Here is a 114,755-nt window from a genome sequence, read left to right as displayed (position 1 = left end):
ATATGGGGAATCCTTTCGTTTTAACATCAAGCCTTCGCTTCGTTTTTCTCGGGAAAGGTCGCGTTCTGCCGCGGCTTGTTCCCAAGTTTCGAAATTCATTGTTTCACTTAAATAGATTCCTATTTCTTCGGAATTGATTTTTTGAATCATTTCATCCAAAATCTTTCTTCTTTCTGAAAATGGTTTTTGCCGAATATCCTCACCATTCCATTCCAGCAAATCATAAGCATTCAGAATTACAGGCGTTTTTTGTAAAAGTGCTTTTGAAATATTTTTGCGTCCAATTCTGGTTTGAAGTGTGTTGAAATTTTGAATTTCGCCTTCGCCAAAAGGCAAAATTTCCCCATCTATTACAGTTCCATTGGGAATCACTTTTAGAAAATCCTGAAACTCTGGATATTTATCGGTCACCAATTCTTCCCCACGCGACCACACAAAAACCTCATCATTTCTGATAATAACCTGACTTCGGATTCCATCCCATTTGTGCTCAAAACTCCAATTTGAAATCGGGCCTAAATCCTCTTGAAAATTATCCTCGACCGCATAAGCCAAATAAAATGGATATGGTTTGCTGAGATAATCTTCCTCGTTTTGTTCTAAAATCAGTTTTTTATACGTTGTTTTTTCCGGCGTCCAATCGCCCATTAATTTATATGCGAGAATATCTTCATCAATTCCTGTAGCTTTTGAAAGCGCGCGCGTCATTAACTTTTGGCTTACGCCAATTCTAAAACTTCCGGTAAGGATTTTATTGAAAACGAAACGTTCAAAATAATTAAGCGCCAACCAATTGTCGTGCAGATATTTCTTTTTTTCTTCTTCGGGCAGTGTTCGCAATTCAATAATTTCCGAAACAAATTCTGAAAGCGACTTTTCGGAATGTGCTGACGAAGTTGGTAAAATGAGTGCAATCGTTTCTGCCAAATCGCCCACAATGTGATAACTTTCCTCAAAAAGCCAAAGCGGAATTCCGCTGATTTCCGTAGCCCAAAGTCGTAAAAGCGTTGTATTTACAGGTCTTTTTGGTCGGCGATGTGAAAGAATGGCGATTGTCCAAAGTTTATCTGCATCGTTCGCATTTTGAAAATATGCGGTGAGCGCCGCAACCTTTTCATTGGTTTTGTTGGTGCTATCGAGCTTTTTTATGAGTTGGGCAAAATCTTTCACAGCTTAATCCTCATTTTCAATTTTCTTATCAATTTCGGCACTTTCTTCTTCGTATTGGGTTTTTTCGGTTCGGGCGTCGTAGCCCAATTCTTCCCTTAAATAGCGCGCAAAAATATCTGTATATCCATGGGTGGCGATTACTTTTTCGCAACCTGTGGCTTTAATTGCGGAAAGCAGGCCTTCCCAATCTGCGTGGTCGCTTAAAACAAATCCGCGGTCGATTGCCCGTCTTCTTCGTGCGCCACGAAAGGTCATCCAACCGCTCGCTGAAGCTGTTACAAAAGGCACAAAGCGTCTAATCCAAGTGCTTCCGTGGGCGCTCGGTGGGGCAACAATTATGTTTCCTTTTATTTCTTCTTTGGAAGTATCGCGCGTAATTAAAGTAGTTTCGGGTAGTTTATAATTTTCCCTAACTACTTCCGTCATATTTTCAACGGCGCCGTGGGTGTAAATTTTTCCGATGGAAGTGTCCAAATGTTTCAGTAACCGCTGGGCTTTTCCCAAACTATAACCAAAAAGAATCGAAGTTCTACCTTCACTTTTATTGGTTGCCCACCAATTGTTTATATCCTTGAAGACTTCCGCTTGCGGCTCCCATTTAAAAGCTGGTAAACCGAAGGTGCATTCTGTTATAAAAGTGTGGCATTTTACCGGTTCGTAAATTTCAGCCAAGCCGTCGTCTTCGGTTTTAAAATCGCCAGTAAAAACCCAAACTTCCCCTTTATATTCCACGCGAACTTGAGAAGAAGCAATAATATGACCCGCGGGATGCAGTGAAAATTTCACTCCATTTATAGTAAATGTCTCGTTCCAAACTTTGCCTGTTACTGAAATTTCACCCAAACGATGTTTAATGATAGGAACATTGTTGGTTTGGGTAATATAGTGCTTATGCCCCCACCGACTATGATCGGCGTGGCCGTGGGTGACAATGCATTTATCCACAGGGCGCCATGCATCAATGTAAACATCGGCTTTTTCACAATAAATTCCTTTTTCGTTAAAGACGAGCAGTGGTTGTTTCATTTTTCTTTCAGTAGCAGTTTAAAAATAAGAAAAGGTTGCTTCGCTTGGGTTTCAATTAAGAAAAGTTTAGGTTGAAATGGTTTCAAAAGAAAATGGTGAAAAACTTGAACAGATTGCTTCGCTTTGCTCGCAATTCGTTTTATATTTGCACAATAAAACCAAATTATGTCATTTACAGATTTATTCGAAAGTGGGGAGCATTCCCGAAATTTAGGGCACTTTGCATCTATTGCAAATATTGCTTCGGTTGATGGAGAAATTAACAGTGAAGAAGAAAAAATGTTAAAACGTTTTGCCCGTAAACTGGATATAGAAGAAGACGAATACAATGAAGTTTTGAAAAATCCAGGAAAATACCCAATCAATCCTCCCAATGATTCCGAAAGACGTTTAGAGCGCATTCACGATCTTTTCGAAATGATTTTTGCAGATCACGAAATTGATGATCACGAACGTTTTTTGATTGAAAGATATGCCATCGGCCTAGGTTACTCTGCTGAGATTGCGCAAGATTTGATAAAAAGATCTATTGCAATATACAGTGGCGGCTTAAGCCTGGAAGATTACCGTTATTTGCTTAACAGAAAAGAGTAGTTTTTTTAAAAGAAATTAGAAACCCGATGTGAAAGCTTCGGGTTTTTTTATTTAGCACTAGCCATAAATTCCTCTGCTTTTTCAACCATTTTTTTACTTCCAGTGAAAAAGGGAACACGCTGGTGCAATGAAGTTGGCTGAATTTCCAAAATTCTTTGAAAACCATTACTGGCCTTTCCTCCCGCCTGTTCAGCAATCATCGCCATCGGGTTACATTCATACAAAAGGCGAAGTTTTCCATTCGGATCTTTTGATGTATTTGGGTAAATATAAATTCCACCTTTTATCATATTTCTGTGGAAATCAGAAACCAAAGACCCTATGTATCGCGAAGTATATGGGCGATCCTCTTCTTCTTTTTGGCAGTATTTAATATAATCTTTTACGCCTTGCGGAAAGTGAACATAATTGCCTTCATTCACAGAATAAATATTTCCATTTTCAGGAAATCTCATGTTTGGATGTGAAAGATAGTATGTACCGATAGCTGGGTTCAGCGTAAAACCGTTTACCCCATGGCCCGTTGTATAAACTATCATTGTTGAAGTTCCATAAACAATATACCCAGCAGCAACCTGATTGATGCCCGGTTGAAGAAAATCTTCAATTGTAACAGGAGTTCCGGAAGGTGTTATTCTTCTGTAAATTGAAAAAATGGTGCCCACGGAAACATTTACGTCAATATTTGAGGAACCATCCAAAGGATCCATCAAAACCACATATTTGTTATCGTTCTTCTCGTTTCTGCCTTTGATTGTGATAAAATCGTCTTCCTCTTCACTGGCAATTCCGCAGACAATTTCACGATTTGTAAGTGTATTAATAAAAACTTCATTTGCAAAAACGTCCAGCTTTTGTTGGTCTTCACCCTGCACGTTCATATCGCCCGCAGCGCCTAAAATATCTACCAGTCCAGCTTTATTCACTTTATGGTTTACCACTTTTGCCGCCAAACGGATGGAATTGATAAGCCGCGACAGTTCTCCGGAAGAGTATTTGAATTCGCTTTGATTTTCAATTATAAACTCGCCGAGGGATTGATTTATTTTTGCCATTGGGTTGAAGATATCCTGAATTTGTGGCAAATATCGGGATTTTTAAGAAATTGAACCGATATTTGCAATTCTAATTAATTTTCAGAAAGATGAAGGTACGTGAAGCGCTAAAAAAGGACATGCCACAAGTTTTAGAACTTATAAAAGAACTTGCCATTTTTGAAAAAGAACCTGATGCAGTTGAAGTTACCGTGCAGGATTTAGAAAGGGAAGGTTTTGGTGAGAATCCACTGTTTACCTGTTTTGTTGCAGAACTTGACGATGAGATTGTTGGTGCGGCATTGGTATATTTCCGCTTTTCAACCTGGAAAGGAAGAACACTTCATTTGGAAGATTTAATTGTTAAAGAAGCCAAACGCGGCAAGGGAATTGGCGAAGCACTGTATAAAAAAGTGATGCAATTTGCTTTCGATCGGGGTTTAAAACGGGTTGCTTGGGATGTGCTGGATTGGAATACTGGTGCAATTCGCTTCTACGAACGTAGCGGCGCCAATGTTTTAAGCACATGGCGTGTTGTCCATATGGACGAAAAAAGTCTGAAAAATTATATAAATTCATAAAAAAATAGTCTGAATGAAAATATTCAAATTCGGAGGAGCTTCAATAAAAGATGCGGACGGCGTAAAAAATGTTTCTGAAGTACTGAAAATAACCAACCAAAAAAATCTGGTAATCGTAGTTTCAGCGATGGGAAAAACTACCAATTTACTTGAGAAAGTGGTTGCAGAATACCTAAATGACAATCGCAATAAATGCAAGGAATTCGTTTCCGAATTTAAAGAATATCACCTTGAAATTTTAGAAGGTCTTTTTGAAAATAGGAATCATCCTGTTTATGAAGATGTTTCAAAACTGTTTGGGAAAATGGCTTCATTTTTAGATGTCAACAAATCCAAAAATCACGCTTTTTTATACGACCAAGTGGTGAGTTTTGGTGAATTGGTTTCCAGCACAATTGTTTCCGCATATCTTTCAGAAATTGGTTTGAAAAATGAATTTTTGGACGTTCGCAAATGCATCAAAACCGATGCTAATTACCGCGATGCAAGTGTAGATTGGGAAGCAACCCAGAAAAAAATTCAGAAAAAAGTAAGTGCGAACGGTATCACAATTACACAAGGGTTTTTGGGTTCAGAAACCACGAATAATTTCACCACAACCCTTGGCCGCGAGGGAAGTGACTATACGGCGGCGATTTTTGCATATTGTTTAAATGCTGAAAGCGTAACCATTTGGAAAGACGTTCCCGGCGTGCTGAATGCAGATCCGCGTTACTTTACACAAACTATGCTCCTGAACCACATAAGCTATCGGGAGGCAATTGAGCTTGCATTTTATGGCGCATCGGTAATTCACCCAAAAACGCTTCAACCTTTACAGCGAAAGGAAATTCCTCTTTTCGTGAAATCATTTTTAAATCCGACAGCGCCCGGAACCTGTGTGGGCAAAGGCGTAACGCTGGATCCGCAGACTTCCTGTTTTATTCTGAAAAAGGATTTGGTGCTTATTTCACTTTCGTCTTTAGACTTTTCGTTTATGATGGAAGACAATATTGGCGACGTGTTCAAATGGCTTCACAAGCACAAAATGAAGGTTGAAATGATACAGAATTCAGCCATTAGTTTTTCGGTCTGCGTTAACGACAAGTTCAACAATTTAGAGGCATTGCTTGCAAAGCTTCGCGAGAAATTCAGTGTAAAATGGAACGAAAACGTTACGCTCTACACCATTCGGCATTTTAACACTGCTGAAATAAAGGCACTTGCGGAAAATAAAAACGTGCTTTTAAAGCAGGAAAGCAAGGAGACGGTACAGCTCGTAATTAAGGAATAGTATCAATCGGTTTCGTTATATTTGTTGGATACAAACAATCTAAATATTTCATGGGATTAGTCAATGCAAAGGAAGTTGCAAAAGCCATAAACGTCGATAAATTCGGCTTTCTGGGCACTTTTATGGGCTGGTCTTTAATGAAAGTTCTGAACATTACCACTCTCAACAAAATTTACGATAAAAACAAGCATCTGCACGATCTGGAATTTATAAATGCGCTGATTGAAGAGTTTGAAATAAAGTTTGAAATTCCAGAAGAAGACCTTCGCCGAATCCCAAAAACAGGTGCTTTTATAACTATTTCAAACCATCCGTTGGGTGGAATTGACGGCATTCTTTTGCTTAAATTATTGTTGGAACACCGTCCAGATTTCAAAATTGTTGCGAATTTTTTACTACATAGAATTGAACCGCTGAAACCTTACGTTATGCCCGTAAATCCTTTTGAGGACAGGAAAGACGTTAAATCAAGCATTACAGGATTTAAATCAGCGCTAAAACATTTACAGGATGGCCATCCTTTAGGTATTTTTCCTGCAGGTGAAGTTTCAACTTATAGGGACGATAAATTATTGGTTGACAAACCTTGGGAAGAAGCCGCGATGAAATTGGTTAAAAAAGCTGAAGTACCAATAGTTCCCATATATTTTCACGCAAAAAATAGCAAGTTGTTTTACCGTTTGGCAAAGATGAGCGATACGCTGCGCACCGCCAAATTGCCTTCAGAATTGTTGACTCAAAAAGAGCGATTGATTAAAGTGCGAATTGGAAACGCAATTTCTGCTGAAGACCAAAAGGAACACGAGTCGTTGCCCATTTTTACTGAATTTCTTCGGAAGAAAACCTATATGCTTTCCAATGCTTTTCAGAAGAAAAAATTGTTGGACAACATTCCGAAAACACTAAAATTTCCGAAGCCACCGAAGAAAATTGCGGGTCCAATTCCATTGAAAGCGATGGAGGCGGAAATAGAAAAACTTCGCGAAAATGATAAGCGATTGCTTGTTAGTAAAAATTACGAAGTGTTTTTAGCCCAGGCAGATACCATTCCCTACATTCTGCAGGAAATAGGAAGACTTCGTGAAATAACGTTCCGTGAAGTGGGCGAAGGAACCAACAATAGTACGGATCTTGACAAATTTGACAGCTATTATCACCATATGTTTCTGTGGGATAATGACGCCCAGAAAATGGCGGGAGCATACAGAATGGGGCTTGGTTCAGAGATTTTTCCACGATTTGGGATTGATGGTTTTTATTTACAGGATCTGTTTCGTTTTGAGCCCGAATTGTATGAAATGATGAGCAAATCCATCGAAATGGGACGCGCTTTTATTATTAAGGAATACCAACTTCGCCCGATGCCTTTGTTTTTGCTTTGGAAAGGAATCGTACACACAACGCTTCGCTATCCCGAACATCGCTATTTGATTGGTGGCGTGAGCATCAGCAATAAATTTTCAGAATTCTCGAAAAGTTTGATGATTGAGTTTATGAAATCGAATTATTACGATCCGTATGTGGCTCAATACATCAATCCGAAGAAGGAATACAAAGTAAAATTGAAGGACGCCGATAAAGATTTCATTTTTGATGAAAGTGAAGCGGATTTAAACAAATTCGACAAAATAATTGACGAAGTGGAGCCGGGAAGTCTTCGTTTGCCCGTGCTTATCAAAAAATACATCAAACAGAACGCAAAGGTTGTGGCCTTCAACGTAGATCCACTTTTCAATAATGCGGTGGATGGTTTAATGTACATCCGTATCGCAGATTTACCGGAAAGTACCGTAAAACCTGTTATGGAAGAGTTTCAGGCGGAACTTGAGAAAAAATATTCAGATTCCCAAAACGGCGATAAATAAATTCGGTTTTCTTTTCCCTTTTTTCAAAAAAAGCTTCAAAAAAGTATAACTTCGTAATTGCTAACTATTTAAATATGTTGCCCAAAACCATAGACGAAGTAATTTCCGCACTCGATGTAATTATTGAAAAGGAATGTACTAACAATTCCTGCATGGCATATTTTCCTATACTTTACAGAAAAGTAACCGTTCGCATAAAAGAGGGAATTCTAAATAATGAATTCGAAAATAATCCCCGAATGGAAAAACTGGACGTGCTTTTTGCTAACAGATATATTGATGCGTATGAATGTTCGGGATTCAACAAACCTTTTACGAAAAGCTGGAAAAATGCTTTTGAAGCAGCAAAAACAGGAAAGTTGCTGATTATGCAACATTTGCTTTTGGGGATTAATGCACATATAAATTTAGATTTGGGAATTGCCGTTGCGGAAACCGTTGGCGATGATGGCGAGTTGCTGGATTTTGAAAATGATTTCAATAAAATAAATGAAATATTAGCATCGATGATTGCAAATGTGGAAGCCAAAATTATTTCGGTTTCACCTTTGTTTGGATTGTTGGATAAATTCGGGAAAGGACGCGAGGATAAATTGGTCAGTTTTAGTATAAATGTTGCACGGGACGGCGCTTGGCTTTTTGCAAACCAATATCATATTTCACCAAATAAAATAAACGAGTTAAACAACCGCGATACAGTTATTGCAATGCTTGCAGAAAAATTGATAACCCAAAAAAGTTGGCTACTGAAATATTTGGTAAAAACCATTTATTTCTTTGAAAAGAAAGATGTGCCGCAAATTGTAGCAGTGCTTAAGAAGGATTAAAAAAGAATCAAACTTCCACCGTGGGTAGTAAAAATCACGAAAGTGCCGAGAAATAAAAGAAGGTCATAATGCCAACCATAGCCTTTATCTTCATAAAAACCCGTTTTCCAAATAAAGATTTTTTTATACATAGCTCCAAGCATTGCTCCCATAATTAGCAACGCACCTATTTGGGTGAAAATTCCAAAAGCAATGGAAATTGCGCCAACTATTTCTGCCAACCCCAAAACTGTGGTTGCCGTTGGAGACATTCCTATACTTTCGCCGCGTTCTTTTGGCTTTTGAACGTGACTTTTTCCACTAGAGAAAAAGACAATCGCAATTATTATCCGAAGAAATAAAAGAGCGAATCCAGCAAGAAATGCGGTGTCAAAAATCATAGTTTTTTATTTTGATTCGTAGGGATTATAACTTCCAAAACTCCAAATATTTCCTTCGGGATCTTTGCAACTGTAACCACGGCCGCCGTAATCTTCGTCTTTAATATCCATTACTATTTTGGCGCCATGGGCTTTTGCATTTTTGTAGTGATTGTCCACTTCATCAATAATAATATATGCAGTTTGGGTATTCAAACCATTGGCCTGTGCTGGTGTTCCGGTCATTTTTCCGAATTCACTTTCTTTACGCTGTGGGCCAATCATAACCATCGCATTGCCTAATGAAAGCTCTGCGTGATGAACCATATTTTTTTCATCCCTATAAACGAAGTGTTCCTTAAATCCAAAAGCATTGGTTAAAAAATCGACAGCTGCGTTGGCATCTTTATAGCTCATTGCGGGTATTGCTCCATACTTGCTCATATTATTTCTCATTTAAGTTTATAAAAAAAGCCTTTGAAAAATCCAAAGGCTTTACATATTTAGAACCATCCTTTTTTTCCTACTTGATAGGTTTGGTAGAATTCTTCATCGCTTTTGGTTAGGTAAATAATTCCTTCAATAATTCCAATTATCCCAGATATTCCAGAGGTTATTCCACACGTTAAAATTCCCGATAATCCGATGACCAATAAAATTATTCCCTCAGTATTATAACCCAATATAAATTTGTGTATTCCTAACCATCCAAACAAAAGAGCCAAAACTCCGGCTAATAGTTTTTTATTTTCTTGTCCCTGGGTTACTTTGTTCCACTCTTCTTTAAACTCATTTGCGGTATGTTTTGCTTGTTGTTCAAAATTATCGGTGGCTTCATCTATCCTTTTTTTTGTACTGTCGTAGTCAGAGTTTTGTTCTTCTTCCATAGTTTAATTAGTTGGTTTTTAATGAGTAATAAATGTATAAAAAATTATAGAAGTGTTTCGTCAGCGGGTTCCCAAAGTTCAATTTTATTGCCATCGGGATCTAGGATCCATCCAAATTTTCCATAATCATAAGTCTCCATTTCGCCCACAATTGTTACACCTTCTTCCTTTAAGACTTTCAACAATTCTTCAAGATTTTCTACGCGATAGTTCATCATAAACTCTTTTTCACTGGGCGCAAAATATTTGGTATCATCTTTAAAAAGGCTCCATTGTGTTGTACATTGTTTACCGTTTTCATCTTGCCAATTGAAACTGCTGCCGTACTCATTAGTATCAAAACCCAAGTGATTTTTGTACCATTCCCTCGTTTGCTTCGGATCTTTTGTTTTGAAGAAAATTCCGCCAATTCCAGTTACTCTTTTTTTCATAATTATGAATTTTTAAAATTTTGAATTATTTTTTCTGCAATAACCGTTGCCAATTTCTCTTTGCTTTCAACGGTCCATCCAGCAATATGCGGACTTAAAATTACATTGTCCATCGCGAAGAGTTCTTTCAACGAATTGGGTAAATTATCTGAATCAAAAAGTGTTTCAAAAGATAGTTTTTCAAATTCCAAAACATCAAGTCCAGCTCCAAAAATTTTTCCGGATTTTAATGCCGAAACCAAATCTGCGGTTACAACACTTTTTCCGCGCGCGGTATTGATGAGCCAAAATGGTTTTGCAAATGAATTGATAAATTCTGAATTCACCATTTTATCTGTCAAAGGCGTCCACGGCGTGTGAAGACTTAAAACATCAGCGTTTTGCTGAAGTTCATCCAATGAAGCTTGTTTAGCGTTTTCATCACCCACATTTTCTTTTATATCGAAACAAATTACTTCGCAATCAAAACCTTTCAATTTTTTTGCGAAAGCTTTGCCCATATTGCCGTAACCAATTATTCCAACGGTTTTTCCCTCCAGTTCAATTCCACGGTTTGCTTCACGGTTCCAGAGACCGTTTTTAACCTCGCTATCGGCTTTATTCAGCTTGTTGAATAGCGAAAGGAGCATTCCCAAAGCATGTTCACCCACGGCGTTTCTATTGCCTTCAGGCGCAGCGATTAGTTTAATGCCAAGTTTATCTGCATAATCGGTGTCGATGCTTTCCAAACCGGCGCCAACTCGGGCTATAAATTTCAGATTTTTTGCAGCCTCGAGAAATTGTTTGTCAATGTTGAAACGGCTTCTTATGACGATTCCTTCGTAATTTGAAATGATTTCCTCAATTTCAGATTTTGAAGATTTGTAGTTTTCTTCATTTGAAAACCCTGCTTCCATAAGCATTTTCAATAATAACGGATGGTTGCTATCGAGGTGAAGTATTTTCATACTTTAAATTTTAGGGTAGTCGGAAACAGTTTTTTCCGAAGTTACATTTCCCGTGTGTTTTGTAGTGAGTTTTTCAAAAAGAAGCACGTGTACTTCTTCGCCATTTCGGGTTTTTGGGCAATGCTCAACGCCTTTTGGAACAACAATTATTTCGCCTTCGGAAACAATTTCAACTTTATCCCCACCTTCGCCATCGGCTTCGTTGGGCGAAGGCCGAAAATGCATTTCCAAAGTTCCCTTCTGTACAAAAAACAACTCATCTTCCTCTTCATGTTTGTGCCAGACAAATTCATCCTTCAGCTTTGCCAAGAGCACTTGCATATTATCCACAACCGTTATTTGGTGCGGGTGCCAATGGTTTTTGAAAGTTGAAAACTTATCTTTAAGATTGATAGTTTGCATAACTATTCGTGCGAATTTGGATTCGCCTGTGGATATGGAATCATTTCCTTTTCAGTAATATTGGAAACCTTGAAATAATTCTTTTTCCCTTCAAACCAATATTCTATAACCGCTTGATTATTTTCCAACTGGAACGGAAATACTTTCGGCGGATTATTTTTCGCCTCTTTGATAGGGTCAGCGTCCATAACAATATCACGTTGGGCATCATTTTTAAGATAGCCAACAAATTGATTTGGTTCGTTTATATTGCCTTTTGCCTCCAAAATTTGGTTCCTGAAATAGATATTTTGGATAACAGCATCGGTATTCTTTTCACTGAAAGTAATATAAATATTTGTTCCAGAGCCACCTTCCTTTACGCCAGCAACCCAGTTTTGGTAGTATACTTCACTAATTTTGAAAGGAGGATTTTGATTAAATGCTTTTTTGTTGCTTGAATCCTGCGCACTGCCACAGTTGGAAAAACTGAGTAAAACCATTGGCAAAGTTATAAGTCCAAATATTATTTTTAAATTTTTCATCATTCACTAAAATTACAAATATTATGCAACAAAAAAGCCTTCCGAAAAACGAAAGGCTTTTTTTAAATAAATTTTAAGATATTTTATCCGGCCAATGCCTCTGCACCACCAACAATTTCAAGGATTTCGTTAGTAATGGCAGCTTGACGCGCTTTGTTGTATTGAAGTTTCAATGCATCGCGAAGCTCGGTTGCGTTGTCTGTTGCCTTGTGCATCGCCGTCATACGTGCGCCGTGCTCGCTGGCAACACTATCGCGAAGACCTTTGAACAACTGTGTTTTTAAACTCTTAGGAATTAACGCCTCAACAATTTCTTCTTTTGAAGGTTCAAATATGTAAAAAGTTTCGGTAGTTTTTGCTTCTTGACCTTCAATTGGTTTTGGAGGCAAAATAGGCAAGAACTGCTCAGTCATTACTACCTGTGTAGCAGCATTTTTGAAATTGTTGTACACCAAAATGATCTTGTCATATTTTCCTTCGGAAAAAAGAAGCATCAGTTTTTCAGCAATTTCTGCAGTAGTATCAAAAGAAAGATCGTCAAAAATACCGTTGTTGTTTTCTATAACATTTCCGGTTTTTTTCAGAATATCATTTCCTTTTTTACCAAGGGTCATAAAATCCACTTGTTTGCCAGCATACGTATTTGCCGCCAAATTGCGTGATTCTTTTATGACGTTTGTATTAAAAGCTCCCGCCAAACCACGGTTACTGGTAATGGCAACCACCAAGACTTTGTTCACTTCGCGCTGTTCTGAATACTTGCTCCCGGTATCGGCATCAAGCGTGGCGCTTAGGTTTTGCAAAAGTTCAGTAAGTTTTTCAGAATAGGGACGCATTGCAGTAATTGCATCCTGCGCCTTCTTCAACTTTGCGGCAGAAACCATTTTCATGGCACTAGTAATCTGCATCGTTGAACCGACGGATGATATTCTGTTTCTAATTTCCTTAAGATTCGCCATTCTTTTATAGAATTGAGTATTTAGTATTGAGTATCGAGATATATTTTCTCAATACTCAATACAGAAATCTAACTACTTTTTATATTTCGCTGAAAGATCAGCAGCAACCGTTGTCATCACATCAATTGCTTCATCAGTAAGTTTACCAGCTTTAAGATCGTTAAGCGTGTCTCTGTGCTTTACGTTTAACATTTCTAGGTAATCTCTTTCAAATTCTTTTACTTTTTCAACAGGAACGCTACGCATCAAGTTTTTGGAACCTGCATAAATAACTGCAATTTGATCTTCTACCGTGTACGGATCGTTTTCAGATTGCTTTAATATTTCTACGTTACGCTTTCCTTTTTCAATAACATTCAAGGTTGCAGCATCCAAATCTGAACCGAATTTTGCAAACGCTTCCAATTCACGGAAAGCAGCCTGATCCAGTTTCAAGGTACCTGCTACCTTTTTCATCGATTTAATCTGAGCGTTACCACCCACACGAGATACCGAAATACCTACGTTAATAGCTGGACGAACCCCCGCGTTGAACAAATCTCCATCCAAGAAAATCTGACCGTCGGTAATCGAAATTACGTTTGTTGGAATATACGCCGAAACGTCACCCGCCTGTGTTTCAATAATAGGAAGTGCTGTTAATGAACCACCACCTTTTACTAAACCTTTTAATGATTCTGGAAGGTCGTTCATTTCCTTTGCAATATCATCATCGGCAATTACCTTAGCGGCACGCTCCAACAATCTTGAGTGAAGGAAGAAAACGTCTCCAGGATATGCCTCACGTCCCGGTGGACGACGAAGCAAAAGTGAAACCTCACGGTATGCTACCGCTTGTTTAGATAAATCATCATAAACAATCAATGCTGGACGACCAGTATCACGGAAGTACTCACCAATTGCAGCACCTGCGAAAGGAGCATATACCTGCATTGGCGCAGGATCTGATGCGTTTGCCGCAACAATGGTTGTATAGGCCAATGCACCTTTTTCTTCCAAAACTTGTGCAATGTTCGCTACGGTTGAAGCTTTTTGCCCAATCGCTACATATATACAATATACAGGCTGACCTGCATCGTAAAATTCTTTTTGGTTCAAAATGGTATCGATACAAACGGTAGATTTACCTGTTTGGCGGTCACCAATAACAAGCTCACGCTGGCCACGGCCCACAGGAATCATTGCATCAATAGACTTAATACCAGTTTGAAGTGGCTCAGTTACCGGCTGACGGTAAATTACACCCGGAGCTTTACGCTCCAATGGCATTTCATAAGTTTCACCGGTGATTGGACCTTTACCATCGATAGGCTGACCCAATGTGTTTACCACACGACCAACAATACCTTCACCTACTTTAAGTGAAGCAATACGTTGTGTACGTTTTACGGTTGAACCTTCCTTAATTTCTTTTGAAGGACCTAAAAGTACGATACCTACGTTGTCTTCCTCAAGGTTCAATACAATACCTTCAAGACCGCTTTCAAAGGCTACCAATTCACCGTATTGTGCGTTTGAAAGTCCGTATGCACGAACAATACCGTCACCCACGGTTAAAACAGTTCCTACTTCGTCCAGGGAAGCAGTTGCTTCAAAGCCTGTAAGTTGTTGCTTTAATATTGCTGATACTTCAGCTGGTTTTACTTCTGCCATTTTTATTTGTATTTATGATTTTACCCTTCGACTGTGCTCAGGGTGACACAAAAATTATATTGATTTACTGAATTCTCTTTTTAAATTTCCAAATTGGTTCGCGATGCTTGCGTTGTATTGAATATCGCCAACGCGAAGGATAAATCCTCCAATAATCGCTGGGTCAACTTCGTTTTTAAGCGTTACTTTTTCGCTTCCGGTCAATTCTTTTATTTTGGCCATCACTTTGCTTTCCAATTCTGAAGAAAGAGGAACGGCTGTAATTACGGTTGCTACTTTTACGCCTTGTTCTTCATTGTAAAGATCAACATAGCTTTTAGCCACATTTCCTAATAATGAAGTACGTTTATTGTCAACTAAAATATTGATAAGCGAATGTGTGATTTCTGATTGTCCGTTGAAAATTTTCAATAAAGCTTCCTTTTTATCGTTGGCTTTTATTACAGGACTTTGAAGCACTGTTTGCAATTCGCGGCTACCTTCAATAGTGTTGTAAACAGATTGCATATCGCCAAAAACAACAGCTTCTGTGTTGTTCTCGTTTGCTTTCTGCAAAATTGCTTTCGCGTATCTAATCGCTGCTCTGCTCATTGAATATTAGTTTAATTTGGCGTCGCCCAACATTTCGTCAACAAGTTTTAATTGCTTGTCTTTATCGGAAAGTTCGTGTTTTACTACTTTTTCAGCAATTTCCAGAGAAAGGCTTGCTACTTGTTGCTTCAACTCAGCGATTGCTGATTTCTTTTCGCTTTCAATTGCAGCTTGTGCTTGGGCAACCATTTTGTCTGCTTCTGTTTTAGCTTCCTCTTTAGCGTCTGAAATCATTTTTGCTTTAATCTCGCGAGCTTCCTTCATCATCACCTCACGTTCTGCACGTGCTTCTTGCAATAATTTTTCATTATCTGCTTGAAGATTTTGCATTTCAAGTTTTGCCTTTTCGGCAGAATCCAATGCGTTTTTTATTCCTTCTTCACGATCGTTCACCGCGTTCAAGATTGGTTTCCAAGCAAATTTTCTTAATAAAATAAGCAACAGTATAAATATAACTGCTTGCCAAAAGAAAAGACCTATTGAAAATTCATTTATTAATTTTTCCATTTTTTACAATTGTATACTAAACAATATTCCTTTTAAAAATTGTAACAAACAGCTATAACCAACCGTTACAGCCGTTTGTTAGTTTTTTTTGATTACGATGCGAAAATCGCTGCGAAACCAATACCTTCAATAAGCGCCGCTGCAATAAGCATTGCTGTTTGAATTTTTCCGTAAGCCTCAGGCTGACGTGCGATAGCTTCCATAGCTTTCCCACCAATCATACCGATACCGATACCGGCACCGATTACTGCTAAACCTGCTCCTACAATACTTGGAATTGTCATAATATATATATTTAAAAATTAAACACTCGTTATTATAAATGTTGGATTTCGCCCTCGTGCTCTTCAGCATGCTCGTGTGTTTCACTTGCAAAACCGAAATACAACGCTGCCAACATTGTGAAAATATATGCCTGTAGCAATGCTACCAATATTTCAATTAATGAAATTGCAAAAGCAAGTCCGAAAGATAATGTTCCGCCCAACCACGTTTGGAAAATGTAAATCAAACCAATCAAACTACCCAATACTACGTGCCCTGCAGTCATGTTTGCGTACAAACGTATAAGTAGTGCGAAAGGCTTGATGAATATTCCTAAAATTTCAATAGGAACAAGAATTATATAAATAAATATTTTTCCAGCCCAAGGCATACCATCGCCCAATGGATCAAAAATGTGTTTCCAGTAATCTTTGGTTCCTGTAAAGGTTGTGATTAAAAAAACTATAATTGCTAAGCATGTAGTAATAGCAATGTTTCCCGTTACGTTAACACCAAGCGGAGTTAAACCGAACATATTTAAAAACCATATAAAGAAAAATACAGTCAATAGGAACGGCATATATTTTTTGTATTTTTTTTCGCCAATGTTTGCGATAGCAATATCATCACGAATGTAAAGCACGATTGGCTCGAAGAAACGGCCAATTCCCTTTGCGATATTGCCATTTTTTGCATAGCTTTTGGCCAAGCTTCTAAACAAAAGAATCATTAAAATAGTGGTAAGCAACATCATAAAAACACCTTTTGTTATGGAAATATCTAAAGGTTTTACATTTGTTGCATGTTGGTGCTCATCATAATTGATGGTTCCCGCGGCGTCTGTTTTGTATATTTTAGAATGGTCAATTTTATAATAATTACCATCAACCTCTGCAACAGTTTCACCATGATGAAATTTTGAAGAAGAAAATATTTTTAATCCGTTGTCCCATAAAATAACAGGTAGCGGAAACCCAACGTGATGCGCCTCGCCATTTTCATCTTTGTAGGAGTACAATCCAAAATCATGAGTGTCAGAAAGGTGATGTATAACATATTCTCTTACATGCTCCTTTCTTTCCGCTTGTGTGTTGCCACCTTGTGTCTCTTCTTTTGAATTCTCATTGGCAAAACCCGAAATAGAGGTTGCCAACAATAAAACTGAAAGTATTCTAACCAATGTTTTTCTTTGCATCTTTGAACAAATAACGGTGTCCTTAAAATCGGTGCAAAAATACATTTCTTTCTGAGAAAGAAAAAACTATTTTTTGTGTTTTTTTCTTCGGAAGAAATCTGCTAAGAATCCTGATTATTAAGCTGTTTTGAAAGAAATGCCACTTCTAAAATCAAACAGGTGGCGTAGGGCACAAAAAAAGCAGCAAATTCCGAAGTTGACATCGTTCCGTCTTCCCGATAAAAAGGATAGAAAACTAGAAAGAAAACCAAAAATTTAAGTCCGCTGCCAGCAAGAAATATAAAACCTGTTTGTGAGGATTTCTTATTAAACTTTGATTGAATGAAGATTAAAATTGCCGCTGCCAGGGTATAATTAACTATATAGGAAAGCAAGATTCGGTCTGCAAAAATTGGCAATTCCATATTTTGAAGTATAAATAGGTGCGCAGCGAAAACAGCCATTATTACCAATAAAAGAACCGTCAAAAATTTGAAAGTAGTTTTTTTCATTAAAAAATCAGGAATTCAATTTATTAGTCTGTTTAATCACCAAGAATAGTGATGCGCCAACACCAACAAGTGTGCAGATTATAAGAAACGTTTTTCCGCCGTCAGAATATTTGCCGTCCAGCCATTGGCCCAATTTCACAAAAAGATAAATGATTACGCCCATCTGTATTCCGATACCGGAAAGGATGGCCCATCTTTTTATCCCATTGTCCTTTTTGTCGGCCATTTTAGAGAAGTTTAATCGTCAAGATCAGTCTCAACAGCTGCTTTTTTAATTCGCTGTTGGCGGTCAAAAGGATGCACTTTGGAGTTTTCCGAAATTGGTAGATTTGCAGTTGCGTTTTTTGGCTTTCCATCCTGCATAACGCAAGAGGCATTCATGGTAGCACCTGGCTCTACAGCCAACTTACCTACAATAACATCACCTTCAATAATTGCGGTGGAGCGCAAAGAAAGCGTTCCGGAAACCTGAAGATTTCCTTCAAACCTACCTTCAATGTCGGCGTTTTCACAACTAAGTGTTCCTATTATAACTCCCGATTTTCCCAAAACTACTTTTGAAGGGGTTTTTACATTGCCTTCAACAACACCGTCAATTCTAAAAAATCCCGTGGAGGAAATATCTCCTTTAAGTTTCGTTCCTTCGTTAATCCTGTTTTGGGCACTTCCCGGTTCGGAGGCAACGTTCTTCTCTTTTTTGTCTGAAAACATAGCAGTTGGTTTTAAAGGTTACTATTCTGTTGTTCGGTTTGTTAGTAGGCTATTGTTCGGTTACATCTTGCTTGAGGTAATCATCTAGGTTTTTATGAATCTGAATTATTTTATAATTTGGGCTTGAAATTTCGAAGAATGGATACTTAATTTTATATTCCTTATTCTCTTTTAAAACTTCGCCAAAACCACGGGCTCCAAGCTTCGTGTTTAATCCGTGAACAATTACAAATTGGGTTTGCGGATTGTAATAATCTATAGAGGTAACCATATTTGTATAGCGGTAATTTTTAATGGCTTTGTCCAGTTGTTCTTTCAGTTTTTGGGCGGCTTCGCCTTCCTCATTTGTGAATTTGTAAACCAATTTCCAACTATCAGACTCTGCTTCTGGTGCAAAATCCTTCACCGCAAGTAAAGGCAGTAGATTGCTGTAAATCTGCTGTGCTTGCTTACCTTCTTCAGTACTTGGATAGTTTAGCGAAACAAAATTCAGGGCTTTTTTGTAAGCCTCAAAACCTTGCTGGCGCCCTATGGCAGTGGCCTTCAACATTTCAAATTTTGGAACAATATCATTGCCATTGTACACCATCATGTATTCATCACTTTTCTGAATAACCTCAGCATATTTGGCGGCTTCAAATTCTTTGTACAATTGTTTATACTTAAATTCTGGGCTTGATTCGTCTGTTGGCAGCTGTGAATTTGGGTTGCGGAGTATTTCAGCATAACGTGTGTCAGCATGATTTGTCAACACATCATTTCTATATTTATCTGCTTGGGAAGGGTTCTCCAAAATTTCATAAATCTTCACCAAATTGTATTTTGCAGGCACGACCAAACGTTCTTCAGGATTGTATGTAAGCAGTTTTTCAAGTCTGTTTGCCGCAAGGTTGTATTCTTTGAATTTTTCTTTGTAAATCAATCCTAATTGGTAATAAGCAAAGTTTCGGTCTTTCGCCAAACTATCTATTACTTTTTCGTCAGTTGGTATTCTGGCGATATAGGTTTGTGGTTTGTAAAGTTCGTTTTCGGCAATTGGGGTCACGGTTACAAGCTCATCATCATTATTGTTCAAAGATGTTTTTTTGCTGGAAAGTCTCCAATTGTCTTCCAACTTTCGGTCGCCCCATATTTTTCTGAACTCTCCTTTTCCGTAGGCTACCGTGGAAGTATTATAAAAATAGAAAGTACTTCCGCCCTTATTAGGGCCCGAAACCTTGTTGCCTTTTTCATAAAATTCCTTATTGGCTATTTTCTGTTCAATTTTGATGGCTTCCAAAGAATCTTTTATTGCCTGTTCCTTCAGTTTTGAAGTATAATCCGTAAAATAAGCAAGCTGTTCGGCCTCGCTCATATTTGTTAATTTCAGGATGCTATCATTAGTGGTGGCAATGTCTTCATATTTTATAACATCGTCAAGGTTTTCACGCTTCTTTGTAATTCTGCGCCACTGGCGGCTTTTTTCTTCAAGGTAGGTTAAAGTACTGTCATAATAAGCGCCAGCAGTTTTGTATTTAGCCTTTTCAAAATTTATTTCAGCCAGCGTTTGATAGTTTACAGATTGTAGCACTCTATCCTGTTTAAACGCTTTGATGGATTTATTGTAATATTTAACGGCCGTTTCTGTACTATCACTGTTTCTGTAATAATCCCCAAACTGATTGTAGATTTTATCCAAAAACGGACGGTTTTCGCGATTTTTTTCAAGGTCCTGCAACAATTCCAAAAAAGCGGTGCGGTCTCCTTTTTCGTAATCGAAATTTTTGCCTTTTTCCAAATAGGCATTAATCATATAAGCCCGCGAAGTCTTGCGGTTCATTTCAATAACCTCATCAAAAGCGATATTAGCGCTGTCTTTTTGATCCAAACGATTGTAAAGTTGGCCTTTAATGAAAGTGTATCTTCCCTTCAATTCCTTATCCTTCACATTTTCAGTGGCCATTTTTATGTAATCAAGCGCTGGCTGCAAAGAATCCAAATTAATAAAAGCTTGGGCCATCATTGCGGCACCGTCTGCAATTTCCTCTTCCTTCAAATTAGCTGTCTCAAACATCTTTTTGAGGTTTTCGATAGCGTATTCTTCATTCTTCAAACGGATATTGGTTTTTGCTTTCCAAACTTTCGCAACATTAATATTGTTGCTGTTTGGATAACGGTCCAAAATAAAATTGAAAGCATCAAGAGCAGGAATAAAGCGCCCGTCGTAATAACGCGCTTTGCCAAGCAGGATATAAGCCTCGTCAATCTGTGGGTTGTATTCCCTGCCGTTTATGTACATGGAATGTTTTTGGATTGCCTTCGCGGCTTTTTCCTCCGCGCGGTTAAAGTCGGCATTTTTGGAGGCACCGGGAGATTTTGTTTCCGCTTCTTCAACATCAATGCGTTCTACGGGAAGTATTTCCCAAAAATTGTCTCGATACCCAGCGGCCAATTGCTCCTTTCCATTGGTAAATGCAAGATTGCCATTGTAAAGCGTATTGAATTCTGTAGTAACCGCATGAACGTTGCGGTTTAAAAATGTATTCTTTTTACGTGAACACGCTGCCAAAAAGACAACAGCGAGAATAAATAGTGTAATTTTATATGTGCCCTTCAAAATGGTTTCGGTTTATATAATATTCAAACTTAAAAGGTTCTATTTTAGTATGTAGAATCACTAAAGAGCGGTAAAAATACATTTCTTTTTAATATCTGCTTAATGAAACGCCCAAAAAATGCTTCACTTTAAAGCTTTTGAAGCTTTGTTTCCTTGATTTCATTTGTACTTTTGCAAAAAAAAATTAAGATTATGAGCGAATTTCATACGCTTACCGTTTCCGAAGTAAAAAAAGAGACCCCAAATTCAGTTTCCATCACATTTTCAATACCCGAAAACTTAAAAAATCTTTTTGCTTTTAAAGCAGGGCAATACATCACCATTAAACATCAAAGCGGCGGCAAAGATTTACGCCGAGCCTATTCTATTTGTTCTTCTCCAAAAAGTGGGATGCTAAAAGTTGCAGTGAAAAAAGTGGAAAAAGGTGTTTTTTCCGAATATGCGAATAACGATTTGAAAGCTGGCGACACGCTGCAAGTAATGCCACCAACGGGAAAATTTATTTTGGAGCCAAACTTAAAAAACTATGCGGCTTTTGCCGCTGGAAGTGGTATAACTCCTGTACTTTCTTTAATAAAAAGCACTTTGGAAGAAATGCCCCAAAGTTCGTTTTTACTTATTTATGGCAATCAGAATAAAAAGGAAACCATGTTCTATGACGAAATCGTTCAGTTACAGGATAAATTTCCGGAGCGGTTTGATGTTGAATTTGTCTATAGTCGAGAAAAGTTGGACGATGCTCAATTTGGAAGAATAGGTCGCTCCCTGGTTAATTTTTACCTAAAAAATAAATACGGCCAGATTACTTTTGAAGCCTTTTATTTGTGCGGTCCCGAACAGATGATTGACGAAGTTTCCGCAACTTTGAAGCACAACGGCATCAATTCGAAACAAATTCACCACGAGCTTTTTTCTACTGCCGAAAAAGGACTTTTGGTTGAAAAGCACGACGGAAATACCAGCATTACCATAATTCTTGATGACGAAGAGGAAGTTTTTGAAATGCCACAAACAAAATCCATTCTTGAAGCAGCTTTGGACGAAGGTTTAGACCCGCCGTATTCCTGCCAAGGTGGAATTTGTAGCACCTGTATTGCGCGATTGAAAGAAGGAAAGGCCGAAATGCGCAAAAATCAAATACTCACCGAATCTGAAATTGCGGATGGATTAATTCTTACTTGCCAAGCGCATCCCACCACTGCGAAAGTTGTTGTGGATTATGATGATGTTTAAATAATTTTTTGAAGAAACTTAAAGCAATTCTTGTGCTTTTTGAACAACTGTTTCAGGTGAAATAGTTTTCATTGCATCATCGTATCCTTTTGGGAACTTGTTTCCATAAATTGAAGTTGGAATCAATGCATATTCTTTGCGGTCTGAAAGAAGCTGATTGTTATCAGGCTGATTGAAAGGCACAAAGCCAGCAAACGGATGCGTAACTCCCCAAAGCGTAATTACTGGAACGCCGTACATAGCCGCCAAATGGCCATTGCCGCTATCCATGGAAAACATTAAATCCAGATTTGAAATTAAAGCAAGTTCTTCTTCAAAGGACAATTTTCCAGCAACGTTGGTCACATTTGCAAAAGGGATTTCCATTTCCTTTAAAAGTTTTATTTCTTTCTTTCCACCACCAAAAAGAAAGATTCGGTATTTATCGGTTTCATCCAATTCACGAATTACCTCAGCCATTAAACTTAAAGGATACATTTTGCTTTGATGGGCTGCAAAAGGGGCAATACCAATTAATTTTTTTGGCTCTATACCCAAAAGTCCGTTGAGTTTTGGCGACAATCTTTTTTTGGGCGGGGCAATATGATTTTCTAAATTTAAAGGAAATCCGAGTTTTTCAAAAACATCAGCATAGCGCTGATGTGTAGTTTTCAATTGAGAAATATTTTCGCCTTTGGCAGCAATCAAAGCTTTCTTTTCCGCTCTGCCTTTATCAATAGTAGCGGTATCAATTCCCTTAAACTTTAAATACTTCGTAATGATTTTTGAACGAATTACGTTGTGAAGATCTGCAACGGCGTCAATTCCTAAATCCCTGGCTTCGTTTGCTAATTTAATCAGTCCGAAACGCTTGTGTTCCCCATAAACATCAGCTTCCAAAAAATCAAGGTTAGGGATTTCTTCAAAAAAAGGTTTGAAAAAGGGACGGGAAAGTACCGTGATTTTTACATCGGGATACGTTTGCGAAAAAACCCGAAGCACAGGCACTGTCATAGCCACATCGCCCATTGCGGAGAGACGGATTACTAATATGTGATCAATTTTGGGCATCTTGAGATTCCCCTTTTGGGGGTTAGGGGGCTTTATTTCCGCGAAGCACTGGGTTTAGCTCATCGTCATTGTACATTTTCATCTGCTTATAGACTTTCATATATTTTCTGCCTTGAGCAATATCATCCAGCAATTGGTTGATGGCGGTGCTTAAATCTACACGTTGTTCCAGCAAGATATTCAACTTCGCTTTGCAGGCCATCAAGTGTTCTTGGGAAGCATCCGTACGGGTAGCTTCTTCGTTCATATGATATACTTTCAAAGCTAAAATAGAAAGCCTATCAATACCCCAAGCTGGGCTTTCAGTGTTGATGGTTGCGTCATCATTCACCTTTACATCCTTAAATTTTTCGAGGAAATAACTGTCAATGTATTCCACCATATCTGTACGGTCTTGGTTTGAAGCGTCTATTTGGCGCTTTAACTTTAGGGCAGCAACGGGGTCAATATTCGGATCGCGGATGATGTCCTCATAATGCCACTGAACCGTGTCTATCCAGCATTTTCGATACAACAAATGTTCAATTAAATTACTGTCTTTATCATACGGATTGCTGAAATTTTGGTCCACAGTATTTATTTCGTGGTATTTGTCAATCACTTCTGCGAAGATTTTGTTGGCTTTGTCTGAGAACATAGTTTTATTTTTATTTTGAAATCTTAAGTAGGTTTCGACTGCGCTCAACCTGACATTTAGATCATGATTTTTCTAAAATGTGTAAATATTCAAAAGTCTCTGAGGCTTTGTGGTTTCTGTTTTCGGTTTTATCTGCTTTGAAACGTTGGTATTTTTTGGTTTTCAAAGTGTATTTTCCGAAGCTTTCCATCACCGTTTGCACTTCCTTTTGGCTCATTAATCCTTCGTTGTTATAACTTAGGAAAATGTAGGGAAATTGTGCTTTTTCAATCAATTCCCCAAAACTTTTCAGTACTTCTCCGGTTCTGCACCAATCGCTTTTATAGTAATCGCGCAGGCCCGTTTTCCCCTTTGGCACAAAGGTATCATATTTTGCGATAGTATTCAGCAAATGATAGTTGGCGCCGTACTGACGCGCATTGTAAGGCGGATCCAAATAGAGAATATCGCCTTTTATCTTTTTAATCAACTCGTTGCTATCCTGCTGAAATACTTGATGCGAATTCGTCGTTTCTTGAAAAACGGCTGGTTTAATAATGATTTTTTTTGCCGCGGAAGTCTTTATGTGTTTTAAATAAGCACCATAAACCGAAGCCGTATTTGCTACTTTATCAGCACTTTCAAGCAAAGAAGCAAGTAGAAAATAATATTGGTCTTCCGTAATTTTTGATGCTTTTTTCCATTCCTCAATTTGGGTGCGAGCAGCATCTATTTTTTGTCCGTTTTCTGAAGTGAAGTAATTTCTTCCAGCTTTTCCGCCTTCGGAATAATTTTGGAAAATGAAGCCTTTCTTTCCGTTGAGCAAATTCAATTCATTTATGAATTCTTCGTAATCAAAAGCAATATGATTGCCGATGTAGTTTCGGTTCAGTACATAACTGTAATATTCCACATCATTGGCTATCACTTGTTTTACGTGTGGTTTAAAGTTTCGGCCTACGATTCCAGTTCCCGCAAAAAGATCGCAAAATGTTTTTTGTGAAAGATTGTCGCCGCAAGTTTCGGCAACCGTTTCAAAAATGAAATTGGAGAGTTTATGTTTCGAGCCTATATAGTTCATTTAGAAACCCAGATAATATCGCTTAACGTTGTTTGTCCGTCAACAAAAGTAAAGGATTGCAATTGCTCTGGCCGGAAAGATGCCGCATATTTTTGAATAGACTTTTTAAGAAGGGAAATTTCAGCCTTCAGTTTCCAATGTTCACCGTTCCTTTCAAAAACCACAATAAAAAGACGGTTTTTAAAGTGATGCCGCTTTTGGGTGCTTTGGTTTTTGTAGAGCCATTCAATAAGTTCGCTTTTATGGTTTTGGGCATATTCAAAAGTTTTGTTGAATTGCTTCGGAAAAACAGAAGTTTTATGGTCAAAAGGAATTCCGAAGAGATAAAAATCCTTTTCGGAATCTTTTGTTTCGGCTACTGGTTCAATTCCGTCAATCTCAGTGAAAATCTGTTCCACAGCCTGTGCGCTCCAGAAATTATACCACCTATTGGCGGCATATTGAAATATTTGCTGCTTGTCCACTTCCTGTGATTCTGCAACAATTGCAATCTTCCGAACTAATGCTTCCCAATTGGGAATTTGGTAGATAAATTGGGTAAAACGATCCCACTGATCATTCTGTTTCCGAAACCATTTATAGGGAAATTGGCATCTTTTTTTAAGTTCCTTTTCAATATTTTCTAAATCCAGCGCGCTCATAAAAATAAAAATACAAAGGGCAAAACAACCACTAGCCAAAGCATAATTTCCTTGAACCAAAATTCGGCAACATCTTTTTCAACATAGCGTTCCGTTTCAAAATTTTCAATATAATTGGTTGCTATAATCGCGATGGGTGCCAAAACAAAAACTATCTCGGCTCCCGTTTTTTCAGGTCCCGCCAAGGCAACAAACAATGCGGTAATGCTCACGTAAAGCAGTAAAAGATAATTGGGCCGCTCCTTTAGGGGAATTGCGGAAAGTTTCAAAAACCGATACACTCCTGCCCAAATAAAAAAAGCAAGTATTACGGTTATCGGCACCAAAATGGAAGCCGAGTTGTATTTTGAAAAGTCAAAACTTATGGTTTCCTGCCAGTCTGCAAACCAAAAGAGGGAATCGTTGGTCAGTAATTGATATGCCGTATTAATAATCAAAACCGCCACAAAACCAGTAAATGGAATAAGGATTTGCTTGTAATTTGTATTTGGTTTTTGAAAAACCGCAATAAATAGCGGAATGAAAAACAAGAGGCTCCAAAAATAGAAAAGGGAAGCCACGGTAATCCAAATACTGGCATCCAGAATTTTCTTTGAGGAATTTTTATCGCTTCGAAGGCTCATTATCCTTCTCAAGGCCAATAAAAGAAATGCGTTTGCCAAAAGTATTTTATGCTGAAGAAAAATAACCGGAAGCATTACCAAAAAACACGTAAAAAAAAGAATCGCAAAAGTGTTGTTTTTTGTTAAGTGGTTTTTTCGGATAATGAAATCCAACAGCAACATAATCAACACATTGAGAACAATAAAAAATCCGTGGTCAAGCACTAAAAAAGGCGTAATTACAATTGAAGACCCCGAAATTGCACCCAATAAATAGCCCACAACAATAAAAGCGCCGAGAATTAAATAATTTATTGGGTTAGATTTTCCGAAAAAGCTTGTAAGCATATGGGGTAATTTTATATTTTTGCCTTCTAAAGATTAAAGATATGACTTGGAAAGGTTTTTGGGAAGGAATAGCTTCTCTTTTTGAAAATGTGCTTTTTAAACCTTATGACTGGCTTACTAGCATCCAGTTTGATAGCTGGTGGCTTGCAAATATTGTTTCCTGGATTTTCTTAACTATTGGAGCTGTTGCTTTTATTTATTGGCTGATGAAACTTAAGGATTTCAACGAAAACACTGAAAGCACCTATACTTTCGACGAAAATCCTTGATTTTTTAAAGGTCGAAACCTATATCACTACGATACTGCATCCTATCAAAATTTAGTTTTTCTATGTTTTGATAGGATTTTTTTAGCGCTTTTCTGAAATCATCATCCAACGAAGTTACGGCCATAACACGCCCGCCATTACTCAATATTTTTCCGTTTTCAGATTTTGTTCCTGCGTGAAAAACGATGGAGCCTTCCACATTTTCCAAGCCTGAAATTTCCTTTCCTTTTTCATAATCTTCCGGATATCCGCCGGAAACAAGCATCACGGTTGTGGCGGCCCTTTCGTCAATTTCAATAGTGATGTTGTTTAAAGTTTGGTTGTATGTCGCTTCAAATAAAGCTACCAAATCGGTTTTTATACGTGGAAGAACAACTTCTGTTTCGGGATCGCCCATGCGAACGTTGTATTCTATTACGAACGGTTCATCGTTCACTTTTATCAACCCGATGAATACAAAACCTTTGTAATCAATGTTTTCTTTGGAAAGGCCATTCACCGTTGGTTTCACAATACGGTCTTCAATTTTTTTCATCAAAACTTCGTCTGCAAAAGGAACTGGGGAAATGGCTCCCATTCCGCCTGTGTTCAAGCCCGTATCTCCTTCGCCTATGCGTTTGTAATCTTTTGCCGTGGGCAGGATTTTGTAATTTTTACCATCTGTCAATACAAAAACACTAAGCTCAATTCCGTCCAAAAACTCTTCAATAACCACTTTAGAACTTGCTTCGCCAAATTTGCTGTGCGCAAGCATATTCTCAAGTTCCTGCTTTGCTTCCTCTAAATCCTTCAAAATCAAAACGCCTTTTCCTGCCGCAAGTCCATCGGCTTTTAAAACATAGGGTGGATTCAATTTTTCCAAAAAAGCTTTTCCGGCTTCCAAAGATTCCGCAGTAAAACTTTCATAGGCCGCCGTTGGAATGTTGTGTTGCATCATAAACTCCTTTGCGCGCTGTTTGCTGCCTTCCAGCAATGCACCGCGTTTTGAAGGGCCAATGAGCATTACATTTTTTAATGCTGAAGTCTCGGCAAAATAATCTGCAATTCCGTGCACCAATGGATCTTCCGGGCCAACAACAACCATTTCAATATTATTTTCAACAACGCATTTTTTCACCGCTTCAAAATCGGTTACCTTTAGTTCCACATTTGTTGCTATAGCTTCGGTACCAGCATTTCCAGGAGCTACAAAAAGTTTTTCGCAGCGATTGCTCTGTGAAATTTTATAGGCAAAAGTATGTTCGCGACCGCCGGAACCAAGGATGAGAATATTCATAATTGAAATGTTTTGTTTCGGTGTCAAAAATAATTGTTTGTACCTTGAACCGCTAATTTATTTAAAGCGAATTTTGTTTTAAATAAATTCCTTTAGGTTTAAGTGAAATATAAAAATCAGCTTTGAAAATCTTCAACTTTTCCCTTTTTCTGAAACGTTTCCCTATTGAAAGGGCGAAGGAAGAGTTGCTTCAAATTTCAGAAATAAAGGAAGCGGATTACGAAGCGTTTTTGAATTCGAAAAAAGCTGAAATCGTAAACTATCACTTAAAAAACAATCCTTTTTATCGAAGTAAGGTAAAAGATGGCTTTTCAACTTGGGAATCGCTTCCTATCTTGAAAAAGGAAGATTTTCAAATTCCGCTGAAAGAAAGACTCTCCGAAGGATTTTCAGAAAAAAAAGTATATATAAATAAAACGTCGGGATCCAGCGGCAACCCAATTCGTTTTGCAAAAGACAAATACAGCCACGCGATGACTTGGGCGTACCACATGGAACGTTTTGGCTGGCATGGCATAGATTTCAACAGCTCGTTACAGGCGCGTTATTATGGAATTCCTTTAGATTTAATCCAAAATAAAACCGTGCGATTAAAGGATTTTCTGGCCAAGCGCCATCGGTTTTCAATATTGGATCTTTCTGAAAAAGCGTTGGAAGAAATGCTGAATGTTTACAAGAAAAAGCCTTTTAATTATATAAACGGTTACGCAAGCAGCATCGTTCTTTTTGCGAAATTTTTAAAAGGAAAAAATATAGTTTTAAAAAATGTTTGTCCTTCGCTGAAGGTTTGCATCGTTACTTCCGAAATGCTTTTTGAAGACGATAAAATCCTGCTCGAAAAACAGTTGGGCGTTCCAGTTGTCAATGAATACGGCTGTTCGGAAGCTGGGGTAATTGCTTTTACCAATAAAAAAGGCGAATGGGAAGTTGATTCCAAAACGCTTTTTGTTGAGATTTTGGATGAAAAAAATCGGGCTGTTCCGTTGGGGGATGAAGGTAAAATTGTAATTACTTCCCTTCACAACAAAGCGCATCCGTTTATCCGTTATGAAATTGGCGATTATGGCGCACTGAGCGAAGAAAGTACTTTAAAAAAGCCAATTCTTAAAAAGCTTACGGGCAGAACAAATGATTTCGCAATACTACCAAGTGGGAAAAAAGCTGCGGGAATGACTTTTTATGTGGTCACAAAAAAAATAATGGAAGAGAGCGGAAACATAAAGGAATTTAAAGTGATTCAAACAAAGATTGATACTTTTGAAATTAATTATGTGAGCGAAGAAGCTTTGACAGTGGAGAAAAAACAATTCATAATTAAAACCCTTGAACAATTTTTAGAGCCCGGTTTAACTTTTAATTTCAACCGAAAGGAACAGCTGGACAGAACCGAAAGCGGCAAATTGAAACAGTTTGTTTCGTTGGTTGAAATTTAAAAAAATATAAAATGAAGATAACCATTGTTGCAGGTGCACGGCCAAATTTTATGAAGATATCGCCAATTATAAAGGCGATAGAAAAACTTCGGACTGAAAAAAATCCTATTTCTTATAGATTAATCCACACCGGGCAACATTACAATGCGAATTTAAGTGATACTTTTTTTGAAGAATTGCAAATCCCGCATCCCAATGAAAACTTTAATGTTAAAAGCGGGACACAAGCAGAGCAAACAGCGGGGATTATGATTGCTTTCGAAAAAGAATTGACGGAAAACCGGCCCGATTTTGTTTTGGTCGTTGGGGACGTAACCTCAACAATGGCCTGCTCAATCGTTACAAAAAAAGCCAATATTGCTTTAATTCACGTGGAAGCTGGCATTAGAAGCGGGGATATAACAATGCCCGAAGAAATCAACCGAATGGTGACAGACAGCATCACGGATTACTTTTTTACTACTTCTGAAAAAGCTTCGGAAAACCTTCTGAAAGCTGGGCATTCCAAAGAGAATATTTTTTTTGTTGGGAATGTTATGATTGATACGCTTCTGCAAAATCTCACTAGAATCAAAAAACCTGTTTTTTGGGATGATTTGAATTTAACATCAAAAAACTACTATTTATTGACACTCCACAGACCTTCAAACGTAGATGACGGCTCTTCATTTATTGAACTTTTAAAACAAATTATGGAGCAGGCAGAAGAGGCGCCCATTATATTTCCTGTTCACCCCAGAACACAGCAAATTTTAGCGGAAACCCAAAATGAATTTAAAAATTTGCATTTGGTGGAACCGCAGGGCTATTTGAATTTTATCTATTTGTTGAAAAATTCACAGGCTATTTTAACCGATTCGGGCGGAATTACCGAAGAAGCCTCCATACTCAATGTGCCCTGTATTACTTTTAGAAATTCCACTGAACGGCCCGAAACCTGTGAATTGGGCACAAACGTTTTGGTCGCAAATGACAAAGAGAAAATTTCCCAAGCTTTTGAAAAATTGAAAAACGGCAAATGGAAAGAAACACAAAACATCCCACTTTGGGATGGTAAAGCATCCGAAAGAATCATTTCTACCTTATTAAAAATTCATTATGGGTAAAGAGATTTTACTCATAACAAACTATTTTCCACCTGAAAAAGGTGCCGCTTCCAACCGTATGTCCAGTTTGGCAGAAGGATTGGGAAATGCAGGGTTTAACGTTAAAGTTGTTTGTCCGCTGCCCAATTACCCGAACGGTAAAATCTTTGACGGTTATAGCGGAAAGGCATCAAAGACTGAAAATACCTTCTTTGGAAAAGTAACACGTTTGTGGATTTGGCCCAGCAATTCCAGCAATAAATTGGTGCGTTTGCTTTCGATGGTTTCGTTTTCTTTCAGTTTGGTTTTATTTTTCCTTTTCACCAAAACACCCAAAAAAATATTTATCCAATACTCCCCTGTTTTTGTGGGATTTACGGCTGTGGTGTTGGGACGGTTATTTTCAAAAAAAATAATTTTGAATGTTTCTGATCTTTGGCCGCTTGCAGGATTGGAAATGGGGCTTTTGAAAGAAGGCTGGTATTATTCGCTTTTGTTGAAAATGGAACGTTTTTGTTATCGAAATGCTACGTTAATTGTTGGACAATCTGAAGAAATACTTGAGCATGTTTCAACTTTTGAAAGAGAGAAACCTTCATTTTTATACCGAAATATCCCAAATTTTGAAGTTCCGCAAATGCCCGAAAATTCCCCAACAAAGGAAATCAAAATTGTTTACGCTGGTTTATTGGGTATTGCACAAGGAATTTTTGAAATCTGCCAACAAATCACTTTTCCAGAAAACGTAAGCCTGCATATTTACGGAGCAGGGCCGGAGACTGAAAAAATAAAAACTTTGGAAAAGCAGAACATCCACTTTTATGGAGAATTGGAAAGGGAGTCATTGCACAAAGAGTTGCGGAAATATGATATTGCATTCATACCGCTTATAAAAAGAATTTACGGTTCGGTACCTTCAAAAATTTTTGAATATTCCCGTTTGGGCTTGCCTTTGCTCTATTTTGCTGGTGGGGAAGGTGGGGAGCTGGTTGAAAAGGAAGCTTTGGGATGGGTGGTTCCCGTAAATAATTTTGAAGCGTTGCAGCATTTTACAAACACAATTTCTGTAGAAGAGTTAAAACGTTTTGCAAAAGAAACTGTTCAGAAAAATTCAACTTCAGCTTTTGATTTTAAAAAGCAGTTTGAAAAATTCATAATTGCAATTGAAGCTATTTAGTACGCCTTTTCTTCCCCGCGAATTGCGTTAAAAATAGTTTGGAAGACAATTTTAATATCCAAAAAGAGACTCCAATTTTCAAGATAGAAAATATCGTACTTAACTCTATTGATAATGTGGTTGTCATCTTCTACCTCTCCGCGATAACCACTTACTTGGGCCAATCCTGTAATGCCCGGTTTAATAAAATGGCGTACCATAAATTTGTCTATTCGTTCTGCATACATATGGGTGTGGCTCACCATGTGCGGTCTTGGACCAACTACGGACATGTCTCCTTTTAAAACGTTGATAAACTGCGGAAGCTCATCAATACTTGTTTTTCGGATTACCCTCCCTACGCGGGTTACACGTTCGTCCCCTTTGCTTATTTGGTGAAGATGCGCCATGGGGTTCGGTTTCATGGAACGAAATTTATAGCAGTAAAATTCCTGATAATCCAATCCATTCCTTTTTTGCTTAAAAAATACGGGGCCTTTTGATTCCAGCTTTATAAGTAAACCAAGTAAAGGCGTGAGCCAAGATAAAAGTCCAACGATTATTAAAAGCGAAAGAACGATGTCAAAACTTCTCTTTAAAAATTTATTGAAAGGTTCGTCTATGGGTATTTTCCGCATGGAAAGAATAGGGAGTACTCCGTAATAGGTAAAATCCAGCTTTTTGCTATAAATTTCCTTGTTGTCCGGAAGGAATTTCAGAATTTTTAGATTGTTGTCAACAAAATCAATCAGTTTAATTAAATCCTTATTGCCAATTTCGGCCACTGAAGAATAAACCTCATCAATTTTTTCCTCCAAAATGTAATCCATACATTCTTCAATGGAAACTTTTTCCGGCCCTTTAAGGTCAAAGGTTCTGTATAGTTTATAGCCGTAAACAGGATTAGTGATAAAAAATTTTCGAAGCTGATCTGTCTTCTGATTAAGACCGATGATTACTACTTTTCTAACATTTCCGCCGAGGTGTAATCGATATTTTTTAAGTAAAAAGTAGATGCCAAGTTTTACAATTGTAATGCAAATCATTACAACAAAGAAATACTTAAAAATGACCGAGGCCGTAGTGGTCAATTCATTGTAAAATCCAAAAAATGAAAAAACAATCAGCAGGAAAATAATGCCCTGTTTTCCTATTAGGGACATAATTTTGGAAAGATGTGTAAAGCGGTATATTTCATAAAATCCTGAACGCAACGAAAGCAGCAGCCACGCAGCCGTAAGGAAAATTACATAGTTAAAATAGGGAAATGGATTTCCGAAGAATTCAAAAGCAAAAAAATGGATAAAGAAGATGTCTATTCCATAAGAAATAGGCCTCAAAAATCCAGAATATCTTCCGCTTTTAAACATTTTTACTACTTATTATGTTTTGAAAAATCTTTATGTTCACTTTTAAAAAGCTCTTCTTTTGTAAGATTTTTAAAATATTCAAATGTCTTTCTCATTCCTTCTTCCCTTGAAACTTTTGGCTCCCAGCCTAATATTTCCCTAGCTTTTGAAATATCGGGTTCGCGCTGCAGGGGATCATCCTGTGGCAAAGGTTTGAAAACAATTTTTTGATCTGTCCCGGTCAATTTAATAATTTCCTTTGCAAAATCAAGAATAGTTATTTCCTCCGGATTTCCAATATTTACCGGAAGTGCATAATCACTTAATAATAATCTGTACAATCCTTCCACTTCATCATCAACATAACAAAAGGAACGGGTTTGCATTCCATCGCCAAAAACAGTTAAATTTTCACCCCTTAATGCTTGGCCAATAAAAGCTGGAATTACGCGTCCGTCGTTCAAGCGCATTCTTGGTCCGTATGTATTGAAAATACGGGCTATTCTAGTTTCCAACCCGTGAAATCTGTGATAGGCCATGGTTATGGATTCCTGAAAACGCTTTGCTTCGTCATATACACCGCGAGGCCCAATTGTGTTTACATTTCCAAAATATTCCTCGGTTTGTGGATGAACCAAAGGATCTCCATAAACCTCAGAGGTGGAAGCAATTAAAATACGAGCGTTCTTTTCTCGGGCCAAACCGAGCAAATTGTGGGTTCCCAAAGAACCAACCTTCAGCGTTTGGATTGGAATTTTTAAATAATCAATTGGGCTTGCAGGAGATGCAAAATGAAGAATATAATCTATTTTTCCGGGAACGTGTACAAATTTCGTTACATCGTGATGATAAAATTCGAAATCTTCCAATTTAAAGAGATGCTCAATATTTTTAAGATCTCCGGTAATAAGGTTGTCCATCCCAATTACGTGGAAATCTTCAGCAATAAATTTATCACAAAGATGCGAACCCAAAAATCCGGCGGCACCTGTAATCAGAACGCGCTTCTTCATATATTGACAGTTTTTCTCCCTACGGAAACATAAACAAAACCTTCCGCTTCAACGTCATTCAAATTATATAGGTTTCTTCCATCAAAAATTACTGGATTCTTTAAAAGTTTCTTTAATCTGCTAAAATCAGGGGTGCGGAAAATGCTCCATTCTGTGCAGATTAATAGCGCGTCTGCATTTTCAAGGGCGGCATACATAGATTCCGAATAGTTGAGTCTATTTCCAAAACGCTTTTCAATATTCGGCATAGCCTCTGGATCGAAAACTTGCAGTTTTGCTCCTTTTTTTAGCAAACCTTCCATCATATCTATGGATGGCGCTTCGCGAATATCGTCAGTTTCCGGTTTAAAAGCCAATCCCCAAATTGCTATTGTTTTCCCTTTTAAATCATTGCTGAAATAGTTCTCTATTTTAGGCAGTAAAATTGTTTTTTGGGCCGAATTGATTTCGATTACTGAAGTCAAAATCTTAAAATCGTAATTTTTATCCTTTCCGGCTTTTTGAAGCGCTTTTACGTCTTTTGGGAAACAAGACCCTCCGTAACCAATTCCGGGGAAAAGAAAGCGTTTTCCAATACGACTATCGGTGCCCATTCCAACCCGGACCATATCTACATCTGCTCCCACTTTTTCGCAATAGTTTGCGATTTCGTTCATAAAAGTGATTTTGGTTGCCAAAAATGAATTTGCAGCATACTTTGTGAGCTCTGCAGATTTTTCATCCATAATTATGATTGGGTTTCCGGAGCGTACGAAAGGGCTGTAAAGCTTTTTCATCAGGGCTGTTGCTCTTTCGCTACTTGAACCTACAACGATGCGCTCAGGCTTCAAAAAATCATCAACCGCAAAGCCTTCACGAAGAAATTCTGGGTTGGAAACCACATCAAATTCACAGGAAGCGTTTTTCGCAATTACTTTGTGGACTTTTTCCGCTGTGCCAACTGGCACCGTGCTTTTGTCCACAATTACTTTATAATTCTTGATTTTTTTTCCTATTTCTTCCGAAACATTCAAAACGTAGGAAAGATCAGCCGAGCCATCTTCATCTTCGGGCGTTGGCAGGGCAAGAAAAATGATGTCGCCATGGTCCAAGCCTTCCTCTAAAGAAGTTGTAAATTTGAGGCGGTTGGCTTTAATGTTTCTTTCAAAAAGAACGTCCAGATGCGGCTCATAGATTGGTACCACGCCGTTGCGCATTTTTTCAACTTTTTCTTTATCTATATCAACACATATAACCTCATTGCCAGTTTCTGCCAAGCAGGTTCCTGTTACAAGGCCAACATAACCTGTTCCTATTACTGAAATTTTCATCTATCTATTTATGGCCTTTTCAAAAGCTGGAAAAGGTCTCTTTTATTTGTTAATTAAGCGCAAAAGTACAATTTGCAATTCTTTTTAAATATTTTTTATAGGGTTGTTTTCTGTGGGTTTAACACTCGTTAGCAGAACTATCAATATGAAACCTACATAATATGCCCCAATCTGTCTGTTGAAAACATTTTCAACCAAGCAATACATTATTAATATTGCAAGCATTGCCGTAGGAAAAAATTGTTTTCGGACCGGAAAAAAACTTGTCCCGATAAAAAGCAGAAAGAGTAGTAATGCAATAAAGCCCGCACTGAGATAAAAATCCAAAAATTGATTGTGGGTGTTATATCTTTCCGCTACAAACCGCTGTTTTTTATGGGGATCCGTAATGTGGAAATCATAACACGAAACGAGTTTTTCCTTGGTAGCGTCAAAACCAATTCCCGTAAGCGAAAAAGGCTCATTGCTGATGATAGTATTGGCGCAATGCCAAACCACCGCACGCAGCTCATAGGTCATGGATTTTTCAATGAATGCTGGGGGGGAAATTTTTTCATTTTCACTTTTTTGAAAACTATTTTCATTTTTTAAAAGAAAGAAAAGCGCCACAACAGCCGCTAAAGAAATGAGGGCTATCAATGCTTTCCAGATTTTTCTTTTTCCATAAAATTGCCGTATCAGCAACAATACAAATAATGAAACGACCGCAATTTTTGAAGCTATCAAAACTATAAATATGGCATTGACAAAGATGTTTGCCAAATAGTAATTGTTGTTGGGATGATATTTTTTTTGGATTGCCTGAAAGGAAATCAAAATGCTGAAAGTGCTTAAAAGGCCAAGATACAGCCTGTCAATCAACAATGATTCTACTACCTGTGGTGATTCCCCCAAAGCAAAACTTCCCGTTGCATCAGTAATAAGTACAAAATTATATACCGAAAAAATAATTGCCGCCAGGGATGAAAAAATAATGGCTGTGTTTATTTTTTTAACATCAGCCACCGGAATATAAAGGATGGCAAGGCCAATGGCTATCATCACTTTATTTATAATTTTATAATCTTCCTCCCATCTTCCCGAAAGAAATGAATTGATACAGAGATATGCAAAAAGGGCCAAGAATATGGCAATGGGAAGGGATTTCAACTTTTTAAAATCCTCTTTCTTCACAATAAACGGAAACGCCACAACAAGAATTCCCAAAAGAATATTTGGGGGCGCCCTAAAGTAATCATCAAAAGGAATGATGAGGTATAGCAGCAAAAATGCATAAGGGTATATAGCGGCAAGCAAAATCCTCATAACAATACGGGCATTTGGGAAAATTTAGGGGAAGATAAAAAACTCTTCCGAGAAAATGGGGAATAGAAATGAGATATTGGAATTGAAGCGAAGGCGAAAAAAAATTCCCTTACTTCTTTTTTGAAAAACGTTGCCTAAAAACTAAGTAGATAAATTTAGAATTGCCAACAAGGTAGCGCTTCCACATTCTCCGTGGTTCCTGTAAAAAACGAAAAAACCATTCCATACCTATGTCCTGCATCCATACGGGGGCGCGTTTTGTCATTCCGGAAATAACATCCAATGAGCCTCCAACCCCCATAATAAGGTTTATGTTTTTAAGCTGTTCCTTGTGTTTGCGAAGGAAATTTTCCTTAATGGGTGATGTTATTGCCACAAAAAGCATGTGGGCTCCGCTTTCCGAAATATTCTTTGCAATCGCTTCCTCATCTGAAGCATTAAAATATCCGTTTCTATAGCCTGCAATAATTTCTTGTCCGTATTTTTTTGTGTATTGGTCCACAACTTCTTTAACTATGGCTTCTTTGGCGCCAAATAAATATATTTTATATCCCTTTTCATGCGCCTTTTCTACAAGTTGGGACATAAGGTCAATTCCGGCAACCCTTTCTTTTAAAGGGGTTCCAAGAATTTTTGAAGCCCAAACAACCGATTGTCCATCTGCGGTAATAAGATTGCTGCAAAGAACACTTTCCCTTAGTTCGGGATCTACTTGCATGTCGGCAAGTTTTCCTGCATTAACTCCTTCCAAATGGACTTGGTTGTTGGATTCAATAGCATTTTCAACTATTTCAATCACCTCTGTCTGGGAAAGGTTTTCTATCTGTGTTCCTAAAATTTCTGCGGTTTTGTATTCCATAGCCTTTCTTAGACCGTTTTATTTGTATTCTGAAAAAACTACCACTTGTTTAGCGCGGTTTTCCTTTTCAATAAATTGTTTGAATTTTTTCATAGAAAATGGTGTGAAAGCCTTCGGGTGGCCAATAATCACAAAATCTTCAAGGTTTTTCTTTTTGTAAAACTGATAGGCATTTTCCAAATAACGGGCTTTAAAACCATCAATAGCAACAACCGAATATGACGGCCACAGCAACAATCTTAAAATATGGAGTTTTGAAGGCCCAACAGCTGATGATTTGCTATAGGAAACGTGTTCCGAAATTTTCAACAAACGAACGGCAACAAATCTCCAGAAAAAGAAGGGAAGTACTTTAAACGAGCTGATCGCTACTTCCAAAAAAGAACCATTTTTGTCTTCTTTCACTAAGTCTTTTGAAAATCTCCAGCTTGATTTTTCGAACCCAATATTTTTAAAATCAAACCATTGATCCTTTGATTTTAATAATCCTCGTGGATAAACCGTACTGTCTATTGTCACGCCATTTTGGAGCAATGCTTTTCCAATAGGTTCAAAAGGTTGTGCGGACCATCCGCCAGCTCTAAAAGATGTTATTTCTTGCCCAGTAATTCTGTGAAGTATTTCAGTATATTCAGTAACTATAGCCAACGTTTCCTCATCCGTAAAATCTGAAAGTTTATAGCGGGTAAGGTCAAAATCCCAACCTTTCTCGTTATAAATTGTGTCTTCCCAATGTGGGTGAATATGAAGTTGCACTTCGTGGCCATTGGCGCACAATTCCTTCATCTGCCCGGTGACAAGTTGATAATCCTTTTCCAGTTCAGGGAAAGCGCTTTTATATTTTTCCAAACATTTCAAATACCCAACATCCACAAAAAGGACAAGTTTAACCCCAAGCGGGTCAACAATTTTTAAAATTTCCTGCATCGGTTTAATTATGCAATCCTCAGGCTTCGGGTTATTTTCGTAAAAAAGTTCGTAATCCAGCGTGATCAATATCTTCATGAGAAGCTTTTTTCCTTTTTATTTAAAATAATTAGCAAAGATACTGTAATGGCGAAGAACTCTATTCCTTTTATTACAACTAACATTGATTCCGTTAAATTGGCTATAAAAAATAAAACCAATGCCCAGAAAAAAAAGAATTGTCTTTTCCGCCAAGCCATAAATAGTAAATATCCAAAAACGCCCAAGAATATGATTCCACCAATAATTCCATTGACGCTTAAATATTCCAATAATTGATTGTGGGCATTATATCTTTCCTCAGCTGCTGTAATAAAATTATTTTCAAGATATTTTTCCTTTCTAACAGTTTCTTTATTTGCAAACCCTACTCCAAAAACGGGATATTCCGTAAATATGTCATATGAAACCTTATAGCGGCTCAATCGTTGATCGTTTTCAATATTCTGAAAAGAAATCAACCTCTCTTTCATAAAACTGCTTGCGGTATTTATAAACAATAATCCTATAAGCGCAAATACCCCAAAACCAATTGCTATTTCTTTCCAATTTGTTTTTATTCGCGACCAAAGCAATATAACCCCCATCAATAGGGTGCATATAATGGCAGTTCTGCTAGCCAGTTGAATCAACCCAAGCAATAAAATGAAGCATATTATAATTTTAGCCCATTTTTTATAGGAAGATTCCATAAAAAGATAGGTGATGGAAACCACTATGAAAAGTCCCAAATAAGCAGGATGTGTATCTGCTATAGCCGTGAATTGGTGGTTTAAATGTCTAAATCTCCAAAAGTAATGTAGCGGTTCATTGCCAACAAACATTTCATATATGGCATTTCCGTAGCAAATTGCCAAGGTGGCAATACATCCCCAAAGCAGCGCCATAAATAAATTTCTCCATTCTTTATTGTACTCTTCGGGGCAGGAAATAATAGTGATTGGAATGATGAGCAATCCCCAATATTTTTCCAGATTTTTAAATACTGAACCTACGCTTTCTGGCAGATTTAAAGCAGCTAGCAACGCCAATAAAAATATTAAAACGAGCGGAACCATTAAACGATAGTTTCGTTTTAGGTTGTCCAGTTTCATTTTAAAACCACCTTCTAAAATAAACAGCGCAAAAAATATTACCAGAAATATATTGTTAAGCCTAATAAACATAGGCAACGTAAACAATACTGCATAGAGCGCATATCTTTTTATTGGACTAATAAATTTCAAGGGCTGTATTTATTAATAATCATTAATGGCAGCGCAAGCAAATAATAAAGAATCTGTTTGGGTCTAGAAATTTCTTCCTTCCATTTTAAATCCTTTTTTATAATAAGTTGTTTGTCAGAACGCAATCTATTTCCAGCTATAATATGCGGGATTTCAAAAGTAGTGTCCTTTAAATAGGAAGTTTTTGTTTCGCTTCCAAAAAGGTGTTTGTCAATTTTTTGAATGGCTTTGTCCGGTTCGTTTACAAAATCTTCATATTTTATTTTAATGATTCTTTTGTCAAATAACGAAACCCATTGCGCCCAAAAATTAATCAACGTGTAATAAATTATTGCGGAAAGCGGGTTTTTGTGGGTTTGTACATTTTTTCCGAAAGAATAAACTACGCCTCTAACATCTCTGACCAGGTATATTCCTTTTAGATTTACCTTTTTATTTTTTCGCAAAAGAAGGTATCTCGCAATATATTTTGAAGAATCCAATAGCCAAGGTTTTGATTCTTTTTTGTGAATGGTCTGAAAAATTACATCGGTCATTTCGCGGTATGTCCCATTTAATGGTTTACCCAGAAGATATAGCGGAATATTGTAGTGTTTTTCCAGTTTGTTTGAAAGCTCTACGTTTTCTTTGTTCTTCAACAACTCTAAATTCATTTCAGCTAACAAGGGAGACCAAAATTCACACTCAGACATATTCTTGCCGCACGAACAGTCTTTATTTTCATAAACATAGTCCAGAAATTGATGCATTTCTCCAACAGTATGAATTTTGGAACGATTATTCAAAACGGTGGAAAGCATCGTTGTGCCGCTGCGCCCCGCACCCAAAAGGTATATTATATTAATTGGTTTTTCTTCCATCCTGCAGCCTTGTTATACCGTTTCCCTAAACATTTGGGGTTTCTGCCTGGTTTCTGTATTTAAGGACTTTTGCCGGCACGCCGCCCACAACAGCATAGTCGGGAACGTCTTTTGTAACTACTGATCCCGCAGCAATTACACAATGATTTCCTATTTTGCATCCTGCGGTAATAATTACGTTGGCTCCAATCCAAACGTCATCGCCCACATAGGTTTCTAGATAATGCTTGCCTTGTTTCGCGATAGGGATATCCAACGATTCAAATTTGTGGTTTCGGGAATATATTTTTACATCTGGGCCCATAATAACGTAGCTTCCCAGGTGAACGTTGGATTGAATCATGCAACGCGTGCCCATTTCAGAATAATCTCCAACGGTTGCATATAGTGAAATTTCAGCACGATTTTTCACTAAAGGCTTTTTTCCGCATTTCTTCAAAAAGTTTTTGACCAAAAAACTTCGAAGTTGTGGGAAAAAAAGGCTGTAGGGACGATAATCCTCTGGAGTGTTTCTGAAAAAAACCAAATATATTAGGTATAGAAATTTTTTCATGATCTATATATTTCCAAAAGTTCTTTACAAACCGCGTCCAAGGAAATTTCCTTAAAGGAAGCTTTTGCTTTTAAAGATAGGGCTTGATATTGAGATGGAGAAATATGAAGAAGGTTGCCCAATAGTTCGGTAAGTTTTTCAGGATTGTCTAGCGGAAAAGTAAAACCATTTTCATTTTCAACTACTTGTTCCCTAAACTGTGGAATATCTGAAGTAACCACCGGAGTGCCACAATACATTGCTTCCACAATAACGGTTGCAAAACCCTCCGAACGCGAGGGAAGCACCAAAAACTTGGATTGGTTGTATAAACTTCTCAGTTGTTCGTGGCTTTGGTCTTTTTTCAATTCAATGGAATAACCGTCATTTATTAGGTCTGTAAACTTTTTGTGATATTCTTCTCCGTTACCCACAATACAGAAACGTGTTTCTTTGCCCAAATCTTGTATGGATTTGTAGAGAATATCAATTCCCTTTACTTCAAAAAACGACCCCACATATAGATAATCATATATTTTTTGGACATCCGATTCTGGGTAAAAAACTGCGGAATTTACGCCCACGGGAAGTATTTTCGCAATAGGAAGTTTAAGTTTTGCCGTAACATTTTTTGCTACTTCTTTTCCCACGGGAATGGCAGCGTCAATCTTTTTTGCGAAAAAACGAAACATTTTTTCATTCTTTTTATTCACTTGTAGATTGATGTCCATACCGTGAAAGGTAACCACCAATTTTGTTTTCGGATGAAAAATTTTATAGAGCCAAGCCGTTACAATCAAAGGGTAAAAGCTGTGCAGATGCACAACGTCATAGCTTTTAAACAAATAGGGTATAAACTTAAAAAACGAGACTAAATGTTTGGTAATGCTTCCGAAAGTAGAGGTTATTTTTCTTCGTAAAAAAAAGATGGATATTTGCTCACCTTCACGCATCATTTTTTGCAAAAGCTCAAATTGATTTTTCACAAAAATCCCAGAATATTTTTTTTCCGGGCTGGGATACATGCTGGTTATGAGCAATACTTTCACGCTTTCTCCGTATTGGCAATTAACATTAAAACTGGAACGCTCAGCAATATATAAACATTGTTTGTGAGCATAGGGTTTGAAATACAAAAGAAAACGAATACCCAAAACATTGCTTTCAGCATCGGGGGTGCTTTTAAGCCGCTAAAATTGCTTTTCAAATGCAGATAGGAAAACCTAAAAAGTATAATAAATACAATAATTCCTATAAAGCCATATTCTCCAATAATTGAAGCGAAATTACTGTCATAAATTCCCCATTCTTCCACAAAATAGAATCGCTTATCTACTCCAAAATCCTTGTAAACCTGACTGTCCTTGGCATAAATTGAACCGAACGATCCTGCGCCGGAACCTATGGGGAAATATTTTACAATCAAAAGTATAGACATATAGAACATAAGCCCCCTAATATAATCAGATTCTAGACTATAGGATGCCTCTATATTGTCCATGATGCTTTCTGGCAAATCTGTAAATATCAAAACGGCGGTCACGGTGAGTATTCCCAAAAATAGAAATCCAAAAAAGACAAGAAAATTTTTGTAGATATAGCCCCAGTAAAAAAAAGTGAGCAGTATGCCTATCGCCAAAATTGCTGTTCGTGTATCGGCCAGCACAATAATAAATAGGCCTATCACGATTTTTAACCATCCCGTGGTATCAATGTTTTTCTTTTTATTTTTAAAATCATTTAGGGTCAGCGCTATAAAAACCACAACCATGTAGGCCATATGGTTTGGATGCCTGAAAAATCCAGTATATCTGATTGTTGAAAAACCGGGTCTTGTATATTTCGAAACACCGTAAACTGTGTTGAATGTTTCGCCCAAGAGCACATGTAACAGGATTCCGATACCCGCAAAAACCATTACATAAAAGAAAAATTTCTTGATTTCCTCCATGTGGTTTTTAAACAGTATTACATAGGAAGCCAAAATTATAAAGAACTTTATGGATACAAGGCTTTGAACTATAATATGAAAGAGGTTTCTGTTGAGTCCAAACAGAATGCTTATTAGAATTGAATAACCTAAAAAACCAAATATTGCAATGTGTATAAGAGACATTTTTCTTTTGCTCAATACATCATAAGTAATTAGGACTAGGGAGAACAGCAGTAATAATTCGTCTGAATAGTCGAATAGGCTTAACGTTGTTAATTTCTCAAAAAAGAATTTGAACAGGCTGAGCGCTGAAAGAAACAGAAAAAATTTTCTTGTTATAGCATTCATGACGCTTTCCAGATTAGTTTTTTAATATAAATGGCACTCGCTATTTTAGAAAATATTAAGCTAAATGCCGTTGCGAATGCCACACCATTAATACCGTATTCTTTTACTAACGTTAAATTTAAAATAAGGTTTATAACAAATGATACTATCAGTATATTCTGAAATACTTTTTGGTGCCCCGTCATTTGGAAAATGGATCCTACGGGCCCAATTACTGAATTGAATAATTGCCCAAGGGACAAAATAATCATTGCAGTGGAAGCAGCTATAAATTCTGGTCCAAAAATGTTTAATATAAAATCCTTGAAAAGAAAAATACCCAACACCGAAGTAATTGAAAATACTGCGTTTATGTATGTAGAAAATTTGATCAATCTTCTAAAAAGAGTATAATTATCGGCGTGAAAAGCATGGGATAGTTTAGGGGCAAGGATAGAATCTACAGCCTGCAATGAAAAGCTTACTACAGTTGCAATCTTCAAGGCAACACTGTAAAGGCCCACAACACTGCTATCCTCATACATTCCCAAAATAATAGTGTCTGCCCATCCTAAAAGAACAATCATGGATGCAGACAAAAACATTGGGAAAGAATCTTTAAGAAACGAAGTTACGGTGTAAGTGGTCTGTCTGGAAAGGGGCAATAAATGTTTTCCCAAATACCATAATGAGATTAGGAAAAGTGCCGCAACCGCTGCAGTGTGTGCAATCGCGGTTGTAATTGGGTCTTTGGTCCAGGCAAAAACCAAAACCAAAAAAAAGACCATTGTAAATATAAAACGCCCTCCATTAAACAAAAATGCATAAAGCGTGTTTTTTCTTATCCCCCTAAAAACTGAGGCGTTTATTAGCATTAAAGTATAGAGCACGATACTTGGAGCCGTCCATTCCAAAAATGGCGTTAATTCAGCATCTTTGAAGATATTAACGCTTATCCAATTTGAACTGAAAAACAAAATAATTCCTATTAGTAAAGAACTACCGACAAAAAACGGATAGGATTTTAAAAATAATCCCTTCGCATTCTCAAAATTGTTTTCAATGGCGAAAAGTTTTACGAAATTAACATCAGCACCTAAAATACAAACCAGTGATGCAATCATCAGAAAAGAAAAGCTTAGGGAAATTCTTCCTTGAGTTTCCGCGCCAAAATAACGCACGGTATAATAGACAAAAAGATAGCCGGCAAGAAAACCTAATATCCTTAAAAAAAGGGCTATTCCCCCTTTTTTTAAAATTTCCATCAAGTCAGCTTCTATCTTTATCTTTTTCATTAATATCTATATAAAAATGCTATTAATGCTGTAAGTTTTTTATAAAATCAACAATTCTTTCACAGGCTTTGCCATCTCCATACGGATTGTGAAGCTTACACATTTTATTATATTCTTCCTTGTTTGTTAAAAGGTTTAAAGCCTGGGAAACTATTTCATTTTTATTGGTCCCTACCAACTTTACAGTTCCTACATTTACTGCTTCAGGGCGTTCCGTGGTATTTCGCATTACCAAAACAGGCTTGCCTAGGCTCGGGGCCTCTTCTTGTACCCCTCCGCTATCAGTTATAATAAGTTTGGATTCATTCATCAACCAAACAAAGGCCGGATAGCTCAATGGTGAAATAAGAAATACATTATCCAATCCTTCCAAAAGATCATAAACCGGTTTTTGGACATTTGGATTTAAATGAACGGGATAAATGATTTGAAAATTTGATGAGGTTTTGGCAATTTCCTTTAACGCATTACAGATATTTATAAACCCTTCGCCATGATTTTCACGTCTATGTCCGGTTACTAAAATTATCTGTTTTTCGGGCTCAATAATCTTCTTTAAGGCTTCAATCTCTTCATCTTTATAAGTTGGAGAGGATACTTTTTTTACACTATAGTTTAATGCGTCTATAACCGTATTTCCCGTAACAAGGATTTGATCTGATTGAATGTTTTCCTTTAATAAATTATTTTTTGAGGTTTCGGTAGGCGCAAAATGATAATCACAAACCCTTCCGGCAATAGACCTATTTACTTCTTCCGGAAAAGGCGATAATTTATTGAATGTCCTTAAACCAGCTTCTACATGGCAAACTTTTGCGCCAGAATAAAAAGCTGCTATACTCGCCGCCATTGTGGTGGTGGTATCTCCGTGAACATACACATAATCTGGATTAAAATCTTCCAAAATGGGTTTAAGGCCCGTAATAATATCTGCTGTTAGGAAATATAGATTTTGGTTTGGTTTCATTAAATCCAAATCATAATCTGGAACAATTTCAAAAAAATCAAGCACTTGATCCAGCATTTCCCTGTGTTGTGCGGTAATGCATACCTTTGTATTGAAAAAGGCAGGATAAGACTTAAAGGCCTTGACCAATGGAGCCATTTTTATGGCTTCAGGTCGAGTACCAAATATAATAAGGTTGGAAAGCATAGGAAGCTTTTTTTGTTTTATTGCTCCGCTGCAATTCTTTTAATATATCTATAAACATGCCTGCAGAAAGCAAAAAATAAAAATAAGAACACAAACAAAAATGGATATAACAATAGTTTATTACTTAAAATCCCTTTTGATTCAATAACTGCAGCGTTGCTATCTATACTTATTATGGTTCTATCTGCAAAAACCAAGTCTTCTTTCAAATTTTTATTGGCCTTTTGCAAATTCTCCTTCATCTCTAGTATATTGGAAATGTTGAAGTTTTTGTCAACCACAAAAATTTGTGAATTAGGCGATGGCAGAGATTGGCTTGTACTATAGGTGCTAATTACACTATCAATTTGTTTTAATGTGTTTGCATTGACCTTAATTTGATCTTCAATATTCTTTTTTCCAACCTCACCCAGGTTTTTTATAATTTCTTGGTTGTTAAGATAATTTATAACGTTATCTATAGTCGCATCATTAGCAACGGAAGAAAGGGTTAAAAATAAAGTGTGGTATTTAAAGGAACTTCTAAAAGGCTCCACTTTTTCTTCTGTAATGTCTTGAAAATTAAGGTTTCTTAAAAGTGCATCAATATTTCTTTCATCATCTTGAAATTCTTCGGCTAAATCCTTAAAACTAAAAATTGGTGTGATTTCTATGTCCTTAATTTCCAGAGTGTCTCCTCTAAAGCCATTTTTTTCAATGAATACTGTGTCTTTGGCTTTTACCTTTTTCGCCAAAATGTCAATAGCATTATATGTGTATTCCTCACTGTTAAAATTAGTGCGGATAACCACTGTAGCTTCTTGTTTTGACTCAGAGAATTTCATTGAAATATAGCCGAGAATAACACCAACAATAAACAGTATTAAAATAATATACCAGCTTCTTATCAAAAATTGAATTGCATTATAGAAGCTCAATAAAATACTATTTCTAACCCTTTTTAGTCCTTTAAATAAAGAGTCCAAATCAACTTCGTCTGTGTTTGATTTCATTTTTTATAAATATTGGTTGAACAAGTTTTGCACACCTTTTCTCCAGTCAATTAAGGGTTGCTTAAAAATAATTAAATACTTTTTATTGTTTAAAACACTGTACGCTGGCCGTGCGGCAAAAGTACGGTAATGGTTGGTTTTTGCAAGTTTTGTATCTTTTAATTTTTCAGTTTGCTGAAGTATCTCCTCTGCAAATCCAAACCATGTGGTTTCACCCCCGTTACTATAGTGGTAAATGCCGTAATCTGTTGAATCTTGCGCAATTACCTGCAATAGCGCTTTAGCCAAATCATTTGCATTTGTGGGTGTTCCCGTTTGTTCGGTTGTAATTGTAAGGGGTTTTTCCGCTTCAGCGTATTTTAAAATGGTTTTCACAAAATTATGCCCGTATTGCGAATAGAGCCACGAAGTGCGAAAGATGAAGAATTTATCACAGATTTCCTGAATGTATTGCTCTCCTTTCAGCTTTGAAGCCCCATAAACATTGATGGGGTTTGTAGCATCTGTTTCCAAATAGGGTGCTTGTTTTTTTCCGTCAAAAACATAATCTGTAGAAATATGAAGCATAACAACATCATTTTCTTTACAGGAAACTGCAACCTTCTTTACGGCTTCGGCATTAATGGCAAAAGCTTTTTCAGGTTCACTTTCCGCATTTTCAACGTTGGTGTATGCTGCAGTATTGATGCAATGTGTAAAGGAATTTTTGCTGAAGAAATCTAGAAGCAAGTCCGAATTTTCTATATCGAGTTCTTCCTTTGAAACGAAGACAAATTCAAGGTCGGGAAAACTGGCAGCTGCATCTTTTATGCATCTTCCCAATTGTCCGTTTGCGCCTGTTACCAGTATTTTTTTCATGAAACCGCTTCCTCAAAACCGGGAAGTTCCAAATCTTTTGCTGAAATAATAAATTCTTCCTTCGGAAGATGCCAATCCAACGCTAAGGTTGCGTCATTATAGATGATTCCGCTTTCCGAAGCTTTATCGTAGTAGTTATCACATTTATAAGAAAAAATGGATTGTTCCGAAAGTGTAATAAAACCGTGCGCAAACCCGCGAGGGACAAATAGTTGCAGATGTTCCACATCATCCAAAATAACGGAAAATGATTTTCCGAAGGTTTCTGAATTTTTTCGAATATCTACAACAATGTCCAATACTGTTCCTTTTACAACGCGAACCAACTTAGCCTGCGCCATTTTTCCGTTTTGAAAATGAAGTCCGCGCAGCACGCCTTTTGAAGAAACCGACTGGTTGTCCTGAACAAAATCAATATCTAAACCCGTGGTTTTTTCAAAAACTTTTTGATTGTAAGTTTCATAAAATATTCCGCGTTCGTCCCTAAAAACGTTCGGTTTCAGAATAAAACAATCTTTTAATGGGGTGTTTTGTAGTTCCAAATCTAATCTAGTTGAAGTAAATGTTTTCCGTAACCGCTTTTAAGTAAAGGCTCTGCCAAAGCTATTAATTGTTCCTTTGAAATAAAGCCCATTTCATAAGCCGCTTCTTCAATGGCGCCAATTTTTAAGCCTTGCCGTTCTTCAATAACCTCAACGAATTGGGCAGCTTGCATCAACGACGCGAACGTTCCGGTATCCAGCCAAGCGGTGCCTTTATCCAGTATGCTGACGCTCAGTTTCCCCTTTTTTAAATATTCGTTATTGACATCGGTTATTTCCAGTTCGCCACGGGGACTCGGTTTTATATTGGCAGCAATTTCCACTACACTATTGTCATAAAAATAGATTCCCGGAACGGCGTAATTTGATTTTGGATTTTCAGGTTTTTCTTCAATAGAAAGGGCTTTTCCGTTTTTGTCGAATTCCACAACGCCATATCTTTCGGGGTCTAAAACGTGATACGCATAGATAACGCCGCCATCTGGATTATTGTTTGATTGCAAAAGTTCTTTCAAGCCAGAGCCGTAAAAAATATTGTCGCCCAGTATCAATGCAACTTTATCATTTCCGATAAAATCCTTTCCAATTATGAAAGCTTCAGCAAGGCCGTTTGGGTTTGCTTGTTCAGCATATTGAAAATTACAACCCAGTTTTTTGCCATCCCCCAAAAGTTGTTTGAAAAGTGGAAGATCCTGAGGTGTAGAAATAATCAAAATATCCCGAATACCTGCAATCATTAGTGTTGACAGCGGATAATAAATCATCGGTTTGTCATACACCGGCATCAACTGCTTGCTCACAGCCAGTGTGATTGGATGCAAACGCGTACCCGAACCTCCTGCTAAAATTATTCCTTTCATTTGTGTTTATTTTGCCACGAATTCACGAATACTTTTTTACAATTATTCGTGAATTCGAGGTTTTAAATTACAATCTATCTCTATTTTTCAAATACCAAGCAATCGTTTTCCGAATGCCTGTCTCAAAATTTTCTTTCGCCTTCCAGCCAAGTTCATTTTCTATTTTTGAAGCGTCAATGGCGTATCTAAAATCGTGGCCTGGACGGTCTTTTACAAAAGTTATTTGTTCTTTATACGGCGAATTCTTCGGAAGCATCTCATCCAACAATTCACAGATAACATTTGCAATATAAAGGTTTTCGCGTTCGTTACGACCGCCAATGTTATAGGTTTCACCAAGTTTTCCATTTTCCAAAGCCAAATAAATTCCGCTGCAATGATCCATTACATAAAGCCAATCGCGCACATTTTTTCCATCGCCATAAATCGGGATAGGTTCGCCTGAAATTGCTTTGCGAATAATTGTAGGAATCAATTTTTCCTTATGCTGATTGGGACCGTAATTGTTGGAGCAGTTTGTAGTTACAACTGGCAAACCGTAGGTGTGAAAATAGCTACGAACAATAAAATCTGACGACGCTTTTGAAGCGCTATAAGGGCTATTGGGAGCATAGGACGTTTCTTCCGTAAAAAGACCCGTTTCACCCAAAGTACCATAAACCTCATCGGTAGAAATATGCAGAAAACGCGCATTTTTAAATTCTTCTTTCAAATCGTTCGGGCAGTTCATCCAGGTTTTATAGGAGTTTTGAAGCAAATTGAATGTTCCTACAATATTTGTTTGAATAAATTCCGAAGGTCCCGAAATGGAATTGTCCACGTGGCTTTCCGCAGCGAAGTGGACTACTTTTTGAAATTTATGTTTTTCGAATAAATTCTGAATGAATTCGGTATCACAAATATCTCCTTTTATGAAGGTGATTTTATGTGAAACAGCTTCCAAATTTTTCAAATTTCCGGCATAGGTTAGTTTGTCCAGCACGAAAATTTCGTCTTCTGAATTTTTAAGGACGTATTCCACATAATTGGAACCTATAAATCCTGCGCCTCCTGTAATCAGTACTTTATCGTTTTTCAAAATTAATTTTTAGTAGTGTCTAAAATCTGTTTTAACATCTTTTCGGTAATTAAATAGGTGGGTTTTACCCCAGTTGTACCTAAGCCTCCCGAAGCCAAAGTGCTTCCAGTTTCCAATGGATTATCTGAGGCGTAATAAGCATATCGAACCTTCACTTTTGGACTAATGCTTCGCCTAATTTTTGAAGCAGCCTGAATTGCTTTTTGATAATGTGCGCCTTCCATTTCAAGCCCAATGACATTCCACGTAGAATTGTGAAAAAACTTCAGCACATCCCTATTTTGAAGCGAGGTTCCCAATACCGAAATCATTGTTCCGGTACAAACTTTTACATTATCGTCCTTAAAAAGTGATTTTTCAAGTTTATTCTTAAAAGGATAATTATCTGCTGTTCCTTCAAAAACGTGGGCTGACGGAATCATGATATCGCCCTTTCCACCTTCCAAAATTCCTGCTTTTCCCATGATGGAAACTGAAACCACATTTAAAAAATGGCGTACCTTAGTAGCATCCACAAACGGCTTCAAAAGCTCATCCATGGTTTCGTAAGCTTGTTCGCCAAATGCATAATCCATCACAATAATAACGGGCTTTTTTGAATCTTCAAAATCCTTTAATCCTTCGGTATAAAGATTCTGTTTTATTTTGGCGGTATCAATTAGCTGAACGTCTATATTGGTCCCACTTTGGTCCTCAATAAAAATCATTCCTTCCGCCAAAGCCGTTTTGTTTACTTTTTCGCGCAATTTTAAATTTGCCGGAATGCTCAAAGCTTCAAAAACCTCCATTGGTTTATTCTTTGAAAATTCCGAAGCCAAAGCTTTTGGGGCATACAGACTGTTCATCACACTGTGCATATTGGCACTGATAATATGTAACGGACGCTCCAGTAAACCTTTATGCTGCAAGGTCTGCTTTATATTATAAGCCCATTGTTCGCCGTGAATATGGTGCCCTAAGCTTTCGCGCAATACCGGACTGAAAGTGATGATGCGTTTGTTATCTTCAATAACCTCCTCTATCGCAATTTTGCCTAAAAAATAAATAATATTGAAGAATCTATTCTCGTTCTTTTCGCTTGCAAAAAAGGGATATACGCTTTTAACTTCTTCAAAAGTTCTTCCGAGAAAATTAGCTGTGTGGGTAAGGGTTATTTCTTTTTCTTCCTGTGACAGTTTGCCTTTTTTCAGCACTGCCTGTTCCAGCTTTTTCCAATCGCGGATTACTTCTCCGTTCTCATTAATGAGCACTTGCTTCATAATTTTGTGCGACTCAATGAAAAGAAAGGTAAGATGCGTTAGGATATCATAGATTTCCGAACGGCCACGGGTAATTTCAATATTCATCTGTTCCGAATCTATTCGGTAACAGTTTCTACGGCGTTTAAGCGGAATTATAGCTTCAAAATGTGAATTTTTATAGCCTTCATCACTCGTTAAATTGATAAACCTGCATTCCTCAATTCCGTAAGGCAGACGGTCCATAACATACAATAAGCCCTGCAACTCAATTTTGTCTTCTTTTATAGAGCCATAAATCTCTGGCCGAAGTGTTAATAATGACTCGCGAAGCGTCTCTCCGGAAATGCCCATAGGCTTGTAAAACCCACGGTTAAAAAGATGGCGCATGGTAATGTATAATCTTTCAATAGCTTGTGTGCTTTCCTGCGCGCGGGTACGTGTATGTGATCTTTGTTTATTCATTGGGTGCAAAGATAACACTAATTTTGGGGCTGAATTTGTATTAATGCAACTGCAATTTTACGGTCGTTTGAAAGGCGTGGCACTTTATTTTGACCGCCAAGTTTGCCTTCAGATTTCATAAATTCCTGAAAACTGTCTTTTTTAAGCGAAGTAATTTTTAAGGGCTGAAGCACTTTTCCTTCAATTAAATCGAAATAATATGAATTTTGTTGTTGCATTTCTAAATCGAGAAATTCAGCTATTTTTTGAAGGTTTTCGGGTGAGTTATCAAACTCAACAAGCCATTCGTGATAGGGAAGATTTTCTTCGGAAGGCGTAATTTGCGGTGCCACGGTAAATTCGGTAATCGAAAAATTGAATTTTGAAATGGCTTTGTTCATCGCTTCTTCCACTTCTTTCCCAATCACATGTTCTCCAAAGGCCGAAATAAAATGTTTTATGCGTCCCGATACAATAACACGATAGGGTTTTGTTGAAGTGAACTGAACGGTATCTCCCAAATTATACGCCCAAAGGCCTGCGTTTGTTGAAATTATCATTACATAATTCACGCCTATTTCAACTTCGCCAATGGTCAATCGCTTTGGATTTTTGTCAAAAAAAGTAGTTGCTTCAACAAATTCATAGAAAATTCCAGAATTCAACAGTAATAGCATTCCCTTTTCCTTTTGACTATCCTGAAAGGCGAAAAAGCCTTCACTGGCGGGAAACAGCTCGATGCTATCAACTTTTCTTCCTATTAAATTTTCAAATTTGGCACGATAAGGTTCAAAGTTTACGCCGCCGTAAATGAAGAGGTTGAAGTTTTTGAAAAGGTCGCCAACCTTTTTTCCACTGCTTTTTTGGAGTCTTTCAAAATACATCTGCACCCACGAGGGAATACCGCTGATAACGGACATATTTTCGTTTTTGGTTTCCTCAACAATTGCATCTACTTTGGTTTCCCAATCTTCGATGCAGTTTGTTTCCCAACTAGGCAAACGATTTTTTTGAAGATATGCGGGGACGTAATGTGCCACGATGCCCGAAAGCCGACCTACTTTGATTCCGTTCTTTTCCTGCATTTCTGGGCTTCCTTGGAGGAAGATCATTTTTCCGTCAACAAAATCTGCTTTTCCTGTTTCTTTTATATAACACAAAATTGCATTTCGCGCGGCTTCAATGTGATGCGGCATGGATTCCTTGGTAAGCGGAATATATTTTGCGCCCGAGGTTGTACCGGAGGTTTTTGCAAAATAGAGCGGTTTTCCAGGCCAAAGAATATTTTCTTCGCCTGAGACCACACGCTCAACGTAAGGTTTCAATTCTTCATAATCGCGAATTGGGACCTTTGCGGCGAAATCCTCAAAAGAAGTTATATTTTCAAAATCATGGTCTTTTCCTAAGACGGTGTTTTTCGCTTCGGAAATCAATTTTTCAAAAACCTTTTGCTGCGTTTCAACAGGATTTGTGGCCCATTTCTGTATTCGATTGAAAACAATTTTTGCAAATATTTTTGCTCCGAGAGATTTTAAGGACATAGGCTATTAATCAAAATCTATGAAACTTGTAGGGTTCACCGGAAAACCATCGCGCCACAATTCAAAATGTAAATGTGGGCCAGTGGTAAGTTCGCCTGTATTGCCAACTGTTCCAATCACTTCGCCTGCTTTAACAACTTCGCCCTGTTCTTTGGTAAGCATTGCGTTATGCTTGTATACAGAAATAAGATTGTTGTCGTGCTTCAAAATAATTACGTAGCCGGTTGCTGCAGTCCATTCGGCAAAAATAACCGTACCATCTGCTACAGCTTTCACCGGCGCATCTTTAACAGTTACCACATCTACGGCATAATGTTTCTTTTGTGAATCATAGCCTTCGGAAATTGATCCTTTTACGGGCGCAAACAATGCATATTGCTGCGCTTGTGGTGCAATTAGTGGATTGTATTTATCCTCTTTTGCAACAGCTTCACGAAGCAAGGAATCTTTTCTCGAGGTTCTGATTAAAACAGATGGGTCCGTCTTCGCTACTTCAATGATGGAATCTTTGTTGAAATCTACCGTTTTAACGTCGCCTGTAAGCACTTTTTTGATGGAGGCGAGGTATGCTTCATTTACATCGAGAATTTTCTGTAATGAGTCTGTTTGATAGGCTAAACGTGTTGCTTTCTTTTTTAAGGTGGTGGAAGAATATCCGGGAATATATTCCCTTAACGGCGTGAAAGCAATAATAAAGGTAGTTGCGAGAATTAGAAACAGTGCGAAAAGCGTACTGAACACAAATACATTCAACCGATTCAACTTAAATGAAAAACGTTCCTCAAAGGTTTCTTCATTAAGTATTACTAGCCTGTATTTGTGCAATAGCTTCCTTTTGAAGCGTTTGGCGCCTTTTTCTTTCTTTGTCATACTTCGCGATAGCTTTTTACAAATATAAAATAAACTCTAGCCCCACACGCTAAAGTTATTCCCAAAACGTTGTATCTAAACATTTCTTGTTACCTTTGCTTAATTAAATTTTGAAAATCATGAGTGCATTGTTTATTCCTTTAGGTGTTGTTGGCCCTTGGCAAATTATATTGATTGTTGTTATTGTGTTGCTATTGTTCGGCGGAAAAAAGATTCCAGAACTTATGCGAGGTTTGGGTAGTGGCCTTAAAGAATTTAAGGATGCTTCCAAAGACGATTCAACAGACAAAAAAATTGACGATAACAAATAGTTTTCGTTTTATTAATATTTAAAAAAAAGACCCTTTCAGTCAAATTTGAAAGGGTCTTTTTTTATTATGTTTTTAAATGGTCTATTCTATTTTAGCCGAAGCTATGATAGATTCCAACTCAAACTGAAGGTTTCTTTTGGAAGCAGAGGGAGCATACGTAAATCCTTCCAATATTAAATAGCGATTGTTTTTTTCATCCCTAATTGCATAATTAACAAAAGGACCGCCCATCCAAGCATCCTTTACTTCCCATGTACCTTTGGTTTCATAGGCAAATTTTCCATCAATCTTGGTCTTAAAAAGATATGGTGCATAAGCATCCTCAGTAATAAACTGTCCCTCGTCTTCTACGGGTAATAACCTACTGCCGATGGAGTCTCTAATTTTTATAATATCGCCAACAGCGGTACTATCATTTTGAATCATTGTTAAGGGCACTTGATATACAAGAATATTGGTGGTGCCGTCCTTTAAGTCTTTCCGCAGCCAGAAAAAACTGTCTGTAGCTTTTGCGATTCTGTATGCACTTGGAATTTTTAAACTCACCCCCATAACATTTTTCAGAGAATCAATTTTCATTAATGAAATTGAAGTTCTGCGCTGTCTTTCCTTTATTTCGGAAGCGTGGAAAGCTTCAATTATTTTAGCAGAATTTTTATTGATAAGCTCAACCAGTTTTTCTTCGGAAGTTGCTTTTATAACGCCTCCAACCTGTGGTTTGGCATATTCGTTTGTGGCAATGGTGGCTTTATCTTCGTCGCTAAGTACAACATATAGAAAAAGTCGATTGCTTCTCGCAAAACCAGTAAATTGCTCGGGGGGCATCTGGTTCATGGAATACAAAGGTTCGTCCTGAGGAAGACCGTCTGTGGGAGCTGCAAAATTGTTTCGGATTGCTTCGCCCACTATGCCTGTCCATAAATCATTGGGGGTTACTATTTGAAGGACATTAATATTTCCTACAGATTCCGGGAGTAATGATTTGTCTTTTTGTCCGCCTTCATTGCAGGAAGTGAAAGCAATGAAAATCGAAAACAATACAATATTAAATAGTCTCATTAAAAAGGATGTTTTTTGGGAACTATCCTTTGTATATTTTTAGTTTAGTTCCAGGCTTTATGTTACTACCACTAATATCGTTCCAATTTTTGATATTCTGCACTGAAACACCAGGAAATTTTTGTGAAATACTCCATAATGAATCCCCATTACGCACTGTATAAGTTTTTTCAGAAGAATTTGATGAATTGTTTTGTGCAACGGGTTTATTACTGGCAATATCCTGAGAACTCTTTTTGGGATAAATAATCAAGTTTTGGCCCACCTTCACCGTATTGCTTCGCATACCGTTCCAATTCTTTATTTGGCTAACACCCACGCCGTATCTATCTGCAATTCTTCCCAAATAATCACCTCTTTTAACTCGATAGCGAATTTTTTCAGGCTGTTCAAATAATTCGGGTGCAGGCTTTTCAGCTTCTTGCCGTTCTTCTTGCGCAAAGGTATAGATAGCTTCTTCATTGTTAACAAAAGCCCCAACGGCTGTAAGTGGAAGACGCAACATATAGTTTTCATCCTTTATTACAGGAATAATCCCAAGCTTGTATGATGGATTTAAAAATTCAAGCTCTTCTTTATCCAAATTGGTAAGTTTTGCTATTTGATCCAAAGTGATTTGCTGCTTCACTCTAATTGTGTCTGTGGCAACATATGGTATTCTTGGACCTTGCTTTTTAAAACCGTGTTCCTGGGCATATTCAAAAATGTACATGGTCGCCAAAAATGCAGGAACATAGCCTGCGGTTTCACGTGGAAGATAATCCCGAAGGTTCCAATAATTTGTTTTTCCACCTGAACGACGGATAGCTTTTGAAACATTTCCGGGACCGGAATTATAGGCTGCAAGCGCCAAATCCCAATCATTAAAACTATTATTTAAGCTTTTTAGGTATTTACAGGCTGCTTCAGTAGCCATAATTGGATCAGACCGTTCATCAACATAAGAGCTTACATCCAAACCGAACATTTTTCCGGTTGGATACATAAATTGCCAAAGTCCAGTAGCGCCAACCCTTGATTGCGCACGTGGATTCAATGCCGATTCAATTACTGCTAAATATTTTAATTCCAGAGGAAGATTGTTTTTGTCAAGCTCCTGTTCAAACATTGGGAAATAATATTCGCTCAAGCCCATCAAACGCTCTAATGTACCTCTTCTGTTTTTAAGATATTGTTTAATTACGCTCTCCAAAGATGGATTATATTCAACTTTAAAAGGGGTGCGGGCATCCAGTTCTTTAAGACGCTGTTTTAAAACTTCGGTTGGAAGTTCATCATAATCAACAGCTTCATATTCTTGGTTTGCTACACTGCTATAGATATCTTCAAATAGATCAGACTTGTATAATTCCTTTAACCAAAGACTGTCCTTTTTTCTGGCCAAGGCCATGTCTTTTAAATCAAATATGGTAGTATCTTTTATAGAAGTGGCAATAACTGTAGAGGGCAGTTCTTCGGCAATTTTTGAAACTTTTATGGAGTCAACAACCTGTACCTTTTTGGTGTTAAGTTTTTTGCTATTCTTTTTGCCTTGTTGGGCAAAACCCATACTGAAGACCAACAACAGTGCAAGGGGGAGGATTTTGTTTAGTTTCATCAGTTTGTTTATTGCAATTTGGGGATTAGGGCAAATTCGCCTGATTAATACTTTAATTATAGAGGGACGACAGTTAAATTTCCTAAAAACTCAAACGTCTTTTTAAATAAAAAATTTTATCAAAAATAAAGATTTCGCGAAAATACGCAAATTTTTACCTCAAAGGCTTATGTTACTGATATTTAACATTATTTCAACAAGGCTTGGATGCCGGGCAGCGTTTTTCCCTCAAGCATTTCCAACATTGCTCCGCCACCTGTGGAAACGTAACTTACTTTATTTGTGAGGTTAAATTTATGAACCGCTGCTACGGAATCACCACCGCCTACTAACGAAAATGCTCCGTTTTGGGTTGCTTTGGCAATATTTTGCCCCAAAGTTTTGGTGCCTTCAGCAAACTTGTCCATTTCAAAAACGCCCACGGGCCCATTCCACAAAATAGTCTTTGATGCGGCTAAAACCTCTTCAAAAATCTTGTTTGTTTCAGGACCTACATCAAGCCCCATCCAGCCATCGGGAATTGTATTTACCGCTGAAACCTGAGTGTTTGCAGTTTCTGAAAAACTATCGGCAATCACTGCATCAACAGGCAAATGGACCGAAACGTTTTTCTTTTTTGCTTCTTTCAATATTTCTAGCGCCAATTCCTGTTTATCGTCTTCAACCAGGGAACTTCCTATTTTTCCGTCTTGCGCTTTTATAAATGTGAAAGCCATTCCTCCGCCAATAATCAAGTGATCAATTTTGTCGAGAATGTTCTCTATAATGGTAATTTTTGAAGAAACTTTTGCGCCGCCAATAATTGCCGTCACAGGTTTCTCGCTAGTTTCCAAAACTTTTTTAACGCTTTCCACTTCGGAAGCGAGCAATAACCCGAAACATTTATCCTCAGGAAAAAAGTCTGCAATAATGGCAGTGGAAGCATGTGCACGGTGTGCGGTACCAAAGGCGTCATTCACATAAACATCTCCAAATTTTGACAATTTCTCAGCAAAATCACGATCCCCTTTTGTTTCCTCTTCGTAATAACGTAGATTTTCTAATAAAAGAATTTCACCTGACTTTAAGTTTGAAACAGCTTCAGCAACCTTTGGCCCAATACAGTCATCCACAAATTTCACCTGCATCCCAAGAACATCAGATAACGATTTAATGATATGCCGCAAAGAAAATTCATCTTCCCTATTTTTAGGCCTTCCAAGGTGAGACATTAAAATACAGCTGCCACCGTCTTCCAAAATTTTTAAAATAGTTGGCTTGGCTGCACGGATTCGGGTGTCGTCAGTTACATTAAAATTATCATCAAGCGGAACATTGAAATCTACGCGAATCAATGCTTTTTTCTCTTTAAAATCTATATCGTTTACGGTTTTCATCTACAATAATTTTATCCGACAAATATAGCTTTTTTGGTTTTTAATACCGTATTCCTTCATTATTCAAAAACCAATTAAGGTGTTTAATTTTCCAAAGAGAATAAATAGCAAAAATGTGTAGATTTGCGAATGGATTTTTCAGAAATAATTGGGCACCAACATATAAAATCACATCTTTTAAAATCTATTGAAAACGGCCGTGTTCCGCACGCTCAGCTGTTTTCTGGTGTTAATGGAAGTGGTTTATTACCGTTGGCAATTGCCTATGCTTCCGAATTGTTGTGCAACCAATATGAAAAAGGAAGCCCTTATTATATTTCGTGTAAAAACAAAGTTTCAAAATTGATCCACCCAGATTTGCACTTCGTTTATCCTGTAAACACGAGTGATGATGTAAAAAAAAATGCGGTTTCGGATAATTATGCCGAAGGATGGCGAAATTTTGTTTTGAACAATCCATATGCTTCCCTTTTTGAATGGTTGCAAAGTCTTGGCATTGAAAAAAAACAGGGAAATATTAGCAAATTTGAAGCTGAAAATATTTCGAAAAAGCTTTCCCTCAAAGCATTTGAAGGCGGTTACAAAGTGATGATTATTTGGATGGCTGACAATATGAACGGCGAATGCGCCAATAAAATCCTTAAATTGATTGAGGAGCCTTCAGATAAAACCGTTCTTCTATTATTGACTGAAAAAGAACAACAAATTATTACCACTATCCGTTCGCGTTGCCAGAAGTTGACAATACCGCTTCTTTCAGAAACTGACATTGCTGATAATTTGGTTAAAAACCATCAAATAAAAGAATCCTTAGCTTTTAAAACCGCAAGAAGATCGCGAGGTGATTATAACAAAGCCCTTCAATTATTAGAAGAAACCGGGGAAGATGAAATTTTTGAAAAATGGTTTATCAGTTGGGTGCGAACTGCTTTTAGGGCAAAAGGGAATAAAGCTGCAATAAACAATTTATTGGATTGGAGCGATGAACTTGCCGGGCAGGGAAGAGAAACGCAAAAAAAATTTCTTTTCTATTGTATTGAGGTTTTTAGACAAGCACTTTTAAAAAATTACAACGCAGATACTCTTTTATTTTTTGAAGCAAAAGATGAATCCTTCTCGCTTCCAAAATTTGCACCTTTCGTCCATCAAAATAATATTTTTGAAATCAACTCCGCTTTAGAAGATGCTTCCTATCACATTGAGCGAAATGGAAATGCCAAAATAATTTTTACGGATCTTTCCATAAAATTAACTCGACTAATTCACAAACCAGAATTAGTATAATCAATTTTTATAGTTTATAGATTAAAATAGAAAGAGGCTATTTTAAAATGGTCTTTTTAATGTGTTTTCCCATATAATTTTAAAACAGCCAGGGCAATGCTTCATTTTTAGTGCTAAACGCCTTAAACGCGCTAAAATTCGCTTATTTTACTTTTCTGAAGCAGTAAATATGTGAAGAATATTCTTTTGTACGTTTTGCTTTCAAATTAGATTTTAAACCTATACAAAGAGCTTTTAGGGAAAATTTGTTTCCTGTTTTATATTTCTCAGAAAGTAAACTCACGTAAAAAGAATCAAAAATCATTGGTTCAACTTTTTCAAGTTCAAAATTTTCAGCAAAAAGATTTTTAATTGATTCTTTTGAAAAATGCCAAAGGTGTCGAGGCACATCAAAAGCTGCCCAAAATTTTCCGTAATGGTTGGCGTCAAAACTTTTGAAATTTGGTACCGCAATTATTAAAGTCCCATTTGGTTTTACCATTGCGGATAATTTTAAAATTGTTTCTTCCAAATTTGGTATGTGCTCTAAAACATGCCAGAGTGTAACAACATCAAAATGCTTTCCTTCAAAATCATTTAATAAAGGTTTTAATTCAATCCCTTTTTCCAAAGCTAATTTTGATGCATTTTTATTTGGCTCCGTTCCTTGAACTTGCCACCCTTTTTCTTTTGCAATTCTTAAAAAATCGCCAGTTCCGGCTCCAATATCGAGCAAAGTACCAACGCCATTATTTTGATCAAAAATCAGTTTAGCTTTTTTTTGAAGAGACCATTTTTTTACCAGTTGATATAATTTTGAAAACAAACCACGCTTTTCATCGGTATGCGAAATGTATTCTTGGCTTTCATAATATTTAGAGAGTTCTTCCACATTTGGTTGTGGAAAGGTTTTTAGAAAGTCAAATTCTGAATCATAAATTAATTCAAATGATTCACCAGAAACCAAGAAATCCTTGGTAGATAAATATATTTTTTCTTCGTTTTGCAATTCGAACTTATAATTTTTAGTGAAAATGGATTTAGTGCCCACATTGAGCAAAGCAGAAGTGTTCCACGTGAAACAATGCAGCTAACGCCCCATATAGACTAGCAATACAGAAACATCATTTGGAGAAACTCCGCTAATTCGTGAAGCCTGTGAGACGGTTGCGGGTTTGATTTTTGTTAATTTCTCGCGCGCTTCATAGGAAAGGGATTTTAATTTTGAATAGTCAAATGAGGCGGGAATTTTTAATCCTTCCAATCTGTTTAGTTTATCGGCATTATTTTTTTCCTTTTCAATATACCCAGAATATTTCACTTGGATTTCAGTTTGCTGAATCATTTCAGTATCCAAAGCATTAGCCTCAATATAATTTTTTACCGAAGAAATTGTTTTCATATCCTCCATTGTAACTTCAGGACGCGAAAAGAATTTAAACATTTTATCGCTTTGATCGACCAAAGCAGATTCCCGTTTTTCAAAAATAGGGTTGATCTCTTCCGGAATAACACTTGTTTCTTTGAAAAATTGAACAAAAGCTTCTGCCTTTTCTTTCTTCTCCTCCATTTTTCGCATACGCTTTTCACTTGCCAAACCAATTTCAAATGCTTTGGGCGTTAACCTAAAATCTGCATTGTCCTGACGTAATAAAGTTCTGTATTCCGCACGGGAAGTAAACATTCTATACGGCTCTTCCGTTCCCTTTGTAATAAGATCATCAATCAAAACACCTATATATGCCTCGTTCCGTTGAAGTATGAATTCTTCTTTTTCTTGAACTTTTAAATGTGCATTAATTCCAGCCATTAAGCCCTGTGAAGCTGCTTCTTCATAGCCTGTTGTACCATTAATTTGTCCAGCAAAATATAAGCCTGAAACCAATTTAGTTTCCAAAGTGTGCTTCAATTGTGTTGGCGGAAAATAATCATATTCAATAGCATATCCCGGACGGAAAAACTTTACATTTTCAAAACCGGCAACTTGTCGCAAAGCTTTAAATTGAATGTTTTCAGGAAGGGAAGTAGAAAATCCATTAATATAATATTCCACAGTGTCCCACCCTTCGGGCTCTACAAAAAGTTGGTGTCTGTCTTTATCAGCAAATCGATTGATTTTATCTTCAATGGAAGGACAATATCTCGGACCCAAACTTTGGATTGAACCATTAAACATTGGCGACCTATCAAAACCTTCCCTTAAAATATTATGAACTTCCAAACTGGTATAGCTCATGTGACAAGATCTTTGATTTTTTAATGGAGTTGTTTCATCAGAATATGAAAATTTTTCAGGTATTTCATCTCCGGGTTGTTCGATCATTTTTGAAAAGTCCAAAGAACGGCCATCAACTCGGGGCGGGGTTCCGGTTTTCATTCTACCGGATTCAAACCCTAATTCTACCAAATCTTGGGTAATTCCTGTAGAAGCTTTTTCTCCTGCACGACCACCTCCAAATTGCTTTTCACCAATATGAATTAAGCCATTCAAAAAAGTGCCATTTGTAAGCACAACACTTTTCCCTTTTATTTCTAATCCAAGCGAAGTTTTAACGCCTCTTATTTTTCCATTTTCAACAATTATCCCTGAAATCATTTCCTGATAAAAGTCCAGATTTGGGGTTTGTTCCAGCATTATTCTCCAAGTTTCAGCAAATCGCATTCTATCGCTCTGCACTCTAGGGCTCCACATTGCAGGACCTTTAGATTTGTTGAGCATTTTAAACTGAATGGCGGTCTTGTCAGAAACAATACCGCTATATCCACCCATAGCATCAATCTCGCGTACTATTTGTCCTTTAGCGATACCTCCCATCGCTGGATTACAACTCATTTGTGCAATTGTTTGCAAATTCATAGTAACCAATAAGGTATTTGAACCCATGTTTGCCGCCGCCGCCGCCGCTTCAGAACCAGCGTGACCTGCACCAACTACAATTACATCATATTCTTTTGGAAACATAAACTATATTAATTGTTCCACGTGGAACATTTATTTATTTTAAAAATTTTAAGGGTGCAAAATTACAATAAATAACTTATTATAAACTAATTAAGATATATTAGTCATTTATTGCAGAAGGGCAAATTTTTCAAGAGATTCATCTTCTTTCTTTCGCATAGATTTCTCTTCTGAATCGCTCTTGTCTTTATAACCACAAAAATGGAGTATTCCGTGAATCATTACTCTATGCAATTCATCATCAAATCTGGTGTTGAAATCTTTGGAGTTTTCAGCAACTCTTTCTATGGAAATATAAATCTCGCCATTTATTTGTTTGCCAACTCCATAATCAAAACTAAGAATGTCTGTTAGTGTGTCGTGATCTAAAAACTCTATGTTTAATTTAAGAAGAAAATCATCATCACAAAAAACGTAAACAATTTCTCCCAATTCATATCCTTCAGAAATTATTGTTTCAGCAATCCATTTCTGAACTTTGGATTGGTTTTTTAATTCAAAATCGGTTTCAAAATTAAACTCAATCATTGCTTTCCTTAAAATATTCCTGAACCTTATTTTTATAATCCTGTCGCAAAGGTAAAGCCTCTCTGTTCAATATCTCGGTTGTGTTGAAGTATTTTTTTATATCCTCCGGAGAAAGCCGTGAATTGTTCTGAAAGTCTCTTCTGTTAGTCCGGGATTCCCTTCTGCTCTCTTGTCCTTGTTCAAGGTCGGCCTTATCTAATTTTAATAACTCATATTTAAGGTTAAGCATTTGTTGAAGCGTATTCTGATTAAATCCTTTGTCTAAAAGCTGCTGTTCAATGCCTTCCATTTTCTTTAATAAATTACCGCCATTTCCTTTTAGGCCTTCCTTGCTTAATCTATCCTGAAGTTGATTTCGCAATTCCTGTTGCTGTTTATATATTTCGAAAATTTCGCCATTTATATCCTCACTATTTCCATTTCCATCTTTTTCGCCGCCCTTCTCATTTCCCTTTTGTCCGTCTCTTCCATTTTCACCATTTTGGCCATTTCCATCACCACTTCCTTCGCCTTCTCCCTCGCCTTTGCCTTCGCCCTCTCCTTTGGAACCTTTTTTTCCCTTCTTCATTCCTTGCTTCATTTTTTCGCCAAGGCCTTCCTGCTTTTCTATAATATCTGGTAATTGAAACTCACCACCTCCAGAACCTGGACTTGGTTTTCCTTTCCCGGATCCAGAACCCATAGCCATGGACATTTGCATTTGCATATTTCCTAATATATCACTCAACAAAACGGCTAAATCATTTGCTCCTGTAATTGTATATTGCTGGTTACCAATACCTTGTCTTGATTCATTTTGTGCTAATCGTTCTAAAGACTTATCAATATTAAACTGAATTTCAGTAAGTGAATTGTTTATTTCAGATCCAATCAAAGGTTGCCTAAGTGATAAAGCGAATATGCTATCATCTATATGCTCAAAATTCGTTTTAAGGTCGTTTTGAATATTTAATTTCTTTCCAAAAATTGGATTGCCATATTCAATCTTTTTAAAAGTCTCCATTAAATCCTCCTGCTGAAAGGAAAAAACCACAAGATTATCCACAATCTGTCTTAGCATTTTAACGTCTTCCTCAATAGATTCCATACTTCCAGACTGCATTTGCATTTGCATACTCTTGCTCATCTGCTTCATCTTTTGACCAGCCTTCTTTTGGTTATCCCCAGCCTCTTTCTTTTTTTGTTTTTGTAATTTATCTGTTGCCTTATCTTGTTCATCGTCAATCTGTTGCTCCGTTGGTTTATCCTCTGGAATATCCATTGGCTTTTTTAAACCTTCGTTTTCCTTTTGGAGATCGTCCATTTGTTTTTTATATTCTTCAAACTTTTCATTTAGCTTTTCTTGTTCTTCCTTTGTATTTTCATTTTCGGGTTTGTCCGCCAATTCCTCTTGTTCCTCGCCTAATTCAAATAATTCCTCAGCCAGCTTTTCAGCTTTCTTTTCTACGTAATATCTCTTGGTCAGTTCCAGCAATTGCTCAAGATTTTTCTCTTGATTTTTGTTTTGTTTAGAAAGCTTTTCCAGTTTTTCAGTCAACTCTTCCTTTTCAATTTTATCCTGTAATTTTTCAAGTTCGTCAAGCAATTTCTCGTTTTCCTTTAAACGCTCTTCGTTTTCATCCAATCGCTTTTCAAGTTCTTCCTTAAAAGGATCTTTTTCTGTGTTTTCAGGCTGGAAGTTTTCAAGCTCCTCTTTCATTTCCTTTGAAAAGTTCTTCATCATTTCTTCCTGCTTTTGCTGCCGCTGAATGAAGTTTTCCAGTTTCTTTTTATCGTTGTAATTAAGCTCGTTCTTCTCTTTTTGGGTTCGCGAAAGTTCTTCCAAAGTTTGCTTTCGGTCTTTTAATTCTTCCAACGATTTATCTAACCCTTTAATAGCATTTTGCTGATTTTGCAGTTGTTCATCCTCTAATTCATTCTTTGTTAATTTTCTGAAGGAATATATTCCCGATTTCGAAGATTTATAATTGTGAATTGCATCGTTGTCAAAAACCTCAAAATAATATTCATACGAAACGCCTTCATCCAAAAGAAGGTTTCCGGGAAACATATAGGTAAATTGGTCAAAATTGGTCTTATTCAATGGCAAAGCCTGTGTTTTAGCCTGCTTTTCATCACCTTCGGGAAAATATACCAATCGAAGTTTTGTAAGTCCATAATCGTCCGAGATTTGGCCCAAAAAGAAAACCCTTTGCGTGTTTGTGCTGTCCTGTTTTGACTGCACTTCAATTTCTGGGAATTGATCTTTCACCACATTCAGCGTGAATGCAAGGTTTTCATAATCCTTCAATTTCTCGTTGGAAGTTGTGATGGCGTAATCAAATTTATTATAAACTCCTTTTTCAAAATTGAAATTTTCGCCTTTTGAAGCAAATGAAAAAGAAGTATCCGCGGCTTTTAATGTAACAGTTTTTGTGTTTTTCGTCGCAACGTTCCATTTTACTCTTGTTCCTTCTGGAATAGTAGCGTTTCCTGTACTTTTCAAGGTTTCGTCTCTTTTTCCTGTATAGGAAGGATAATCCAAGACCATTTCAAAATTGAGCAATGAAGGGGTTTTTACAACATCCAACGTATATTCCCGAGAAATCACCTTATTTGCCTTTAAGTTGAAATCGATGGATTCTACAGGTTGTTGAAACGTATATTCAAACAAACCTGGCGCGGTCTGCTGCAGATAATAGGTTTCACCATTATAATTGATGCTCGCGTTTTCGGGAATTGCCGTGCCCTCAGTTCTAATTTTTAAGCTGAATGGTTTGTTTTCAACCGCATTCAAATCGTCGTTCATTACTATAAAAGAAAAGGGCGCGGGCGGTTCAAATGCAGTGTCGTAATGGACCACACGTTTGTAGCTGCTGGAAAAAATATCCATTCCGCCCAAAACACTGAAAAGTAAAAACACCAAAACCGGAATAGCCGCGTATTTTAAATATTTGGCGTTCTTTTTAAAATTTACGGCACTTTTAAAAGGAATTGGTTGCAATTCCGTAGCTTTTTGGTCAATGCTCGCTGCGAGCAATTCACTTTCGCGCTGGTTTTGGTTTAGCTGAATTACATTCAGCAATTTATCATTTACCTGAGGAAAATGGTTCCCGATTATTTTTGAAGCTTCTTCATAATTAATTCCCTTTTGAAGTTTGAAAAGTTTCGCAAGCGGAAAGGCAATAAACCGAATAAACAAAGCCAATTCAACAAAAACAAAAGCCCAAAAAAGAATACGTCTTCCCAATGGATTTAACCACAGAAAATACTCTACGAGCAGCGTTATCAACAAATACAGAAGCCCAATGGCGAAAAAAAGGATTGCTCCTTTTATAAGCTCATTGGTGTAGTATTTCTTTATAAACTCCTCCAGTTTTTGCTGGATGATGTTAAAAGTGCTCATAGTTGTTTTTCCCTTTATTCAAAACTTCTAAAATACAATATTATTTTGTGCTGACCACGCCGCAAATATTGCTCCAAAAAAAGAAAAAACCACTCTGTGCAATAACTTTAAAATGCGGCTTCTAAATTGTAACTTTGCCCATTCATAAAAAGAATGCAGATTATGTCTCAAAAAGTTCGGGTTCGTTTTGCCCCTAGCCCAACAGGGCCTTTACATATTGGTGGTGGTCGCACCGCTTTGTTTAATTATCTATTCGCAAAAAAACACGGCGGCGATTTTCTACTGCGAATAGAGGATACCGACCAAAACCGTTATGTGGAAGGCGCCGAGGCATATATTATTGAAGCTTTGAATTGGTTGAATATTCCCTACGATGAAGGTCCGAGAAAAGAAGCGAATTGCGGACCATACCGCCAAAGCGAACGAAAAGAGCTTTACAGACAATATGCAGATGCGCTGATTGAATCTGGAAATGCATATTACGCTTTCGATACCGCTGAAGAACTTGACGCACATAGAAAAGATCACGAAGCAAAAGGGAAAACCTTTATTTACAATTGGCACAACCGTTTAAAACTGAAAAATTCGTTGGTTTTTTCTGAGGAAGAAACGCAGCAGAAAATAGCCAATGGTGAAGAATATGTTATTCGTTTTAAAACGCCCGAAGATGAAACTCTTCATTTAAATGATATTATTCGCGGCGAGATGCAGGTGGAAACCAACATTCTCGACGATAAGGTTCTATTCAAAAGTGATGGAATGCCAACCTACCATTTGGCAAATATTGTGGACGACCATTTAATGAAAATTACACACGTTATTCGTGGCGAGGAATGGTTGCCGTCATTGGCGCTTCACGTTTTGTTGTATCGTGCTTTTGGCTGGAATGCACCACAATTTGCGCATTTACCGTTAATTTTAAAGCCAACGGGCAACGGAAAACTCAGCAAACGCGATGGCGATAAAATGGGCTTCCCTGTTTTTCCTTTGGAATGGAAAACTGCTGAAGGAGATCTTTTCTCAGGCTATCGCGAAGATGGTTATCTGCCCGAAGCCGTTGTAAATATGCTCGCCTTTTTAGGCTGGAACCCCGGAACGGAGCAGGAAATTTTCAGTTTGGAAGAATTGATTTCCGCTTTTGAATTGGAAAGAGTTCATAAAGCAGGAGCAAAATTCGATCCCGAAAAAACTAAATGGTTTCAGCATCAGTATTTGCAAACTGTTGATGATGTGAAACTTGCAGGAGAGTTTGGAGAATTTTTGGAAGCAAAAAAGGTTTCGACTGCGCTCAACCTGACAAAAATTGTTTCACTTTTAAAAGAAAGAGCAACCTTCGTAACTGATCTATGGGAACAGGGAAGTTTCTTTTTTGAAGCACCAAAAACATATGACACAAAAGCTACAGAAAAAGCATTTAAAGCCGAAACACCGGAATTTCTTCAAATAGTGGTTTCTATCCTAAATACTTCGGAAGACTTTTCAGCAGGAAACCTTTCGGAAAAAGTGAAAGGCTGGATTACTTCAGAAAATATAGGCTTCGGAAAAGTGATGATGCCACTACGTTTGGCACTGGTTGGTGAAATGAAAGGTCCCGATGTGTTTGATATTCTTTCAATTTTAGGAAAAAAGGAAAGCATTTCCCGAATTGAAAAAGCAATAGATTTTATGGGTTAAAAGTATATCACGCCCATCACAACAATGGTGGAACTATTTCCTTTAAAATCTTTATTTTCTAAGCCTCTGTCATTCAATTTACTCAACATATTTGTAACACCATATTGATACTGCGCGCTAATTCGGAAATGTTCCAAGCCCGCAGTTAGCCCGCCAGCAAGCCGAACGTTGAATCGGGAAATTTCCTGTATATCTTTAGCTGTAATAGTACTATAGCCGGATAAAATATAGTCTTCATATTTATCATTGTCAAGTTTCATCTTTCCGTTAACATCGAAAATTGGACCGAACTCAACGCTCAAATGCTTCACAACAATATTATAACTTCCCAAAAAATTAATCTGTGCACCTTGAATTGTGTAACTAATATTCTGGGTGTCTGTCCCCAAGAAATTGCTTCCTTCCACGCCCACTGAAGAACTTTGAAAATTTAATCCATAAATAAGGTCAAAGTCGTTTCTGAAAGCGCCACGGGTTGTAAAACCAGCTGTAAAACCTGTTTGCTGTTGGGTCACCAAATCATCGGTTTGTATATCGAAAAGTGTTATTCCACCCTGAATTCCTAAAAAATTATAGTCGTTATAGTTACGTTGTGAAAAAGTTTGCTGAAAAAATAAAAGACAAAAGGAAACAAAGATTAACTGTTTAAAATTCATAGTCGGGGATATTTTGAGGGCGTGAAAATAGGTTTTATTTTTTGTATCTTCCACAACGTTTAATCATAAATATTTAAAAATTATGGGTGGGTTTATTTTTGTGCCACTACTAGTTGTTGGCTTTTTTATTCTATTGGCAGGATTTTTTACAGTAAAGCAACAAACCGCTGCAATAGTAGAACGCTTTGGAAAGTTTCAAAGTATAAGACATTCTGGATTGCAGTTAAAAATTCCTTTGGTAGATAGGATTGCAGGCCGTATAAATTTGAAAATCCAACAGTTGGATGTAATTGTTGAAACAAAAACAAAGGATGACGTTTTTGTTAGATTGAAAATTTCTGTACAGTTTCAAGTGTTGGAGCAGAAGGTTTATGATGCTTTTTATAAGCTTCAAAACCCGCACGATCAGGTTACTTCCTACGTTTTCGACGTTGTTCGTGCCGAAGTTCCAAAAATGAAACTCGATGATGTTTTTGAAAGAAAAGATGACGTGGCAATAGCCGTAAAAGCAGAATTAAACGAAGCGATGAGCACCTATGGTTATGATATTATCAAAACTCTTGTTACAGATATTGACCCGGACATACAGGTAAAAGCAGCGATGAACCGAATAAACGCTGCGGAACGTGAAAAAGTAGCTGCTGAATTTGAAGCTGAAGCAGAACGTATAAAAATTGTGGCTAAAGCAAGAGCAGAAGCAGAAAGCAAGCGTTTGCAAGGGCAGGGTATTGCGGATCAGCGTCGTGAAATTGCACGCGGTTTGGAAGAAAGTGTTGATGTTTTGAATAATGTGGGTATCAATTCGCAGGAAGCTTCTGCATTGATTGTGGTTACACAACATTATGATACGTTGCAATCCATTGGTGAGGCAACCAATACTAACCTTATTCTTTTACCAAATTCACCACAGGCCGGTAGCGATATGCTTAACAATATGATTGCTTCCTTTGTAGCGAGCAACCAAATTGGCGAAGAGATGAAAAAGAAAAATATTGAAAAAGGGATTGTGCCAAAAAAGAAGCCGAAACGCCAAGCGCCACCAAGAGCAGAAGAAGGTGAAGATTTGAATTATTAATTTCTACGTATTTAAAAGAAAGCCCTCCTAAAATTTTAGGAGGGCTTTCTTTTTCAATCAATCGAAGTTTAAACAATCTTTAAAGATGTTCGTCATCTTCGTAATCTTTCTTTTTCACAGGTTTTATGCCTATTAATTTATCAACTACTTTTAAGACAAAGGCCTTTTTTATAATCGCTCCCACTGTGCCTGCTATCATATTTATTGGGGAAAAAGTCTCGCTTATGGTTTGTTTGCTTTCGTTCAATCCTAATTTCACCTCTTCAAGATCAATCTGGGATTTTAAACGTAGGTATTTTAAATCGCGGTCTATTTCGTCAAAAGTAGTGTATCGCTTCATAAATGTTATTTTGAAATATCTGCTTTTCGGATAGCCTCATCTTCAAGGGTTTTTTGATATTCTACTATCTCTTCTTCGGCTAAAGCTTTTGGATCCAAATCGTCTTCATCATATAATACTCCAGAGAATTTATGAAGCATTTTTCGCTCTATAATTTTTCTTCCGAAGATAAACATGAAGATTAAAATAATTCCATAGAAAGCACCAATCAACAAAAAGCCAGCGTAAACGTTTTCAAAAAAAGTAGCCAGCCAAAATGCTGCGCCAAGAGATAGAAAAAGCAGAACAAAAAGAAACAGACTGCCGTAAACCAAAAGATTTACAAGGGAAATGCCCCCTTTCATTACAGATTTAAACAGGCGAAGTTTGTAATACTCCGCCATGCTCAAACCATAATCTTCTATTCTGTCTGTTACCTTATGCAGGCTGTCTGTTAGACCTTTAAATGCCATATTATGCTGTTACTTTTTTGGCTGTCGCTTTTGCTTTGTCAACTTTTGAATCAATTTGAAGCTTGGCGTTTTGTCTTCTTAAAGCTTCCAATTTATCTTCCATAGCTACTAAAATATCATCAGCTTTATAACTTGCAGAAGACAAAGTATCATTCAATTTTTGCTCAAAACTATATTTAGCTTGCTGCGCTTTTTCACTTAGCGTATGGCTAGTTTCCTGAATTTGCTTGTTTAATTTTTTTTGGGCTTTCTTAGCTTCTTTGCTAAGTTTATCTCTAGTTTTTGAACCTTTGTCTGGCGCATAAAGTATTCCCAATCCCGCTCCAATAGCGGCTCCGGTTAATAATGCGATAAGTGTTTGACCTGTATTTGATGCCATTGTTTTTTTGTTTTATTTGTTAATAATATCAAAGATAGGAAACGGCATTTCCGTTTGCTGTTAACAACCGGTTAATAGTTAATTTTCAATCTATAAATTTGTCTTAAAAAGAAGATATTTTAGCCAAATTCTCTTAAAAAAGAGATTATATTTTAATTAAAACGTTAATTATTCTGCTAATTTGGCCCAAGAATCCCGCAAAGGAACGGTTCGGTTAAAAATCAATTTTTCCGAAGTCGAATCCCTATCAACCACAAAATAACCCAATCGTTGAAACTGGAACTTATCTTCCGCTTTTACATTATTTACACTTGGTTCGGCATAAGCTGTTATTACTTCCAAAGAATTTGGATTTATAAACTCCATAAAATCCTTTTCTTTATTGGTATCGGGCGAGGCCTCGGTGAAAAGACGGTCATAAAGACGAACCTCAACAGGCAACGCGTGCTTTGCGGAAACCCAATGAAGCGTTCCTTTTACTTTTCGTAAAGATGCTTCAGAACCGCTTCCGCTTTTGCTGTCAGGATCATACGTGCAATGGATTTCAGTAATATTTTCTTCAGAATCCTTTACTACGCTTTCACCTTTAATGATGTAAGCGTTTTTTAAACGAACTTCCTTCCCAAGAGTCAATCTGAAAAATTTGTTGTTTGCAGATTCAAGAAAATCTTCTTTTTCAATATAAAGTTCTTTTGAAAAAGGAACTTCCCGGTTACCAGCGCTTTCGTCTTCTTGGTTATTTTCAGCCTCGAGCATTTCCGTTTTTCCTTCGGGATAATTGTCTATTATCAATTTCACAGGATCTAAAACCACCATAATTCGCGGTGCTTTTTTGTTGAGATCTTCGCGAACGTTGAATTCCAAATGCGACACATCAATTAAATTTTCACGTTTTCCTACGCCAATGCTGTCTGCAAAGTTTTTAATCGATTCCGGGGTGTAACCTCTTCGGCGCAGACCAGAAATTGTGGGCATCCGTGGGTCATCCCAGCCTGTAACAACACCGCTACTCACCAATTGGGCAAGTTTTCGTTTGCTAACCACGGTATGACTTAAATTTCTACGGGCAAATTCGCGCTGTTTAGGGCGTAATTTATTGGAATCGTACACTTGATCCAAAAACCAATCGTAAAGCTCTCTGTGTGGCAAAAATTCAAGCGTACAGAAGGAATGCGATACTTGCTCAATATAATCGCTTTCTCCGTGGGTCCAATCGTACATTGGGAATATTTTCCAATCCGTTCCCGTACGGTGATGATGTTTGTTGATGGTTCGGTACATAACCGGGTCGCGCATCAACATATTTGGGGATTCCATATTTATTTTTGCCCGAAGCACGTGCTCACCTTCTTTGGTTTCACCATTTTTCATCTTTTCGAGTAAATCCAAATTTTCCTCAACGGAACGATTTCTGAAAGGACTTGGTTTTCCGGGAGAATTCGGCGTTCCCTTTTGTTCCGCAATGGCTTCCGAAGTTTGTGAATCTACATACGCTTTTCCGTCCTTCACCATTTGAATGGCCCAATCATACAACTGCTGAAAATAATCAGAAGCATAGCATTCCGTAGCCCATTCATAGCCCAACCAAGAAATATCACGTTTTATAGCGTCCACAAATTCCTGTTCTTCCTTTGCAGGATTCGTATCGTCAAAACGAAGATTTACTGGCGCATTATATCTTTCTCCCAATCCGAAATTCAAACATATTGAAGAGGCATGGCCAATGTGAAGATAGCCGTTGGGCTCAGGCGGAAAACGGAAACATAATTGCTCTTTTTTATATCCTTTTGTGAGATCTTCTTCTATTATGTGTTCAATAAAATTCAGCGGCGCGGCTTCGTTACTCATATAAATATTTTTTATGAAGTGCAAAGGTAACCAATTAACTGAAAAAGCTATCTTCCAAAAAAAGGTTTCGACTGCGCTCAACCGGACATTCTAACATATATTTGCTAAAATTATTTTTATGGGCACCATTCGTTTAAAAAATATAAAGATTTACGCTTTTCATGGTTGTTTGATTGAGGAAGGACAAATAGGTTCCGATTATTTGGTGAACCTTTCTGTAAAGGCAGATTTGCAAAACGCCTCGGAAACCGACGAACTCGCAGATACCGTTGATTATGTAATGCTTCAAAAAATTGTGAGAGAAGAAATGGCGATGCGCGCCAAGCTTTTGGAACACGTTGCAAAGCGTATTATCGATTCAATTTTATTAAAGATTGAAATGGTTGACGAAGTAAAAGTCACCGTTGCCAAACGCAACCCTCCAATTGGTGGTGATGTTGCCGAAGTTAGCGTTACCCTGCAACAGAAAAGGTAATTTGTTTTTTAAGTAGGTATTTTAAGTTTAATTTTTTTACATTTGCAACCCTAAAGGGTATCGTGGCCGAGTGGCTAGGCTCAGCTCTGCAAAAGCTGCTACAGCGGTTCGAATCCGCTCGATACCTCTTAAAACCTTCAACATTAGTTGGAGGTTTTTTTATTCAATTGAAATTACGCCCCTTTTTTTCCTAATTTATTTTTCAACAGGCATTATTTTTGGAACATTTTCATTTTCTTTGGGCGGGGTTTTTAAAGAGCCATCGACTGGCGGAATGGGACTTTCCTCTAAATGTTGTTGCCCAGGAATTCTATCAAGTTGTGCTTCTACTCCTTTTGGAAAAATACCTTGGATTAGTAACAAAACACCGAACCCTAAAATTAAAATACTTACCCACTTTTTTGTTTTGAAAATAAAACGCGGGGTCATTTTATTTTTCAATCTTTTTGCCAAAAGCATTTTTAAAAGATCTGTGAGAAAGAAGGTCGCCAAAACGGTTGCAATGAAAAGAAGCACGCCATTGTCCGAAGTAGTTAGCGCATTAGCCATTATTAAAGTTCCTATCCAGCCTGCCAAAACTCCGAAGTTTACAAAATTCAAAAGGAAGCCTTTTAAGAACAAGCCGCCGAGGTTTTTCTTCACTTTTACGGCATAATGTTCACGAACAATTTTGAAAATGGATTTATTGGTGCGTATGTATGAAATAATACCGTAAGCAATAAGTATAGCTCCTCCAAAAATGAGCAGGCCAGGATCGTGTTTTACTTTTTCGAGAATTCTGTTGGTACTGAAAAAAGCTATTAAGATGAATATTACATCAGCAAAAAGCGCTCCGAGGTCAAAAAATATTGCGGCTTTAATTCCTTTGGTTATTGCAGTTTCAATTAAAGTGAAAAACACTGGGCCAACTGCGAAAGCCAACAAAAATCCGTAAAATGCTGCGTAGAGTAAACCGTCAAACATAGTAGGTAAAAATACAAATTACTTTTGCCCAATAACGGTAAAATTTTAATTTTTACCTTCTATTATTTCAATTTTTCCGCCCGCCAGTTTCTTTTTCTTTACATCTTTTGGATTTCCATAAACAGTGATATATCCTCCTGCGGTAACTTTAGCTTCAACTTTTTCGGTAGTAAAAATAGTTGCAGACCCACCGGCAGTTACATTAACAAAGGCTTCGGAAGAAATTAGATCCTTTGCTTCATAAACTCCACCAGAATTAATACTTATATCCTGTTTTTTAGTAGTTCCTTTAGCTTTTATAACACCTCCTGAAACAGATTTAATATCAAGATTTTCAGTGGCGACCGCAACATTTATTTTCCCGCCTTCTTGTGTCTTAAGTTCCAAAGAAGTTTCTTTTATTTCTTCTTCAGAATTTATTTCAGCACCTTCATTCGCATCAAGAATTGAAACGTTTTTAAAATAAACGGTAACTGTAGTTGCGCTACCATCAAAACGTTCTTCAAGTTCCATCCGTATTTTTAATACGCCGTTGTCATTTATTGTTTTTACGAATTCAGTATTCTCTCCTTCCACAACAACTTTATTTTCATCGGATGGAACCAGTTTTACTGTAATAAGGTCGTAGACTTTCAATTCACTAAAATCACCAATCTCAGTTGTTTGTTGCGAAAAAGAAATAGCTGACACACAAAGTATTGAAATAAAAATTAGATTTTTCATCTGTTTAAATTTTTAGTTTTTATAATCCTTTCGGTGACCAAGCATAGTAAAATCAAGGTGTTTTTTCACTAAATCTGCATTCTTCACTTTCACATAAACTTCATCACCAAGACGGTAAACATTTTTTGTACGCTGACCAATTACTGCAAATTCTTCCCTGTCAAATTCGTAACGATCATCGCTTAAATCCTGCAAACGAACCATTCCTTCACATTTATTCTGCATAATTTCCACATAAATTCCCCATTCGGTTACTCCAGAAATTACACCCAAAAAATCTTCGTCTTTGTGGTCCTGCATATACTTCACTTGCATATATTTTATGCTATCGCGCTCTGCGTTTGTTGCAAGATTTTCCATGTCGCTACTGTGACCACATTTTTCTTCGTATTCTTCTTCTTTTGCAGATTTTCCACCGTCCAAATAATGCTGAAGAAGTCTGTGAACCATCACATCGGGATAACGACGAATTGGTGAAGTGAAATGTGTATAATAATCGAAAGCCAAACCGTAATGGCCAATGTTATGCGTTGTGTACATTGCTTTACTCATACTTCTGATGGCAAGCGTATCAATCAAATTTTGTTCTTTTTTTCCTTGAACATCTTTTAATAACTTGTTCATTGATTGGGCTGTGGAATGGCGGTCTTTGGTGTTCAGTTTATAACCGAAACGCTTGATTATATTTTCCAAAGCTGCAATCTTTTCATCATCCGGTTCGTCGTGAACGCGATAGACAAACGTCTTTTTAGGCTCCTGTTTTCCTATAAATTCAGCCACACTTCTGTTTGCCAAAAGCATAAATTCCTCAATCAGTTTGTTCGCATCTTTACTTTCCTTGAAATAAACTCCTTCCGGATTGCTGTTTTCATCTAAAATGAATTTCACTTCCACTTTATCGAAAGAAATAGCACCGGCACGCATACGTTTTGTTCGCAAAGTTTTTGCCAAACGGTCCATTTCCAGAATTGCGGCTGCTATTTCAGGTTTTACAGTGTATTCTTTGTCTGTAATGGAAATGTTTGAAGGAATTTCAAGGTTCAAAGACTTCTCGACTGCGCTCGAAGTGACATTCGTTTCTATAATATGCTGCGCTTCTTCATACGCGAAACGGGCATCACTGTAAGTTACCGTTCTTCCGAACCACTTTTTTACAACTTCAGCTTTTTGGTTCATTTCAAAAACTGCAGAAAAAGTATATTTTTCTTCATTTGGCCGAAGGGAACAAGCGTTGTTTGAAAGAATTTCAGGAAGCATCGGCACTACTCTATCTACCAAATAGACTGAGGTTGCACGCTCGTAAGCTTCATCGTCCAACTCATTTCCTGGAGTTACATAATGTGAAACGTCTGCAATATGGATTCCTATTTCGTAATTTCCATTCTCCATTTTTTCAAAGGAAAGCGCATCATCAAAATCCTTTGCATCTTTTGGATCTATCGTAAAAGTCAAAACATCGCGCATATCGCGGCGTTTTTTAATTTCCGAAGCTTTTATTGAAGTATCAATTTTATTGGCAAAATCCTCTACTTCCTGTGGAAATTCATACGGAAGTCCGTATTGAGCCAAAATGGAGTGAATTTCAGTATTATGTTCGCCGGGCATTCCGAGAACTTTAATAACGCTTCCAAACGGAGAATCAGCTTTTTCTGGCCAATCTTCCATTGCTACCAATACTTTTTCACCATTTTTTGCACCGTTTATTTTATTCTTCGGAACAAAAATATCTGTGTACATTTTATAATCGGTAACGTCCACAAAGGCGAAATTTTCCTGCACTTGAATGGTACCGACGAATTCGGTTCGTTTTCTTTCTATAATCTTTGTTACTTCACCTTCGGTCTTTCCGCCTTTTTTACGCTTAAAAACATACACTTCAACAATATCGCCGTTTAAGGCTTTGTTTAGGTTTTTGCTTTTCACATAAATATCATCCTCTAAATCCTCAACGATAATATAACCTTGGCCACGGCCCGCTATATCTACTTTTCCGGTGTAATAATTTTGTGAAGGGGTAAGTATATATTTGCCGCGCTCAATTTCCTGAATCGTCCCTTTCCCTTGCAGATCCTTTAGTTTTTTTACTATTTGATTTCTACTGCTGGGGTCGTCCAGTTGTAGTTTTGAGGCAATTTGTTTGTAGTTGAAAGCTTGTGAATGATCTTTCCGAAGAATGTTTAAAATAGTTTGGGAAAGATTTTCAATTTTATTGTTTTTCTTTTTTCTTTTGTGTTTTGGCATAGTTGTTTTTGTAATTAGCGTAAAAGTACTACTTCTCAAAGAATGACGTGTTTACATTAGGAAAGATTTAGTACCTTAGGAAAGCTCACTGAATTTTTATAAAAGTCTAAAATGAAGCACTTTAAAACAATTGCTATTTTTCAATATCCTGCGGAATATGCGGTGCTTCAGCTTTTGTTTGATCAAGAGGAACTACGTTATTTTTTTCAAAATGAAACGATGATTAGCGTTTTTCCTTTTTATTCCAACGCTTTTGGCGGTATTCAGCTTAAAGTTCATATTGAAGACATTGAAGAAGCGGAAGAAATTATTAAAAATCTGGATCATCCATCTAATTTGAAAATAGTTTAAAAAGTTGAATCAAGACATAAGAACCAAGATTCAAGACAAAACTATTATTCAAATTAAATTTTAAAAGTCTTGGCTCTATAATCTTGGCTCCTGTTTCCTTTTTTTATTGTTATCAACATCTATTTATACATCATTTCTTTTTTTTGAAATTTTAAAATAAAAAATGGTGATTATTATAGGATGTTAATATGTACAATAACTTTTTGAAGTTTTGTTTTGAAATCAATTTATTGTTTTTTAATAATAGGTTATTAACATATATTTATGATTTAAATGCCTTTCAAATAATGTAATAGCATGAATAATGAACAACTGTGAACAACATAATTTCACAACCTATAATTGATAAGTTTTTCTAAAATTTTTGTTTGAAAGGGAAGAAATTGTGCTCACAAATAGCAAGCAAAAAATGACTTAAATTTTTGGTGTTCTGCAAATTTAAAACCTATTGTAAATATTCTTTACACTTGCAATTTTACTTGTCGTAATTCCGCAAACAAATATCAACAATGTTGTTAACCAAACTATAAAGGCATCGTTAAGAAATCGTTATCAATTGAAAATCAATTATTATTGAACAGAAACCTTGGTATAATTAAAATTCTATTTCTACTTAAATAAAAAGCCGATGTTTTATCTTTGAAAAAAATATAGTTATGAAAATCTCCATCGGCAACGACCACGCAGGTACAGAATATAAATTTGAAATTATTTCCTTTCTTGAAAAAGAAGGTCATACGGTTATTAACCATGGAACTGACTCTGAAGCAAGCGTTGATTATCCAGATTTTGTACATCCCGTTGCGGCAGATGTTGAAAACGGAAATGTAGATTTAGGAATCATAATCTGCGGAAGTGGAAACGGAGCAAATATGACCGCAAATAAACATCAAAAAGTACGTTCCGCACTTTGCTGGACTAAAGAAATTACCGAATTGGCGCGTCAACACAACGATGCCAATATTTTGAGCATTCCAGCCCGATTCACCAGCAAACCACAAGCTGTTGAAATGGTAAAAACTTTTCTAAAAACAGAATTTGAAGGCGGCCGTCACCAAAACCGCGTTGAAAAAATAGCCTGTTCATAATCTAATAAAATGGCGCATAACCACGCACATTCCCACAACGATTCGCATGGGCATTCCCACCCAGATTTGAAAGGAAGAAAACTGTTGCTTTCCATTCTTTTAAATATTGGAATCACCGTTGCCCAAGTAATTGGTGGCTTGATTTCTGGAAGTTTATCCCTGCTATCCGATGCGCTTCACAATTTCAGCGATGTGCTTTCACTGATTGTAAGTTACATTGCCGACAGATATTCAAAAAAAGACGCTTCGGTTACCAAAACTTTCGGTTACAAACGGGCAGAAATAATAGCAGCATTCGTGAATTCGGCTACTTTAATCGTGGTTGCAATCTATCTTATTTACGAAGCAATCCTTCGCTTTATGGATCCGCATACAATTGAAAGCGGCTTGGTTATTTGGCTCGCAATTTTAGGCATTGTTTTCAACGGCTTTAGCGTTTTGCTGCTTTTTAAAGATTCAAAAACTAATATGAATATGCGTTCGGCATATCTTCATTTGTTTACTGATATGGCCGCTTCGGTCGCTGTTTTGATTGGCGGTTTGTTGATGAAATACTTTGAATGGTTTTGGGTAGATAGCCTGTTGACGGTTTTAATAGCGCTCTATTTATTGATAATGGGCTACGGTTTGTTGAAAAGCTCTTTCAAGGTTTTGATGCTTTTTACGCCAGATGACATAAATTTAGAAACTATTAGCGAGGCTATTTGTAAAATTCCCGAGATAAAAAATGTGCACCATATGCACATTTGGCAGCTCAACGAACAGGAAACACATTTAGAGGCGCATGTAGATTTTTATGAAGACGTTACCCTCACCCAGTTTGATGCAGTGCTAACAAAGGTGGAAGAAGTACTTTTTCATGACTTCGGAATAAACCATGTAACCATTCAACCGGAACACCAAAAAGACGACCCAAAAGATATTATTGTACAGGATTGATTTTTTAAAAAGAAGCTATGGAAATTCAAGTAAAGAATTTTGAGGAATTGAGCACGAAGGAACTTTATGATCTTTTGCAATTGCGAAGTGAGGTTTTTGTAGTGGAACAGGATTGCGTTTATCAAGATATTGATGGAAAGGATGAACGCGCCCTTCATATTTTAGGTTGGGAAGACGGTAAATTGGTAGCATACACCCGCTGCTTTAAAGCAGGCGATTATTTTGACGAAGCGTCCATAGGAAGGGTTTTAGTGCGCGAAAATTACCGAAAATTGGGTTACGGCCATGAGATTACCAAAGCTTCTATAAATGCGATTAAAACAAACTATAAAGCCGATAAAATAAAGATATCGGCTCAAGTGTATTTGGTTATTTTTTATGAAAGCCACGGTTTTAAAACCTATGGCGATCGCTACTTGGAAGATGGCATTCCGCACATCGCGATGGTTAGAGCTTAATTAGATTCTTTTCCAAATTAAGGTCTTTCAGCATTTCATCCGTAAACTTATAATGCCCGCGGCGTGTAATTATTTTGAAACGCTGGTTCCGCATGCGGGTCAACGTATCCAAAAACTGCCATTTGGATTTTAGCAATCGCGGTTTCTCAGATTTTAGACTGATTTCAAAATAATGTTTAATTCCCGCGCGATCTGCTACTATGTCTGGAGTAATTACCACATCACTATCTTTTTTGTGATAGGATTTTGGAGTTTCATAACCTTCCACATCGGCCTGAATGTGTTCAAAACCCCGGTTCTCTAAATAGGCCACAGATTCTTTTAGAATCTCCTTGTTTTCGTCTCTTTCTGATTGTACCATAAACGCTAAGATACAACACCATTGATAAACAGGCGGTTAACTTTATGTTAACTAAACTGTGATAGTGTTAAAGTCACTTTTTATAATGAATGGATTTATCGAAAGGAAGCTGTAATTGTTGTAAAATATCTTCATCATTGCGATGGTCAGCAATGTCCAAACCATATTTAATTTCCGAAGTTTTTCCGTAGACAAACGTGCCAAACAATCGATCCCAAATTGAAAGCATATTTCCAAAATTACTGTCCGTCCACGGCATTTGAAAATGATGGTGGAATTTGTGCATGTTTGGAGTAACGATAATGTAGCTGAGCACTTTGTCCAATTGCTTCGGAAGCGAAATATTTGCGTGTGTGAAATAGGTAAAAAGCACACTTAAAATTCTATAAAATAGATAAAAAGCAATCGGCATTCCCATAATTACAACGGCAATCAAAGCAAAAGTTTCCCGAATAATAAAGTCGAAAGGATGATGGCGCGTGCCCGTGGTTACATCCACATTTTTATCGGAATGGTGTACGGTGTGCAGCCGCCACATCCACTTTACTTTGTGAAGCAGATAATGCACAAAATATTGCGCAATCAAATCCAAAATCATAATTGAAAGCAGCAATTTCAACCAAACCGGCGCCTCAAAAAGTTGAAGTAAACCAAAATTCGAATTGTTTAACCAAAGAAAAACACCCACGGTTGCAATTCCGAAAACTACGTTTATCAACATTACAAAAGCCAGCAAAATCAAGTTGGTTTTTGCGTGTCGCCATTTGTTGTATTTTGTAAAAACGAGTTTGTAATACCCTTCAAAAATCCAGAAAATAGTGAGGACAAAAAACACCCAACCGGCTTTCATCCAAACGGGCATTGTTTCGAAGAAGGTTAGGAAGGATTGCATTATTTATTGGATTCAAGGTAAACTATAATATCTACACAACTTTGCTGTGAATGCGCATCATTGTAATGCAAATCGTATGTGTCGTCTGATTCACCAATCCAAGTCATATAAAACTTAGATTTATCTATAGAATTTAACTTTTCAATTTCATTGAAAACAGAAAAAGCCCTTTTTTTTGATAACTCAAAATTATAATTTTCAGTTCCTGATATTGTTGAATATGCAAAGATTTTAAGAAAAGAAAAATCGGGTGAATCTAAAAGTTTAGCAATTTTAGAAATTTCTATTAAATCTATATTATCGAGTTTATAGGAATTTTTGTCAAAATGAATAGTTTTTTCAATCGTATTTTGACCATAAAATGACATAGAAATAAATAAAATAAAAAATAGGTTAGTTAATTTAAATGTCATTTTCATTTCAAAATCTTATTATACCGCCCAGCATCATTCAATACAGCAACCGCCTCTAAAATCTCGAGATTGTGTTCAATTTGATAATTATACAAACCTTCGCGATAAAAATAACGCTTTAAAATTTCGTCCATCAACAACGATTCTATTTCCACTTTTTTGTCAACAATTGCCTTGTCTTTTGCAGAATCAATTGCCGCCATAAGTTGATTGTAACTCGCCGAAATATCTTTGCTCATATCGTCATCTTCAGAGATTTTTAAACCTTCAGCAAACTTCTTTTCTGTTTCGGTTTCGTATTCAAAATTGTTATCTTTTAAAAACTTCAGAAAATCCTGAAAATCCGCTTCCCCGAATTTAAAGTTTTTCCAATCCGCCATTTGGTGGCTGTAATAATATTTTGTGGCGTAATCAAAAATGGCGTTGTCCTTTAACAAAGCGGTTGTAATCGGGCTGAAAACAGCGGACTCCAATTGTACATCGGGCAAAATTCCACCACCGTCATAAACCGTTCTTCCGCCCTTGGTTTTAAAAGCGTTGTATTCCTTTGCATCTTTCCGAACGGGATCGCCGTTTTCATCGCGGTGCCAATAATCCAAAGCTTGAATGCAACGGCCACTGGGTGTGTAATAGCGCGAAATGGTTACTTTCAACTGCGTTCCGTAAGTCAATTTTTTTGGACGTTGAACCAGTCCTTTCCCAAAACTGCGCGCGCCAACAATCACGGCTCGATCCAAATCCTGCAACCCGCCGGAAACAATTTCGCTGGCAGAAGCGCTTCTGCCGTTAACCAAAACCACCAACGGAATTTCAGTATCAACGGGCTCATTTTTGGTTTTATAAGTTTGGTTATACTTTTCGATTACGGATTTTGTGGTTGTGATTACTTCGTCTTTTTCCACAAAAAGGTTTACCACGTTTATGGCTTCATTTAAAAGTCCGCCGGGATTTCCGCGCAAATCCAAAATGATTTTTTTGGCGCCCTGCGATTTTAAATCCACCAAAGCGGCTTTGGTTTCAAAAGTTGTTCTGCCGTTGAATTGGCTCAAAACAATATAGCCAATATCATTATTTATCAATTTATAAAAAGGAACCGCTTTAATTTCAACGGCATCTCTTGTAATAGTCGCCGTAGCTGTTTTTCCTTGTCTTTTATAGGTTATATTAACTTTTGAACCTGGCGCGCCCTTCAGTAATTCTCCCGCATCGTCCTCCAAATCTGCAATTGTAACATCTCCAATTTTTATAATTTCATCGCCGGCTTTTAGCCCAGCTTTGTCTGCGGGATAACCTTGGTAGGGTTCAACGATAATTATCTTATCTTTTTTGCTTTGGGCGGAAGCGCCAATGCCCGTGTAAATGCCGGAATTGTTGATTTTAGCATCTTCAACCTGTTGTTCGTTCCAGTAAACGGTATATGGGTCCAAATCTTCCAACATACCTTTTATGGCTTTGTCCATTAGGGTTGCCGGAGTTACTTCATCCACATAATTCATATTAAGTTCCTTAAAAAGTGTGGTGAAGATTTCTATCTGTTTCGCAATTTCGAAGAAATCACTTTTGAAACTTACGGTTGTAAAAAATATGCCAACGGCGATGATGGGAATTAGGATTCTCTTTTTCATGTTTTTTAAGTTAATGAGTTAGTAATTAATGGGTTATTAAAAGGTTTTACTCGCTTAACTTAATAACCCAATAACATAATAACTTTTTAATTTTTCTTTCTTCTCTTCAGAAATATACGAATAATGACAATTATAATAATAGCAAAGAGAAACAATGGCCAAAGGTAAAGAACACCTAAGAAAAACACCGAAATGCCGTTCCAGCCACCTTGGAAGGCGTTTTTCATTTTTTGACCGTAGGATTGTGTAATTCCTGTTTCTGCGGTGGTTTTATAGAACTCAATGTTTACGGTGCTCATTGAAACCTGATTTTGAAGATACTGCAAACGGCCCTGTTTTGCTTCAATTTCCTCGCGAATGTTGGAAAGTTCGCGTTCTATTTGTAGCATTTCCTCCACTTTATTTGCTTTTTTCAGCAACTCAAGATAACGCTCTTCCAAAACGCGTTTCGCTTTTAAACGGGCTTCCAAATCCACGAATTCCTCGGAAACATCTTGTCTGGAAATGTCGCGCTGGTCGAAATAATCAACGCCTTCGGAAATTCCGTCAATGAACGGCTGAAAATTTTCTGTCGGAATACGAACAGTTAAGTTTTTATAAATTCGGTTGTAATCTTTCCCGCTATTGTCGCTTTGTACCAAGCCTTTGTATTGTGAAGCAAGTTGAAGAATTTTTTTATGTGTGGCTTCCACATCTTTGGTTTCAAAAGCCAAACGGGCGGTTTTGATGATTTTTTGTTCCTGCTCAACAGGAATTAGCTCTGCTGACATTTGATTGGCAACAATAGATTCTTCGGCCACATCCATGCCTGCCATTGAGGAATCTCTTTCGTAATTTTTGTTGGAACTTCCGTTTGAACATCCCAAAACAAACAATAAAAGTAAAGCGCTAACTATTTTCATCATACAATTTTTTAAGCAGCTTTACCATTGCGTTTTCCAGCTCGGCGTACTGCGGTTTGACTTTTCCTAAAAAAAGAAAGAGCATCACAAATTTCTTGCCGTGAATTTCCTCAAGCAATTGTTTGTTAAGCCGATAGGCTTCCCGTAGCTGTCTTTTAACTCGGTTTCTATCTACGGCAGATTTAAAATTTCGTTTTGGAACGGCAAAGGCAGCAAGATTTGTTTCAAGGTTTTCCTTTGGAAGAAAAAAAACTTTTATAGGAAATTTGGAATGTGTTTTTCCTTCCAAAAACAAATTTTCTATTGTTTTGGAGCTTTTTAATTTTTGGCTTTTGGGAAATTTTTGGTTCACAATGTAAATATATAAAAAGACCCCGCAGTATTTAGTACTTGCGAGGTCTCTTTGAAAAAAGGAATGTAAAGATTATTTTGTTCCGTAGGTATTGTTTTCAAGATCTAGATCGGCCATTCGCTGTGTGGCGTCAATTATCATATTTTTTACTTTTTTACCGTTATTTATTTCGAACGTATAGGTTGGGTATGCCCACGCCCAGTCTTCCAAAACGGTGCGTTTTAGTTCTGTAAATGGATTTGGTTTTTCGCCCCACATCATTCGCAAGGGAATGTAAAAAAGTTCCTGCGAACCGTCTTCATATGTAACATAAAGGTCTATTGGCATTGGCATCAAACCGATTCTTTCTAAAGTTACTTTTGTGGAATTTCCTTCGTTTTCCACAGCTTTTATTCCGTAATCGATAGTATTTGTGGTCTGTGTCCAATCAGTCAAATACCAATCCAGTTCAAAACCGGAAACCTTTTCCGCAGTGCGGATAAAATCATTTGGAGTTGGATGCTTAAACTTGAAATCTGAATAATATCTTTTCAAAGTTTTTGAAAGATTTTCTGGCCCAATAACATATCCTAATTGCGATAGAAAAACCGAACCTTTGCTATATGCGTTTATTCCATAAGCGCGGTTGGTGGCATATCTATCTGCGTGCGTGGTTTGCGGTTGTTCCTGCCCGCTGGCGGCCATTAGTATATATCCGCGATAGGAACCAATATGTGGGTTTGTTTTTTTCTGATCCATCACAAGATTCATTGCTTCGCTGGAAATATAAGATGTAAAACCTTCGTCCATCCATTCATGTTTGCTCTCGTTAGTTGCCAAAACGAACTGAAACCATGAATGTGCAAGTTCGTGCGCGGTTACGCCAACAAGGCTTCCAAATTCGCGCTCTCCGGTAATCATTGTGCACATTGCATATTCCATTCCGCCGTCGCCACCTTGGATTACGGAGTATTGTTCATAAGGATATTGCCCTACATTTTCGTTGAAAAATTGCATGAGTTCAGCGGTTTTTGGTTGTAGGTTTTTCCAGTTTTCAGCAATTTCGGGATCGTTTTTATAAAAGAAGTGAAGCGTAACACCGTTAGGACCTGGATAGGTGTCATGCACATAGTTATCATCTGCCGCCCAAGCAAAATCGTGAACGTCTGGCGCCAAAAAGTGCCAAGTGTATTTTCCTTTTACGGAATGCATAGGTTTTTGCCCGGGAACGGTATAACCATGACCCACCTCAGCTGGGTTCTGAAGATAACCTGTTCCACCTATTGTATAGTTTTCATCTATGGTTATGGTTACGTCAAAATCGCCCCAAACACCGTAAAATTCGCGGCCAATATAAGGATCGGCGTGCCAACCTTCAAAGTCGTATTCAGCAAGTTTTGGGTACCATTGTGTCATTGTAAGCGCTACCCCGTCTGCATTATTTCTGCCCGAACGGCGAATTTGCAACGGTACTTGTGCGTCCCAATTCATATTAAAAACGGTGCTTTCACCAGGAAGTATTGCCTTATTGAGCATTACTTCCATCACGGTTCCTTTTATAACATACTTTGCAGCTGAACCGTCTTGCGTAAAAAGTGTTGGTTTGATGTAGCCAATTTCCGAAGGGGAAAGTTTTGAAATTCTATCCGTAACGCGGCTATCTGGATCAACGATGGTTCGCGAACGCACGTCCATTTCACTACCAGGCTGAAAGGCGTTGAAATAAAGATGATAGAAAACCTTGTTTAAAGTGTCTGGGGAATTGTTTGTGTATTTTAATTCCTGTGTTCCTTTATACTGAAAGGTTTTCACGTCCATTTGAACGTTCATTTTATAATCAACTTCCTGTTGCCAATAGCTATTGTTGTTTTGGGCAAAAGCCGAAAAAAATACTGCCGTTAAAAAGAATCCACTTAAAATATATTTCATTATTTAGACATTTTATCGGCCATAATCAGCGCGTTATACAGGTTTACCATTTTCCCTGATTTTGAAATATTTGCGAAAGAATCTGTATTGGATTTATCTCCTCCCAAAACAACTTTCGTATTCGTTGTAAGTCCACTATCCATTAAAATTTGTTTTACCTGTTTTGCGGAAAGATTTGGATAATAAGAACGAACCATTGCTGCAACCCCGGCAACTTCTGGTGCGGCCATTGAAGTTCCCTGTAAATATTCATAAGTGCTCAGTGGAGTTGTTGACCAAATTTTTACACCTGGTGCAAACACGTCAACATTCGTTTTTCCATAGTTTGAAAAGTCCGCAACTAATTCGCTTCCGTATTTAAAATTCAATGCTCCAACCGTTAAAAAGGAATCTGCCATTTCGGAACCATTGTCAAATTGATCGTTCGGATAAATGTTTACAGTGTCCAAATCCAGTCCATCGTTTCCTGCTGCATTCACGATCAAAACATCTTTTGAGGCAGCATATTTAATGGCGTCATAAACCCAATCTGCGTGTGGCGAATAATATTTTCCAAAACTGGTGTTCAAAACTTTTGCGCCATTGTCCACTGCATAACGAATAGCCAAAGCAATATCTTTATCATACTCATCACCGTCCGGCACAGCGCGAACTACCAAAATTTTAACGTTATTGGCAACCCCGTCCATCCCAATTTTATTGTTTCGTTGTGCGGCGATAATTCCAGAAACATGAGTTCCGTGTTTTACATTATCTCTTGTTGGGTCTGGTCCCGCAACATTATTATCTCCGTAAATATTGTCTGTAATATCTTCAGGATTATCACCTAAAACAGAACGGAAATCTTTTGTAGTATTGAAATTATTTTCCGCTCTTCCAGTGAAATATTCAATACCATTTTCAAGCTCTTTTATTACTTCCGGAACCGAATCAGCATAATTCAGCATTTGGTTTAGCATTGCAATTTGTTGTCTTTCCTCTGCTGAAGGATTTTTAATAGCGGAAAGGTCTTCTTTAGTATAATTTTCCTTTCCAAGTTTTTTGGCAATTGCATTGTGGGTTGGCTTTAATTGCGAAAGAATTTGCTCATAACGAACTTTACCTTCATTATTGTCTGCCATTTCCTTTTCAAATTCTGCTTTTGCTTTTTGGTAAAGCGCGAATTCCTTTCTATCTGCAGCACTAATGGACGCTTCACTTTTTCCTTCATATTTTGGACCGAACTTTCTTACTATGCGAACATACTCCATGTTTTCGCCCGTAATATTTCCAAGGAAATTCCAGCCGTGGATGTCATCAACATAACCGTTTTTATCATCATCAACCCCATTTCCGGCAATTTCGCCCGGGTTGGTCCAGATTACATTTTTAAGATCTTCGTGGTCAATATCAACACCGCTGTCAATTACACCAACAATAACAGTTTGTCCTTTTCGGTTTTTGATTATTTCACTGTAAGCTTTGTCAACGCTCATTCCCGGAATCGTGTCTTTTACCAAGTCCATTGCTGGCCAATGCTTTAATTGTTCATCAGCAAGAGGTGTAATTTTTAAAGGATTGGCATCAATATTTTGGATGGGGGTGGCTACAATAGCAGCGCCGCTGCCACAACTTGCCAACACAGTTGACATTGCAACTGCAAAAAGAGTGATCTTAAAGATTTTCATTTGTGAAATAATGTATTAATTAAAAAATTCATTGAGTGATAAGGTTTCGTTCAAGCGAACGCCTTTGTCAGTATTTTGAACCGTTATTATCGGGTTGTGTGCATCGTGTTCGAGGAAAAGATAAAAATTGTTTTCAGCAGCTTTGTTGAGGAATTTTTCTTTTTCAGGAAGCGTCAACAATGGGCGCGTGTCATAGCCCATCACGAAAGGAAGTGGCAAATGGCCCGCCGTTGGTAGCAAATCTGCCATAAAAACAAGTGTTTTTCCTTTATAATTTATATGGGGAATCATTTGTTTATCGGTATGCCCGTCAACGAAAAGAATTCCGAAGTCAAGTTCATTGGCTTCCGCAAAATCTGAATTGGGCTGCGAAACAAATTTCAACTGTCCGCTTTCCTGCATCGGTAAAATATTTTCCTTTAAAAAGGAAGCTTGCTCTCTTCGGTTTGGTTCTGTGGCCCATTGCCAATGGTCTTTGTTGCTCCAATAAGTTGCATTTTTAAAAGCAGGCTCATAACCTGTTCGGTCTTTGTTCCACTGAACGCTTCCGCCGCAATGGTCAAAATGTAGATGTGTCATAAAAACATCGGTAATATCGTCGCGTTTAAATCCGTATTTTTTAAGGGAATCGTCAATGTTGTAATTTCCCCAACGGTAATAATAATTGAAGAATTTTTCGCTTTGTTTATTGCCCATTCCCGTATCTATCAACGTAAGTCGATTGCCATTTTCAATAAGAAGACAGCGCGCGGCAATATCTATCATATTATTCTCGTCGGCTGGATTGGTTTTGCTCCAAAGGGTTTTGGGCACAACGCCAAACATGGCGCCACCATCAAGTTTAAAATTACCAGCTTCAATGGGGAATAATTGCATACTTTGAAAGAAATGAGTCGCAAATTAATAAAAGCGTTACATTAAGAAGGGCGTAGAGTAAATTAATTATACTATTTTTAACAAATCGTTAATGTTTTACCCCGACCAAATATGTTTAATTTAGCCGAAAACCTAACCAAATGGTAGAACTTGCAGGAATTATAATTTTAGGAATCTTGGCCCAGTGGGTCGCATGGAAATTTAAAATCCCTGCCATTCTACCCTTAATTTTGATCGGTCTTTTGGTCGGGCCACTTTCTACTTTTATGTCTGAAGATGGAAATCAATGGCTTCAACCAATCTGGAATGGTGAAAAAGGACTGTTTCCCGGTCAAAATCTTTTCTATTTTGTATCGCTTGCTGTTGGAATTATTCTTTTTGAAGGAGGACTGACCCTAAAACGCGACGAAATTTCAAAAGTTGGCCCCGTAATCGGGAAGCTTATAAGCATTGGTGCGGCAATAACTTTTATTGGTGCCGGTGTTGCGGCTTATTATGTGTTTGGTTTAAGTTGGCGTATATCTTTTCTTTTTGCAGCTTTAATAATTGTAACGGGACCTACTGTAATTACGCCTATTTTAAGAAATATCCCTCTTAAAAAAGATGTTGCTGCAGTTCTTCGGTGGGAAGGAATCCTCATTGACCCCATTGGTGCTTTAGTTGCAGTACTTGTTTATGAGTTTATAAGTGTTGAGGGCGACTCAGGCTATACAAAACAGGCTTTGCTTGATTTCGGAAAAATCGTTTTAATAGGTATGGCATTTGGAATTTCGGCAGGGTATGCACTTTATTTCTCAATAAAAAAGAAACTTGTGCCGCATTATCTTTCCAACGTTGTTTCGCTTTCTATGGTAATGGCGGTTTTTGTAATCAGTGATCTTTTTGCGCACGAATCCGGTCTTTTGGCAGTAGTTGTTATGGGAATGTTTCTAGGAAATAGCAATTTGCCAAGCCTTAAGGAACTTCTTTATTTTAAAGAATCGCTTAGTGTTTTACTGGTTTCCATACTTTTTATTCTGCTTGCCGCAAACATAAGCGTGGAGGATCTTTTGTTAGTCTATAATTGGAAAACCGCAATTCTGTTGGCCATTGTCATTTTCGTGCTGCGGCCCTTGACGGTCTTTGCGAGTACTATAGGCTCTTCGCTTAAAACAAATGAAAAACTTTTCATTAGCTGGGTGGGGCCGCGCGGGATTGTTGCTGCGGGTATTTCTTCACTTTTTGGCACACAACTGGTTTCAAAAGGAGTAGTTGGTGCAGAATATATTACACCTTTAGTTTTTGCCGTTGTTTTGGTAACGGTAATCATAAACGCCACAACGGCTAGGGTTATGGCTAGTTGGATGGGTGTCTTTTTAAAGAAATCTGAGGGAATAATTATGGTTGGAGCATCAAAAGCATCTAGATTAATCGCTACTTATTTACATAAAAATAATAGGCACGTGGTTTTGATAGATTCCAATCAATTAAATATAAATAGAGCAAAAGAATTGGGTCTGGAAGCTTTTACCGCTAACATTTATGCAGACGATTTGACCGACAACATAGAATTGAATGATGTGGGTTATTTACTCGCAATGACGGGAAGTGACGAAATTAATAAGCAGGCAATTAATCGATTTGGAAAATATTTCGGGGAAAACGGAACATTCCGTTTGATGACTTCGGAAGAAATGCGCGAACGCCAAAATCTAGCTGCCAAGGAGTTGTTTTCCTATACCCACGATTATACTCGTTTTACGGAAGTGGCGCAGGATTTTCCATCAATTCAGGAAATTCCAGTGGAAAGCCATAACCAATTTTTGCGGGTGCTTAATATTATTGGCGAAAATGAAAATGCAATTCCACTTTTTCTGAAGCGTCCCAACGGATTTTTAGACCTAATAAATGCACCAACAGAGTTGGAGGTAGAAGCAGACAGCAGTTTGGTTTATCTGGGGAAACCTATGGATTTTGAAGATGTTGTGAATGCAACACGAACGGAAAACGAAGGAAAATCCAAAAAATAATTTCACCATAAAACCGTTTCTATAAAAAACATTTTAAATGAAGAAATATTCTATCATTACAGCGATAGCTTGCAGTCTTTCCCTTTTTTCCTGTAAAAAAGATGACGGTGTTTCCTGCACCACCTGTTCTTCGCCTGAAACAGCCAGTTTTCAAGTATGCGAAGAAAATGATGGAAATGCTTCCGTTAACGGGCAAAACACGGGAACGCCCTATGATACTTATATTTCAGGGCTGGAACAAGCTGGAGCGAGCTGCGGAAATTAAATTTACAAAACTTTTAATCGTTCAACTTAAGCACCGCCATAAAAGCTTCCTGCGGAATTTCCACATTGCCCACTTGGCGCATGCGTTTCTTTCCTTTTTTCTGCTTTTCCAAAAGTTTTCGCTTTCGCGAAATATCACCTCCGTAACATTTTGCGGTAACGTCTTTACGCAAGGCTTTAACAGTTTCACGCGCAATAATTTTTGCTCCCACTGCAGCTTGGATAGGAATGTCAAATTGCTGCCGCGGAATAAGCTGTCGCAATTTTTCACAGATTTTCTTGCCAATATCATAGGCATTATCACGGTGAAGCAAAGCCGAAAGCGCATCCACGATGTTTCCGTTTAAAAGAACGTCAACTTTCACAAGATACGATTGGCGCATCCCAATTGGCGAATAATCAAAAGAAGCATACCCTTTTGAAACGGTTTTCAACCTATCGTAAAAATCGAAAACTATTTCTGCCAAAGGCATATCGAAAGAAAGTTCAACTCTTTCGGTTGTTAAATAGGTTTGGTTGGTTATTTCGCCTCTTTTTTCGATACAAAGTGACATCACGGAACCAACAAAATCTGACTTTGTGATGATTGTTGCTTTAATATATGGCTCTTCAACACGGTTCAGTTTTGAAGGATCCGGCAAATCGGAAGGATTGTTTACCAAAATAGGAACGTCCGGCTCTTTATTGCTAAAAGCGTGATAGGAAACGTTTGGAACGGTTGTAATTACCGTCATATCAAATTCTCTCTCCAGTCTTTCCTGAATAATTTCTAAGTGAAGCATCCCTAAAAACCCACAACGGAAACCAAAACCAAGGGCGGCGGAACTTTCAGGAATAAAAACCAATGATGCATCGTTCAATTGCAACTTTTCCATGGAATTTCGCAACTCTTCATAATCTTCGGTATCAACAGGATAAATTCCTGCGAAAACCATTGGCTTTACGTCTTCAAAACCTTCAATCATATTGACCGTGGGGTTTTTGGAATCGGTAATTGTATCGCCCACTTTTACTTCTTTGGCTTCTTTTATTCCGGTAATCAAGTAACCCACATCACCAGTTTTAATAACATCTTTGGGTTGTTGTTTCAGTTTCAAAGTTCCTACTTCATCAGCAAAATAGCTTTTCCCGGTAGCCATAAATTTTATGTGCTGTCCTTTTTTTATTTCGCCATTCAAGACTCTAAAATAAGTTTCAACGCCGCGGAAAGGATTGTAAACAGAATCAAAAATCAAGGCCTGTAATGACTCATCCGGATTACCTTTTGGCGGTGGAATACGCTCAATGATAGCGCTCAATATTTCGTCAATACCCAATCCCGTTTTTGCGCTTGCCGGAATCACTTCTTCGGCTTTGCAGCCCAAAAGATTCACAATATCATCTGTAACTTCCTCTACGTTTGCCGAGGGAAGATCTACTTTGTTCAGAACCGGAATTATTTCCAAATCGTTTTCCAAAGCCAAATATAGGTTTGAAATGGTCTGTGCCTGAATGCTCTGCGCAGCATCAACAATAAGCAACGCCCCTTCACAGGCGGCTATTGAACGGGAAACTTCATATGAAAAATCCACGTGGCCGGGAGTGTCTATCAAGTTCAGCGTATATTTTTCGCCGTTGTAAACATAATCCATCTGAATGGCGTGACTTTTAATGGTAATACCGCGCTCGCGCTCCAAGTCCATATTGTCAAGCAATTGGTCCTGTTTTTCGCGATCGGTTACGGTACCGGTGGCGTCCAAAAGACGGTCTGCCAAGGTACTTTTCCCGTGGTCAATGTGGGCAATAATGCAAAAATTGCGAATATTCTTCATAAAAATTCCTTCTCGTGCTATAAGTTGCAAATATAGATTAAAAGAGTGATTATACAGTCTATCATTAATGCATCTAAAATAATTGCAAAAAGTATGTTTTTGTTTAATAATTTTTTAACATATTTGTACTAATATAGCTGCATTTCAGCTATGTTATTTGTTTTCTCCCCAGATAAAGAAAAAGAATAACGGGTGTCTCCCCAGATATCTACTTATGTTGACAAGATTATTTATTTTATTATGCTGCTTGCATAGCGGTATTTTAATGGCGCAGGACATTTTAGTTACTGGGAAGGTTACCGATGCGCAAAACCTACCATTATCTTTTGTAAATGTTTTGGTATATGAAGACCAATCTGAAACCCTTTTAGCAGGAACCACAACTGATGAAGATGGTTCCTTTAGTTTGAAAGGATTAGAAGAGGGTTTATATACAATCAGTTTTACCTACATAGGTTTTGAAAGTATTGACCAGAAAATTCAACTTTCCTCAAACAAAAACCTCGGAACTATTATTTTAAATGAAAGTGCTGAGATGCTGGACGAAACGGTTGTAAATGCAAAGCTACCAACCATTAAGAAAACAGCGGGCAAGTTAGTTTTCAATGTAGAAAACACTTCACTTTCAGTAGGCAGCACAATGGATCTTTTGAAGAAAACTCCCGGCGTTGTTGTAATTGGTGAAAATATTCAAGTGAAATTTTCAACCCCCATAGTTTATATAAACGGAAAACGGGTTTACCTTTCTTCTTCGGAAGTAGCTTCACTTTTGGAAAATACAGATGCGGGCAATATAAAGTCAATTGAAGTTATTACAAATCCTTCTTCAAAATATGATGCCGAGGCTGGAACTGTACTCAATATTGTTACTTCAAAAGCAATTTCCATTGGTTACAAAGGGACAGTAAACGCAACCTATGAGCAAGCAATTTATCCCAAATACAGCCTGGGGACTTCACATTTTTATAAAAACAATTGGTTGAACGTTTACGCCAGCTATACCTATGGCAAAAGGAAGGAGTATAAAGAGGATGAAAATTACATTCGTTACTTTGAAGCTGATGAAGTCTCCACAAAATCTATATGGGAAACCAATTTTAACCGAACTACAAAAAGCGAAAACCACAACGGAAATATCGTATTGGATTTTGCCTTGAATGACAAAAACACCATTAGCGTAACCTCAAATATTTCTGTTTCGCCCAAAGTTGATTATTACAACAATGGGGAATCTTTTATATATAATCCGCAACGCCAGCTAGATTCAACTATTACAACCTTAAGCCATGTAAATTATGACAAGGAGAACCTAACCTTTGCGCTAGACTACAATAGAAAGCTTAACGATAAAGGTGCTACTTTTACTGCTTCAGCAAATTATATTTATTACAAACACGGGCAAGGCCAAAGTGTCAGCTCCGATTATTTGTTGGCAAATGGCGATTTTTTAAGAAACAATAGTTTTTATACAGATTCAAGACAGAAGAGCGATATTTTTACAGGACAAGCCGATTTAGCCACGGAATTATGGGAAGGCTCCCTGGAAATGGGCATTAAATTCAGCAGCATTGATACCGAAAGCATGCTAGATTTTTTCGATACAGAAATCAATGGAAATGTCTTTAATAACGCACTGTCCGATGATTTTAACTATAAAGAAAACATTTACGCAGAATACATAAATTATCAAAAGGATTGGGATAAATGGAGCATTACCCTTGGGCTTCGAGGTGAGTACACAGATATTGATGCAATATCGCGTTCGTTGGGTAAAGTGAACACCCAACAGTATTTTGATTTTTTTCCTTCTGCCTCTTTTCATTACACGATCAACGAAAATAATGGCATTGGTTTAAGTTATAGCAGAAGTATTGAACGACCACGTTACCAAAGCTTGAACCCATTCAAATATTTTTTAACAGATAGGGATTTTAATAGTGGCAATCCTAATTTGGAGCCAGCTATTGAAGACATAATTACTCTGGCTTTTGATCATAAAAACAAATTGTTTTTTGAATTCTATTATCAAAATATTGAGAATAGTTTGGAGGAGCTTACCTTTCAAAACAACAGTAATAGTATTTTGGAAAGAGTGGATGCCAACTTGATAAAAAGCTACCAATATGCTTTTGACATTACTTACGTTAATTCGCTCACCACATGGTGGTGGATGCATTTACGCACTTCTTCTTTTTATTTGGCAAAAGAATTTTACGCTTTTCAAAGCGCTCAGGAAAAATATACCAATGATACTTTCGGGCAATACATTTCCACTACAAATAGTTTTGCCATAACAAAAAACCGCTCTTTTACAGCAGACCTAACAGCTTCTTATATATCCAATTTTGTATTTGGCGATCGATACTTTAAAAACCAAACTTATGTAAATATTTCCTTGAGGAAAGAATTGTGGAGCAAACGTGCCAGCATAACAATGGGAGTGGATGATCTTTTTGACACCTTGAAAGATATGTCTTCCATTTCGCGTTATTATAACCAAGACAACCATTTTTATGCAAATCTGGAATACCGGGTTTTTCGTTTAGGCTTTAAATATAATTTTGGAAACGCGCGACTTCGCGACAACAGCAAAAAAATTAAGACTGACGAAGGTGATAGGTTAGAGGAAAAGTAACCAGCTCCAAATCAACCAAAACAAACAACACATCTTATTTTATTGATATTTACTACTTTTGCAGTTCAAAAAGAAAGAATTGCCAAAAATAGGAAACATACAACTACCAGATTTTCCATTGCTGCTCGCACCGATGGAAGACGTTAGCGATCCGCCTTTCCGAGCACTTTGCAAAGAACAGGGCGCTGATGTGGTTTTTACTGAATTTATCTCTTCCGAAGGGCTTATTCGTGATGCCGCCAAAAGCGTGATGAAGCTTGATATTTACGAAAAGGAGCGTCCCGTAGGCATACAAATTTTCGGTGCAGTTTTGGAATCCATGCTTCGCAGCGTTGAGATAGTTGAAGCCAGCGGCCCGGATATTATTGATATAAACTTTGGCTGTCCTGTAAAAAAAGTAGTTTCAAAAGGTGCTGGTGCCGGAATCTTGAAAGATATCGATTTAATGGTAAGTCTTACAGAAGCTATGGTAAAACACACCAAATTACCTATTACCGTTAAAACCCGCTTGGGCTGGGACCACGACTCCATAAAAATTGTTGAGGTTGCCGAACGTTTGCAAGATGTGGGCTGCCAAGCCCTTTCAATTCATGGCCGAACACGCGCTCAAATGTATAAAGGTGACGCTGATTGGAAACCCATTGCCGAAGTAAAAAACAATCCGCGAATGCACATTCCAATCTTTGGAAATGGCGATGTTGATACACCCAAAAAAGCAATGGAAATGCGCGATAAATACGGTTTGGACGGCGCAATGATAGGCCGTGCAAGCATAGGTTATCCCTGGTTTTTTAAGGAAGTAAAACACTACTTTAAAACTGGCGAACATTTGCCGCCTCCAACAATGCTGGAACGCGTTGATGCTGCAAAACGTCACCTGCAAATGGCAATTGATTGGAAAGGCGAAACTCTTGGTGTTTTTGAAACCCGCCGCCATTATACAAACTACTTTAAGGGCATTCCAAACTTTAAGGAATACCGAATGAAAATGGTAACCAGTGATGATTCTGCCTCAGTATTTGAAGCATTTGATGAGGTTTTGGAAGCCTTTGGAGATTATGAATTCGCTTAAATGGATTATGAACTTTTAAGTATTATTATCTACAAATCCTTGTTAACTTTGAAGTTCAAATTAGTGTAATGCAAAGTCTCAAAATACTCAACACCCATTTTATTACCCATAATGTAAAACGCTTTGTATTAGAAAAGCCCAAAGGGTTTAAATACACTCCCGGACAATCGGCACAAATATCCATCAATCTGCCAGACTGGAAAGACCAGATTCGCCCGTTTACATTTACTTCTTTACAAAGTTGGAATTATCTAGAATTTATCATTAAAATATATGATGACCACGAAGGCGTGACTTTCCAAATGGGAAAGCTGAATGCGGGCGATGAATTGTTGCTTCACGATGTATATGGAACGATTCATTATAAAGGCCCGGGAATATTCATTGCCGGCGGTACAGGAATAACCCCATTTATTTCAATTTTCAGGGCACTTTTCGAGAGTGGAAATCTGCGGAATCTTGCGCTTTTGTATTCAAATAAAACCAAGGATGACATTATTTTGCACGATGAATTGACCAAGATGTTGGGACCGGCATATAGAAATGTATTCACCCAAGAAGGAGTGATTGGTTTTCGCGAGCGCAGAATTGACCGTAAATTTCTGATAGAAAATATTGGCGACTTTGATTCTCGATTCTATGTTTGTGGCCCCAAGGTTTTTACGGAAGAAATTTGTGATGCGTTGGTAAGTTTGGGAGCAGACCCTGAATATCTTATAATTTAAGTATTTTAAAAATAACAGAAAGAGAGCTTTCAGGATTAAACCAACAACTTTTCCCGTACTCTGCTTGAGGCAATTTTTGAAGCAAGAACACCCAAAACGCTTATTGTAGCAAAAACAATCACAATATTTATAACTTTCAATTGAACGGGATAGGGCAAAGTGCTTGTTATTGAAACAAATTCAAATTTTAACTGCGCCAATACTGCAAGAATCCCTAAAAAAATACCCAGCATTCCGCCAAGCAAACTCATCAATGTTCCCTGCAAAAAAAAGATTCGTCTAATTTCCTTTAAAGATGCGCCCATATTATAAAGGGTTTTAATGTTTTTCCGCTTGTCTAAAACCATCATAATTATGGAGCCGATCACATTAAAAAGTGCAATAATAACAACCAAGGTAGCAATAAGATACACCGCGAGATTTTCAGCATTCAGCATTTTGTAGAGCGCATCATTTTGCTGGATGCGGTTTTTGATAAGAATGTTTTTTGGAAATATTTCTTCAATTTTACTGCGCACCTTTTCTTCGGAAGCGTTTGGCAACAGCTTCATTTCAATGGAAGAAATTTTTGTGCTGTCCATTGAAAGTAAGTTTCGGGCAAAGTCCAAATCAGAAAAAACATATTTCGCGTCCAGATCTTCATTAACTTGATAGACGCCGGAAACAACAACATTTTCTTTATTAAAAGCTTCGGAAGGATCCAATGCGTTTAACTGCCCCGTTCCGGGTTTTGGAACATAAACTTCCAACAAATTTGAATAATCGTTTACGCCCATCGAAAGTTTAGCAATGGTGGAAAGACCAACAACCACTTGATGTTCGTGTGGAACAAACCATTCTCCAAAATACATTATACTGTCCAATTGGGTCACTTTTCCATAGCGGGAATCCACACCTTTTATATACGCGATGTGGTTTTTCCCTTTGTAATGTAGAAAAACGCGTTCCTCAATTATTTCTGAAAAGTTTTGGATTCCTTCAATATTTTGAAGTTGTGCTTTTTGAGCTTCCGAAAAAGTAATCGATTTTCCGCTTTCCGGCAGAATTTTTAAGTCGCTATCAAATTCATTGGTAAACTGAAGGCTGAAATCCTTTAAACCCGAAAATCCCGAAAGCACTATAAACAAAGACATCGCGCCCACCACCACGCCAATAGCAGCTATGGCTGTAATAATGTTTATGGCATTATTACTGCTTTTTGAAAACAAATAACGCTTGGCGATGTATAGCGAAAAATTCAAGTTATGATTTTTTTCGTTTCGGAAGCAAATCTGGGTTTTTCAATGGATTTTCCTCGCCTTTTACGGCTTTGTCAATCTTTTCGATATATTCCAAAGAATCGTCGTTGTAAAAGAAAAGATCGGGCATTTTCCGCAGTTGATGCTTGGTAAGCTGCGCAATTTGATGCTTTATGTTCGACTTTATTTTGTTTAGCTCCACTACAATCGTTTCCGCTTTATCTGCAGGAAACACACTAACATAAACCTTTGCAATAGAAAGATCTGTGGTCACACTCACTTTGCTTACCGAAATAATAATGCCCATCTGCCCGGCTTCGCGAAGCATATTTTGAAGAACGTTTGCAAGATCGCTTTGCAAAACGCCGGCTATTTTTTTTTGTCTGTTGCTTTCTTCCATACTGCAAAAATAGAACATAAAACCGTACGGAATGTTAATGAAGCCACAAGCTTGTTGAAATTCAATGGAATTAAGTTTGTATTTTTGAACCAACAAAGAAGAATATATGGATAAAATTGAACATATAGGTATTGCTGTAAAGAATATTTCCGAAGCTAACAAAATATATGAAGCATTGTTGGGAAGTTCTCCTTACAAAAGTGAAAAAGTGGAAAGCGAAGGTGTTAAAACTTCCTTTTTTCGTTGCGGTGAAAGTAAGATTGAATTATTGGAAGCTTCAAATCCGGATAGTCCAATTGCAAAATTCATTGAAAAAAAAGGGGAAGGAATTCATCATATAGCTTTTGCTGTGAAAGATATTAAAGCGGAGATGGAACGACTTAAAAATGAGGGCTTTATGTTGTTGAATACTATTCCTAAAAAAGGAGCGGACAATAAATTGGTAGCATTTCTACATCCAAAATCTGCAAATGGAGTATTGGTAGAGCTTTGCCAAGAAATTGAGAATAAGTAAAAATAGTTTTGCTGAATATATAAAGTGTTTTACATTTGCAAACTATTATCGGTCCCATAGCTCAGCTGGTTAGAGCATCTGACTCATAATCAGAGGGTCCATGGTTCGAGCCCATGTGGGACCACTTTTTTATAAATGGCTAAGAATGAGCCAAAGTAAAACGAGTTTTAAAGGCAATTTTCATATTAAAAATGAGTTATTAAACATTCTATAACTCATTTTTTTATTTGAGGATAAAAAAAAATTATTACTTTAGGCGCATAAACACGATCCCCAAATCGTTAATGAACAACCATGGTATCACTTATATATAACGTTTTAATTTTTTTGGTACAGGCAGCGTCAAGCAACCAAGCGCCGCCACCTCCTTCTCAAAATCGTGGGCCTAACTACCCAATTGACGATAATATATGGGTATTGTTAGTAGTTGGTATTCTATTCGGAGTTTATTTAATTTATAAAAGAAATCGTTCTTCTATAAATAAGGCGTCATAAGGTTTTTTACATACTTTCCTATAATATCAAACTCCAAGTTTACTTCGCTTCCTTCTTTTATTTTCTTAAAATTTGTATTCTCAAAAGTGTAGGGAATAATGGCAACACTAAATTCCTCTTTTTTAGAATTTAATACCGTTAAGCTCACACCATTTATTGTAATGGATCCTTTTTCAACAGTGCTAAACGCAACATTCGTATACTGAAATGTGAAAATCCAACTCCCGTTCACTTCATCAATATTTTTACAAATGGCAGTTCCGTCAACATGGCCTTGAACAATGTGGCCATCCAATCTGTCGCCAAGCTTCATTGCTCTTTCCAAATTCACCAATGATCCTTTTGTTAGTTTTTTTAAATTTGTTTTCTCCAAAGTTTCTTTGATGGCGGTAACAACGTATGCCCCGTCTTTTATTCTTATAACCGTCAAACAAACACCATTGTGCGATACGCTTTGGTCTATTTTCAGCTCATGAGCCAAGGGGCTTTTTATTTCTATATGAATATTTTCACCTTCTTGGGTAAGTTGGTTTATTTCGCCAACAGTTTCAATAATTCCTGTAAACATCGTTGCATTTAATTACATTTGTACTGCAAAAGTAACAATTAAAAAAAGCCAAACATAATGAGCAGAGAGGATAAAATAGTGGTCGGTATTTCTATTGGCGACATAAACGGGATTGGGAGCGAAATAATTCTGAAAACGTTCGAAGATTCACGCATGCTGGAGTTTTGCACACCTGTTATTTTTGCTTCGGTGAAGTTGATGTCTTTCTTCAAAAAACATTATGAAATTGATATTAATTTCCACGGAATAGATAAAATAGAAGATCTAGTTCCGAAGAAAATAAACGTACTGAATGTTTGGAAAGAACACGTTGATGTTACTTTTGGCGAAGAAAACCAAGCGGGAGGAGAATATGCCATTAAATCTTTGAAGGCAGCGGTTGTAGCTCTAAAGGAAAGTAAAATTGATGCATTGGTTACTGCGCCAATTAACAAAAGCAACATACAATCTGAAAGTTTTAATTTTCCAGGCCATACAGATTATTTAGCTCAAGAGTTGGAAGGCGAAAGCTTGATGCTGTTGATTTCTGAAAATTTGCGTGTAGGGCTTTTAACGGATCACGTTGCGGTAAAAGACGTTGTAAAAAATATAACCCGAGAGCGGATTGACAAAAAGATTAATACCATTTATCATACTTTAATTGAAGACTTCGGAATTGAAATGCCTAAAATCGCCGTTTTAGGAATCAACCCACATACTGGAGATAATGGTGTGATTGGCGATGAAGACGACACACTTTTGCGTCCGGCTTTAGACAATATACGCAAAAACGGGAAAATGGTTTTCGGCCCGTATGCGGCAGATAGTTTTTTCGGCTCTGGCAACTACAAAAACTTTGATGCAATTATAGCTTCCTATCATGATCAGGGATTAATACCTTTTAAAACTTTGGCATTTGGGAAAGGGGTAAATTTTACGGCTGGACTTAATCGTATTCGAACTTCACCGGATCACGGCACTGCGTTTGATTTGGCAGGAAAAAATAATGCTAATTTTGAATCTTTTCGAGAAGCTGTATTTAGCGCTGTCTCTATTTTTGAAACTCGTGAAGAATACAATGAAATCAGTAAAAATCCATTGCAGGCTACACGAAAAAAGAACTACTCAAAAAAGAAATAAAAAAACTAATTGCTATTCAAATAATTTTTTATCTTTGCACCCGCCTTATCCGTAAGGTTAAGGTCTTAAATAGGTGTGAAAATGAAGGATTTGAAAGAGTTTACCATCCCTTTCGTAGGGCTGAAATTAGGAAAACACCAGTTTAACTTTGAATTAAAAAAAGCGTTCTTTGAGCATTTTGAGTATGACGAATTTAATGACGCTGCCATTAATCTCGATGTACTGCTGGAAAAAATGAGCACGTTATTAGAGTTCACATTAACATTTAATGGAACCGTTAACGTTGCTTGCGATATTACAAATGAACCCTTTGATCAAGAGATTTCGGGTACTTATAGTTTCGTTGTAAAATTCGGTGAGGAATATAATGATGAAAATGAAGATTTGCTCATTTTGCCCCACGGAAGCTATGAAGTGAATATCCAGCAATATGTTTATGAAACTATTGTGTTGGCTTTGCCCTCCAAAAGAATTCATCCCGGAGTAAAAGACGGTACATTAAAAAGCGACATACTCGACAAACTTGAAGAATTAAGTCCGAAAGCGATAGACGAAGAAGAAACGCCGGAAGACGATAAAACAGATCCCCGATGGGATTCATTAAAAAAACTATTAACGGATAAATAATAAATAGCAATGGCACATCCTAAGAGAAAAATCTCGAAAACAAGAAGAGATAAGAGAAGAACGCATTACAAAGCTACTGCACCTACAATTGCAACAGACCCAACAACGGGTGAGTCGCACCTTTTCCACAGAGCACATTGGCACGAAGGAAAAATGTACTACCGTGGTCAAGTTGTAATTGATGCAACTGAGCAGGCAGAAGCATAACAGTATATAATTTTAATAAAAACTCTCACCCTACCGTGAGGGTTTTTTTGTTTTTTAACTTTGCAAAAAGTCAAAAACAACTTAATTAGTGCCGAATTTCAAGTAAAATTTAGTAATTTTCACTCTTTTTAAAAGATTTTTGGTCTTTTTTGTGAATTTTAATTCAGCTTTATGAATACTATCACGGCAGCTATTACCGCTGTAGGGAGCTACGTTCCAGAGTACGTTCTCTCCAACAAAATTCTGGAAACAATGGTCGATACCAATGACGAATGGATCACCAGCAGAACCGGAATTAAGGAAAGGAGAATATTAAAGGATAAAGACAAAGGCACTTCCTATCTTGCTATCCAGGCAGCTAAAGACCTTCTCCAAAAAAGCAATACAGATCCCGCTGAAATTGATATGGTTATCATGGCAACGGCAACTCCAGACATGCCCGTTGCAGCAACAGGAGTTTATGTAGCTACACAAATTGGTGCCGTAAACGCTTTTTCTTATGATTTGGTTGCTGCCTGTTCCAGTTTTCTTTTCGGAATGTCAACAGCAGCTCGATATATTGAATCCGGAAAATACAAAAAAGTACTTCTAATTGGCGCAGATAAAATGTCGTCAATTATTGATTATACAGATAGAACCACCTGTATCATTTTTGGTGATGGAGGCGGTGCTGTTTTATTTGAGCCAAATACCGATGGACTTGGCGTAAAAGATGAATACCTTCGTACGGATGGTATAGGCAGACCTTTTCTAAAAATTGATGCTGGAGGTTCATTGCTTCCTGCTTCAAATGAAACCGTGAATAACAAACAACATTACGTTTTTCAGGAAGGCAAAACTGTTTTCAAATTTGCCGTTTCAAATATGGCAGATGTTTGTGAAAAAGTGATGCAACGAAATAATTTATCAGGCGAAGATGTAAATTGGCTCGTACCGCACCAAGCCAATAAGCGTATTATTGATGCCGCAGCTTCGCGAATGAAACTTCCCGAGGAAAAAGTAATGATGAACATACACAAATACGGCAATACAACTTCTGCAACCTTGCCGCTTTGTTTGGCAGATTACGAAAAACAATTAAAAAAAGGAGATAACTTGATATTTGCTTCCTTCGGTGGAGGCTTTACTTGGGGCGCCGTTTATTTGAAATGGGCCTATGATTCAAAATAATTTTTAACCAAACCCAAAAGACTAAACTTTCTAAATATGGATTTAAAGGACATTCAAAATTTAATCAAGTTTGTGGCAAAAAGCGGTGCCAGCGAAGTAAAACTTGAAACGGAAGACATAAAGATCACGATCAAAACAGGATCTGAAAATGAAAGAGGTGAAACCACCTACATTCAGCAAATACCTACAATGTCACAACCGCAAATGCAAATGCAACCTCAGGTTTCTGGTACCCCTCAGCAAACGGCACCATCAACTGAGGCTCCAGCGGCGGCAGAAGATTCTAAATTTATAACTATTAAGTCGCCAATAATCGGTACTTTCTATAGAAAACCTTCTCCGGACAAACCCGTTTTTGTTGAGGTGGGAAGCACTATCAACACAGGCGATGTACTTTGTGTGATTGAAGCAATGAAGCTTTTCAACGAAATTGAAAGCGAAATTTCTGGAAAAATTGTAAAAGTTTTGGTGGACGATTCTTCTCCGGTAGAATTTGACCAACCGTTATTTTTAGTAGATCCATCGTAAATGTAAACCCCAAATCCCAATTCCCAAATTCCATGATTTTGGAATTTGCTTTTTGGAATTTGTTATTTAAGAAAACGTTATGTTTAAAAAGATATTAATTGCAAATAGGGGCGAAATTGCACTGCGAATTATCCGAACCTGTCGCGAGATGGGTATAAAAACAGTAGCAGTTTATTCAACAGCAGATGCAGAAAGTCTCCACGTTCGCTTTGCGGATGAAGCGGTTTGCATTGGACCGCCGCCAAGTAATTTGAGCTACCTAAAAATGTCAAACATTATCGCTGCTGCGGAAATTACCAATGCAGACGCGATTCACCCAGGCTACGGATTTCTCTCCGAAAACGCGAAATTTTCAAAAATCTGTCAAGAACACGGCATAAAATTCATAGGCGCTTCCCCAGAAATGATTGAGCGCATGGGCGATAAGGCGTCTGCAAAAGCCACCATGAAAGCTGCTGGAGTTCCAACCGTTCCGGGAAGTGAAGGTATTATTGAATCATACGAAAAGTGTGAAAAGTTAGCTGAAGAAGTTGGCTATCCTGTAATGCTAAAAGCCACTGCAGGTGGTGGAGGTAAGGGAATGCGCGCCGTTTGGAAAAAAGACGAACTTAAAAAAGCTTGGGAAAGTGCCCGTCAGGAAGCCTCGGCAGCTTTCGGAAACGACGGAATGTATATGGAAAAGCTTATTGAAGAGCCGCGCCATATAGAAATTCAAATTGTGGGCGACAGCACTGGAAAGGCTTGCCATTTAAGTGAACGCGATTGCTCAGTGCAACGTCGTCACCAAAAGCTTACCGAGGAAACACCAAGCCCATTTATGACGAAAAAGCTTCGTAACGATATGGGACTTGCTGCAGTAAAAGCCGCAGAATTCATTAAATATGAAGGTGCTGGAACTATAGAATTTTTGGTTGACAAGCACCGAAATTTCTATTTTATGGAAATGAATACCCGTATTCAAGTAGAACATCCAATTACCGAACAAGTAATTGATTACGATCTTATCCGCGAACAGATTTTAGTTGCGGCAGGGGTTCCGATTTCTGGAAAAAATTATACACCACAATTGCACGCAATAGAATGTAGAATTAACGCAGAAGATCCTTATAACGACTTCCGACCTTCTCCAGGGAAAATTACCGTTTTACATGCGCCGGGAGGCCATGGAGTTCGTCTGGATACTCACGTTTATGCAGGTTATACAATTCCGCCAAACTATGATTCGATGATTGCTAAGCTAATCACCACGGCACAAACCCGCGAGGAAGCAATCAGCAAAATGAAACGCGCTTTGGACGAGTTCGTAATTGAAGGCATTAAAACTACAATTCCATTCCATCGTCAATTGATGGATGAACCAGATTATGTGGCCGGAAATTATACTACCGCGTTTATGAATACCTTTAAAATGAACGAACCTGAAGAGGAATAGCATTCGCAAATTCCAAAAAAATGAAAGCACCAAATTCCAAACTCATATCATTGGAATTTGGTGCTTTTTTAATTTACATATATTTTTAGGCTGAAAAAAATCCCCCTTTGAAGGGGGTTAGGGGGATGTTTTCCTGAGTATATTTGTTTTTAAATTATAGTAAAATGAATCTATCTTACTGGGAACACAAAACGTGGTTATCAAACATCGATTTCGCAGTAATCGGCAGCGGAATTGTTGGTTTGAGCTGTGCGTTGGAACTTCGAGTTAAGCATCCCAAAAGCAAAATTGTAGTCTTTGAACGCGGCCTGCTTCCCAGTGGCGCAAGTACAAAAAACGCCGGTTTTGCGTGCTTCGGAAGTATTTCTGAAATACTCGAAGATTTAAAAAACCATTCCGAAGAAGAAGTAATCCAACTTGTAAAAAGCAGGGTGGAAGGTTTACAATTATTGCGAAAAACACTCGGCGATGAACAACTGGACTATCAAGAATACGGAGGCTACGAACTTTTTACTTTGGAAGATGCTGAACTTTTTGAAACCTGTAAATCAAAAATTGATTTTGTAAATGAATTGCTGAAATCTGTTTTCAATGCTGAAGTTTTTTCAGAAAAAGAGAACCATTTCGGATTTGAAAATATTCAGCCAAAACTTATTTACAGTGCGTTTGAAGGACAGATTGACACCGGAAAAATGATGCTCGGCCTCATCAAAAAAGCTTCAAAAGAAAATATTTTAATATTGAATTCTTCTGAAATAACAAATATTTCAGACAATGGTGAATCAGTTTCCCTCCAAGTGAATTCTTCTGAAGACATTTCAGCAAAAAAAGTTTTTATCGCCAATAACGGTTTCGCAAAGCAATTTTTAAACGAAGATGTAAAGCCAGCAAGGGCACAAGTTTTGGTCACAAAACCCATTGAAAATCTTCAAATAAAAGGAACATTTCACTTAGACAAAGGCTTTTATTATTTCAGAAATATTGAGAATAGAATTCTATTTGGCGGCGGCAGAAACTTAGATTTCAAAGCTGAGGAAACTACCGAGATGCAACTGACAGAATTGGTGCAAAACAAGTTGGAGGAATTGCTTAAAACAGTAATTTTACCAACCCAATCTTTTGAAATCGACCATCGCTGGAGCGGGATTATGGGATTGGGGAAACAGAAAAAACCAATTGTAAAAATTGTTTCAGAAAACATTTTTTGTGGGGTTAGGCTTGGCGGAATGGGTGTTGCCATTGGCAGTTCAATCGGGAAACAATTGGCAGAATTAACTAATTAAATAAATTCCCCGCTCCCTCCCCCTTTTTCGGGGAGGGTTGGGGAGGGGGCTTATGATAAAAAAACTATTCAAATTTATATTTAAACTCATTCTTTGGTTCTTCGGGCTTACGATTTTGTGGGTACTTATCTACAAATTCGTCCCGGTACCCTACACGCCTTTGATGGCAATCCGTTCCATTGAAGGGGACGAAAAATACCAAACCCGCCACGATTGGGTTCCTATTGAAGAAATTTCCCCGTATTTGCAGTTAGCAGTTATCTGTGCCGAAGATCAAACTTTTTTAAGCCATAGCGGGTTTGACCGTGAAGCAATTGAAAAAGCTTTGGAAAACAACGAAAAAGGAAAGAAACTCCGCGGCGGCAGTACAATCTCCCAACAGACCGCTAAAAATGCTTTTTTATGGCCAGGCCGAACTTGGTTTCGAAAGGGAATGGAGGCGTATTTCACCCTTTTGATTGAAACGTTTTGGAGCAAAGAACGCATTTTGGAAGTGTATTTAAACAGCGTAGAAATGGGCGATGGCGTTTTTGGCGCTGAAGCAGCTTCGCAATACTGGTTTAAAAAATCAGCAAAAAATCTTCGGATTGAAAATGCAGCCGCTATTGCCGCAATTTTGCCGAGTCCGCAAAGATATAAGGCCAATCCGCCCGGAAATTATGTTGCAAGGCGAACACAATGGATTGTCCGCCAAATGCGTTATTATGGCCCTTTTACATTGCAAAAGCAGGAACCCAAAGAAGATAAAAAGAAAACGAAAAAGAAGAAATGACCGCAGTAGAAATTAAAACCGAATTGCTGCAACACTGCCAAAAACAGGTTGACAACCGTTATTCAAAAATAAAACAAACCATTGCCGATATTGAAGATTCATTGCTTGAAGAATCGAAAAGCAGCAGCGGTGACAAACACGAAACTGGGCGCGCAATGCTTCAGATTGACCGAGAAAATGCTGGAAAACAATTGCAGGAAATTGAAAAAATAATCCCACTTCTCAAAAAAATAGATGTTAACGCAACTTCAGATTACGCGCGTTTGGGAAGTTTGGTTTATACGGATAGGTTTACTTATTTCATCAGCCTTTCCATTGGCACTGTTCCTATTGGGAAAACGGATTATTTATGTGTTGCCTTGAATTCACCAGTGGGTTTGCTTCTTTCGGGAAAGAAAAAAGCAGATGAATTCAATCTTAATGGAACTATTTATAAAATTACGAGTGTGAAATAAGCACCAATTTTAAAATTCCATTTCCCTTAAAAGTTTCGGCATTTTTTTACTCATCGCAAGCAACCATTTCAACTGTTCGCGGACTAAATGCGCTTCTTCAATTTTTAGATGGAAATCCTCTTTCGGTTTTTCGTCATCAGAAAATGTGATTTTTTTTCCATAAGTAGATTCAAAAATGTCTTCTGAATCTGGGTCACTTTTTTCAACTTCCAAAGAAATTTCTTCCTTTAAAATAGTTTCTGCATCCAAAAGATTTTGTACAATTTTAGAAGAAACTTTATTGAAATTTTCCGAAGCAGGTGTCGTTGGATTGTTTAAAATATAAGTGCTCAACGAAGCCAATGAGGATAAAAAAGTGTGGTTGAGCATTGCAATTTCATAAAACTTGTCCAGATTTTGCTGTTTCGATTTTGGTTCCTGAGTCATCCGTTGAAAAGCCGAACTGAGGTCAGACATTTCCAAAAAGGCTTTTTTTCGAGCCACTTTATATTGCGTGGGGACGTTTCCTTTTTTGTTGTAAAAGCTGATGATTTCTTCCAAATAAACACGATTCGCTTTAATAGTTTCAAGCAGGGTTTTTTGCATCCCCTGTATTTCCCAAGCAGGCCAAAGCAGCAAATTTCCTAAAGTTGCCAACCCAGCGCCAATAAGGGTATCCGTAACTCGATACTGAATTACATTAAAAATATCCGGCCGTAAAAGTGCATAAATAAAAACCACACTCAGCGTAATAAATGTTGCCGCAGCCTTGTAATTTCGTTGCACCATCGAAAAGGCAATTACCAATGAAACAATTGCCAAAATGCCATAAACAGTTGTATTTTGAGTTAGTAACACAATACCGACCGCTAACGCACCACCAATCAAAGTTCCAATAGTTCGTTCTTTTGAACGTGTTTTCGTGAGACCGAAAGTTGGACGCATAATCACGATTAACGTAAGTAAAATCCAATATGGGTTTTGCACGGAAAACAGCATCCCCACTCCATAACCAATCATTGTCATTACCCCAAGGCGCAGAGAATGTTTAAAAATAGGCGAGCGCAAGTTGAAATTTTCAACCAAAACTTCAAAATCATAGTTTTCCTTTGTTAGAAATTTGCGGGAATCTTCCTTTTTTAACAAAGAAATCTCGCGCTGTGCTGGGTTTTTCAGCAACCATTCAATTTTTTCAATCTTCTTTATTTGCTCCTTTTGATATTTGAAAAGGTTTTTTAGCATCAGCAAATTTTCATCAAAAGCTTTCTTTGATAAGGCATATTCGGAAATATCATTTTTTATATTTTTTTGAAATCCTTCAATTTTAGTATTATTTCGAATTCTTTTGGGAGTGGAAATATTATCGGCAATTACGTTCAATCTGCTGCTCATCGCGAAAAGCAACCCTTGAAAATCTGCCAATTGCTGTGGTTTCTTTTTAAAAAGTTCATCTGTTTTTGAATAGTCCACGGGGTTTGCCATAGCCAGTTCGAGCATATCCACCAATTGTACAAATATCAACATGCGCTTTCCTTCATACTCAGATTTTCCGGAACCTGTTCGGGTTGAAATCAATATATCGCGCAGGGTTTCGTGGGTTGTGGTAAGGTCGGTTTGGGTAGCCAACAACTTTTTTAATAACTCGCTGCGATCTGTTGTTTCAGCAACCAATTCGCCTCTAATTTTTAAATATTCGGCTGTAAGTTTTAGGGTTTTGGAAAGGTAATATTCCGTTGGTGCTTTCGGAAAAATAAAATGTCGAAGTAGCGAAAGTGCCGCATACCAAAGTCCGCCGATGCCAATTAGCAGCATTCTTTCATAAGGCTCCATTCCGGTGGAAACGTTTGAAAAACTTAGCACCAACGCCAAAAGTCCCGAAAAACTTATAAGAGAAGCCCGAAATCCATAAATGGCGAGATAGGCAATACTGAACATTAAAATGCCCACAATGGGGAACAACAACCAAAGTGAAAGATGTAAATAACCACCAATCAAGCTCACGATCATTGCCAATAAAGTTGCAAATAAAATACCTGTAATTTTATGTCTGATGCTTCCGCTAATGTCACTGGGCGAGGCGAGCATGGCGCCAACGGTAATTGTAATTCCGATGGGCAGCATGTCCATTTTCACCCCAAAAATTATTGGAACCGTAAGCGCAATTCCCAAAAGTATTGCTTTGGAAAAATCTGTGCTATTAAAGTAATCCGAAAGATCTTTAAAGGCTGTGGCTACTATGTTTTTTGAAGATTTCAAAAGCAATTGGTTTCAGAAGTTGCAAAGATATTGCGCCCAAAAGCGAAGTTCGTTAATCTTTTCAGAAATGTAAGTCTGTTATTCTTTTATTAAATAAAGATATAGGTTTGGGCAGTTGTGTTTTTATGTTTTAAATTTATGAAACTGAAATAAATAATACTGATGAATAAAGTAATCCTGCTGAAAAAACGGCCCGAAGGCAAACCTTCCTTAAATGATTTTGAGTTTACCGAAGAAGAAAAACCACAACCCAAAGACGGTGAACTTTTGCTGAAAACAAAATACGTTTCCGTTGATCCGTATTTACGCGGACGCATGCGGGACGAAAAATCATACATTTCGCCTTTTGAAGTTGGAAAGCCTTTGGAATCTGGCATTATTGCTGAGGTTATTGAATCGAATAACAAGAATTTTCAGAAAGGTGATTTTGTGAACGGAATGCTTCAGTGGAAACAATTCCAAACCTCAAACGGAAATGGTCTCAACAAAGTGGATGGCGGAAAAGCCCCGCTAAAAGCCTATTTGGGCATTTTGGGATTAACAGGAATCACCGCCTATCTCGGTCTTAAAAAAATAGGGAAACTTGAAAAGGGCGAGACGCTTTTAGTTTCTGGAGCCGCGGGCGCTGTGGGAAGCGTGGTTGGACAAATAGGAAAAATTAAAGGCTGTAGAGTAGTTGGAATTGCGGGCAGCGAAGAAAAAATTGACCGAATTCAAGAGAAATTTGGTTTTGATGCGGCTATCAATTATAAAACTACGGACAATATGAAAAAGGCAATCGCCGAAGCCTGCCCAGATGGTGTTGATGTGTATTTTGATAATGTGGGCGGAGAAATTCTGGACGCAGCTTTGATGAATATGAATAAATATGGAAGAGTAATTAACTGTGGTGCTATTTCAACTTATAACGATACAGAAAGACCAACAGGTCCACGGGTTGAAACTACGTTGATTAAAAACAGTATTTTAATGCAGGGTTTTACGGTACGCGATTTTGTAAAGGATTTTGGTCCTGCACAGAAGCGATTGGCACAGTGGATGGAAGAAGACAAACTTACTTATATGGAAACGGTAGTGGAAGGTTTTGAAAATATTCCACAGGCTTTTATTGATCTTTTTGATGGAAAAAACAAAGGGAAGATGATAGTCGTAGTTTAATCTTTTTCTGAAATTTTCAAACTACATAGTTTGCCTTTTTTTAAAGAAATAGAGCTATTGAAAAATATGGTTTCGTCTTTAAAAGTTGCTTCAACCAAAAAATGGGTTCCTTTGAAATAGGATTTTTTCACAATCACTTCAAGTGCTGTTTTTTCATCGGAAATTTCTAATTGATGCGGAAAAACAACCATTTTTTCAGAAGTTTCTTCGGAAGAAAAAAGATTTTTTGGAAGCAGATTCGCATCGCCAAAAAATCCAGCTTGATATTTCGTAGCTACATTTTTATAAATAAATTCTGGCGTTCCGAATAGTTCTTCAGTTCCGTTTTTCAACATTAAAATTTGATCCGAGAATGCCAAGGCTTCTTCGCTGTCGTGGGTTGCGGTAATGCAGCTTATGTTATTTTCTTTCAGATAATTAAATATTTTTCGCTGTAATTTATTTTTTCTAAAAACATCAATATTGCTGAAAGGCTCGTCAAGTAAAAGAATTTCAGGTTCGTTCGCCAATGCTTTCGCCAAAGCCACGCGTTGTTTTTGTCCGCCGCTCAGGTTTTTTACCATTGTATTTTTGAAAGCTTCCATCTCTACTGCTTCCAATAAATCATCAATTCGCTTTTCGTCTTTTTCCTCATTCAGTCTGGAAAGATGTGAACCCAGGTTTTCGGCAACTGTTGTAAAAGGCATAATATTGAATTTCTGCGCCACGAGCTTCATAAAAGGTTCGCCGGGAATGAGGGTTTTGGTTGGGCCGAGCAGTTTTTTTTCGTTGAAAAAAATGGAGCCATTTTCCAAATGGAGCAAGCCGTAAACAAGATGTAAAAGTGTAGATTTGCCGCAGCCACTTTCACCTAAAATACTGAGATGTTTGCCAGGTTTAAGCGTGAAATGAATGTTCTTTAAAATGGTTTTTTCAGAATAGGAAAAGGAATCGATTTCAACTTTTAACATCACAAAATATTATTTCGCCAAAATTCCCTCGCTTTCCAAAACGGGAAGCTCGACCACATTTTCTTCGGAAATGCTGTTTGGTTCAAAAATGAATTTGCGCTCAAAGAGTTTATTTTCAGCAAAAAAAGTGAGCAAATATTCATTGGTAAAACCCAAAACTTCCGTTGGAATAAATTCAACTTTTGCGGCTGTTCTTGGTTCCATATTTCCCAAACCGTGACGCAGGGTCGAGGTTTTTCTATCTTCACTTTTACCCCGCGACATTACCAAAACAGTGGAAATTTCATCTTCGCGATCATTTACCAAATATATATTCCATTGCTGGCCGGTAAAATCTTTGTCCCATTCTTTTATGGCAACAATATGGACATTTTCAGCTTTTGGAATTTCAATATCTCTTCGCATAATCAGTCTTCAATTTTCCACATAATCCAAACCGCTAAAAGTGCGATGGCCGAAACTCCCAGCAAAATAGAACCAATGATTATTTTAATGTAGGCGATTATAAATGTCAAATAAATTACGACAAGCGCAACAATGACCAATAGGGCAATAACAAAATATTTTTTCATAGCGGAAAGTTTTAAAAGCAGTTTTTGCTTAAAGATACAAACTTATAGCACACTTTTAAACTGTTCCAAAAAGCGAACGTCGTTTTCGCTAAACATTCTAATGTCCGGAATTTGATGCAATAACATCGCAATACGGTCAACGCCCACGCCAAAAGCAAAACCAGAATATTCCTCGGGATCGATGCCGCAGTTTTTAAGTACGTTCGGGTCAACCATTCCGCAGCCGCCAATTTCTAGCCAGCCTGTTCCTTTGGTGATTCGGTAATCTGCTTCGGTTTCCAATCCCCAATAAACATCAACTTCCGCACTCGGTTCCGTAAATGGGAAATAGGAGGGACGCAAACGGATTTTAGATTTTCCGAACATTTCCGTAGTGAAATACTGCAGCGTTTGTTTCAAGTCTGCGAAGCTTACACCTTTGTCCACATACAAACCTTCCACTTGGTGGAAAAAGCAGTGCGAACGCGCTGAAATGGCTTCATTTCTATAAACACGACCGGGTGAAATGGTACGGATTGGCGGCTTGTTGTTTTCCATATAGCGAACCTGTACCGAAGAAGTGTGTGTGCGCAACAAAACATCAGGATTGGTCTGGATAAAAAATGTATCCTGCATATCGCGCGCTGGGTGATATTCCGGTAAGTTTAGCGCGGTAAAGTTGTGCCAATCATCTTCAATTTCAGGGCCTTCGGAAACATTGAAACCGATTCTCAAAAAGATATCGATAATCTTGTTTTTAACGATGGAAATAGGATGGCGCGAACCCAACGGAATTATTTCCCCTGGACGGGAAAGATCGCCATAAATACCTTTTGTTTCCTCTTTGCTTTCTAAAGATTCCTTTAGTTCATTTACCTTATCCTCGGCACTTTTTTTAAGAGAATTTATAACCTGTCCAAACTCCTTTTTTTGGTCGTTTGCCACGTTTTTAAACTCGGCGAAAAAGTCATTTAATAATCCTTTTTTACCTAAATATTTTATGCGGAAGTTTTCAATTTCTTCTTTTTTGGTTGAAGAAAAGGCTTGAACTTCAGCTATGTGTTTTTTTATTGTTTCTATCATTTTAATTCTTTTTTGCCAGGAAAAGACTAATAATTTTTTAAAATCTTAAGCAACTGTTCTTTTATTAATTAAATATCTTTAAATATT

115 protein-coding genes and 2 tRNA genes (1 of these 117 running past the window's edge) are annotated in these 114,755 nt (G+C 37.5%); 37 read left to right on the top strand and 80 right to left on the bottom strand.

The annotated features are described in order from the left end of the window. Together A7A78_RS09130 and A7A78_RS09125 are read right to left on the bottom strand one after the other, a co-directional pair. Nucleotides 1-1,170: the 5' portion of an ATP-dependent DNA ligase gene (locus A7A78_RS09130; protein ID WP_068762152.1), read on the bottom strand. 423 nt of this gene lie to the left of the window's left edge; 1,170 of the gene's 1,593 nt are visible here — the first part of the coding sequence; it begins with the start codon at nt 1,168-1,170; the stop codon falls past the left edge of the window. Between the two features lie 3 nt (nt 1,171-1,173). Beyond that, entirely contained in the window at nt 1,174-2,196 is a 1,023-nt protein-coding gene (locus tag A7A78_RS09125; protein WP_068762151.1) for a ligase-associated DNA damage response exonuclease, read from the bottom strand. Nucleotides 2,197-2,361: 165 nt separating this feature from the next. On the opposite strand from A7A78_RS09125, the gene A7A78_RS09120 reads away from it, so the two are divergent. Next, a complete protein-coding gene (locus A7A78_RS09120) occupies nt 2,362-2,790 on the top strand; it encodes a tellurite resistance TerB family protein (protein WP_068762150.1) in 429 nt (142 codons plus the stop codon). Nucleotides 2,791-2,837: 47 nt separating this feature from the next. Here the strand turns inward: A7A78_RS09120 and fbp are convergent, their stop codons facing one another. Next, nucleotides 2,838-3,845 (bottom strand): class 1 fructose-bisphosphatase, encoded by a 1,008-nt coding sequence (gene fbp / locus A7A78_RS09115; RefSeq protein WP_068762149.1) that lies wholly within the window; start codon nt 3,843-3,845, stop codon nt 2,838-2,840. Nucleotides 3,846-3,934: 89 nt separating this feature from the next. Between fbp and A7A78_RS09110 the strand changes: the two genes are divergently transcribed. From A7A78_RS09110 to A7A78_RS09095, 4 genes are all read left to right on the top strand, one after another. After that, nucleotides 3,935-4,405, top strand: coding sequence for a GNAT family N-acetyltransferase (locus A7A78_RS09110; protein ID WP_068762148.1), 471 nt, complete (start codon nt 3,935-3,937; stop codon nt 4,403-4,405). A gap of 13 nt (nt 4,406-4,418) precedes the next feature. Then, the gene (locus tag A7A78_RS09105; RefSeq protein ID WP_068762147.1) at nt 4,419-5,678 is read left to right on the top strand and encodes an aspartate kinase; all 1,260 of its coding nucleotides are present in this window, start codon (nt 4,419-4,421) and stop codon (nt 5,676-5,678) included. Nucleotides 5,679-5,728: 50 nt separating this feature from the next. After that, nucleotides 5,729-7,543: a GNAT family N-acyltransferase gene (locus A7A78_RS09100; RefSeq protein ID WP_068762146.1), complete on the top strand. Its 1,815-nt coding sequence runs from the start codon at nt 5,729-5,731 to the stop codon at nt 7,541-7,543. A 74-nt stretch (nt 7,544-7,617) separates the two neighbouring features. Beyond that, a complete protein-coding gene (locus A7A78_RS09095) occupies nt 7,618-8,370 on the top strand; it encodes a DUF5995 family protein (RefSeq protein WP_068762145.1) in 753 nt (250 codons plus the stop codon). Here the strand turns inward: A7A78_RS09095 and A7A78_RS09090 are convergent. The 17 genes from A7A78_RS09090 to porW all read right to left on the bottom strand — a co-directional run bounded on the left by A7A78_RS09090 (nt 8,367) and on the right by porW (nt 20,887). Further along, entirely contained in the window at nt 8,367-8,750 is a 384-nt protein-coding gene (locus tag A7A78_RS09090) for a DoxX family protein (RefSeq protein WP_068762144.1), read from the bottom strand. The genes A7A78_RS09095 and A7A78_RS09090 overlap by 4 nt on opposite strands. A 6-nt stretch (nt 8,751-8,756) precedes the next feature. Then, nucleotides 8,757-9,173: a VOC family protein gene (locus A7A78_RS09085; RefSeq protein ID WP_094746098.1), complete on the bottom strand. Its 417-nt coding sequence runs from the start codon at nt 9,171-9,173 to the stop codon at nt 8,757-8,759. 59 nt (nt 9,174-9,232) lie between these two features. Continuing rightward, nucleotides 9,233-9,616, bottom strand: coding sequence for a TM2 domain-containing protein (locus A7A78_RS09080; RefSeq protein ID WP_068762142.1), 384 nt, complete (start codon nt 9,614-9,616; stop codon nt 9,233-9,235). A 44-nt stretch (nt 9,617-9,660) separates the two neighbouring features. Next, nucleotides 9,661-10,047: a VOC family protein gene (locus A7A78_RS09075; protein ID WP_068762141.1), complete on the bottom strand. Its 387-nt coding sequence runs from the start codon at nt 10,045-10,047 to the stop codon at nt 9,661-9,663. Between the two features lie 2 nt (nt 10,048-10,049). Beyond that, nucleotides 10,050-10,994 carry a 2-hydroxyacid dehydrogenase gene (locus tag A7A78_RS09070; protein ID WP_068762140.1) on the bottom strand — a complete coding sequence of 315 codons (945 nt, stop codon included), beginning with the start codon at nt 10,992-10,994 and terminating at the stop codon, nt 10,050-10,052. A gap of 3 nt (nt 10,995-10,997) precedes the next feature. Continuing rightward, entirely contained in the window at nt 10,998-11,396 is a 399-nt protein-coding gene (locus tag A7A78_RS09065; protein ID WP_068762139.1) for a cupin domain-containing protein, read from the bottom strand. A 2-nt stretch (nt 11,397-11,398) separates the two neighbouring features. After that, a complete protein-coding gene (locus A7A78_RS09060) occupies nt 11,399-11,923 on the bottom strand; it encodes a hypothetical protein (RefSeq protein ID WP_068762138.1) in 525 nt (174 codons plus the stop codon). Between the two features lie 80 nt (nt 11,924-12,003). Further along, nucleotides 12,004-12,879, bottom strand: a complete 876-nt coding sequence (atpG, locus tag A7A78_RS09055; protein WP_068762137.1) for an ATP synthase F1 subunit gamma — start codon at nt 12,877-12,879, stop codon at nt 12,004-12,006. A gap of 72 nt (nt 12,880-12,951) precedes the next feature. Continuing rightward, on the bottom strand, nt 12,952-14,532 hold the full coding sequence (atpA, locus tag A7A78_RS09050) for a F0F1 ATP synthase subunit alpha (RefSeq protein WP_068762136.1): 1,581 nt from the start codon (nt 14,530-14,532) through the stop codon (nt 12,952-12,954). 54 nt (nt 14,533-14,586) lie between these two features. Then, on the bottom strand, nt 14,587-15,123 hold the full coding sequence (gene atpH / locus A7A78_RS09045; protein WP_068762135.1) for an ATP synthase F1 subunit delta: 537 nt from the start codon (nt 15,121-15,123) through the stop codon (nt 14,587-14,589). Between the two features lie 6 nt (nt 15,124-15,129). After that, the gene (locus tag A7A78_RS09040) at nt 15,130-15,630 is read right to left on the bottom strand and encodes a F0F1 ATP synthase subunit B (protein ID WP_068762134.1); all 501 of its coding nucleotides are present in this window, start codon (nt 15,628-15,630) and stop codon (nt 15,130-15,132) included. A 92-nt stretch (nt 15,631-15,722) separates the two neighbouring features. Beyond that, a complete protein-coding gene (gene atpE, locus A7A78_RS09035) occupies nt 15,723-15,914 on the bottom strand; it encodes an ATP synthase F0 subunit C (RefSeq protein ID WP_068762133.1) in 192 nt (63 codons plus the stop codon). A gap of 32 nt (nt 15,915-15,946) precedes the next feature. Beyond that, nucleotides 15,947-17,089 carry a F0F1 ATP synthase subunit A gene (gene atpB / locus A7A78_RS09030; RefSeq protein WP_068762132.1) on the bottom strand — a complete coding sequence of 381 codons (1,143 nt, stop codon included), beginning with the start codon at nt 17,087-17,089 and terminating at the stop codon, nt 15,947-15,949. Nucleotides 17,090-17,190: 101 nt separating this feature from the next. After that, nucleotides 17,191-17,580: a DUF6168 family protein gene (locus tag A7A78_RS09025; protein WP_068762131.1), complete on the bottom strand. Its 390-nt coding sequence runs from the start codon at nt 17,578-17,580 to the stop codon at nt 17,191-17,193. A gap of 7 nt (nt 17,581-17,587) precedes the next feature. Beyond that, nucleotides 17,588-17,806 (bottom strand): AtpZ/AtpI family protein, encoded by a 219-nt coding sequence (locus tag A7A78_RS09020; RefSeq protein WP_068762130.1) that lies wholly within the window; start codon nt 17,804-17,806, stop codon nt 17,588-17,590. An 11-nt stretch (nt 17,807-17,817) separates the two neighbouring features. Beyond that, nucleotides 17,818-18,291, bottom strand: a complete 474-nt coding sequence (locus tag A7A78_RS09015) for a bactofilin family protein (RefSeq protein WP_068762129.1) — start codon at nt 18,289-18,291, stop codon at nt 17,818-17,820. 49 nt (nt 18,292-18,340) lie between these two features. Then, on the bottom strand, nt 18,341-20,887 hold the full coding sequence (porW, locus tag A7A78_RS09010) for a type IX secretion system periplasmic lipoprotein PorW/SprE (RefSeq protein WP_068762128.1): 2,547 nt from the start codon (nt 20,885-20,887) through the stop codon (nt 18,341-18,343). A 192-nt stretch (nt 20,888-21,079) separates the two neighbouring features. On the opposite strand from porW, the gene A7A78_RS09005 reads away from it, so the two are divergent. Continuing rightward, complete coding sequence (locus A7A78_RS09005) at nt 21,080-22,120, top strand: ferredoxin--NADP reductase (RefSeq protein WP_068762275.1); 1,041 nt, start codon at nt 21,080-21,082, stop codon at nt 22,118-22,120. 18 nt (nt 22,121-22,138) lie between these two features. On the opposite strand, the gene A7A78_RS09000 is transcribed toward A7A78_RS09005, so the two are convergent. The 5 genes from A7A78_RS09000 to A7A78_RS08980 form a co-directional block, all read right to left on the bottom strand. Next, complete coding sequence (locus A7A78_RS09000) at nt 22,139-23,170, bottom strand: glycosyltransferase family 9 protein (protein ID WP_068762127.1); 1,032 nt, start codon at nt 23,168-23,170, stop codon at nt 22,139-22,141. A gap of 22 nt (nt 23,171-23,192) precedes the next feature. Further along, entirely contained in the window at nt 23,193-23,807 is a 615-nt protein-coding gene (locus A7A78_RS08995) for a DUF4254 domain-containing protein (RefSeq protein ID WP_068762126.1), read from the bottom strand. 61 nt (nt 23,808-23,868) lie between these two features. Further along, nucleotides 23,869-24,867 (bottom strand): DNA adenine methylase, encoded by a 999-nt coding sequence (locus A7A78_RS08990; protein WP_068762125.1) that lies wholly within the window; start codon nt 24,865-24,867, stop codon nt 23,869-23,871. Next, a complete protein-coding gene (locus tag A7A78_RS08985) occupies nt 24,864-25,508 on the bottom strand; it encodes a hypothetical protein (protein ID WP_068762124.1) in 645 nt (214 codons plus the stop codon). The genes A7A78_RS08990 and A7A78_RS08985 overlap by 4 nt, the downstream gene beginning before the upstream one ends. Continuing rightward, the gene (locus A7A78_RS08980; RefSeq protein WP_068762123.1) at nt 25,505-26,458 is read right to left on the bottom strand and encodes a DUF6427 family protein; all 954 of its coding nucleotides are present in this window, start codon (nt 26,456-26,458) and stop codon (nt 25,505-25,507) included. Before A7A78_RS08980 ends, A7A78_RS08985 begins: the two co-directional genes overlap by 4 nt. Nucleotides 26,459-26,499: 41 nt before the next feature. Here A7A78_RS08980 and A7A78_RS08975 point away from each other — a divergent pair, with 41 nt between their 5' ends. Further along, nucleotides 26,500-26,727 (top strand): DUF6341 family protein, encoded by a 228-nt coding sequence (locus A7A78_RS08975; RefSeq protein ID WP_068762122.1) that lies wholly within the window; start codon nt 26,500-26,502, stop codon nt 26,725-26,727. A 4-nt stretch (nt 26,728-26,731) separates the two neighbouring features. On the opposite strand, the gene purD is transcribed toward A7A78_RS08975, so the two are convergent. Beyond that, the gene (gene purD / locus A7A78_RS08970; RefSeq protein ID WP_068762121.1) at nt 26,732-28,003 is read right to left on the bottom strand and encodes a phosphoribosylamine--glycine ligase; all 1,272 of its coding nucleotides are present in this window, start codon (nt 28,001-28,003) and stop codon (nt 26,732-26,734) included. 122 nt (nt 28,004-28,125) lie between these two features. Between purD and A7A78_RS08965 the strand changes: the two genes are divergently transcribed. The 3 genes from A7A78_RS08965 to A7A78_RS08955 are packed head-to-tail and all read left to right on the top strand — an operon-like array spanning nt 28,126 to nt 31,698. Next, entirely contained in the window at nt 28,126-29,436 is a 1,311-nt protein-coding gene (locus A7A78_RS08965) for a phenylacetate--CoA ligase family protein (protein ID WP_068762120.1), read from the top strand. A gap of 11 nt (nt 29,437-29,447) precedes the next feature. After that, nucleotides 29,448-30,542: a non-hydrolyzing UDP-N-acetylglucosamine 2-epimerase gene (wecB, locus tag A7A78_RS08960; RefSeq protein WP_068762119.1), complete on the top strand. Its 1,095-nt coding sequence runs from the start codon at nt 29,448-29,450 to the stop codon at nt 30,540-30,542. Beyond that, nucleotides 30,535-31,698 (top strand): glycosyltransferase family 4 protein, encoded by a 1,164-nt coding sequence (locus tag A7A78_RS08955; RefSeq protein ID WP_068762118.1) that lies wholly within the window; start codon nt 30,535-30,537, stop codon nt 31,696-31,698. The genes wecB (A7A78_RS08960) and A7A78_RS08955 overlap by 8 nt, the downstream gene beginning before the upstream one ends. Here A7A78_RS08955 and A7A78_RS08950 read toward each other — a convergent pair. The 21 genes from A7A78_RS08950 to A7A78_RS08850 form a co-directional block, all read right to left on the bottom strand. After that, nucleotides 31,695-33,047 carry an exopolysaccharide biosynthesis polyprenyl glycosylphosphotransferase gene (locus A7A78_RS08950; protein ID WP_068762117.1) on the bottom strand — a complete coding sequence of 451 codons (1,353 nt, stop codon included), beginning with the start codon at nt 33,045-33,047 and terminating at the stop codon, nt 31,695-31,697. The genes A7A78_RS08955 and A7A78_RS08950 overlap by 4 nt on opposite strands. A gap of 5 nt (nt 33,048-33,052) precedes the next feature. After that, complete coding sequence (locus tag A7A78_RS08945; protein ID WP_068762116.1) at nt 33,053-34,039, bottom strand: UDP-glucuronic acid decarboxylase family protein; 987 nt, start codon at nt 34,037-34,039, stop codon at nt 33,053-33,055. After that, complete coding sequence (locus tag A7A78_RS08940) at nt 34,036-35,349, bottom strand: UDP-glucose dehydrogenase family protein (protein WP_068762115.1); 1,314 nt, start codon at nt 35,347-35,349, stop codon at nt 34,036-34,038. The genes A7A78_RS08945 and A7A78_RS08940 overlap by 4 nt, the downstream gene beginning before the upstream one ends. A gap of 84 nt (nt 35,350-35,433) precedes the next feature. Continuing rightward, nucleotides 35,434-36,654, bottom strand: coding sequence for an O-antigen ligase family protein (locus A7A78_RS08935; protein ID WP_068762114.1), 1,221 nt, complete (start codon nt 36,652-36,654; stop codon nt 35,434-35,436). A 109-nt stretch (nt 36,655-36,763) separates the two neighbouring features. Continuing rightward, the gene (locus tag A7A78_RS08930; RefSeq protein ID WP_068762113.1) at nt 36,764-37,513 is read right to left on the bottom strand and encodes a WecB/TagA/CpsF family glycosyltransferase; all 750 of its coding nucleotides are present in this window, start codon (nt 37,511-37,513) and stop codon (nt 36,764-36,766) included. A gap of 18 nt (nt 37,514-37,531) precedes the next feature. Further along, nucleotides 37,532-38,518, bottom strand: coding sequence for a polysaccharide deacetylase family protein (locus A7A78_RS08925; RefSeq protein ID WP_068762112.1), 987 nt, complete (start codon nt 38,516-38,518; stop codon nt 37,532-37,534). After that, nucleotides 38,515-39,705: an O-antigen ligase family protein gene (locus A7A78_RS08920; protein WP_131811122.1), complete on the bottom strand. Its 1,191-nt coding sequence runs from the start codon at nt 39,703-39,705 to the stop codon at nt 38,515-38,517. The genes A7A78_RS08925 and A7A78_RS08920 overlap by 4 nt, the downstream gene beginning before the upstream one ends. After that, complete coding sequence (locus A7A78_RS08915) at nt 39,702-40,565, bottom strand: sulfotransferase (RefSeq protein ID WP_068762110.1); 864 nt, start codon at nt 40,563-40,565, stop codon at nt 39,702-39,704. The genes A7A78_RS08920 and A7A78_RS08915 overlap by 4 nt, the downstream gene beginning before the upstream one ends. Nucleotides 40,566-40,590: 25 nt before the next feature. Then, entirely contained in the window at nt 40,591-41,118 is a 528-nt protein-coding gene (locus A7A78_RS15295) for an acyltransferase (protein WP_068762109.1), read from the bottom strand. Next, nucleotides 41,115-42,083, bottom strand: coding sequence for a glycosyltransferase family 4 protein (locus tag A7A78_RS08905; protein WP_165593559.1), 969 nt, complete (start codon nt 42,081-42,083; stop codon nt 41,115-41,117). The genes A7A78_RS15295 and A7A78_RS08905 overlap by 4 nt, the downstream gene beginning before the upstream one ends. 59 nt (nt 42,084-42,142) lie before the next feature. After that, on the bottom strand, nt 42,143-43,048 hold the full coding sequence (locus A7A78_RS08900; protein WP_068762107.1) for an O-antigen ligase family protein: 906 nt from the start codon (nt 43,046-43,048) through the stop codon (nt 42,143-42,145). A 326-nt stretch (nt 43,049-43,374) separates the two neighbouring features. After that, nucleotides 43,375-44,652, bottom strand: coding sequence for a flippase (locus A7A78_RS08895; protein WP_068762106.1), 1,278 nt, complete (start codon nt 44,650-44,652; stop codon nt 43,375-43,377). A gap of 22 nt (nt 44,653-44,674) precedes the next feature. Then, nucleotides 44,675-45,805, bottom strand: coding sequence for a non-hydrolyzing UDP-N-acetylglucosamine 2-epimerase (gene wecB, locus A7A78_RS08890; protein ID WP_068762105.1), 1,131 nt, complete (start codon nt 45,803-45,805; stop codon nt 44,675-44,677). A gap of 17 nt (nt 45,806-45,822) precedes the next feature. Beyond that, complete coding sequence (locus tag A7A78_RS08885; RefSeq protein WP_068762104.1) at nt 45,823-46,797, bottom strand: hypothetical protein; 975 nt, start codon at nt 46,795-46,797, stop codon at nt 45,823-45,825. Between the two features lie 3 nt (nt 46,798-46,800). Further along, entirely contained in the window at nt 46,801-47,655 is an 855-nt protein-coding gene (gene rfbD, locus A7A78_RS08880) for a dTDP-4-dehydrorhamnose reductase (protein ID WP_068762103.1), read from the bottom strand. Beyond that, nucleotides 47,652-48,197 (bottom strand): dTDP-4-dehydrorhamnose 3,5-epimerase, encoded by a 546-nt coding sequence (gene rfbC / locus A7A78_RS08875; RefSeq protein WP_068762102.1) that lies wholly within the window; start codon nt 48,195-48,197, stop codon nt 47,652-47,654. Before rfbC ends, rfbD begins: the two co-directional genes overlap by 4 nt. Before the next feature lie 2 nt (nt 48,198-48,199). Further along, the gene (rfbA, locus tag A7A78_RS08870; protein WP_068762101.1) at nt 48,200-49,057 is read right to left on the bottom strand and encodes a glucose-1-phosphate thymidylyltransferase RfbA; all 858 of its coding nucleotides are present in this window, start codon (nt 49,055-49,057) and stop codon (nt 48,200-48,202) included. A gap of 67 nt (nt 49,058-49,124) precedes the next feature. Further along, entirely contained in the window at nt 49,125-50,135 is a 1,011-nt protein-coding gene (rfbB, locus tag A7A78_RS08865) for a dTDP-glucose 4,6-dehydratase (RefSeq protein WP_068762100.1), read from the bottom strand. Between the two features lie 2 nt (nt 50,136-50,137). After that, nucleotides 50,138-51,838, bottom strand: coding sequence for a DUF6909 family protein (locus A7A78_RS08860; RefSeq protein ID WP_068762099.1), 1,701 nt, complete (start codon nt 51,836-51,838; stop codon nt 50,138-50,140). A gap of 17 nt (nt 51,839-51,855) precedes the next feature. Next, nucleotides 51,856-53,358 carry a GH3 auxin-responsive promoter family protein gene (locus A7A78_RS08855; protein ID WP_068762098.1) on the bottom strand — a complete coding sequence of 501 codons (1,503 nt, stop codon included), beginning with the start codon at nt 53,356-53,358 and terminating at the stop codon, nt 51,856-51,858. A 6-nt stretch (nt 53,359-53,364) separates the two neighbouring features. Continuing rightward, entirely contained in the window at nt 53,365-54,228 is an 864-nt protein-coding gene (locus tag A7A78_RS08850) for a M23 family metallopeptidase (RefSeq protein WP_068762097.1), read from the bottom strand. Between the two features lie 119 nt (nt 54,229-54,347). On the opposite strand from A7A78_RS08850, the gene tatA reads away from it, so the two are divergent. After that, nucleotides 54,348-54,539: a twin-arginine translocase TatA/TatE family subunit gene (gene tatA, locus A7A78_RS08845; RefSeq protein ID WP_068762096.1), complete on the top strand. Its 192-nt coding sequence runs from the start codon at nt 54,348-54,350 to the stop codon at nt 54,537-54,539. Nucleotides 54,540-54,620: 81 nt separating this feature from the next. On the opposite strand, the gene A7A78_RS08840 is transcribed toward tatA, so the two are convergent. From A7A78_RS08840 to A7A78_RS08830, 3 genes are all read right to left on the bottom strand, one after another. Next, nucleotides 54,621-55,598: a DUF4837 family protein gene (locus A7A78_RS08840; RefSeq protein WP_068762095.1), complete on the bottom strand. Its 978-nt coding sequence runs from the start codon at nt 55,596-55,598 to the stop codon at nt 54,621-54,623. A 22-nt stretch (nt 55,599-55,620) separates the two neighbouring features. Next, entirely contained in the window at nt 55,621-57,195 is a 1,575-nt protein-coding gene (locus A7A78_RS08835) for a lytic transglycosylase domain-containing protein (protein ID WP_068762094.1), read from the bottom strand. Nucleotides 57,196-57,383: 188 nt separating this feature from the next. Continuing rightward, entirely contained in the window at nt 57,384-58,571 is a 1,188-nt protein-coding gene (locus tag A7A78_RS08830) for a phosphoglycerate kinase (protein ID WP_068762093.1), read from the bottom strand. A 129-nt stretch (nt 58,572-58,700) separates the two neighbouring features. Here A7A78_RS08830 and A7A78_RS08825 point away from each other — a divergent pair, with 129 nt between their 5' ends. Next, nucleotides 58,701-59,855, top strand: coding sequence for a DNA polymerase III subunit (locus A7A78_RS08825; protein WP_068762092.1), 1,155 nt, complete (start codon nt 58,701-58,703; stop codon nt 59,853-59,855). 142 nt (nt 59,856-59,997) lie between these two features. On the opposite strand, the gene A7A78_RS08820 is transcribed toward A7A78_RS08825, so the two are convergent. From A7A78_RS08820 to A7A78_RS08805, 4 genes are all read right to left on the bottom strand, one after another. Further along, the gene (locus tag A7A78_RS08820) at nt 59,998-60,843 is read right to left on the bottom strand and encodes a class I SAM-dependent methyltransferase (protein WP_094746097.1); all 846 of its coding nucleotides are present in this window, start codon (nt 60,841-60,843) and stop codon (nt 59,998-60,000) included. 81 nt (nt 60,844-60,924) lie between these two features. After that, the gene (mnmG, locus tag A7A78_RS08815; protein WP_068762091.1) at nt 60,925-62,796 is read right to left on the bottom strand and encodes a tRNA uridine-5-carboxymethylaminomethyl(34) synthesis enzyme MnmG; all 1,872 of its coding nucleotides are present in this window, start codon (nt 62,794-62,796) and stop codon (nt 60,925-60,927) included. Between the two features lie 108 nt (nt 62,797-62,904). After that, on the bottom strand, nt 62,905-63,324 hold the full coding sequence (gene ybeY, locus A7A78_RS08810) for an rRNA maturation RNase YbeY (RefSeq protein WP_068762090.1): 420 nt from the start codon (nt 63,322-63,324) through the stop codon (nt 62,905-62,907). Then, nucleotides 63,317-66,709, bottom strand: a complete 3,393-nt coding sequence (locus A7A78_RS08805; RefSeq protein WP_068762089.1) for a DUF4175 family protein — start codon at nt 66,707-66,709, stop codon at nt 63,317-63,319. The genes ybeY and A7A78_RS08805 overlap by 8 nt, the downstream gene beginning before the upstream one ends. 162 nt (nt 66,710-66,871) lie before the next feature. Between A7A78_RS08805 and gltX the strand changes: the two genes are divergently transcribed. Beyond that, entirely contained in the window at nt 66,872-68,383 is a 1,512-nt protein-coding gene (gene gltX / locus A7A78_RS08800; protein WP_068762088.1) for a glutamate--tRNA ligase, read from the top strand. Here the strand turns inward: gltX and A7A78_RS08795 are convergent. Then, entirely contained in the window at nt 68,380-69,039 is a 660-nt protein-coding gene (locus tag A7A78_RS08795) for an outer membrane beta-barrel protein (protein ID WP_068762273.1), read from the bottom strand. The two genes, gltX and A7A78_RS08795, sit on opposite strands and share 4 nt — an antisense overlap. Nucleotides 69,040-69,121: 82 nt before the next feature. Between A7A78_RS08795 and A7A78_RS08790 the strand changes: the two genes are divergently transcribed. Further along, a complete protein-coding gene (locus tag A7A78_RS08790) occupies nt 69,122-70,114 on the top strand; it encodes an SPFH domain-containing protein (protein ID WP_068762087.1) in 993 nt (330 codons plus the stop codon). Nucleotides 70,115-70,193: 79 nt separating this feature from the next. Here A7A78_RS08790 and A7A78_RS08785 read toward each other — a convergent pair whose 3' ends face one another. The 4 genes from A7A78_RS08785 to A7A78_RS08770 form a co-directional block, all read right to left on the bottom strand. Next, nucleotides 70,194-70,454: a hypothetical protein gene (locus A7A78_RS08785; protein WP_068762086.1), complete on the bottom strand. Its 261-nt coding sequence runs from the start codon at nt 70,452-70,454 to the stop codon at nt 70,194-70,196. A 5-nt stretch (nt 70,455-70,459) separates the two neighbouring features. Continuing rightward, nucleotides 70,460-70,906 (bottom strand): phage holin family protein, encoded by a 447-nt coding sequence (locus tag A7A78_RS08780; RefSeq protein ID WP_117624755.1) that lies wholly within the window; start codon nt 70,904-70,906, stop codon nt 70,460-70,462. Nucleotide 70,907: 1 nt separating this feature from the next. Then, the gene (locus A7A78_RS08775) at nt 70,908-71,285 is read right to left on the bottom strand and encodes a YtxH domain-containing protein (RefSeq protein WP_068762084.1); all 378 of its coding nucleotides are present in this window, start codon (nt 71,283-71,285) and stop codon (nt 70,908-70,910) included. Nucleotides 71,286-71,453: 168 nt separating this feature from the next. Next, nucleotides 71,454-73,133: a glutamine--tRNA ligase/YqeY domain fusion protein gene (locus A7A78_RS08770; RefSeq protein ID WP_068762083.1), complete on the bottom strand. Its 1,680-nt coding sequence runs from the start codon at nt 73,131-73,133 to the stop codon at nt 71,454-71,456. A gap of 118 nt (nt 73,134-73,251) precedes the next feature. On the opposite strand from A7A78_RS08770, the gene folB reads away from it, so the two are divergent. Next, nucleotides 73,252-73,608 (top strand): dihydroneopterin aldolase, encoded by a 357-nt coding sequence (gene folB, locus A7A78_RS08765; RefSeq protein ID WP_068762082.1) that lies wholly within the window; start codon nt 73,252-73,254, stop codon nt 73,606-73,608. A 56-nt stretch (nt 73,609-73,664) separates the two neighbouring features. Continuing rightward, nucleotides 73,665-73,735: transfer RNA gene (locus A7A78_RS08760), tRNA-Cys, on the top strand. A 68-nt stretch (nt 73,736-73,803) separates the two neighbouring features. Here A7A78_RS08760 and A7A78_RS08755 read toward each other — a convergent pair. The 3 genes from A7A78_RS08755 to rnr are packed head-to-tail and all read right to left on the bottom strand — an operon-like array spanning nt 73,804 to nt 77,535. Then, complete coding sequence (locus A7A78_RS08755; RefSeq protein WP_068762081.1) at nt 73,804-74,571, bottom strand: LysE family translocator; 768 nt, start codon at nt 74,569-74,571, stop codon at nt 73,804-73,806. Between the two features lie 45 nt (nt 74,572-74,616). Continuing rightward, nucleotides 74,617-75,294, bottom strand: coding sequence for a head GIN domain-containing protein (locus tag A7A78_RS08750; protein ID WP_068762080.1), 678 nt, complete (start codon nt 75,292-75,294; stop codon nt 74,617-74,619). A 12-nt stretch (nt 75,295-75,306) separates the two neighbouring features. Next, on the bottom strand, nt 75,307-77,535 hold the full coding sequence (gene rnr / locus A7A78_RS08745; protein ID WP_068762079.1) for a ribonuclease R: 2,229 nt from the start codon (nt 77,533-77,535) through the stop codon (nt 75,307-75,309). A gap of 111 nt (nt 77,536-77,646) precedes the next feature. Between rnr and A7A78_RS08740 the strand changes: the two genes are divergently transcribed. The 4 genes from A7A78_RS08740 to A7A78_RS08725 all read left to right on the top strand — a co-directional run bounded on the left by A7A78_RS08740 (nt 77,647) and on the right by A7A78_RS08725 (nt 80,371). After that, on the top strand, nt 77,647-77,886 hold the full coding sequence (locus A7A78_RS08740; protein ID WP_068762078.1) for a hypothetical protein: 240 nt from the start codon (nt 77,647-77,649) through the stop codon (nt 77,884-77,886). A gap of 656 nt (nt 77,887-78,542) precedes the next feature. Then, nucleotides 78,543-78,974 (top strand): ribose 5-phosphate isomerase B, encoded by a 432-nt coding sequence (gene rpiB / locus A7A78_RS08735; RefSeq protein WP_068762077.1) that lies wholly within the window; start codon nt 78,543-78,545, stop codon nt 78,972-78,974. A 9-nt stretch (nt 78,975-78,983) separates the two neighbouring features. Further along, the gene (locus tag A7A78_RS08730; protein ID WP_068762076.1) at nt 78,984-79,913 is read left to right on the top strand and encodes a cation diffusion facilitator family transporter; all 930 of its coding nucleotides are present in this window, start codon (nt 78,984-78,986) and stop codon (nt 79,911-79,913) included. 17 nt (nt 79,914-79,930) lie between these two features. Next, nucleotides 79,931-80,371 (top strand): GNAT family N-acetyltransferase, encoded by a 441-nt coding sequence (locus tag A7A78_RS08725; RefSeq protein ID WP_068762075.1) that lies wholly within the window; start codon nt 79,931-79,933, stop codon nt 80,369-80,371. On the opposite strand, the gene A7A78_RS08720 is transcribed toward A7A78_RS08725, so the two are convergent. The 9 genes from A7A78_RS08720 to A7A78_RS08680 form a co-directional block, all read right to left on the bottom strand. After that, nucleotides 80,361-80,732 carry a hypothetical protein gene (locus A7A78_RS08720; RefSeq protein ID WP_068762074.1) on the bottom strand — a complete coding sequence of 124 codons (372 nt, stop codon included), beginning with the start codon at nt 80,730-80,732 and terminating at the stop codon, nt 80,361-80,363. The two genes, A7A78_RS08725 and A7A78_RS08720, sit on opposite strands and share 11 nt — an antisense overlap. Before the next feature lie 73 nt (nt 80,733-80,805). After that, nucleotides 80,806-81,624 (bottom strand): sterol desaturase family protein, encoded by an 819-nt coding sequence (locus A7A78_RS08715; protein ID WP_068762073.1) that lies wholly within the window; start codon nt 81,622-81,624, stop codon nt 80,806-80,808. After that, nucleotides 81,624-82,043 carry an OmpA family protein gene (locus A7A78_RS08710; protein WP_068762072.1) on the bottom strand — a complete coding sequence of 140 codons (420 nt, stop codon included), beginning with the start codon at nt 82,041-82,043 and terminating at the stop codon, nt 81,624-81,626. Before A7A78_RS08710 ends, A7A78_RS08715 begins: the two co-directional genes overlap by 1 nt. After that, on the bottom strand, nt 82,040-83,662 hold the full coding sequence (locus A7A78_RS08705) for a S41 family peptidase (protein ID WP_068762071.1): 1,623 nt from the start codon (nt 83,660-83,662) through the stop codon (nt 82,040-82,042). The genes A7A78_RS08710 and A7A78_RS08705 overlap by 4 nt, the downstream gene beginning before the upstream one ends. 86 nt (nt 83,663-83,748) lie before the next feature. After that, a complete protein-coding gene (locus A7A78_RS08700; RefSeq protein WP_242649266.1) occupies nt 83,749-84,567 on the bottom strand; it encodes a DUF4349 domain-containing protein in 819 nt (272 codons plus the stop codon). After that, nucleotides 84,551-84,916, bottom strand: a complete 366-nt coding sequence (rnpA, locus tag A7A78_RS08695; protein ID WP_068762069.1) for a ribonuclease P protein component — start codon at nt 84,914-84,916, stop codon at nt 84,551-84,553. Before rnpA ends, A7A78_RS08700 begins: the two co-directional genes overlap by 17 nt. Before the next feature lie 72 nt (nt 84,917-84,988). Continuing rightward, entirely contained in the window at nt 84,989-86,824 is a 1,836-nt protein-coding gene (locus A7A78_RS08690; RefSeq protein ID WP_068762068.1) for a M1 family metallopeptidase, read from the bottom strand. Beyond that, complete coding sequence (locus A7A78_RS08685) at nt 86,824-88,491, bottom strand: S8 family peptidase (protein WP_068762067.1); 1,668 nt, start codon at nt 88,489-88,491, stop codon at nt 86,824-86,826. The genes A7A78_RS08690 and A7A78_RS08685 overlap by 1 nt, the downstream gene beginning before the upstream one ends. 15 nt (nt 88,492-88,506) lie before the next feature. Then, nucleotides 88,507-89,367: an MBL fold metallo-hydrolase gene (locus A7A78_RS08680; RefSeq protein ID WP_068762066.1), complete on the bottom strand. Its 861-nt coding sequence runs from the start codon at nt 89,365-89,367 to the stop codon at nt 88,507-88,509. A 140-nt stretch (nt 89,368-89,507) separates the two neighbouring features. Between A7A78_RS08680 and A7A78_RS08675 the strand changes: the two genes are divergently transcribed. Both A7A78_RS08675 and A7A78_RS08670 read left to right on the top strand, forming a co-directional pair. Continuing rightward, a complete protein-coding gene (locus A7A78_RS08675; RefSeq protein ID WP_068762065.1) occupies nt 89,508-91,376 on the top strand; it encodes a cation:proton antiporter in 1,869 nt (622 codons plus the stop codon). A 37-nt stretch (nt 91,377-91,413) separates the two neighbouring features. Continuing rightward, on the top strand, nt 91,414-91,641 hold the full coding sequence (locus A7A78_RS08670; RefSeq protein WP_068762064.1) for a hypothetical protein: 228 nt from the start codon (nt 91,414-91,416) through the stop codon (nt 91,639-91,641). A 13-nt stretch (nt 91,642-91,654) separates the two neighbouring features. Here the strand turns inward: A7A78_RS08670 and lepA are convergent, their stop codons facing one another. Continuing rightward, entirely contained in the window at nt 91,655-93,451 is a 1,797-nt protein-coding gene (gene lepA / locus A7A78_RS08665; protein ID WP_068762063.1) for a translation elongation factor 4, read from the bottom strand. Nucleotides 93,452-93,665: 214 nt separating this feature from the next. Between lepA and A7A78_RS08660 the strand changes: the two genes are divergently transcribed. The 3 genes from A7A78_RS08660 to A7A78_RS08650 all read left to right on the top strand — a co-directional run bounded on the left by A7A78_RS08660 (nt 93,666) and on the right by A7A78_RS08650 (nt 97,883). After that, nucleotides 93,666-96,086 (top strand): TonB-dependent receptor domain-containing protein, encoded by a 2,421-nt coding sequence (locus tag A7A78_RS08660; protein WP_068762062.1) that lies wholly within the window; start codon nt 93,666-93,668, stop codon nt 96,084-96,086. A 79-nt stretch (nt 96,087-96,165) separates the two neighbouring features. Further along, nucleotides 96,166-97,158 (top strand): tRNA dihydrouridine synthase DusB, encoded by a 993-nt coding sequence (gene dusB, locus A7A78_RS08655; protein ID WP_068762272.1) that lies wholly within the window; start codon nt 96,166-96,168, stop codon nt 97,156-97,158. A gap of 68 nt (nt 97,159-97,226) precedes the next feature. Further along, nucleotides 97,227-97,883 carry a ferredoxin reductase domain-containing protein gene (locus A7A78_RS08650; RefSeq protein WP_068762061.1) on the top strand — a complete coding sequence of 219 codons (657 nt, stop codon included), beginning with the start codon at nt 97,227-97,229 and terminating at the stop codon, nt 97,881-97,883. A gap of 35 nt (nt 97,884-97,918) precedes the next feature. Here A7A78_RS08650 and A7A78_RS08645 read toward each other — a convergent pair whose 3' ends face one another. Both A7A78_RS08645 and rbfA read right to left on the bottom strand, forming a co-directional pair. Further along, nucleotides 97,919-99,124, bottom strand: a complete 1,206-nt coding sequence (locus A7A78_RS08645; RefSeq protein ID WP_068762060.1) for an ABC transporter permease — start codon at nt 99,122-99,124, stop codon at nt 97,919-97,921. Between the two features lies 1 nt (nt 99,125). After that, nucleotides 99,126-99,539, bottom strand: coding sequence for a 30S ribosome-binding factor RbfA (gene rbfA, locus A7A78_RS08640; RefSeq protein ID WP_094746096.1), 414 nt, complete (start codon nt 99,537-99,539; stop codon nt 99,126-99,128). A gap of 88 nt (nt 99,540-99,627) precedes the next feature. On the opposite strand from rbfA, the gene mce reads away from it, so the two are divergent. Both mce and A7A78_RS08630 read left to right on the top strand, forming a co-directional pair. Beyond that, on the top strand, nt 99,628-100,035 hold the full coding sequence (gene mce / locus A7A78_RS08635) for a methylmalonyl-CoA epimerase (protein ID WP_068762059.1): 408 nt from the start codon (nt 99,628-99,630) through the stop codon (nt 100,033-100,035). A 50-nt stretch (nt 100,036-100,085) separates the two neighbouring features. Next, nucleotides 100,086-100,159 (top strand) — tRNA-Ile (locus A7A78_RS08630). Nucleotides 100,160-100,510: 351 nt separating this feature from the next. Here A7A78_RS08630 and A7A78_RS08625 read toward each other — a convergent pair. After that, nucleotides 100,511-101,098 carry a riboflavin synthase gene (locus A7A78_RS08625; RefSeq protein ID WP_068762058.1) on the bottom strand — a complete coding sequence of 196 codons (588 nt, stop codon included), beginning with the start codon at nt 101,096-101,098 and terminating at the stop codon, nt 100,511-100,513. Between the two features lie 57 nt (nt 101,099-101,155). Between A7A78_RS08625 and pdxA the strand changes: the two genes are divergently transcribed. The 9 genes from pdxA (at nt 101,156) to A7A78_RS08580 (ending at nt 108,691) form a co-directional block, all read left to right on the top strand. Continuing rightward, complete coding sequence (pdxA, locus tag A7A78_RS08620; RefSeq protein ID WP_068762057.1) at nt 101,156-102,217, top strand: 4-hydroxythreonine-4-phosphate dehydrogenase PdxA; 1,062 nt, start codon at nt 101,156-101,158, stop codon at nt 102,215-102,217. Between the two features lie 81 nt (nt 102,218-102,298). Next, nucleotides 102,299-102,844, top strand: a complete 546-nt coding sequence (locus tag A7A78_RS08615; RefSeq protein WP_068762056.1) for a YceD family protein — start codon at nt 102,299-102,301, stop codon at nt 102,842-102,844. A 9-nt stretch (nt 102,845-102,853) separates the two neighbouring features. Further along, entirely contained in the window at nt 102,854-103,051 is a 198-nt protein-coding gene (gene rpmF / locus A7A78_RS08610; RefSeq protein ID WP_068762055.1) for a 50S ribosomal protein L32, read from the top strand. 171 nt (nt 103,052-103,222) lie between these two features. Further along, complete coding sequence (locus A7A78_RS08605) at nt 103,223-104,221, top strand: beta-ketoacyl-ACP synthase III (RefSeq protein WP_068762054.1); 999 nt, start codon at nt 103,223-103,225, stop codon at nt 104,219-104,221. A gap of 36 nt (nt 104,222-104,257) precedes the next feature. Further along, on the top strand, nt 104,258-104,749 hold the full coding sequence (gene accB, locus A7A78_RS08600) for an acetyl-CoA carboxylase biotin carboxyl carrier protein (protein WP_068762053.1): 492 nt from the start codon (nt 104,258-104,260) through the stop codon (nt 104,747-104,749). A gap of 79 nt (nt 104,750-104,828) precedes the next feature. Continuing rightward, nucleotides 104,829-106,181, top strand: a complete 1,353-nt coding sequence (gene accC, locus A7A78_RS08595) for an acetyl-CoA carboxylase biotin carboxylase subunit (RefSeq protein WP_068762052.1) — start codon at nt 104,829-104,831, stop codon at nt 106,179-106,181. A gap of 164 nt (nt 106,182-106,345) precedes the next feature. After that, nucleotides 106,346-107,464 (top strand): NAD(P)/FAD-dependent oxidoreductase, encoded by a 1,119-nt coding sequence (locus A7A78_RS08590; protein WP_068762051.1) that lies wholly within the window; start codon nt 106,346-106,348, stop codon nt 107,462-107,464. A 52-nt stretch (nt 107,465-107,516) separates the two neighbouring features. Continuing rightward, complete coding sequence (gene mtgA, locus A7A78_RS08585; protein ID WP_068762050.1) at nt 107,517-108,236, top strand: monofunctional biosynthetic peptidoglycan transglycosylase; 720 nt, start codon at nt 107,517-107,519, stop codon at nt 108,234-108,236. Further along, complete coding sequence (locus tag A7A78_RS08580) at nt 108,233-108,691, top strand: hypothetical protein (protein ID WP_068762049.1); 459 nt, start codon at nt 108,233-108,235, stop codon at nt 108,689-108,691. Before mtgA ends, A7A78_RS08580 begins: the two co-directional genes overlap by 4 nt. Before the next feature lie 9 nt (nt 108,692-108,700). Here the strand turns inward: A7A78_RS08580 and A7A78_RS08575 are convergent, their stop codons facing one another. Beyond that, a complete protein-coding gene (locus tag A7A78_RS08575; RefSeq protein ID WP_068762270.1) occupies nt 108,701-110,926 on the bottom strand; it encodes an FUSC family protein in 2,226 nt (741 codons plus the stop codon). Between the two features lie 162 nt (nt 110,927-111,088). Here A7A78_RS08575 and A7A78_RS08570 point away from each other — a divergent pair, with 162 nt between their 5' ends. Continuing rightward, nucleotides 111,089-112,084: an NADP-dependent oxidoreductase gene (locus A7A78_RS08570; protein WP_068762048.1), complete on the top strand. Its 996-nt coding sequence runs from the start codon at nt 111,089-111,091 to the stop codon at nt 112,082-112,084. Here A7A78_RS08570 and A7A78_RS08565 read toward each other — a convergent pair. Genes A7A78_RS08565 through pheS form a run of 4 tightly spaced genes read right to left on the bottom strand, consistent with a single transcriptional unit; the run spans nt 112,081 to nt 114,668 of the window. Then, entirely contained in the window at nt 112,081-113,034 is a 954-nt protein-coding gene (locus tag A7A78_RS08565) for an ABC transporter ATP-binding protein (RefSeq protein WP_068762047.1), read from the bottom strand. The two genes, A7A78_RS08570 and A7A78_RS08565, sit on opposite strands and share 4 nt — an antisense overlap. A 9-nt stretch (nt 113,035-113,043) precedes the next feature. Next, nucleotides 113,044-113,439, bottom strand: coding sequence for a hypothetical protein (locus tag A7A78_RS08560; RefSeq protein ID WP_068762046.1), 396 nt, complete (start codon nt 113,437-113,439; stop codon nt 113,044-113,046). Nucleotides 113,440-113,441: 2 nt separating this feature from the next. Next, complete coding sequence (locus tag A7A78_RS15120) at nt 113,442-113,606, bottom strand: hypothetical protein (protein WP_165593558.1); 165 nt, start codon at nt 113,604-113,606, stop codon at nt 113,442-113,444. A gap of 42 nt (nt 113,607-113,648) precedes the next feature. Next, entirely contained in the window at nt 113,649-114,668 is a 1,020-nt protein-coding gene (pheS, locus tag A7A78_RS08555) for a phenylalanine--tRNA ligase subunit alpha (protein ID WP_068762045.1), read from the bottom strand. Between the last annotated feature and the right edge of the window lie 87 nt (nt 114,669-114,755).

The sequence above is a fragment of the Aequorivita soesokkakensis genome, assembly GCF_001641085.1.
Taxonomy (GTDB): Bacteria; Bacteroidota; Bacteroidia; order Flavobacteriales; family Flavobacteriaceae; genus Aequorivita; species Aequorivita soesokkakensis.
The sequence above is the reverse complement of the archived record's forward strand: the minus strand, read 5'-3'. Positions and strand labels throughout refer to the sequence as shown.

Bases quoted from the DNA above. Each gene is read 5' to 3' on its own strand.
- A7A78_RS09090 (WP_068762144.1), bottom strand. From the start codon at position 8,750: ATGATTTTTGACACCGCATTTCTTGCTGGATTCGCTCTTTTATTTCTT.
- A7A78_RS08985 (WP_068762124.1), bottom strand. From the start codon at position 25,508: ATGAGCGCGCTGGATTTAGAAAATATTGAAAAGGAACTTAAAAAAAGA.
- rpiB (WP_068762077.1), top strand. From the start codon at position 78,543: ATGAAAATCTCCATCGGCAACGACCACGCAGGTACAGAATATAAATTT.
- A7A78_RS08855 (WP_068762098.1), bottom strand. From the start codon at position 53,358: ATGTCCTTAAAATCTCTCGGAGCAAAAATATTTGCAAAAATTGTTTTC.
- A7A78_RS08790 (WP_068762087.1), top strand. From the start codon at position 69,122: ATGGGTGGGTTTATTTTTGTGCCACTACTAGTTGTTGGCTTTTTTATT.
- purD (WP_068762121.1), bottom strand. From the start codon at position 28,003: ATGAATATTCTCATCCTTGGTTCCGGCGGTCGCGAACATACTTTTGCC.
- rnr (WP_068762079.1), bottom strand. From the start codon at position 77,535: ATGCCAAAACACAAAAGAAAAAAGAAAAACAATAAAATTGAAAATCTT.
- fbp (WP_068762149.1), bottom strand. From the start codon at position 3,845: ATGGCAAAAATAAATCAATCCCTCGGCGAGTTTATAATTGAAAATCAA.
- atpA (WP_068762136.1), bottom strand. From the start codon at position 14,532: ATGGCAGAAGTAAAACCAGCTGAAGTATCAGCAATATTAAAGCAACAA.
- A7A78_RS08725 (WP_068762075.1), top strand. From the start codon at position 79,931: ATGGAAATTCAAGTAAAGAATTTTGAGGAATTGAGCACGAAGGAACTT.
- wecB (WP_068762119.1), top strand. From the start codon at position 29,448: ATGAAGATAACCATTGTTGCAGGTGCACGGCCAAATTTTATGAAGATA.
- A7A78_RS08930 (WP_068762113.1), bottom strand. From the start codon at position 37,513: ATGGAATACAAAACCGCAGAAATTTTAGGAACACAGATAGAAAACCTT.
- A7A78_RS08850 (WP_068762097.1), bottom strand. From the start codon at position 54,228: ATGACAAAGAAAGAAAAAGGCGCCAAACGCTTCAAAAGGAAGCTATTG.
- A7A78_RS08785 (WP_068762086.1), bottom strand. From the start codon at position 70,454: ATGAAGCGATACACTACTTTTGACGAAATAGACCGCGATTTAAAATAC.
- folB (WP_068762082.1), top strand. From the start codon at position 73,252: ATGGGCACCATTCGTTTAAAAAATATAAAGATTTACGCTTTTCATGGT.
- A7A78_RS09105 (WP_068762147.1), top strand. From the start codon at position 4,419: ATGAAAATATTCAAATTCGGAGGAGCTTCAATAAAAGATGCGGACGGC.
- A7A78_RS09040 (WP_068762134.1), bottom strand. From the start codon at position 15,630: ATGGAAAAATTAATAAATGAATTTTCAATAGGTCTTTTCTTTTGGCAA.
- wecB (WP_068762105.1), bottom strand. From the start codon at position 45,805: ATGCTTTCCAACCTTATTATATTTGGTACTCGACCTGAAGCCATAAAA.
- A7A78_RS08625 (WP_068762058.1), bottom strand. From the start codon at position 101,098: ATGTTTACAGGAATTATTGAAACTGTTGGCGAAATAAACCAACTTACC.
- atpG (WP_068762137.1), bottom strand. From the start codon at position 12,879: ATGGCGAATCTTAAGGAAATTAGAAACAGAATATCATCCGTCGGTTCA.
- atpH (WP_068762135.1), bottom strand. From the start codon at position 15,123: ATGAGCAGAGCAGCGATTAGATACGCGAAAGCAATTTTGCAGAAAGCA.
- A7A78_RS08615 (WP_068762056.1), top strand. From the start codon at position 102,299: ATGAAGGATTTGAAAGAGTTTACCATCCCTTTCGTAGGGCTGAAATTA.
- A7A78_RS08570 (WP_068762048.1), top strand. From the start codon at position 111,089: ATGAATAAAGTAATCCTGCTGAAAAAACGGCCCGAAGGCAAACCTTCC.
- A7A78_RS08675 (WP_068762065.1), top strand. From the start codon at position 89,508: ATGGTAGAACTTGCAGGAATTATAATTTTAGGAATCTTGGCCCAGTGG.
- A7A78_RS08660 (WP_068762062.1), top strand. From the start codon at position 93,666: ATGTTGACAAGATTATTTATTTTATTATGCTGCTTGCATAGCGGTATT.
- A7A78_RS09120 (WP_068762150.1), top strand. From the start codon at position 2,362: ATGTCATTTACAGATTTATTCGAAAGTGGGGAGCATTCCCGAAATTTA.
- lepA (WP_068762063.1), bottom strand. From the start codon at position 93,451: ATGAAGAATATTCGCAATTTTTGCATTATTGCCCACATTGACCACGGG.
- pheS (WP_068762045.1), bottom strand. From the start codon at position 114,668: ATGATAGAAACAATAAAAAAACACATAGCTGAAGTTCAAGCCTTTTCT.
- pdxA (WP_068762057.1), top strand. From the start codon at position 101,156: ATGAGCAGAGAGGATAAAATAGTGGTCGGTATTTCTATTGGCGACATA.
- A7A78_RS08770 (WP_068762083.1), bottom strand. From the start codon at position 73,133: ATGAGTAACGAAGCCGCGCCGCTGAATTTTATTGAACACATAATAGAA.
- A7A78_RS08895 (WP_068762106.1), bottom strand. From the start codon at position 44,652: ATGAAAAAGATAAAGATAGAAGCTGACTTGATGGAAATTTTAAAAAAA.
- A7A78_RS08680 (WP_068762066.1), bottom strand. From the start codon at position 89,367: ATGCAATTATTCCCCATTGAAGCTGGTAATTTTAAACTTGATGGTGGC.
- atpE (WP_068762133.1), bottom strand. From the start codon at position 15,914: ATGACAATTCCAAGTATTGTAGGAGCAGGTTTAGCAGTAATCGGTGCC.
- A7A78_RS09065 (WP_068762139.1), bottom strand. From the start codon at position 11,396: ATGCAAACTATCAATCTTAAAGATAAGTTTTCAACTTTCAAAAACCAT.
- accC (WP_068762052.1), top strand. From the start codon at position 104,829: ATGTTTAAAAAGATATTAATTGCAAATAGGGGCGAAATTGCACTGCGA.
- A7A78_RS09110 (WP_068762148.1), top strand. From the start codon at position 3,935: ATGAAGGTACGTGAAGCGCTAAAAAAGGACATGCCACAAGTTTTAGAA.
- gltX (WP_068762088.1), top strand. From the start codon at position 66,872: ATGTCTCAAAAAGTTCGGGTTCGTTTTGCCCCTAGCCCAACAGGGCCT.
- A7A78_RS08710 (WP_068762072.1), bottom strand. From the start codon at position 82,043: ATGAAAATGACATTTAAATTAACTAACCTATTTTTTATTTTATTTATT.
- A7A78_RS08560 (WP_068762046.1), bottom strand. From the start codon at position 113,439: ATGCGAAGAGATATTGAAATTCCAAAAGCTGAAAATGTCCATATTGTT.
- atpB (WP_068762132.1), bottom strand. From the start codon at position 17,089: ATGCAAAGAAAAACATTGGTTAGAATACTTTCAGTTTTATTGTTGGCA.
- ybeY (WP_068762090.1), bottom strand. From the start codon at position 63,324: ATGATTGAGTTTAATTTTGAAACCGATTTTGAATTAAAAAACCAATCC.
- tatA (WP_068762096.1), top strand. From the start codon at position 54,348: ATGAGTGCATTGTTTATTCCTTTAGGTGTTGTTGGCCCTTGGCAAATT.
- A7A78_RS08700 (WP_242649266.1), bottom strand. From the start codon at position 84,567: ATGATGAAAATAGTTAGCGCTTTACTTTTATTGTTTGTTTTGGGATGT.
- A7A78_RS08705 (WP_068762071.1), bottom strand. From the start codon at position 83,662: ATGAAAAAGAGAATCCTAATTCCCATCATCGCCGTTGGCATATTTTTT.
- rpmF (WP_068762055.1), top strand. From the start codon at position 102,854: ATGGCACATCCTAAGAGAAAAATCTCGAAAACAAGAAGAGATAAGAGA.
- rfbD (WP_068762103.1), bottom strand. From the start codon at position 47,655: ATGAAAAAAATACTGGTAACAGGCGCAAACGGACAATTGGGAAGATGC.
- A7A78_RS09095 (WP_068762145.1), top strand. From the start codon at position 7,618: ATGTTGCCCAAAACCATAGACGAAGTAATTTCCGCACTCGATGTAATT.
- A7A78_RS08590 (WP_068762051.1), top strand. From the start codon at position 106,346: ATGAATCTATCTTACTGGGAACACAAAACGTGGTTATCAAACATCGAT.
- A7A78_RS08840 (WP_068762095.1), bottom strand. From the start codon at position 55,598: ATGAGACTATTTAATATTGTATTGTTTTCGATTTTCATTGCTTTCACT.
- A7A78_RS15120 (WP_165593558.1), bottom strand. From the start codon at position 113,606: ATGAAAAAATATTTTGTTATTGCCCTATTGGTCATTGTTGCGCTTGTC.
- A7A78_RS09020 (WP_068762130.1), bottom strand. From the start codon at position 17,806: ATGGCCGACAAAAAGGACAATGGGATAAAAAGATGGGCCATCCTTTCC.
- A7A78_RS08780 (WP_117624755.1), bottom strand. From the start codon at position 70,906: ATGGCATTTAAAGGTCTAACAGACAGCCTGCATAAGGTAACAGACAGA.
- mtgA (WP_068762050.1), top strand. From the start codon at position 107,517: ATGATAAAAAAACTATTCAAATTTATATTTAAACTCATTCTTTGGTTC.
- accB (WP_068762053.1), top strand. From the start codon at position 104,258: ATGGATTTAAAGGACATTCAAAATTTAATCAAGTTTGTGGCAAAAAGC.
- mce (WP_068762059.1), top strand. From the start codon at position 99,628: ATGGATAAAATTGAACATATAGGTATTGCTGTAAAGAATATTTCCGAA.
- A7A78_RS08975 (WP_068762122.1), top strand. From the start codon at position 26,500: ATGACTTGGAAAGGTTTTTGGGAAGGAATAGCTTCTCTTTTTGAAAAT.
- A7A78_RS15295 (WP_068762109.1), bottom strand. From the start codon at position 41,118: ATGAAAAAATTTCTATACCTAATATATTTGGTTTTTTTCAGAAACACT.
- A7A78_RS08565 (WP_068762047.1), bottom strand. From the start codon at position 113,034: ATGTTAAAAGTTGAAATCGATTCCTTTTCCTATTCTGAAAAAACCATT.
- A7A78_RS09100 (WP_068762146.1), top strand. From the start codon at position 5,729: ATGGGATTAGTCAATGCAAAGGAAGTTGCAAAAGCCATAAACGTCGAT.
- A7A78_RS08750 (WP_068762080.1), bottom strand. From the start codon at position 75,294: ATGAAAAATCTAATTTTTATTTCAATACTTTGTGTGTCAGCTATTTCT.
- A7A78_RS08755 (WP_068762081.1), bottom strand. From the start codon at position 74,571: ATGTTTGACGGTTTACTCTACGCAGCATTTTACGGATTTTTGTTGGCT.
- rbfA (WP_094746096.1), bottom strand. From the start codon at position 99,539: ATGTTCTATTTTTGCAGTATGGAAGAAAGCAACAGACAAAAAAAAATA.
- A7A78_RS08775 (WP_068762084.1), bottom strand. From the start codon at position 71,285: ATGGCATCAAATACAGGTCAAACACTTATCGCATTATTAACCGGAGCC.
- A7A78_RS08795 (WP_068762273.1), bottom strand. From the start codon at position 69,039: ATGAATTTTAAACAGTTAATCTTTGTTTCCTTTTGTCTTTTATTTTTT.
- A7A78_RS09080 (WP_068762142.1), bottom strand. From the start codon at position 9,616: ATGGAAGAAGAACAAAACTCTGACTACGACAGTACAAAAAAAAGGATA.
- A7A78_RS09075 (WP_068762141.1), bottom strand. From the start codon at position 10,047: ATGAAAAAAAGAGTAACTGGAATTGGCGGAATTTTCTTCAAAACAAAA.
- A7A78_RS08860 (WP_068762099.1), bottom strand. From the start codon at position 51,838: ATGAATAAACAAAGATCACATACACGTACCCGCGCGCAGGAAAGCACA.
- A7A78_RS09085 (WP_094746098.1), bottom strand. From the start codon at position 9,173: ATGAGCAAGTATGGAGCAATACCCGCAATGAGCTATAAAGATGCCAAC.
- A7A78_RS08825 (WP_068762092.1), top strand. From the start codon at position 58,701: ATGGATTTTTCAGAAATAATTGGGCACCAACATATAAAATCACATCTT.
- A7A78_RS08670 (WP_068762064.1), top strand. From the start codon at position 91,414: ATGAAGAAATATTCTATCATTACAGCGATAGCTTGCAGTCTTTCCCTT.
- A7A78_RS09015 (WP_068762129.1), bottom strand. From the start codon at position 18,291: ATGTTTTCAGACAAAAAAGAGAAGAACGTTGCCTCCGAACCGGGAAGT.
- A7A78_RS08685 (WP_068762067.1), bottom strand. From the start codon at position 88,491: ATGAAAATCTTTAAGATCACTCTTTTTGCAGTTGCAATGTCAACTGTG.
- mnmG (WP_068762091.1), bottom strand. From the start codon at position 62,796: ATGTTTCCAAAAGAATATGATGTAATTGTAGTTGGTGCAGGTCACGCT.
- A7A78_RS08955 (WP_068762118.1), top strand. From the start codon at position 30,535: ATGGGTAAAGAGATTTTACTCATAACAAACTATTTTCCACCTGAAAAA.
- A7A78_RS09005 (WP_068762275.1), top strand. From the start codon at position 21,080: ATGAGCGAATTTCATACGCTTACCGTTTCCGAAGTAAAAAAAGAGACC.
- A7A78_RS08715 (WP_068762073.1), bottom strand. From the start codon at position 81,624: ATGCAATCCTTCCTAACCTTCTTCGAAACAATGCCCGTTTGGATGAAA.
- A7A78_RS08900 (WP_068762107.1), bottom strand. From the start codon at position 43,048: ATGGAGGAAATCAAGAAATTTTTCTTTTATGTAATGGTTTTTGCGGGT.
- A7A78_RS09070 (WP_068762140.1), bottom strand. From the start codon at position 10,994: ATGAAAATACTTCACCTCGATAGCAACCATCCGTTATTATTGAAAATG.
- A7A78_RS08915 (WP_068762110.1), bottom strand. From the start codon at position 40,565: ATGGAAGAAAAACCAATTAATATAATATACCTTTTGGGTGCGGGGCGC.
- rfbA (WP_068762101.1), bottom strand. From the start codon at position 49,057: ATGAAAGGAATAATTTTAGCAGGAGGTTCGGGTACGCGTTTGCATCCA.
- A7A78_RS08935 (WP_068762114.1), bottom strand. From the start codon at position 36,654: ATGAGGATTTTGCTTGCCGCTATATACCCTTATGCATTTTTGCTGCTA.
- A7A78_RS08980 (WP_068762123.1), bottom strand. From the start codon at position 26,458: ATGCTTACAAGCTTTTTCGGAAAATCTAACCCAATAAATTATTTAATT.
- A7A78_RS09025 (WP_068762131.1), bottom strand. From the start codon at position 17,580: ATGAAAAAAACTACTTTCAAATTTTTGACGGTTCTTTTATTGGTAATA.
- A7A78_RS08950 (WP_068762117.1), bottom strand. From the start codon at position 33,047: ATGTTTAAAAGCGGAAGATATTCTGGATTTTTGAGGCCTATTTCTTAT.
- A7A78_RS08730 (WP_068762076.1), top strand. From the start codon at position 78,984: ATGGCGCATAACCACGCACATTCCCACAACGATTCGCATGGGCATTCC.
- A7A78_RS08690 (WP_068762068.1), bottom strand. From the start codon at position 86,824: ATGAAATATATTTTAAGTGGATTCTTTTTAACGGCAGTATTTTTTTCG.
- A7A78_RS08990 (WP_068762125.1), bottom strand. From the start codon at position 24,867: ATGAACTATATAGGCTCGAAACATAAACTCTCCAATTTCATTTTTGAA.
- A7A78_RS09000 (WP_068762127.1), bottom strand. From the start codon at position 23,170: ATGCCCAAAATTGATCACATATTAGTAATCCGTCTCTCCGCAATGGGC.
- A7A78_RS08995 (WP_068762126.1), bottom strand. From the start codon at position 23,807: ATGTTCTCAGACAAAGCCAACAAAATCTTCGCAGAAGTGATTGACAAA.
- A7A78_RS08650 (WP_068762061.1), top strand. From the start codon at position 97,227: ATGCAAAGTCTCAAAATACTCAACACCCATTTTATTACCCATAATGTA.
- A7A78_RS08940 (WP_068762115.1), bottom strand. From the start codon at position 35,349: ATGAAAATTTCAGTAATAGGAACAGGTTATGTTGGCCTTGTAACAGGA.
- A7A78_RS08835 (WP_068762094.1), bottom strand. From the start codon at position 57,195: ATGAAACTAAACAAAATCCTCCCCCTTGCACTGTTGTTGGTCTTCAGT.
- A7A78_RS08720 (WP_068762074.1), bottom strand. From the start codon at position 80,732: ATGGTACAATCAGAAAGAGACGAAAACAAGGAGATTCTAAAAGAATCT.
- A7A78_RS08885 (WP_068762104.1), bottom strand. From the start codon at position 46,797: ATGAAATCAAACACAGACGAAGTTGATTTGGACTCTTTATTTAAAGGA.
- A7A78_RS09125 (WP_068762151.1), bottom strand. From the start codon at position 2,196: ATGAAACAACCACTGCTCGTCTTTAACGAAAAAGGAATTTATTGTGAA.
- A7A78_RS08830 (WP_068762093.1), bottom strand. From the start codon at position 58,571: ATGAAAACCGTAAACGATATAGATTTTAAAGAGAAAAAAGCATTGATT.
- A7A78_RS08605 (WP_068762054.1), top strand. From the start codon at position 103,223: ATGAATACTATCACGGCAGCTATTACCGCTGTAGGGAGCTACGTTCCA.
- A7A78_RS08925 (WP_068762112.1), bottom strand. From the start codon at position 38,518: ATGAAGATATTGATCACGCTGGATTACGAACTTTTTTACGAAAATAAC.
- A7A78_RS08945 (WP_068762116.1), bottom strand. From the start codon at position 34,039: ATGAAGAAGCGCGTTCTGATTACAGGTGCCGCCGGATTTTTGGGTTCG.
- A7A78_RS08740 (WP_068762078.1), top strand. From the start codon at position 77,647: ATGAAGCACTTTAAAACAATTGCTATTTTTCAATATCCTGCGGAATAT.
- A7A78_RS09060 (WP_068762138.1), bottom strand. From the start codon at position 11,923: ATGATGAAAAATTTAAAAATAATATTTGGACTTATAACTTTGCCAATG.
- A7A78_RS08580 (WP_068762049.1), top strand. From the start codon at position 108,233: ATGACCGCAGTAGAAATTAAAACCGAATTGCTGCAACACTGCCAAAAA.
- A7A78_RS08805 (WP_068762089.1), bottom strand. From the start codon at position 66,709: ATGAGCACTTTTAACATCATCCAGCAAAAACTGGAGGAGTTTATAAAG.